Source organism: Massilia sp. 05N420, from assembly GCF_056397205.1.
In genome coordinates this window covers 1-115,343 of sequence record NZ_JBFTMX010000001.1, presented here as the reverse complement: position 1 = coordinate 115,343, position 115,343 = coordinate 1, and the positions used below count along the sequence as shown (strand labels likewise).

General features: G+C 64.0%; 101 protein-coding genes, 6 tRNA genes and 2 pseudogenes. 27 read left to right on the top strand and 82 right to left on the bottom strand.

Going from position 1 to position 115,343, the window contains the following annotated elements; genetic code table 11:
- Positions 1-151: 151 nt before the first annotated feature.
- The 3 genes from AC1DIX_RS00545 to AC1DIX_RS00535 form a co-directional block, all read right to left on the bottom strand.
- The gene (locus AC1DIX_RS00545; RefSeq protein WP_477321166.1) at positions 152-430 is read right to left on the bottom strand and encodes a hypothetical protein; all 279 of its coding nucleotides are present in this window, start codon (positions 428-430) and stop codon (positions 152-154) included.
- 187 nt (positions 431-617) lie between these two features.
- Positions 618-3,101: a sensor domain-containing protein gene (locus AC1DIX_RS00540; RefSeq protein ID WP_477321164.1), complete on the bottom strand. Its 2,484-nt coding sequence runs from the start codon at positions 3,099-3,101 to the stop codon at positions 618-620.
- Between the two features lie 325 nt (positions 3,102-3,426).
- Entirely contained in the window at positions 3,427-5,325 is a 1,899-nt protein-coding gene (locus tag AC1DIX_RS00535) for a CocE/NonD family hydrolase (protein ID WP_477321162.1), read from the bottom strand.
- Positions 5,326-5,354: 29 nt separating this feature from the next.
- Between AC1DIX_RS00535 and AC1DIX_RS00530 the strand changes: the two genes are divergently transcribed.
- On the top strand, positions 5,355-5,708 hold the full coding sequence (locus AC1DIX_RS00530; protein WP_477321160.1) for a hypothetical protein: 354 nt from the start codon (positions 5,355-5,357) through the stop codon (positions 5,706-5,708).
- On the opposite strand, the gene AC1DIX_RS00525 is transcribed toward AC1DIX_RS00530, so the two are convergent.
- The 5 genes from AC1DIX_RS00525 to AC1DIX_RS00505 form a co-directional block, all read right to left on the bottom strand.
- Entirely contained in the window at positions 5,674-6,285 is a 612-nt protein-coding gene (locus AC1DIX_RS00525; RefSeq protein ID WP_441933958.1) for a hypothetical protein, read from the bottom strand. The genes AC1DIX_RS00530 and AC1DIX_RS00525 overlap by 35 nt on opposite strands.
- 54 nt (positions 6,286-6,339) lie before the next feature.
- Positions 6,340-7,764, bottom strand: a complete 1,425-nt coding sequence (locus AC1DIX_RS00520; protein WP_477321158.1) for an efflux transporter outer membrane subunit — start codon at positions 7,762-7,764, stop codon at positions 6,340-6,342.
- Between the two features lie 9 nt (positions 7,765-7,773).
- Positions 7,774-8,973: an efflux RND transporter periplasmic adaptor subunit gene (locus tag AC1DIX_RS00515; RefSeq protein WP_477321156.1), complete on the bottom strand. Its 1,200-nt coding sequence runs from the start codon at positions 8,971-8,973 to the stop codon at positions 7,774-7,776.
- 51 nt (positions 8,974-9,024) lie between these two features.
- Entirely contained in the window at positions 9,025-9,690 is a 666-nt protein-coding gene (locus tag AC1DIX_RS00510; RefSeq protein WP_477321154.1) for a metallophosphoesterase, read from the bottom strand.
- Between the two features lie 79 nt (positions 9,691-9,769).
- Positions 9,770-11,185: a PDDEXK-like family protein gene (locus AC1DIX_RS00505; RefSeq protein ID WP_477321152.1), complete on the bottom strand. Its 1,416-nt coding sequence runs from the start codon at positions 11,183-11,185 to the stop codon at positions 9,770-9,772.
- 302 nt (positions 11,186-11,487) lie between these two features.
- Here AC1DIX_RS00505 and AC1DIX_RS00500 point away from each other — a divergent pair, with 302 nt between their 5' ends.
- The 4 genes from AC1DIX_RS00500 to AC1DIX_RS00485 all read left to right on the top strand — a co-directional run bounded on the left by AC1DIX_RS00500 (position 11,488) and on the right by AC1DIX_RS00485 (position 14,871).
- Positions 11,488-12,084, top strand: a complete 597-nt coding sequence (locus AC1DIX_RS00500) for a hypothetical protein (RefSeq protein WP_477321150.1) — start codon at positions 11,488-11,490, stop codon at positions 12,082-12,084.
- Between the two features lie 261 nt (positions 12,085-12,345).
- On the top strand, positions 12,346-13,797 hold the full coding sequence (locus AC1DIX_RS00495; protein ID WP_477321148.1) for a pilus assembly protein TadG-related protein: 1,452 nt from the start codon (positions 12,346-12,348) through the stop codon (positions 13,795-13,797).
- Positions 13,794-14,273: a TadE/TadG family type IV pilus assembly protein gene (locus AC1DIX_RS00490; RefSeq protein ID WP_441933943.1), complete on the top strand. Its 480-nt coding sequence runs from the start codon at positions 13,794-13,796 to the stop codon at positions 14,271-14,273. The genes AC1DIX_RS00495 and AC1DIX_RS00490 overlap by 4 nt, the downstream gene beginning before the upstream one ends.
- Positions 14,260-14,871: a TadE/TadG family type IV pilus assembly protein gene (locus AC1DIX_RS00485; protein WP_477249121.1), complete on the top strand. Its 612-nt coding sequence runs from the start codon at positions 14,260-14,262 to the stop codon at positions 14,869-14,871. The genes AC1DIX_RS00490 and AC1DIX_RS00485 overlap by 14 nt, the downstream gene beginning before the upstream one ends.
- Positions 14,872-14,955: 84 nt before the next feature.
- On the opposite strand, the gene AC1DIX_RS00480 is transcribed toward AC1DIX_RS00485, so the two are convergent.
- A complete protein-coding gene (locus tag AC1DIX_RS00480; protein ID WP_477321146.1) occupies positions 14,956-15,852 on the bottom strand; it encodes a LysR family transcriptional regulator in 897 nt (298 codons plus the stop codon).
- Positions 15,853-15,991: 139 nt separating this feature from the next.
- Here AC1DIX_RS00480 and AC1DIX_RS00475 point away from each other — a divergent pair, with 139 nt between their 5' ends.
- Together AC1DIX_RS00475 and fusA are read left to right on the top strand one after the other, a co-directional pair.
- Positions 15,992-16,747, top strand: a complete 756-nt coding sequence (locus tag AC1DIX_RS00475) for an SDR family NAD(P)-dependent oxidoreductase (protein ID WP_477321144.1) — start codon at positions 15,992-15,994, stop codon at positions 16,745-16,747.
- A gap of 290 nt (positions 16,748-17,037) precedes the next feature.
- The gene (fusA, locus tag AC1DIX_RS00470; protein WP_477321142.1) at positions 17,038-19,146 is read left to right on the top strand and encodes an elongation factor G; all 2,109 of its coding nucleotides are present in this window, start codon (positions 17,038-17,040) and stop codon (positions 19,144-19,146) included.
- On the opposite strand, the gene AC1DIX_RS00465 is transcribed toward fusA, so the two are convergent.
- On the bottom strand, positions 19,147-21,063 hold the full coding sequence (locus AC1DIX_RS00465) for an FAD-binding monooxygenase (RefSeq protein ID WP_477321140.1): 1,917 nt from the start codon (positions 21,061-21,063) through the stop codon (positions 19,147-19,149). It abuts the gene before it with no gap.
- Positions 21,064-21,216: 153 nt separating this feature from the next.
- Here AC1DIX_RS00465 and AC1DIX_RS00460 point away from each other — a divergent pair, with 153 nt between their 5' ends.
- Positions 21,217-22,167, top strand: a complete 951-nt coding sequence (locus AC1DIX_RS00460; RefSeq protein WP_477321138.1) for a LysR family transcriptional regulator — start codon at positions 21,217-21,219, stop codon at positions 22,165-22,167.
- Positions 22,168-22,204: 37 nt separating this feature from the next.
- Here the strand turns inward: AC1DIX_RS00460 and AC1DIX_RS00455 are convergent, their stop codons facing one another.
- The 39 genes from AC1DIX_RS00455 to AC1DIX_RS00265 form a co-directional block, all read right to left on the bottom strand.
- Positions 22,205-23,383: an ABC transporter substrate-binding protein gene (locus AC1DIX_RS00455; RefSeq protein ID WP_477321136.1), complete on the bottom strand. Its 1,179-nt coding sequence runs from the start codon at positions 23,381-23,383 to the stop codon at positions 22,205-22,207.
- A gap of 137 nt (positions 23,384-23,520) precedes the next feature.
- Positions 23,521-25,110: a methyl-accepting chemotaxis protein gene (locus tag AC1DIX_RS00450; RefSeq protein WP_477321134.1), complete on the bottom strand. Its 1,590-nt coding sequence runs from the start codon at positions 25,108-25,110 to the stop codon at positions 23,521-23,523.
- A gap of 398 nt (positions 25,111-25,508) precedes the next feature.
- Positions 25,509-27,284: an IlvD/Edd family dehydratase gene (locus AC1DIX_RS00445; RefSeq protein ID WP_477321333.1), complete on the bottom strand. Its 1,776-nt coding sequence runs from the start codon at positions 27,282-27,284 to the stop codon at positions 25,509-25,511.
- Between the two features lie 10 nt (positions 27,285-27,294).
- Positions 27,295-28,167, bottom strand: a complete 873-nt coding sequence (locus tag AC1DIX_RS00440) for an SMP-30/gluconolactonase/LRE family protein (protein WP_477321132.1) — start codon at positions 28,165-28,167, stop codon at positions 27,295-27,297.
- Positions 28,164-28,955 (bottom strand): D-xylose 1-dehydrogenase, encoded by a 792-nt coding sequence (xylB, locus tag AC1DIX_RS00435; RefSeq protein WP_477321130.1) that lies wholly within the window; start codon positions 28,953-28,955, stop codon positions 28,164-28,166. The genes AC1DIX_RS00440 and xylB overlap by 4 nt, the downstream gene beginning before the upstream one ends.
- Before the next feature lie 13 nt (positions 28,956-28,968).
- On the bottom strand, positions 28,969-30,138 hold the full coding sequence (locus AC1DIX_RS00430; RefSeq protein WP_477321128.1) for a fumarylacetoacetate hydrolase family protein: 1,170 nt from the start codon (positions 30,136-30,138) through the stop codon (positions 28,969-28,971).
- A 21-nt stretch (positions 30,139-30,159) separates the two neighbouring features.
- Positions 30,160-30,924, bottom strand: coding sequence for an SDR family NAD(P)-dependent oxidoreductase (locus tag AC1DIX_RS00425; protein ID WP_477321126.1), 765 nt, complete (start codon positions 30,922-30,924; stop codon positions 30,160-30,162).
- Positions 30,925-30,938: 14 nt separating this feature from the next.
- On the bottom strand, positions 30,939-32,510 hold the full coding sequence (locus tag AC1DIX_RS00420) for an aldehyde dehydrogenase (NADP(+)) (RefSeq protein WP_477321124.1): 1,572 nt from the start codon (positions 32,508-32,510) through the stop codon (positions 30,939-30,941).
- Positions 32,507-33,499: an AraD1 family protein gene (araD1, locus tag AC1DIX_RS00415; RefSeq protein ID WP_477321122.1), complete on the bottom strand. Its 993-nt coding sequence runs from the start codon at positions 33,497-33,499 to the stop codon at positions 32,507-32,509. Before araD1 ends, AC1DIX_RS00420 begins: the two co-directional genes overlap by 4 nt.
- Positions 33,500-33,515: 16 nt before the next feature.
- On the bottom strand, positions 33,516-35,258 hold the full coding sequence (locus AC1DIX_RS00410; protein ID WP_477321120.1) for an IlvD/Edd family dehydratase: 1,743 nt from the start codon (positions 35,256-35,258) through the stop codon (positions 33,516-33,518).
- A 14-nt stretch (positions 35,259-35,272) separates the two neighbouring features.
- Positions 35,273-35,851, bottom strand: a complete 579-nt coding sequence (locus AC1DIX_RS00405) for a TetR/AcrR family transcriptional regulator (protein WP_477321118.1) — start codon at positions 35,849-35,851, stop codon at positions 35,273-35,275.
- Positions 35,852-35,903: 52 nt separating this feature from the next.
- Positions 35,904-36,896, bottom strand: a complete 993-nt coding sequence (locus AC1DIX_RS00400; RefSeq protein ID WP_477321116.1) for a fumarylacetoacetate hydrolase family protein — start codon at positions 36,894-36,896, stop codon at positions 35,904-35,906.
- Positions 36,893-37,717 (bottom strand): cyclase family protein, encoded by an 825-nt coding sequence (locus tag AC1DIX_RS00395; RefSeq protein ID WP_477321114.1) that lies wholly within the window; start codon positions 37,715-37,717, stop codon positions 36,893-36,895. The genes AC1DIX_RS00400 and AC1DIX_RS00395 overlap by 4 nt, the downstream gene beginning before the upstream one ends.
- 11 nt (positions 37,718-37,728) lie before the next feature.
- Positions 37,729-38,859: an FAD-dependent oxidoreductase gene (locus tag AC1DIX_RS00390; protein WP_477321112.1), complete on the bottom strand. Its 1,131-nt coding sequence runs from the start codon at positions 38,857-38,859 to the stop codon at positions 37,729-37,731.
- 1 nt (position 38,860) lies between these two features.
- On the bottom strand, positions 38,861-39,223 hold the full coding sequence (locus tag AC1DIX_RS00385; RefSeq protein WP_477321110.1) for a Rieske (2Fe-2S) protein: 363 nt from the start codon (positions 39,221-39,223) through the stop codon (positions 38,861-38,863).
- A gap of 9 nt (positions 39,224-39,232) precedes the next feature.
- Positions 39,233-40,192, bottom strand: coding sequence for a VOC family protein (locus AC1DIX_RS00380; protein ID WP_477321108.1), 960 nt, complete (start codon positions 40,190-40,192; stop codon positions 39,233-39,235).
- A gap of 29 nt (positions 40,193-40,221) precedes the next feature.
- Complete coding sequence (locus tag AC1DIX_RS00375) at positions 40,222-41,382, bottom strand: alpha/beta hydrolase family protein (protein WP_477321106.1); 1,161 nt, start codon at positions 41,380-41,382, stop codon at positions 40,222-40,224.
- 75 nt (positions 41,383-41,457) lie between these two features.
- Positions 41,458-42,450, bottom strand: coding sequence for a TIM barrel protein (locus AC1DIX_RS00370; protein WP_477321104.1), 993 nt, complete (start codon positions 42,448-42,450; stop codon positions 41,458-41,460).
- 68 nt (positions 42,451-42,518) lie between these two features.
- Positions 42,519-44,741: a TonB-dependent receptor gene (locus tag AC1DIX_RS00365; protein WP_477321102.1), complete on the bottom strand. Its 2,223-nt coding sequence runs from the start codon at positions 44,739-44,741 to the stop codon at positions 42,519-42,521.
- A gap of 236 nt (positions 44,742-44,977) precedes the next feature.
- Positions 44,978-46,150, bottom strand: coding sequence for a Gfo/Idh/MocA family protein (locus AC1DIX_RS00360; RefSeq protein ID WP_477321100.1), 1,173 nt, complete (start codon positions 46,148-46,150; stop codon positions 44,978-44,980).
- Entirely contained in the window at positions 46,147-47,217 is a 1,071-nt protein-coding gene (locus tag AC1DIX_RS00355) for a sugar phosphate isomerase/epimerase family protein (protein ID WP_477321098.1), read from the bottom strand. The genes AC1DIX_RS00360 and AC1DIX_RS00355 overlap by 4 nt, the downstream gene beginning before the upstream one ends.
- 13 nt (positions 47,218-47,230) lie before the next feature.
- Entirely contained in the window at positions 47,231-47,623 is a 393-nt protein-coding gene (locus AC1DIX_RS00350; protein ID WP_477321096.1) for a C-glycoside deglycosidase beta subunit domain-containing protein, read from the bottom strand.
- A gap of 10 nt (positions 47,624-47,633) precedes the next feature.
- Positions 47,634-48,626, bottom strand: a complete 993-nt coding sequence (locus tag AC1DIX_RS00345) for a sugar phosphate isomerase/epimerase family protein (RefSeq protein ID WP_477321094.1) — start codon at positions 48,624-48,626, stop codon at positions 47,634-47,636.
- A gap of 37 nt (positions 48,627-48,663) precedes the next feature.
- Complete coding sequence (locus AC1DIX_RS00340) at positions 48,664-49,878, bottom strand: MFS transporter (protein WP_477321092.1); 1,215 nt, start codon at positions 49,876-49,878, stop codon at positions 48,664-48,666.
- A 318-nt stretch (positions 49,879-50,196) separates the two neighbouring features.
- Positions 50,197-51,642 carry an MFS transporter gene (locus tag AC1DIX_RS00335; protein WP_477321090.1) on the bottom strand — a complete coding sequence of 482 codons (1,446 nt, stop codon included), beginning with the start codon at positions 51,640-51,642 and terminating at the stop codon, positions 50,197-50,199.
- 20 nt (positions 51,643-51,662) lie between these two features.
- Positions 51,663-52,574, bottom strand: a complete 912-nt coding sequence (locus tag AC1DIX_RS00330; protein ID WP_477321088.1) for a LysR family transcriptional regulator — start codon at positions 52,572-52,574, stop codon at positions 51,663-51,665.
- 6 nt (positions 52,575-52,580) lie between these two features.
- Positions 52,581-53,354: a TIM barrel protein gene (locus AC1DIX_RS00325; RefSeq protein ID WP_477321086.1), complete on the bottom strand. Its 774-nt coding sequence runs from the start codon at positions 53,352-53,354 to the stop codon at positions 52,581-52,583.
- Between the two features lie 20 nt (positions 53,355-53,374).
- Complete coding sequence (locus tag AC1DIX_RS00320) at positions 53,375-54,613, bottom strand: MFS transporter (RefSeq protein ID WP_477321084.1); 1,239 nt, start codon at positions 54,611-54,613, stop codon at positions 53,375-53,377.
- Between the two features lie 10 nt (positions 54,614-54,623).
- Entirely contained in the window at positions 54,624-55,592 is a 969-nt protein-coding gene (locus AC1DIX_RS00315; RefSeq protein ID WP_477321082.1) for a sugar phosphate isomerase/epimerase family protein, read from the bottom strand.
- 14 nt (positions 55,593-55,606) lie between these two features.
- Complete coding sequence (locus tag AC1DIX_RS00310) at positions 55,607-56,551, bottom strand: sugar phosphate isomerase/epimerase family protein (RefSeq protein WP_477321080.1); 945 nt, start codon at positions 56,549-56,551, stop codon at positions 55,607-55,609.
- A gap of 64 nt (positions 56,552-56,615) precedes the next feature.
- Positions 56,616-57,263: a TetR/AcrR family transcriptional regulator gene (locus AC1DIX_RS00305; protein WP_477321078.1), complete on the bottom strand. Its 648-nt coding sequence runs from the start codon at positions 57,261-57,263 to the stop codon at positions 56,616-56,618.
- Between the two features lie 75 nt (positions 57,264-57,338).
- The gene (locus AC1DIX_RS00300; RefSeq protein WP_477321076.1) at positions 57,339-59,036 is read right to left on the bottom strand and encodes a GMC oxidoreductase; all 1,698 of its coding nucleotides are present in this window, start codon (positions 59,034-59,036) and stop codon (positions 57,339-57,341) included.
- A 22-nt stretch (positions 59,037-59,058) separates the two neighbouring features.
- Entirely contained in the window at positions 59,059-59,709 is a 651-nt protein-coding gene (locus AC1DIX_RS00295) for a gluconate 2-dehydrogenase subunit 3 family protein (protein ID WP_477321074.1), read from the bottom strand.
- Positions 59,710-59,901: 192 nt separating this feature from the next.
- Positions 59,902-60,534, bottom strand: coding sequence for an NADPH-dependent FMN reductase (locus AC1DIX_RS00290; RefSeq protein WP_477321072.1), 633 nt, complete (start codon positions 60,532-60,534; stop codon positions 59,902-59,904).
- A 25-nt stretch (positions 60,535-60,559) separates the two neighbouring features.
- The gene (locus AC1DIX_RS00285) at positions 60,560-62,965 is read right to left on the bottom strand and encodes a glycoside hydrolase family 3 protein (RefSeq protein ID WP_477321070.1); all 2,406 of its coding nucleotides are present in this window, start codon (positions 62,963-62,965) and stop codon (positions 60,560-60,562) included.
- 30 nt (positions 62,966-62,995) lie between these two features.
- Positions 62,996-64,090 (bottom strand): LLM class flavin-dependent oxidoreductase, encoded by a 1,095-nt coding sequence (locus AC1DIX_RS00280; protein ID WP_477321068.1) that lies wholly within the window; start codon positions 64,088-64,090, stop codon positions 62,996-62,998.
- Positions 64,091-64,313: 223 nt separating this feature from the next.
- Complete coding sequence (locus tag AC1DIX_RS00275; protein WP_477321066.1) at positions 64,314-64,520, bottom strand: hypothetical protein; 207 nt, start codon at positions 64,518-64,520, stop codon at positions 64,314-64,316.
- A gap of 271 nt (positions 64,521-64,791) precedes the next feature.
- Positions 64,792-65,454 (bottom strand): 3-hydroxyacyl-CoA dehydrogenase NAD-binding domain-containing protein, encoded by a 663-nt coding sequence (locus tag AC1DIX_RS00270; RefSeq protein ID WP_477321064.1) that lies wholly within the window; start codon positions 65,452-65,454, stop codon positions 64,792-64,794.
- 82 nt (positions 65,455-65,536) lie between these two features.
- Positions 65,537-67,117, bottom strand: a complete 1,581-nt coding sequence (locus tag AC1DIX_RS00265; RefSeq protein WP_477321062.1) for an isocitrate lyase — start codon at positions 67,115-67,117, stop codon at positions 65,537-65,539.
- Between the two features lie 448 nt (positions 67,118-67,565).
- Between AC1DIX_RS00265 and AC1DIX_RS00260 the strand changes: the two genes are divergently transcribed.
- Complete coding sequence (locus tag AC1DIX_RS00260) at positions 67,566-67,718, top strand: hypothetical protein (protein ID WP_477321060.1); 153 nt, start codon at positions 67,566-67,568, stop codon at positions 67,716-67,718.
- 349 nt (positions 67,719-68,067) lie between these two features.
- Here AC1DIX_RS00260 and AC1DIX_RS00255 read toward each other — a convergent pair whose 3' ends face one another.
- From AC1DIX_RS00255 to AC1DIX_RS00230, 6 genes are all read right to left on the bottom strand, one after another.
- Positions 68,068-69,420, bottom strand: a complete 1,353-nt coding sequence (locus AC1DIX_RS00255) for an ATP-binding protein (protein WP_477321058.1) — start codon at positions 69,418-69,420, stop codon at positions 68,068-68,070.
- On the bottom strand, positions 69,396-70,061 hold the full coding sequence (locus AC1DIX_RS00250; RefSeq protein WP_477321055.1) for a response regulator transcription factor: 666 nt from the start codon (positions 70,059-70,061) through the stop codon (positions 69,396-69,398). Before AC1DIX_RS00250 ends, AC1DIX_RS00255 begins: the two co-directional genes overlap by 25 nt.
- A gap of 226 nt (positions 70,062-70,287) precedes the next feature.
- The gene (locus AC1DIX_RS00245; protein ID WP_441933920.1) at positions 70,288-70,623 is read right to left on the bottom strand and encodes a PepSY domain-containing protein; all 336 of its coding nucleotides are present in this window, start codon (positions 70,621-70,623) and stop codon (positions 70,288-70,290) included.
- Between the two features lie 356 nt (positions 70,624-70,979).
- Complete coding sequence (locus AC1DIX_RS00240; RefSeq protein WP_477321053.1) at positions 70,980-73,043, bottom strand: alkaline phosphatase D family protein; 2,064 nt, start codon at positions 73,041-73,043, stop codon at positions 70,980-70,982.
- 140 nt (positions 73,044-73,183) lie between these two features.
- Positions 73,184-73,453: a BrnA antitoxin family protein gene (locus AC1DIX_RS00235; protein ID WP_477321051.1), complete on the bottom strand. Its 270-nt coding sequence runs from the start codon at positions 73,451-73,453 to the stop codon at positions 73,184-73,186.
- A 211-nt stretch (positions 73,454-73,664) separates the two neighbouring features.
- Positions 73,665-76,451, bottom strand: coding sequence for a TonB-dependent receptor plug domain-containing protein (locus AC1DIX_RS00230; protein WP_477321049.1), 2,787 nt, complete (start codon positions 76,449-76,451; stop codon positions 73,665-73,667).
- Between the two features lie 67 nt (positions 76,452-76,518).
- Here AC1DIX_RS00230 and AC1DIX_RS00225 point away from each other — a divergent pair, with 67 nt between their 5' ends.
- From AC1DIX_RS00225 to AC1DIX_RS00210, 4 genes are all read left to right on the top strand, one after another.
- Positions 76,519-76,776 carry a hypothetical protein gene (locus tag AC1DIX_RS00225; protein WP_477321047.1) on the top strand — a complete coding sequence of 86 codons (258 nt, stop codon included), beginning with the start codon at positions 76,519-76,521 and terminating at the stop codon, positions 76,774-76,776.
- Positions 76,777-77,124: 348 nt separating this feature from the next.
- A complete protein-coding gene (locus tag AC1DIX_RS00220) occupies positions 77,125-77,493 on the top strand; it encodes a hypothetical protein (RefSeq protein WP_477321045.1) in 369 nt (122 codons plus the stop codon).
- A gap of 437 nt (positions 77,494-77,930) precedes the next feature.
- Entirely contained in the window at positions 77,931-78,155 is a 225-nt protein-coding gene (locus AC1DIX_RS00215; protein ID WP_477321043.1) for a hypothetical protein, read from the top strand.
- Positions 78,152-78,652: a GNAT family N-acetyltransferase gene (locus AC1DIX_RS00210; RefSeq protein ID WP_477321041.1), complete on the top strand. Its 501-nt coding sequence runs from the start codon at positions 78,152-78,154 to the stop codon at positions 78,650-78,652. The genes AC1DIX_RS00215 and AC1DIX_RS00210 overlap by 4 nt, the downstream gene beginning before the upstream one ends.
- On the opposite strand, the gene AC1DIX_RS00205 is transcribed toward AC1DIX_RS00210, so the two are convergent.
- From AC1DIX_RS00205 to AC1DIX_RS00195, 3 genes are all read right to left on the bottom strand, one after another.
- Positions 78,649-79,581: an IS1595 family transposase gene (locus AC1DIX_RS00205; protein WP_477321039.1), complete on the bottom strand. Its 933-nt coding sequence runs from the start codon at positions 79,579-79,581 to the stop codon at positions 78,649-78,651. The two genes, AC1DIX_RS00210 and AC1DIX_RS00205, sit on opposite strands and share 4 nt — an antisense overlap.
- 207 nt (positions 79,582-79,788) lie before the next feature.
- Positions 79,789-80,577 (bottom strand): LytR/AlgR family response regulator transcription factor, encoded by a 789-nt coding sequence (locus AC1DIX_RS00200; protein WP_442121598.1) that lies wholly within the window; start codon positions 80,575-80,577, stop codon positions 79,789-79,791.
- Positions 80,574-81,680, bottom strand: a complete 1,107-nt coding sequence (locus AC1DIX_RS00195; protein WP_477321036.1) for a sensor histidine kinase — start codon at positions 81,678-81,680, stop codon at positions 80,574-80,576. Before AC1DIX_RS00195 ends, AC1DIX_RS00200 begins: the two co-directional genes overlap by 4 nt.
- A gap of 132 nt (positions 81,681-81,812) precedes the next feature.
- Between AC1DIX_RS00195 and AC1DIX_RS00190 the strand changes: the two are divergent.
- Positions 81,813-81,923 (top strand): annotated as a pseudogene (locus AC1DIX_RS00190) (ribonucleotide-diphosphate reductase subunit beta); the annotation flags it as partial.
- A gap of 68 nt (positions 81,924-81,991) precedes the next feature.
- Here AC1DIX_RS00190 and AC1DIX_RS00185 read toward each other — a convergent pair.
- From AC1DIX_RS00185 to AC1DIX_RS00175, 3 genes are all read right to left on the bottom strand, one after another.
- Positions 81,992-84,049: a S46 family peptidase gene (locus tag AC1DIX_RS00185; RefSeq protein ID WP_477321034.1), complete on the bottom strand. Its 2,058-nt coding sequence runs from the start codon at positions 84,047-84,049 to the stop codon at positions 81,992-81,994.
- A gap of 235 nt (positions 84,050-84,284) precedes the next feature.
- Positions 84,285-86,069 carry a serine hydrolase gene (locus AC1DIX_RS00180; protein WP_477321032.1) on the bottom strand — a complete coding sequence of 595 codons (1,785 nt, stop codon included), beginning with the start codon at positions 86,067-86,069 and terminating at the stop codon, positions 84,285-84,287.
- 26 nt (positions 86,070-86,095) lie between these two features.
- Positions 86,096-87,178 carry a serine hydrolase domain-containing protein gene (locus AC1DIX_RS00175; RefSeq protein WP_477321030.1) on the bottom strand — a complete coding sequence of 361 codons (1,083 nt, stop codon included), beginning with the start codon at positions 87,176-87,178 and terminating at the stop codon, positions 86,096-86,098.
- A gap of 311 nt (positions 87,179-87,489) precedes the next feature.
- Here AC1DIX_RS00175 and AC1DIX_RS00170 point away from each other — a divergent pair, with 311 nt between their 5' ends.
- The 7 genes from AC1DIX_RS00170 (at position 87,490) to AC1DIX_RS00140 (ending at position 93,691) form a co-directional block, all read left to right on the top strand.
- Positions 87,490-87,810, top strand: a complete 321-nt coding sequence (locus tag AC1DIX_RS00170; protein ID WP_477321028.1) for an ArsR/SmtB family transcription factor — start codon at positions 87,490-87,492, stop codon at positions 87,808-87,810.
- Between the two features lie 10 nt (positions 87,811-87,820).
- Entirely contained in the window at positions 87,821-88,252 is a 432-nt protein-coding gene (locus AC1DIX_RS00165; protein ID WP_442121592.1) for a YeeE/YedE family protein, read from the top strand.
- A gap of 13 nt (positions 88,253-88,265) precedes the next feature.
- A complete protein-coding gene (locus tag AC1DIX_RS00160) occupies positions 88,266-88,703 on the top strand; it encodes a YeeE/YedE family protein (protein ID WP_477321025.1) in 438 nt (145 codons plus the stop codon).
- Positions 88,704-88,715: 12 nt separating this feature from the next.
- A complete protein-coding gene (locus AC1DIX_RS00155) occupies positions 88,716-89,516 on the top strand; it encodes a sulfite exporter TauE/SafE family protein (protein WP_477321023.1) in 801 nt (266 codons plus the stop codon).
- A gap of 27 nt (positions 89,517-89,543) precedes the next feature.
- Entirely contained in the window at positions 89,544-90,245 is a 702-nt protein-coding gene (locus AC1DIX_RS00150) for an MBL fold metallo-hydrolase (RefSeq protein WP_477321021.1), read from the top strand.
- A 157-nt stretch (positions 90,246-90,402) separates the two neighbouring features.
- On the top strand, positions 90,403-92,967 hold the full coding sequence (locus AC1DIX_RS00145) for a cation-translocating P-type ATPase (RefSeq protein ID WP_477321019.1): 2,565 nt from the start codon (positions 90,403-90,405) through the stop codon (positions 92,965-92,967).
- 34 nt (positions 92,968-93,001) lie between these two features.
- Positions 93,002-93,691 carry a VIT1/CCC1 transporter family protein gene (locus tag AC1DIX_RS00140; RefSeq protein WP_477321017.1) on the top strand — a complete coding sequence of 230 codons (690 nt, stop codon included), beginning with the start codon at positions 93,002-93,004 and terminating at the stop codon, positions 93,689-93,691.
- A 30-nt stretch (positions 93,692-93,721) separates the two neighbouring features.
- On the opposite strand, the gene AC1DIX_RS00135 is transcribed toward AC1DIX_RS00140, so the two are convergent.
- Positions 93,722-94,156: an ABC transporter permease gene (locus AC1DIX_RS00135; protein ID WP_477321015.1), complete on the bottom strand. Its 435-nt coding sequence runs from the start codon at positions 94,154-94,156 to the stop codon at positions 93,722-93,724.
- Between the two features lie 336 nt (positions 94,157-94,492).
- Here AC1DIX_RS00135 and AC1DIX_RS00130 point away from each other — a divergent pair, with 336 nt between their 5' ends.
- The 3 genes and pseudogenes from AC1DIX_RS00130 to AC1DIX_RS00120 all read left to right on the top strand — a co-directional run bounded on the left by AC1DIX_RS00130 (position 94,493) and on the right by AC1DIX_RS00120 (position 98,154).
- Positions 94,493-95,911, top strand: coding sequence for a sodium:solute symporter family protein (locus tag AC1DIX_RS00130; protein WP_477321013.1), 1,419 nt, complete (start codon positions 94,493-94,495; stop codon positions 95,909-95,911).
- A 538-nt stretch (positions 95,912-96,449) separates the two neighbouring features.
- Positions 96,450-96,845 carry a hypothetical protein gene (locus tag AC1DIX_RS00125; protein WP_477321331.1) on the top strand — a complete coding sequence of 132 codons (396 nt, stop codon included), beginning with the start codon at positions 96,450-96,452 and terminating at the stop codon, positions 96,843-96,845.
- 173 nt (positions 96,846-97,018) lie between these two features.
- Positions 97,019-98,154 (top strand): annotated as a pseudogene (locus tag AC1DIX_RS00120) (IS3 family transposase).
- On the opposite strand, the gene AC1DIX_RS00115 reads toward AC1DIX_RS00120, so the two are convergent.
- Together AC1DIX_RS00115 and AC1DIX_RS00110 are read right to left on the bottom strand one after the other, a co-directional pair.
- Complete coding sequence (locus AC1DIX_RS00115) at positions 98,106-98,528, bottom strand: PaaI family thioesterase (protein ID WP_477321011.1); 423 nt, start codon at positions 98,526-98,528, stop codon at positions 98,106-98,108. The pseudogene AC1DIX_RS00120 and the gene AC1DIX_RS00115 overlap by 49 nt on opposite strands.
- A 30-nt stretch (positions 98,529-98,558) precedes the next feature.
- Positions 98,559-99,170 (bottom strand): TetR/AcrR family transcriptional regulator, encoded by a 612-nt coding sequence (locus tag AC1DIX_RS00110; protein ID WP_477321329.1) that lies wholly within the window; start codon positions 99,168-99,170, stop codon positions 98,559-98,561.
- Positions 99,171-99,302: 132 nt separating this feature from the next.
- Between AC1DIX_RS00110 and AC1DIX_RS00105 the strand changes: the two genes are divergently transcribed.
- From AC1DIX_RS00105 to AC1DIX_RS00095, 3 genes are all read left to right on the top strand, one after another.
- Positions 99,303-100,385 (top strand): alkene reductase, encoded by a 1,083-nt coding sequence (locus AC1DIX_RS00105; protein WP_477321009.1) that lies wholly within the window; start codon positions 99,303-99,305, stop codon positions 100,383-100,385.
- A gap of 31 nt (positions 100,386-100,416) precedes the next feature.
- Complete coding sequence (locus AC1DIX_RS00100) at positions 100,417-101,268, top strand: alpha/beta fold hydrolase (RefSeq protein WP_477321007.1); 852 nt, start codon at positions 100,417-100,419, stop codon at positions 101,266-101,268.
- A 90-nt stretch (positions 101,269-101,358) separates the two neighbouring features.
- Entirely contained in the window at positions 101,359-102,147 is a 789-nt protein-coding gene (locus AC1DIX_RS00095) for an SDR family NAD(P)-dependent oxidoreductase (protein ID WP_477321005.1), read from the top strand.
- Positions 102,148-102,484: 337 nt separating this feature from the next.
- Here AC1DIX_RS00095 and AC1DIX_RS00090 read toward each other — a convergent pair.
- The 18 genes from AC1DIX_RS00090 to AC1DIX_RS00005 form a co-directional block, all read right to left on the bottom strand.
- Positions 102,485-102,558: transfer RNA gene (locus tag AC1DIX_RS00090), tRNA-Cys, on the bottom strand.
- A gap of 74 nt (positions 102,559-102,632) precedes the next feature.
- Positions 102,633-102,708: transfer RNA gene (locus AC1DIX_RS00085), tRNA-Gly, on the bottom strand.
- A gap of 33 nt (positions 102,709-102,741) precedes the next feature.
- Positions 102,742-102,817 (bottom strand) — tRNA-Gly (locus AC1DIX_RS00080).
- 35 nt (positions 102,818-102,852) lie between these two features.
- Positions 102,853-102,928, bottom strand: a tRNA-Gly gene (locus AC1DIX_RS00075).
- Between the two features lie 52 nt (positions 102,929-102,980).
- Positions 102,981-103,056 (bottom strand) — tRNA-Gly (locus tag AC1DIX_RS00070).
- A 50-nt stretch (positions 103,057-103,106) separates the two neighbouring features.
- Positions 103,107-103,182: transfer RNA gene (locus AC1DIX_RS00065), tRNA-Gly, on the bottom strand.
- 85 nt (positions 103,183-103,267) lie between these two features.
- Positions 103,268-103,849 (bottom strand): CDP-diacylglycerol--glycerol-3-phosphate 3-phosphatidyltransferase, encoded by a 582-nt coding sequence (gene pgsA, locus AC1DIX_RS00060; protein ID WP_442121550.1) that lies wholly within the window; start codon positions 103,847-103,849, stop codon positions 103,268-103,270.
- 96 nt (positions 103,850-103,945) lie between these two features.
- Entirely contained in the window at positions 103,946-106,072 is a 2,127-nt protein-coding gene (gene uvrC / locus AC1DIX_RS00055; protein WP_477321003.1) for an excinuclease ABC subunit UvrC, read from the bottom strand.
- A 7-nt stretch (positions 106,073-106,079) separates the two neighbouring features.
- Complete coding sequence (gene acpS, locus AC1DIX_RS00050; RefSeq protein WP_442121549.1) at positions 106,080-106,493, bottom strand: holo-ACP synthase; 414 nt, start codon at positions 106,491-106,493, stop codon at positions 106,080-106,082.
- 13 nt (positions 106,494-106,506) lie between these two features.
- Positions 106,507-107,292, bottom strand: a complete 786-nt coding sequence (gene pdxJ, locus AC1DIX_RS00045; RefSeq protein ID WP_442121548.1) for a pyridoxine 5'-phosphate synthase — start codon at positions 107,290-107,292, stop codon at positions 106,507-106,509.
- A 7-nt stretch (positions 107,293-107,299) separates the two neighbouring features.
- Positions 107,300-108,193 carry a DNA repair protein RecO gene (gene recO, locus AC1DIX_RS00040; protein WP_477321000.1) on the bottom strand — a complete coding sequence of 298 codons (894 nt, stop codon included), beginning with the start codon at positions 108,191-108,193 and terminating at the stop codon, positions 107,300-107,302.
- A gap of 16 nt (positions 108,194-108,209) precedes the next feature.
- A complete protein-coding gene (gene era / locus AC1DIX_RS00035; protein ID WP_442121546.1) occupies positions 108,210-109,154 on the bottom strand; it encodes a GTPase Era in 945 nt (314 codons plus the stop codon).
- Between the two features lie 25 nt (positions 109,155-109,179).
- A complete protein-coding gene (gene rnc, locus AC1DIX_RS00030) occupies positions 109,180-109,971 on the bottom strand; it encodes a ribonuclease III (RefSeq protein ID WP_477320998.1) in 792 nt (263 codons plus the stop codon).
- A gap of 76 nt (positions 109,972-110,047) precedes the next feature.
- Complete coding sequence (locus AC1DIX_RS00025) at positions 110,048-110,431, bottom strand: DUF4845 domain-containing protein (RefSeq protein WP_477320996.1); 384 nt, start codon at positions 110,429-110,431, stop codon at positions 110,048-110,050.
- 30 nt (positions 110,432-110,461) lie between these two features.
- Positions 110,462-111,379: a signal peptidase I gene (gene lepB, locus AC1DIX_RS00020; protein ID WP_442121543.1), complete on the bottom strand. Its 918-nt coding sequence runs from the start codon at positions 111,377-111,379 to the stop codon at positions 110,462-110,464.
- Between the two features lie 20 nt (positions 111,380-111,399).
- The gene (gene lepA, locus AC1DIX_RS00015) at positions 111,400-113,193 is read right to left on the bottom strand and encodes a translation elongation factor 4 (protein ID WP_477320994.1); all 1,794 of its coding nucleotides are present in this window, start codon (positions 113,191-113,193) and stop codon (positions 111,400-111,402) included.
- A gap of 210 nt (positions 113,194-113,403) precedes the next feature.
- Positions 113,404-113,676 carry a glutaredoxin family protein gene (locus AC1DIX_RS00010; protein ID WP_442121541.1) on the bottom strand — a complete coding sequence of 91 codons (273 nt, stop codon included), beginning with the start codon at positions 113,674-113,676 and terminating at the stop codon, positions 113,404-113,406.
- Between the two features lie 6 nt (positions 113,677-113,682).
- Positions 113,683-115,152: a DegQ family serine endoprotease gene (locus tag AC1DIX_RS00005; protein WP_477320992.1), complete on the bottom strand. Its 1,470-nt coding sequence runs from the start codon at positions 115,150-115,152 to the stop codon at positions 113,683-113,685.
- Positions 115,153-115,343: the final 191 nt, after the last annotated feature.

Sequence of the window (115,343 nt, the reverse complement as noted above, 5' to 3'; positions counted from 1 at the left end):
AGTGTCGAGCAATGGCGCCAGCGTTGGAACAAGTTTGGATCGGCAGGCCTGAACGAAGGCCGCCACACGGGACGGCCGCGTAAGTGGACGCCTCAGCAAAAGCAAGTGATGAGCGAGTCGGCGCCTAGATGGCTGCACTGTTGCCGCGCTGCTACACCACCTGAAGCAGCACCAAGATCACGCATCGATCAGCGACGTTATGCGGTTTCCAATCCAGCGGCATGGTATTTTCCTTGGCCGTCTCGGCTTCCTCACGCTTGTTACGCTGGACCGGCGCCTGAACCGGAGCGGCGATGAAGCGTTTTGCCGCCGCCAACTTGTGGACGGGATAGCCGTCGACGTTGAGAAAGACGGACTGTTCGGAGCCGATCAGGAGCCGCTCTGGGAACGTGATGAAGACATCCGAAACAACCGTCCTCTCATGGATCATAAAGCGGAAATCCCCCCGCGGACCGAGCGCTGAACTCATGTTGAAGAATAAGCACCGCCCCGGATTCATTGCTAAATAGCAACGCGTTGCCGACAGAAGTGTTTGGCTTCTGTCAAGCCTTCGGCCTCGCATGAGAATCCGCTTTCCCCGTCGCTGCCGGGATGGTTTATGACAGGCAAGGAGTGCCTCAGCCGGCCAGTTCGGCCGCCACCAGGCGATCCATGTCGGACGCCGCCATCGGCGGGCTGAGCAGATAGCCCTGGCCGCAATCGAAGCCGAGGTTCTTGACGGCGGCCAGCTGGTCGGCCGTTTCGATGCCGTCGGCGCAGACCGTGATCTTGACGTCGCGCGCGACCCCGACCAGGGCGGACAGCATGGCCGAGGCATTGTCGTGGCGCGATAGCCGACGCACCAGTTCCTGGCCCGGCTTGACGATGTCGAGCGGGAACTTCTGCAGCGACGACAGGGCCGCCAGCTCTGCGCCGAAATCGTCGAGTCCCAGCCTCACGCCGCGCTTGCGCACCTCCTGCAGTGCCTGGGCCGAGAACTTCGGATCCAGCAGCACGCTCTCGCGCATCTCCAGGCGCAGCAGCGAGGGCGCCAGGCCGGTGTCGTCGAGCACCCGGTTCAAGATGGCCGGAAAGCGCGGATGGCGCATCTGTTTCGAGGACACGTTCAAGGTCAGCGGCACCACCAGCCCGTCGCGCACCCAGCGGGCCTGGGCCGAGCAGGCGGTGCGCAGCGCCCATTCGCCCACCGGCAGCATCAGGTTGGCGTTTTCCACTTCCTGGATGAAATCGGCCGCGGTCAACAGGCCGCGCTCCGGGTGCAGCCAGCGGATCAGGGCCTCGATGCCGACGATGCGCCCGCTTTCGAGGTCGTATTGCGGCTGGTAGTGAAGGCAAAGTTCCTCGTCGCGCAGCGCGCGCTCCAGCTCGCGCTCGAAGCGCTTGGCTTCCTGGGCCGCCTTGCCCAGCGATTCGCGGTACACCTGGTAGTTCAGGCGCCCCTGGTTCTTGGCTTCGTAGAGGGCCAGGTCGGCCAGCTTCACCAGCTGGCCCGGCTCGTGCGCATCGTTCGGATACACGGCGATGCCGATGCTGGTGCCGCTGTAGACTTCCTGGCCGTCCAGCAGGTAAGGCAGGCTCAGCTCGACCACGATCTTGTCGGCCAGCACCTCGGCGGCGCCTGCCTCCGCCAGGTGGGTCTGGACGATCACGAATTCGTCGCCGCCGAGGCGCGCGGCGAGGTCGGTCTCGCGGATGTGGGTGCGCAGGCGGCGCGCGACTTCCTTCAGCAGCAAGTCGCCGGCGTGGTGGCCGAGGGTATCGTTGATCGACTTGAAGCGGTCCAGGTCGAGCATGTGCACGGCCACCAGGTGGCCGTCGCGCTGTGCGTACTTGAGCGCGTCCTTCAGGCGCTCGTTGAAACTGGCGCGGTTGGCCAGGCCGGTCAGGGCGTCGTGGCTGGCCAGGTGGTAGGAATACTCGACCGCGCCGCGCAGGGCTTCCTCGGCCTTCTTGCGCCCCGTGACATCCTCGACGATCTCGAGCACGCGCGGACCGTCGCCGCTGTTGCGCAGCGAGCAGGTGACGTTGACCCAGAATTGCGAGCGGTCCTTGCGCAGGTAGCGCTGCTCCGCCACCGTCACGGCCTGCTGGCCGGTCAGCAGCTTGTGGAAATTGTGGACTGCCGTTTCCTGGTCGGCCGGATGGGTGATGTCCTGGTTCGACAGGGTTTCCAGCTCGTCCATGGTATAGCCCAGCATCGCCAGCAGGGTCGTGTTGGCGGCCACGAAGCGGCCGTCCGGCGCGCATTCGGCGATCCCGAGCGGCGCATGCTCGAAGGTCGTGCGGAAACGCTCCTCGCTGCGCCGCAGGGCTTCCTCGGCGTGCATGGCGTCGGTGATGTCGAAGAACAGGATGATGCCGTACAGCGGCTGGCCGCTTTCGTCGCGCAGCATCTTCGCGGTCAGGCGGATCCAGCGTGTGCTGCCGTCCTTGCGCAGCAGGCGGCGGTCGCGCTGGATCTCGATGGCGCCGGACAGCAGCTGCTCGGTGAACTGGCGGCTGCGCTCGCGCTCGTCCGGCGGGGCCAGCTCGAGATTGTCGCGGCCGATCAGTTCTTCCGGCGTATAGCCGGCGATCGCCGCGAAGGCGCGGTTCACATAGATCCATTTGCCGTCGAGGTCGATGTGGCCGATGCCGATCGGCGCATGCTCGTACAGCAGGCGGAAACGCTGCTCGCTTTCGCGCAATAGCGCTTCCGCATTCTTGCTGTCGCTGATGTCGTGGACGTTCATGCTGGTCACCGGCCGGCCGTTGCCGTCCGTGAACACCCTGGCGACGACCCGCGCCTCGAAACCTTCGCCGTCAGGGCGCGCAAAGCGCAGCTCGGACGTGCCCTCGCCGGCCGCGGCACGCCGCGCCAGCGCGGCCACCAGGTCTGCGTCCTTGCTGTCGAGCAGGTCGCCGATATTGCGCGCCAGCAGTTCCTCTTGCGTATAGCCGAACAGCTGGCAGGCGGCGACGTTGGCGGACAGGATGCCGCCATCCAGTCCGGTCAGGAACAGGGCATCGGTGCAATGCTCGAACGCTGCGCGATAGCGGGCTTCGCTTGCCTGACCGTCGAGATTCCCGTCGTTGTCGGATGGAGTGTTTTTCTCTGGCATATCGAAGCCCGGTTCGAACATGCGCACAAATGTGTGCGAGCTCAGGATGGCTCATCCTGCCATGACAAAGATGACAACACAAGACTCGCACTGCTGGTAGTTGCAAGCTCGGCACCTTTGGTTACGCGGATGGGGTAGGAAAGTTAAAATCCACAACACGGGAGAGGAAGGACAGGCGGATTGCCTTGCTGCGCGGGACCGCCCAGTCCGCCATCCTGGGCGAACCGGGCTTCCGGCGCCTGGGGGACGCATCGCCGATCGACGAGGTCCACCGCTTCCTGTTGGCAGGCATGCGGTACTGGCTTGTCCGGCGGCCCAGCAAGCCTTAGCGCAGTACCGGCAGCTCGATATAGCTCGCCGCATCCGGCGCGTGATGGACGGCATTGTCCGCGACCACGCCCTCCTTCTCGCTCTCGTTCGGTCCGCCGGTGTTGAGGTTGCGGACGAATTTCGGGAAATTCGACGACGTGACTTCGACGCGGATACGGTGGCCCACGCCGAACTGGATCGCGGTCGCGATCGGCGTCGGGTGGATGGTCGCCACCTCGCCCGGGTTCAGGGGCGCGGGCTTGTCGTAGCCGTTGCGGTAGCGGGCGCGGAAGATCGTGTCGCCGACGATCCAGGCGGTACCGTCGGGCGCGACGTCGACCAGCTTGACCGCGAAGTCGGTGTCCTTCGCATTCGACGACACCTTCAGCACGGCGTCCACGAAGCCGACCACGTCGACCGGCCTGGTAAGCGGCTCGCTGCTGTAGACCAGCACGTCGCTGCGCGCCTCGATCGGACGCTGGTCGAAGGCGCCCGGCACCACCACGCCGCCGTTGCAGCAGTCGCCGCCGCCGATGGTCTGCACCGGGTTCATGGGATCGTAGCGGTAGCGGTCCGGCGCCTCGCCCGCCGGCGGCGCCTCGCCGAGCAGGCGGCCATCGCCGTACAGACTGTTCGCATTGCCTTTCGAGCGCAGGTAGAGGCGCATCGGCCTGGCGTTCTCGGGCGGCCACTGGGCCGCGCTCTGCCAGCGGTTGGCGCCCATCATGTAGTAGCGCATCCGCGGGGTCGTTTGCGCAAAGGCCTTCTGGTCGCCCTTCAGCCAGCGGTCGAACCAGCCGTAGACGGCGCCGTCGACGTCGAAGCTGGTGTCGCCCATGGCGCGTTCGCCGACCACGGTGTCGGGCCCGAGCCGCGCGTACTGGCAATGCGGCACCGGCGCCACCACCGCGTACTGGTTGGCGCTCGCCTCCTTGTCGGTGTTGGCCGTGCGCGCCAGGTTGAACAGTTCCAGGTTCGGCCCGATCGAGACGTCGTACCAGCTGTTGAACCAGAGTGCCGGCACGCCCCAGCCCATGCCTTCGTGATACAGGCCGCCCTTGTTCCAGGCGGGATCGGCCGGGCCGCGCTTGATGAATTGCTCGAAGGTGGACGGCGGCTCGCCGAGCGAAGTCAGCATCTGGTCGACCGGCAGGTGCCTGATCTGCTTGTTCCACTCGATCTTGGGCTTGCTCGCATCCAGGTCGTTATAGGCCTCGATGCGGGCGCGCAGCTTTTCGTCGGAAAGCAGCCCGTTCGGCAGTTCCGCGCGCAGCGGGTTCTCGACCCCGTACAGCCAGACGAAGAAGAGATTGCGCGGCACCCCGCCCGTGTACCAGTTGCCCTGCTCCTGGAAGCGTCCGACCTTGCCGATGCCGGCGCCGGCCGACATCGGCACCATGGCCGCATGCGCCGGGTGATTCATCCCGGCCAGCGCCAGCTGCCACTCGGCCGAGGACGAGCAGCCCAGCGTGCCGACCTTGCCGTTCGACCAGGGCTGCTGTGCGATCCAGCTCAGGGTGTCGTAGCCGTCGGTCTGCGGGTGACCGAGAATCTCCCATTTACCTTGCGAAAAATAGCGCCCGCGCTCGTTCTGTACGATGAAGACATAGCCGCGCTTGACCGATTCGAGCACGTAACGCAGGGTCCCGCCGCGCAGCTTGTGCTCGTTGTACGGCGTTTTCCAGAGAATGGTGGGCAGCGGTCCCTTGGCGTTCTTCGGCGTGTAGACATCGGTCGACAGGGCGGCGCCATCGCGCATTGGCACCATCACGCCCAGCCGCGCCACCGCGTTGCGGGCCAGCTCCTTGTCCAGTGCCTCCTGACTGTACTTCGAATAATCCTGCGCCAGGACCAGGGTCGAGGCGTCGGATGCGATCAGGGCAATGGCAACGAGGCTGGCGGTCAATCGTTTCACGTCGGCTCCTTCGATGGGATGGAATGTGCTTGCTGAGCGAACTCAAGCATAACGCATTCTCTTGCCCGTTGGGCAAGATCGAAGGTGCTGAAAAGAAACTGACGGCGAGTCTGTTATTCGGTGTCGTCGGCGTTGAAGCGCTCGCTTACCCATTCGAGCCAGTTGCACTGCGGGCAGCGGCTGACAAGGATCAGGGCGAAAAACGTGGCGAGGCCAAACACGAGTATGGCGGCATGCAGGAGGAGCCTGGGTTCGAAATCGTTGAGCAGGTTCAGCATCGCATCACCTCTATACAATTTCCTCCAATTTACTCCAAGGTTGGCAAAGAAGCCATCGCCGCACGATTGATCAGAGCGCTTCCCAGCCCTGCGGCGTCGACCTGACGTACAGCTTTTCCTTCTGGCTGTGCTCGCCGTCGACGTTCCGCCCCAGCACCGGGAAGGCCTCCTTGACCTGCGGCTTCCTGGCCCACTCGGCCACGTTCGACAGCTTGTAGGTGTAGATCACGCTGGCTTCCTCATGGTCGCCCGCCTTGACCGGGTCGGTCCAGCGCTCCACCTTCTCCAGCGACTTGCGGCCCCAGCAGATGCGCGGCTCTCCCCCGGCGTCCGCGTGCAGGTAAGGCTTGGCGGCGTCGGCCATCGTGTAGCGCCTGACCTTGACCTTCGGCGCGCTTCCGGGCGATTCGACGTCCTCGCCCCTGGCCAGGCCCGCCGCTTCCAGCGCCGCCATCTGGCCGGCGACGCCGTCCGGATACAGCTTCTGCTGGCGCAGGTCGGTTTCATACACGTCGACCGGCCATTTCACCGGGTCCAGGCACATGTCGCCCTTCTTGGCGAAATACTGGGTGACGGCGATGCCGAAGTTCTTTTCGCTGGCCGAGGTCTTGCTGTTGCAGGCAGCCAGCGTGGCGGACAGCATGGTCGCGCCGAGGATGAGGGAGATGGCGGGCTTGTTCATGGTGAGCTCATTGTACCAAGGGCACCAGCCGGCGTGTCGTTTCGCCGCCAAGCCTCAGGTCTTTGCGGGAAGCGGATCGCCCTGCCCCGGATCGTCCTTCCAGCCACCACCAAGCGCCTTGTACAAGGACACCGTCGCCTGCAGCCGCTTCAGTTTCAGTTTTCCCATATCGTTCTGCACGTCCGACAAGGCCCGCTGCGTGTCGAGGACCGTCATCAGGTCTTCGGCCCCGGCCTTGTAGCGGATTTCCGCCAGGTCGTAGGCCTGGCGCGCCTCTTCCAGCTCGGTGGTCTTCAGGCGCCGCTGTTCATCCAGGCTGCGGATCTGGCCCAGCGCCGTGTCCACTTCGGACAGGGCGGCGATCACGGTCGCGCGATACACCTGGACCAGCTCCTGTTTCCGGGCGATGGCGAGATCGCGTTCCCGCTTCCGCCGGCCGCCGTCGAAAATCGGCGCGATCAGCGACGCACTGACATTGGCGAGCAGGTTCGGTGCATTCAGCAGCGACAGCAAGGCGCTGCTTTGGGTGCCCATCGCGCCTGTCAGGTTAATGCTGGGGAACAGGTTCGCCCGCGCGACGGCGACGTCGGCATTGGCGGCGGCCAGGCTGGCCTCGGCGCGGCGGATATCGGGGCGGCGCGACAGCAGCTCGGACGGCAGGCCCGGGGACACCTCGGGCAAGGTGACCGTGTCCAGTCCCTTCTGGCCGACGGAGAAGGTCTGCGGCGTCTTGCCGAGCAGGATGGCCAGGGCCGACTGCGCTTCGCGCTCCTGCTGCATCAGGTCCGGTATGTCCGATTTCTGCTGCGCGACGACGGAGCGCTGGCGCGCGAGGTCGAGCGAGGAGGCAGCGCCCGCGTTCTTTTGCGCCTGCACCAGGGACAGGACGTGTTCGGCATTCGCGACGTGCCCGCGCGCGACGGCAAGCCGGTCGCGCAGCGACAGCACCTGCAGATAGGTCGAGACGATGCCGCTGGTGACCGTCAATGCCACGGTCTGGCGGTCGAAACGGTTGGCCTCGAGCGAGGCTTCCGCCGACGCCACGCCTGCCTTGTTCTTGCCCCAGAAATCGACTTCGTAGGAGACTTGCAGACCGCTGTCGGCGGAGGTGCTCGCGCTGCCGCGCCGGATCGGTACCGAGCGGTTGGCGTCGCTGTAGAAAGTCGCCGTCGGCAGCAGGGACACGCCGGCAATGCGCGCCTCGGCCTCCGCCTGTCTCACGCGTGCGAGTGCGCCCGCGAGCTCCAGGTTGCCGGACTGGCCTTCATCGACCAGACGGGTCAGTTCAGGGCTGCCGAATCGCTGCCACCAGTTCTTGTCGGGCCATTCCTGATGGTTCGGGGTCCCGGCGGCCGTCCAGACGGCAGGCAAGTCGACCTTGGGCGGCGGCTCCGCGATCGGACCACGGCCGGCGCAGCCCGCCAGCGCGGCGCAAACCAGGCCGAACAGGAGAGACGATCTGAAAGCGCGATGCGTCATGGGCACACCTCAAGAGCCTGATGCCGGCGCCGCCAGCGCATCGGGCACGGGACCGGCCAGCACCTTGTCGCCTGCCGCCAGGCCGGACAGGATCTGCGCCTGTTGCGCATTACGAAGTCCGACCTTCACCTTGCGGGCACTGACGCGCTGGCCGGCGTCGACCACGTTGACCTTGACCAGGCCGTCTTCATCCGGCGCGCCGAGGCAGCTGGCCGGGAGCAGCACGGCATCGCGCGCCTGGGCGACAAGGAACTGCACCTGGGCACTCATGCCGCTCATCAGTTCGTGATCCGGATTCTTGACCTCGAACAGGACGATATAAAAGGCCTGCTTGCCCTGCTCGCCCGTGCCGTCGGCCGGGACGGGAATAACCTGACGCAGCTTTCCCGACCAGCGCTTTCCGGGATAGCCGGGCGTCGTGAAACTGGCGGCCATGCCCGGCCGCAGGCGCGTCACATCGTTTTCCGCCACGCGCGCGGCCACAGTCATTTCCGACAGGTCGGCAATCCGCAGCAGCGGTGCCGCAAGCTGCGAGGCGGCAAGGATTTGTCCGGGCCGCGCGGCCAAGGACACCACGGTCCCGGCAATCGGCGACTTGACCAGCGTCTTCTGGCGCGCTTCCTCATCGATCTTCAAGGTCGCTTCGAGTTCGCGGATCTGCGCCGTGATCGCATCGAGGCGCGCGCTGGCCGACGACGCGTTCATCCGCGCCGATTCAAAGGCTTCCTCGCGGGTCGCGTTCTGCGCTTTCAACTGCGTCTGGCGCTTGAACTGGAGCTGGGCGAAATCGAGTTGTGCGCGCTGGTCGGCGAGTTCGGCCTGCAGCCGGGCCATCTGGGCGCGATTGCTCTCGACCTTGGTGGCTTGCTGGGCCGGGGCGATTTCGAGCAAGGCCTGGTCCGCCTGGACCGTGTCGCCGATGGCGACCGGCACGTCTTTCACCTGTCCGGCAATCTGGGCATAGGCATCGGCCCATTTGTGGAGCTGGAGCTTGCCGGCGGCGTCGACCGTTAGCTGGAAGTCGCCCCGGCGCGCGGTGACGGTGTCGAGCTTGACCGGTGCGGCCGCAGCCGCGGGTGTAGCCGGCTTGCCGGCCTGTGCCGACACGGGACCGGCGCACAGCACGGCGGCCAGCGAAAGCAGCGTCGCAGTGAGGTCACGGAAGCGGCCTGCCAGGAAGGTGGTTCTGTCTTGTTGATCAGCAGCCATGGAACTACATCGGCAAAATGCCGAGTATACACATTTACCGGCAAGTCCTGCCTATTCCTGTTCGAGCGGGAGCACGGTCAAGGTCTGGTTGAATACCGCACCCGTATCGATGTAGTGCACGTTACCGAGCAAGAGGTCGCGGTCCACCGGCGTATGGCCGACGAAGATTTTTGTGATGCCGGCGACGTCGGAAGAAATGCGGGCGCCGAAACGCTCACGGCTCCACATGCTGATGTTGGCGATTACCTCACCGTCTTCGCCGCCCAGCTCGGCGACCAGCTCTTGCCAGCTGTCGAAAGGACAGTCGGCATGCACGATCCCGACCGCTCCCGAGCGCGTCCCGACTTCGATGGCGATGGGCAGCACGCTGAACATGCCGGCGATGTCGGCCTGCATCCCGGCGGGCAGGTCGATGAACCAGCGGCCGCCGTTCACCCGGTACTCGAGGCCATCCTGTTCGCCCGCGACGTAGTCGATCGCCATCTGCTCGTGGTTGCCCCGCACCGGATGAAACCACGGCTGCGCCAGCCATTCGACGACCTGCGCCGACTGTGGCCCCCGGTCGACGAGATCGCCAACACTGAACAGCCGGTCGGCTTCCGGATCGAAGCGGATATCGCGTAATGCCGCCGACAGCAGGTCGAAGCAGCCATGGATATCGCCGACCACGAAGTCGCGGCCACTCGTATTGACGGGATAGTGCGTATATAAAGACAAAGGCGCTCCTCGATTGCAGTCATGACGATTATCGATCATGAAGCGACAATCCGCGTCGCGCCGGTTCGGTGGAGCGCGTCTAGGCCGGTGCCCCGCCCGACATCCCGTCGATCTTGCGGTCGACGAAACGAACGACGTTTGCGAGCCAGTCCTGCGCCTGTCTGATTTCTTTGGGTTCAGGATGCGGCCTGAGGATCGTCCTTGGGACCCCACCGAAGGTGGTCAAGGCCATTTTCTGGCCAATGCCGCCTTTCGGGATCTTTTGGCCAAGGTTCCAGTGTTCTTCCATGAAAGCGGGCCATTCTTCCTTGCTCTTGTTGCCCGGCCATGCCATCAGCTTCCGCTGCAGCGACGGCAGCGTTTCCTTGTCCTCGACGCATTGCGGATTTTCGAAGAACAGCTTGAGTTCGACCGTCTTCGCCCTGCGAATGTCGAGCCTGAAAAAGAACTGTGGCTTGCCGGTTCCCATCAGCTTCGCCATGGTCGGGGTCATGAAATCGATCTTGGTCGACGTGGCCGATTGCCGCTGCCTTTTCGCGCCGGAACCGATTCGCACCCAGTCGTCGCGCACGATGTGGGATGCGAGGGTGTCGCAGACCCTGGCGCGCAGATCGGATTCGACCGCTTGCAGCAGTTTCGCCGCTTCCAGCCCTCCCTTTAGCCCCTTCAGCTGCAACTCGAGCCGGGCCTTCGCCTCGGCGTTCTGGCCGTGAAAGGTTTTGAGCATGCTTCCGATCGGCCCTTCGTAGTCTTCCTCTTTCAGGAGGTCTTCGGCAAGTACGCGGGGAGCGAAGTCACGCGATCCCGTGACTTTCTGCAGGGTGCGGAGGTAGTCGGACAGGAAATGCATCACGTTGGGACCGGGCTGTCCGGCGCAGTCACCGGCTTGGGGACTTGCCTGCAGCATCGCCTGCAAGGGAGCGAGGACATGGCCGCTCCAGTCGATGGGCGTCCAATAGTCCCTTTCGGCCGGCTGTGCCGGGGCCGCACCGTCGAGGGTCAGGTAGAGCAGCAGCGTCCTGGCCGAAGCCAGTCCGCCGGCCTGCTTTTGCACCGCTTCGCGGTAATGCTGCAATTGATCGCCGTGCTCGTTCGCGCCGATCTTGGCTTCGATGGCGAGGAAGAAGGTGGAGTCGACCTGGACATAGACGTCGATGCGCTTGCTGCTGTCCTGTTGGGCCGCTTCGGCCATCTCCGGCGACGAAGCTTCGCCGAGCATCAGGGTCTTGTTCCTGACCGGCAGTTCCGAAAAGACGCGCGCCGCGTCCAGATTCGCCGGCACATGCCCTGCGCCCCCGGCGGGCAGTCCCCGGACGAAGCGCTCGATGAAGGCCGTACCCAGGTTATGGCTGCCCTTGGGGTCCAGGAGCCATGCCAGTGTCTTGGTGTGGCGCAGTTCGTAGGTTTCCAGGCCGAGCACCTCGAACGGGTTGAATACCGACAGCGCTTCGCGCAGTTTGCTGAATCCCGGGTGGGAAAAGAGTTCTTCGGACATGGTCGTCTGCCTGGAGTTGAGCCGCCAGCAGCATAGGCTTCAAGTTGCATTTAGTCAACATACGGCCTATGCTGTCTTGACTCAGCAAGGAATCAACAGATGCATCAAGTTCGGTTTGCTTCAATAAATCGCCGTGCGGAGCTCGCGGTGATCCTCGCCCTGTGGCATGAGCTCCCCGCCCGGGGCCTGGCGTACGCCATCTAAAAGGACGGCTATCCCCGGATGCCGCTGGCGGACGGCGGCGCCGGGAATTGGACGACACGCGGTGTCGAGATGGAGTTATTCATGGATGGGATTGAGCGATGAAAAACGTGAACATGGAAGAAGCGGCCGATGCCGCGGCCGAGCTGACGGCGAACGAGCGCAGGTACCTCGAACGCGCGCAGGACGATCCCTTCGAGGATGGCGGGATCGTGCGTTACTACGAACAGGCCTTGAAAAGCAGGGTCCACGAGACGGTACTCGCGGCGATCGAAGTGCGCATGCGGACCGACTTTCCGAAAGCCGCCAAAAGAGTGTTCGGCGCCAAGGGAGAGCAGGTCGAAGCCATGCTCGAGCGCGTGCAGGACGCGGTCCTGGCGCAGTTCGACCTGGCCGGCAATGGCCTGGGCAGCCACATCAAAGTCGGTGGCGACGAGCGCCGCACCGGCAAGGCCTATCTGTACCGCTATCTGTCCTACCGTGCGCGCGGGCAGCAGTACGGCGCACAGATCGCCCTGATCCAGGACGACCCGGCGCAGGAATTGCGCGTGCTCGTGCGCTACTACCGCGTTTATGCCGACGCCGGCAACATCGACGAGCAGGAGTGGTTCGCGGCGGGTGACATCGGGCGCGCCCAGGACGCCTACCTGGCGCTCCTCGAGCGGCTGGCGGTACCGCGCCGCCCGCAGGCCGCCTGAGCGCCTCGGTCAACGCCCGGAACGCGTCTGCCTTGCTGTCCCCGGTTTGCCAATTCTCAAATTTTCTTGCCCATATATCGATAGACTGATTCGGTCCGGCTAGTGCCATCGAAAAAGAAATCGAAGGAAATGGCGAGGGAAGGTATGGGATCGGAATCCGAATCGTGTGCCGGCCAGGCCGGCGCTTACGGCACAGCGGCCATGCGCAGGTCGGGGCATGCCGCGACGAGGCGCCGCCGCGAACGAGGCGCTTTCGCCATCATGTTCGTACCGCTGCTGTTCGTCATCGTCGCGTTCTGCGGCCTGGCCCTGGATGCCGGCCAGCTGTACAACCGCAAGGTCGACCTGACCGGCGTGGCCAAGGCAGTCGCCCTGGCGGCCGCACGCGAACTCAACGGCACGGACGACGGCATCACGATGGCAAAGAAAAGGGCCAGGGAGACCGCCGAGGCCCTTCGCTACGGCTATTTTCAGGACGGCGCCCCCGTCCCATGGAACGAGGCCGCCCTGAGCTTCAGCACCGCACCCGCGCGCGACGGGAACTGGATTCCAGCCTCTTCAGCCAACGGAACGCCCCAGACAACGAAATCGGCGCTCTACTACGCCAAGGTCGACACCGCCGGACTCGACCCTTCCGTCGGCACCGTGAATACCTTCCTCATGCATCTGGTGACCGGCGCCACCAGTGCGATCCGGATGAGAGAAAGTGCGGTGGCGGGACGGTCGGCGCTCAACGTGACACCGATAGCGATTTGCGCAATGTCCACTGACGCCGCCAGCAAGTACACCTTTACGACTTCCGGCGGCGTGACACTCAACGAACTGGTTCAATACGGCTACAGGCGCGGAGTGAGCTACGATCTGATGCAGCTCAACCCGAATGGGACCAGCGCAATCAGCTATATCGTCAACCCGGTCGCCGTACCGGGAGGCGCCGGCCCCGCATTCAGCAGCTCGAGTCTCGGTCCGTTCATGTGCAGCGGCAGCGTATGGGTCCCGCGCCTCACGGGCGGCACCATTCGCGTGACCTCGCTCCCATCCACATCGCCGCTGGCATCCCTGTCCACGCCGCTCAATTCGCGCTTCGACATCTATGGAAGCGGTCCCTGCGCAGCCAATGGCGCCCCTCCGGACTACAACGTCCAGGCCTACGAATACGACAAGAACAACGCCGTCAAATGGATGAATCCGACGAAGGGCAGCCGGGCCGCCCTGACGGTGACCTCGCGAGGCAAGCGCGAGACCGCCGCGGATCTTCTGACCGCCCCCGCGTCGGCGGGCGACTACGGTCCGCTATGGGCTTTCGCCAAAGCGGCCAAGGCCCCGACGCCGCTGGACGCGCCGGAACCGGCCAACGGCTATGCGACCTTCAGTACGTCGGACTGGTCGACCCTGTACAAGTCCGGCCCGACCGCACCGGGCTACCCGACCGCGACAGCCACGCCTTACCTGTCGACCAGCACCTCCTCCGGCAATTACGCCAGCCCGGGCGCCGACCACCTCGATATCTCGACGCTGAATCGGCGGGTCCTCAACATACCTCTATTGTCCTGCTCCCCGGCAGCACCGTCCGGCACCAACACCAGCGCGACCGTAGTGGCGATCGGCAAGTTCTTCATGACGGTCCCGGCTACCGATACGAGCCTGATCGCCGAGTTTGCCGGCCTGATCCCGGAACAGGCACTTTCCGGTCAAGTGGAGCTCTATCCATGAAAGCGCGTTTGCCAAGGAAGTTGCCACGTTCGCCCAGGCGGGAGCGCGGCTCCGCGGCCGTCGAACTGGCCCTCATACTGCCGATCCTCATCACACTCCTGACCTTTCCGGTTTTCTATGCGCGCTGCTTGTGGCACTACACCGTTGCGCAGAAAGCGGCACAGGACGCGGCACGCTACATGGCTTCGGTACCGGCTGCCGAGATGCGCTCCAAGAAACTGGGCGCCGCGGCACAAAAGATTGCGGAAGAGATTGCAAATCAGGAGATCGCCGAACTTGCTCCCGGCAAGGAGTTCGACCCGCCGCAGATCACCTGCGACGGCCTGTCGTGCGGCTCTTCGACCGGGAAGACGCCATCCAAGGTGCGTGTCTACATCAGTTTCGGCATGGCCGACACATTCTTCGGCGCCGTGGACACCGGCCGCTACGGTCTGTTAGTCACTGCTGACGTGACGATGCGCTATGCCGGCAATTAAATCTACGCGCCGTGCTCCACGACATCCCGGGGTGCGGGAATCGGGGATCGCTGCCATCGAATTCACGGTGCTTGCGGTCGTCTTCTTCAGCTTCGTGTTCGGGATCATGGAAGTCTCCCGCCTGCTGTTCGTATACAACACCCTGCAGGAAGTCACACGCCGCGCCGCCGCCGCCGCCGTCAACATCTACCCGAGCGACACCACCGCAATCGACAAAGTGAAGCAGGATGCCGTCTTCCGGAATTCACCTGGCGAGCTCGTGCTTGCACCGCCGATCACGGACCAGCACGTGCGCCTCGAGTACCTGAAATTCGATTTATCCGTGATCCCGGAAACTGCCTGGCCCGCCAGCGCCGCTGCCAATCGCGCGATCTGCATGGCCAATTCGCACGCCGCCAACTGCATCCGCTTCGTGCGGGCCAGCGTTTGCGACCTGCATGTGGCCGGTGAATGCGACGCCGTGCCCTCGGCCTTGCTGCTTCCCCTGGTCGACCTGCGCGTCCGCCTCCATAAGGCGACGACGATCGCGCCAGTCGAGTCCCTGGGCTACGTGCTGGGGACGCCGGCTCCGCCGGTGCCTCCTCCTTGCTCCTGCTGAACAGTACGGACTGGTGCGGCTGTCGGCCCGGTGCATATCGACGAATGAAACCGGCCACGGAAGCCGGCGCCTGAACGCAGGCCGCTAGACCAGGGGCACGCCGTTGAGCCCGCGCGTTCCCGCAAACACGCCGCTGATGAATTCGAGGAATACGGATGCCCGTTGCGGCAGCAGCCGCTCGGCCGCATACAAGGCGTTCAAGGGCGTGCCCGATACGGCGTAGGCGCTCAGCAGCGCGCTTACCTCGCCGCGTTCGAGTTCGCCGGCGACCATCCAGGACGGAAGATAGCCGATGCCCAGGCCGCCCAGCACTGCGCGGCGGATGCCTTCCAGGTTGTTGAGCCGTAGACGCCCGCCGACGTGGACCTCGCCCGTGCTGAAGGGCCAGCCGCCGCTGCCCAGCAGGGTGTAGACGATGCACTCGTGCTGCATCAAGTCCGGCGGCTCGGCCGGCAGGCCATGCCGTTCGAGATAGGCCTTGCTGGCGACGCAGATGCGCTCGGATGTCCCGACACGCCGTGCACGCAACGCGCTGTCCTTGAGGGCGCCGCCGCGGATCGCGATGTCGACGCCTTCGGCGACCAGATCGATATAGCTGTCGCTGAGCCTGAGCTCGACCTGCACGTCGGGATAACGGGATAAGAACCGGGGCAAGGCCGCCATCAGAACTTCGGTACCCAGGCTCTCCGCGCATGCCACGCGCAGCAAGCCATGCGGATGCTCTTCGCCGCGGGCGTCGGACTCCGCCTGCGCAATGACATCGAGAGCATGCTTTGCCTGCGCGTAATAGGCCTGTCCTTCCGGCGTCGTTGCCAGATGGCGTGTCGAGCGATGCAGCAGCCGCGTGCCCAGCAGTTTCTCGAGCGAGGCGATATGCCGGCTGACGTTGGGCTGGCCGATCTGCAGCTCCCTTGCCACTGCGGAGAAACTGCCTGTTTCGACCGCCCGTACGAAGCAATGCATCCACATCAACTTATCCATTTTTTCCAGGCCTGATTTCGATTCATGCAATGGGAGCATAAATGATATGGCGCCGGCCTGTCTTCTCCTTCCGCCGGCTTCGCCCCACACTGAGGACTGCGTTCAATGCAAAACCCGATTTCATAGCCAAGGAAAAACCATGTCACTGAAACTTGCACAAAAAGTAGCGGTCGTTACCGGCGGAAGTACCGGCATCGGCCTGGCCATTGCCAGACGTTTCGTCAGCGAAGGCGCGAAAGTCTATATCACCGGTCGCCGCCAGGCGGAACTCGATGCCGCCGTCCAGGCCATCGGAGGCGATGCGGAAAGCGCCCGTGTGGACTCTGCGGATATCGCGCAGCTGCGCGCCCTGTTCGATCGGATCGGTCAGAAGCACGGCAAGCTCGACGTTCTCGTCGCAAATGCGGGCGGCGGCGCACTGATGCCCTTCGGGCAGATCACCGAAGAACACTTCGACGACACTTTCTCGCGCAACGTGAAAGGCACCCTGTTCACCGTCCAGACCGCTTTGCCGCTGTTGGGCACAGGTTCGTCGGTCATCCTGACCGGCTCCACGGCAGCCAGCGGCGGGACCGAAGCGTTCAGCGTTTACGCCGCCTCCAAAGCCGCCGTCCGTGCCTTCGCCCGCAACTGGATTCTCGACCTGAAGGGTCGCGGTATCCGCATCAACACGCTGAGCCCGGGTCCGATCAGGACGCCTGGCTTGGTCGAGCTCGTTGGCACCGATCCGGATCAGCAACAAGGCTTCCTCGACCACCTGGCCTCGCTCATTCCGATGGGCCGCGTCGGCGAGCCGGACGAAATCGCGAAGGCGGCAGTATTTCTGGCGTCGGACGACGCGAGTTTCGTGAGCGGCATCGAACTGTTCGTGGATGGCGGCCTCCGCCAGATCTGAGACGGCGCTACGTCCTGCTCGCGGCTGCACCGATCGCCGGTGCAGCCGGCCCCGAACCCGGCATCCCGGTGCCGATGCGAAAGGGTCCGCCGGGTCGGCGCTCTCATTTGGCGATATCGACGTGATACGGAAGCCAGCGCGGGCAGACCCGGCAGGTTCTGGTGATTCAACGGCACAAGAAACACAGGTATCCTGGACATGTTCTAATTGCGGAAACGAGCTCGTTCCACAGCCCGGGAGAACGAGACAGCACCCTGCCCAGGGTATGGGCGCACATTCAGGAGAGTGCAATGAGCCGTAAGACCCCCATTGAGCGCTACCGCAACATCGGCATCAGCGCCCACATCGACGCCGGCAAGACGACCACGACCGAGCGCATCCTGTTCTACACCGGCGTCAATCACAAGATAGGCGAGGTGCACGACGGCGCGGCGACCATGGACTGGATGGAACAGGAACAGGAGCGCGGCATCACGATCACCTCGGCTGCGACCACGGCATTCTGGAAGGGGATGGCCGGCAATTACCCGGAACATCGCATCAACATCATCGACACCCCGGGGCACGTCGACTTCACCATCGAGGTCGAACGCTCGATGCGGGTACTGGACGGCGCGGTGATGGTGTACGACTCGGTCGGCGGCGTGCAGCCGCAATCCGAAACCGTGTGGCGCCAGGCGAACAAATACAAGGTGCCGCGCATCGCCTTCGTCAACAAGATGGACCGCGTCGGCGCCGATTTCTTCCGCGTGCGGCAGCAGATCCACGACCGTTTGAAGGGCAACCCGGTGCCAATCCAGGTGCCGATCGGTGCCGAGGACAGGTTCGAAGGCGTGGTCGACCTGGTCAAGATGCGCGCCATCCGCTGGGACGAAGCCGGTCAGGGCGTGCACTTCGAGTACGGCGACATCCCGGCCGAACTGGAAGGGGTCGCGCGCATCTGGCGCGAAAGCCTGGTCGAGGCGGCGGCCGAGGCAACCCCCGAGCTGACCGAGAAATACCTGAACGGCGAGCCGCTTTCCGAAGACGAGATCAAGGCGGCGCTGCGCCAACGCACTGTGGCCGGCGAAATCGTGCCGATGCTGGCCGGCTCCGCCTTCAAGAACAAGGGCGTGCAGGCGATGCTGGACGCCGTGATCGACTACCTGCCCTCTCCGATCGACGTGCCGGCCATTGCGGGCCATGACGAGAACGACCAGCCGATCGAGCGCCACCCGTCGGACGAGGAGCCGTTCGCCGCGCTGGCCTTCAAGATCATGACCGATCCTTTCGTGGGCCAGCTGACCTTCTTCCGCGTGTATTCGGGCGTGGTCAATTCCGGAGACAGCGTGTACAACCCGACCAAGGGCCAAAAGGAGAGGCTGGGCCGCATCCTGCAGATGCACGCCAACGAGCGCAAGGAAATCAAGGAAGTGTTCGCCGGCGACATCGCGGCCGCGGTAGGCCTGAAGTCGGTTACCACAGGCGATACGCTCTCCGATCCGCAGCACGTGATCGTGCTGGAAAAGATGGTGTTCCCGGAACCGGTGATCTCGCAGGCGGTGGAACCGAAAACCAAGGCCGACCAGGAAAAGATGGGGGTCGCCCTGAATCGCCTGGCGCAGGAAGACCCCTCGTTCCGTGTCCGCACCGACGAGGAATCCGGCCAGACCATCATGTCCGGCATGGGCGAGCTGCACCTGGAAATCCTGGTTGACCGCATGAAGCGCGAGTTCGGCGTCGAAACCACGGTCGGCAAGCCGCAGGTGGCGTACCGCGAAACCATCCGCAACGCGGTCGAGAACGTCGAAGGCAAGTTCGTCAAGCAATCGGGCGGCAAGGGACAGTATGGCCACGTGGTGCTCAAGCTCGAGCCGCTAGAGCCCGGCAAGGGTTATGAATTCGTCGACGCCATCAAGGGTGGCGTGGTGCCGCGCGAGTACATCCCGGCGGTCGACAAGGGCATCCAGGAGACGCTGCCTTCCGGCGTGCTGGCCGGCTACCCGGTGGTCGACGTGCGCGCGACGCTGACCTTCGGCTCTTACCACGACGTCGACTCCAACGAAAACGCCTTCCGCGTGGCCGCCTCGATGGCTTTCAAGGACGGCATGCGCAAGGCCTCGCCCGAACTTCTCGAGCCGATGATGCAGGTCGAGGTCGAGACACCCGAGGAATTTACCGGCAACGTGATGGGCGACCTGTCGACCCGGCGCGGCCTGGTCCAGGGTATGGACGAGATTGCCGGCGGCGGTGGCAAGTTGATCAAGGCAGTGGTGCCGCTGGCCGAGATGTTCGGCTACTCGACCACGCTGCGTTCGCTGACCCAGGGCCGCGCGACTTACACGATGGAATTCAAGCACTACGCGGCGGTTCCCAGGCATGTGCTCGACCAGATCGCATCAACGCGCGCGAATCGATAATCAGCCCTGGGGCAACATGAACTCCGCGAAGAAATCGCCCAGGGCCTGGTGTGCATCCAAGGGCAGGACCAGGGCGATATACTGATCGGGGCGCACCACGACCAGGGCACCCTGCTCGCGATCCACGCCGCGCAAGTCGAAGATGTCCGGGCCGTGCTTGAGCTTGGCGCTGAACACCTTTTCGTAATCGTGGAGGCCATGGCGCCCTTTCTGCGGCCATAGCAGCGCGGACATCGCCTGGATTTCGAGGTTCGCGTGACTGCCCTGGAAGACGGCGCGCAGGTCGAACACCGCGTCCGGGTCCTGGCCCGCCGCAGTGTATCTGCGCACTGGCGAGGCGGGTGAATCCTCGAGGAAGCGACACAGCTTGCGCAGGCCGCTGTTAGCGTCCACGGCGTCATCCTTGCCGGCGAAGGCGTAGAGGCGCCAACGCCCGTCGGCCTTGCCCGCATGTCCCAGATGAACTACCTTGGCGTCGCAAATGCGCACCACTTCAGCCGAGTGAAAACGCGTCCCCACTTCGAAGCCGGCGGCCAAATGCTGGTGCGTCCCGTCACCGCAGAGGAGCGATGCGCTGTATTTCGTGCCCATGCCGGCGGTGTACCGCAGGTGCCGCTCGAAATACGTCTGGAACTCCTTGGGGTCCAGACCTCCGCCCTGTCCGTCGGCCGGTTTTTCGCTGATCATCTTCGCCCACTCACTGTCGAAGTCGATCAATTGCTTTCCGACCGCCTGGCGCTCGGCATTGTAGCTATGCAGGAGCGATGGCGGGCATTGTCCGCGCAGGACAGCCGCAAGCTTCCAGCCCAGGTTGAACGCATCCTGCATGGAGCAATTCATGCCCTGTCCCGCCTTGGGACTGTGGGTGTGGCAAGCGTCGCCGGCGATGAAGACGCGCGGCAGCTGCCCGCTTTCCCGTCCTGCAGGCACGTCGTCGTATTTGTCGCAGATGCGCTGGCCGATCTCGTACACAGACCACCATGCGACCTCCTTCACATCCAACTTGTAAGGATGGAAAATGCGCTGCGCGGCATCGATTAACTGCTCGATCGTAATCTTGCGCTGCGACACGCGTTCGTCCTCCCTCAGCTCGTCCATCTCCACGTACAGCCGAGTGAGATACCCTCCCTCGCGCGGAATGATCAGGAGACTGCCTTCGCAGGACTGGATCGCCACCTTGTAGCGCACGTCGGGGAAGTCGGTTACCGCCAGCACGTCCATCACCCCCCAGGCCTGGTGCGCCGCCTCGCCGGCCAGTTCGCGGCCGATCGCGGTGCGCGTGGCACTGCGCGCACCGTCGCAGCCCACGACATAGCGTGCGCGCACGATCTCGCGCTGCCCGGCATGCGTCGGGTCGGTGCGCTCCAGCGTCGCCGTCACCGGATAGTCGCCGGCAGCAGCATCGACCTTGACGTCGAGCAGCTTGCGCGCGTAATGCGGCGCCAGCCGGCTCGGCGAATTGCGCATGGTCTCGAGGTAGAGATCGTGGACCCGTGCCTGGTTGAGCACCACGTGCGGAAACTCCGACAAGCCGTCCTCCGTGTCCTGCACGCGGCCATGACGCACGATCTCGCGCGGGTTCTTTTCGTCGGGTTTCCAGAACGTGACTTCGTTGATCCAGCAGGACTCCTGGAGCACGCGCTCGGCGAAATTGAATGCCTCGAACATTTCCATCGTGCGGCAGGCGATGCCGTCGGCCTGTCCTTTCTCCAGCGGCCCATCCTTCTGCTCGACGATCGCCGTGCGAATCTCGGGGAACGCTGCCAGTTGCGCCGCCAGCGTCAGGCCCGCCGGGCCGCAGCCGACAATGAGTACATCCACCTGTGCCGGCACGGCATCGGTGTGCGGCCGGGCGAGCGGCGAAACCGGGTGAAGATGCGGGTCGCCGGGACGAAATCCGTCGAGATGGAATTGCATGACTGGTCTCCTGAAAACTGTTACTACCGTTGTGTTATTTCGCGGCATGTTCCGCGTCGCTCCTGCGGTGGAAGCACTTTGACGGAAAAGAAGTATTTTCGAAACAGATAATCTTTGATCGTTATAATCAGGATTTTAAATATCGATAGACCAATGAAGCACTTTGACCTCGAGCTGCTGCAGATCTTCGACGAAATCTTCAAGACAGGGAACGTGACCCGGGCAGCCCACAACCTGGGCCTGCCGCAGTCGAGCGTCAGCCTCGCCCTGAGCAAGCTGCGCGGCCATTTCAACGACCAGCTGTTCAGCCGTACCGTCAAGGGCATGGTGCCCACGCCACGCGCACAGAACGCGATCGGGGACGTGCGCCTCGCGATCTCGGCAGTGCAGCATGCGCTGGCCGACCAGCCGGTATTCGACCCCGCCGAGAGTACCCGTCAATTCCGTGTCTGCATGACGGATATCAGCGAGATCGTGCTCCTGCCGCGCATGCTGAACCACTTGCGCGCCATTGCCCCGGGCATTCACCTCGAGATATCGAGGATTTCCCCGGCCACGCCCGCCGAGCTTGCGGACGGCACGGTCGACCTGGCGGTCGGTTTCATGCCACATCTGGAGGCCGGCTTCTACCAGCAAAAGCTGTTCGACCAACACTTCGTCTGCCTGGTCGCGCATACGCATCCGCGTGTGGGCGCGTCGCTGACGGTCGAGAATCTGCGGCAGGAGGGACATGTGCGCGTACGTACCTCGGGCACCGGCCATGCGATCGTCGACAAGATACTGGCGCGCGAGGAGATCGAGCGCAATGTCGTGCTGAACCTGCCGAGCTTCCTGGGCGTCGCGTCCATCGTGGCGCAGACCGAGCTGCTGGCCATTGTCCCCTTGCGCTATGCGAGCGTGGTGGCAGGCAGCGAAGCGGTCCGCTTCCTGGAGATCCCGGTGGATCTACCGAGCTATCAGGTCAAGCAGCACTGGCACGAACGCTATCATGCCGACGTCTCGAACCGCTGGCTGCGGCAGATGGTTGCCGCGCTGTTCGCCAGCGGCGACGCCGCCGGGAGCGGCGCGCCTCATGGCGCGTCCGCTACCCGGCCAGCTGCATGACAAGCCGCTGCGCCGTCATGCCCGATGGGCGATACCGCTAGGGTTTGCCCGGATCTTTCTGATTTGGGAACTGGTCGAATTCGATGTTGAACAGCTCCCCGTTGACCTTCTCGACCCGCCGCACGTATTCCGTCTGCACCACGTCGCGGGTGGCGGCGTCCAGCATGATCGGTCCGCGCGGACTGTTCAGCTGCATGCCCTTCAGGATTGCCATGGCCTTGTCGCCATTGATGTCGCCGTTCAGCTTGCGCGCGACCTCATAGATTGCCGCCATGCCGTCGTAGCCGCCGACGGCCATGAAGTTGGGCCGGCCCGCGCCAGGGTTGGCGCTGGCAAAACTCTTGAGGAATGCGGCATTTTCAGGCGATTTGTGGGCCGCCGAATAATGAAAGGTGGTGATCACGCCCAGCGTCGCGTCGCCCATCGCCGCCAGCATATGGTCGTCCGTCAGGTCTCCGGTGCCGATGACCTTGATACCCGCTTCGGCCAGGCCGCGCTCGCGGTAGCCCTTCATGAAAGCGATGGTGTGTTCGCCGGGCGGTACGAATACGAACACCGCATCCGGCCTGGCGTCCTTGATGCGCTGGATGTAAGGCGCGAAGTCGGGATTTTTCAGCGGTACGCGGATTGCCTCCTGGACCTTGCCACCTCCTTCCGTCAGGGCCGCCTTGAACGCCGTTTCGGCATCGATACCGGGCGCGTAATCGGCTACCAGCGTGACCACGTTCCGGATCTTGTTCTTGAGCGCCCACTTCGCCATCGGCGCGGAGCTTTGCGGCAGCGTCATCGACACGCGTGCGATGTAATTCGACTTCGTCGTAATGGCCGAACTGGCCGCATTCATGATGATCATCGGCTTTTTCGCCTGCTCGGCAAGCGGCGCGACCGCAAGTGCTTCCGGCGTCAGGCCGAAGCCGGCCAGGAAATCGACCTTGTCCCGCACCACGAGTTCCTGGGCCAGCCGCTTCGCGATTTCGGGCGAGGGCCCGGTGGTGTCCTTGACGATGACCTCGATTTTCTTTCCGGCGACAGTGCTGCCATGTTGCGCCATATAGGCTTTGATCCCGCCTTCCATCTGCTTGCCGTAATCGGCGAACGGTCCGGAAAAGGGTGCGATCAGTCCGACCTTGATGGTGTCCTCGCCCGCGGCTTGCGCCAGCATGGTGAGGGATAGCGCGCCTGCTGCGAGGACTACCCTGGATATTACTTTTTTCATGCTTTAGTCTCCATTTAAGCTGTTCTTGTTTCTTGTCCGGCCAGATATTCGCTCGACCGCGCCTCCCGATGCGGTCCGGAACCATCGCTCACAGTGTGCCGAAGTTCGCGCCCATTGAATACTTGTTGGACATTGATTCATATAATCAGCCTTTTGAATAATGCTGGATTTGTCGCTTCGGCGCCTGACGCCAGCTTGAACACGCCGACTGCCTGCGCCAGCCTCGCCGCCTGCTCCCGCATCGCTTCGGACGCGGCTGCCGCTTCCTCGACCAGGGCCGCGTTCTGCTGGGTCATCTGGTCGATCTCGGCGACGGACTGGTTGATCTGCTCGATACCGATGCCCTGTTCCCGGGTCACGGCGCTGATCTCACCGATCATGCTGCTGACACGGCCGACGTCGGCGAGAATTTCCTGCATCGTCGTACCCGCTTCCCGTACCAGGCCCACGCCGTCGTCGACCTTCGACACGGAGTCCCCGATCAGCGTCTTGATCTCGCGGGCGGCGGCGGCCGAGCGCTGGGCCAGGTTGCGCACCTCGCTGGCCACCACGGCGAAGCCCCTGCCCTGCTCGCCCGCGCGCGCGGCTTCCACCGCCGCATTCAGGGCCAGGATGTTTGTCTGGAAAGCGATGCCGTCGATGACGCTGATGATATCGACGATCCTGCTGGACGAGGCGTTGATCGATGCCATGGTTTCGACCACCCGGGCGACCGCGGCCCCGCCGCGCCCCGCGACCTCGGAGGACGATTCCGCCAGCACATACGCCTGGCGCGCGTTGTCCGCGCTCTGATTGAGGGTGGTGGTCAGTTCCTCCATCGATGCCGCGGTTTCTTCGAGTGAGCTGGCCTGGCCCTCGGTACGGCTCGACAGGTTTTGAATGCCGCTGGCGATTTGGCCCGACGCGGCGGCGATCATGTCGGTGCCGGCCCGTACCTGGCTGACGACGGCGGCCAGCGCATCGCGCATGGACTTCATCGCGGCCATCAGGCTGTCCCGGTCACCGGCGCGAACCGCCACCTCGACGCTCAGGTCGCCGGTCGCGATGCGCCGGGCCACCGCGACAGCGACTTCGGGATCGCCGCCGATCTGGCGTTCGATGTTTCGCACCAGCAGCACCACCACGCCGCTAAGGACGGCACCGATCGCGGCCAGCCAGATCGCGGCCTCTGTCATCTGTTCGCGGAAAGCCCGGTCCAGGTCGTCGGCATAGAGGCCCACCATGAAATACCAATTCCAGGGCTTGTAGTGAACGGTATAGGATATCTTGGGTACCGGCTCCCGCGAGCCCGGCTTGACCCACATGAACGAGGTAAAGCCGGAACCGGTTTGCAAGGTCGACTTGACGCCTTCCACACTGATTGCCCGGCCGTTCACGTCGAGCACTTTCGCGATCGGCATGCCCTCCAGGTCGGCCTTGAAGGGGTGCATCAGCATCTTGTCCTTGTCGAATACGACGATGTAGCCGCTATCCCCGAAGCGCAATGCCCTGATGCGCGCCAGGGCCTGCTTTTTGGCTTCGTCGAGAGGCAGCGCACCCCTGGCGGCCAATGCCTCGTACTCCCCGGTGATTGACGCCGCCATGTCGTTCGCATTCGCGAGCTGGATCTTGCGTTCGTCAAAGCGCAATTCGCGCGTGCGCATGGCATCGATCACGAATACTGCGAGCAGGCATATCCAGCCAAGAAGCAATGGAAGGAATAGTTTTTGGCGAAAGGTCATTTTCATTGTAGTTATCAAGGCAACAGCGCCGGAATCACAGCCAATATCCCACCTGTCATTTTTTTCACGTTTTTATTTCCTGTTTTATCTAGTTCCAGGTTTGACTGGCCCCAGGGGGTTTTCCTCGCACTGATGCCGCCCATAAATCTTGCGAGTGAGCATAGTCTGCCCAAGTCAAGGGATGGTGGATACCGATCCATTCCGATTTCGGAAATCAGGTTTTTAAATAATGCGGGAGTCAGGAAACGCTTCGATACCGGGTTGTGACCCGACCGGCAGGGCTGTACCGCACATCGGTACACTGACGCAGACGTCGGAAGGCGTGGCCTTTCTGCGGCAGGCGCGGGTAGCCGTCGCCACGCGGGACCCGGCCCTTGGTTCGGTGGCGGCGCGACCAGTCTTCCTCAGTGATTATGGCGTGGCATGTCCTGGGCGACGCCCCGGTACTTCAACGCCATCTCTATGACAGCACCGGTATGCAGTTGGCCGACGCTGGCGCGGTAGATCTCCTGCCACGGGGTCTGGTTGCCGGGTAGGGGCGGCGGCGCATCCTTCCTGCGCGCCGCCAGCTCCGCATCCGGCAGCAGTACGTCGCAGCGTCCGATGTTCAGGTCCACGCACACGCTGTCGCCGGTGCGCAGCAAGGCCAGGTTGCCGCCGGCCGCACTCTCCGGCGAAGCGTTCAGGATCGACGGGCTATCCGAGGTGCCGGACTGGCGACCGTCGCCCAGGGTAGGCAGCGCCATGATGCCGCGCTTGATCAGGGCGTCCGGTGGTTGCATGTTCACCACTTCCGCCGAACCGGGCCAGCCAACCGGACCGGCACCGCGAATGACCAGCATGGTGTGTTCGTCGATGTTCAGGGCCGGATCGTTGATGCGCTGGTGATAGTCGTCGGAGCCGTCAAACACGACCACGCGGCACTGGAAGCGGTTTTCCGACCCGGGCGTCGACAGGTAGCGCTCCCGGAAACTTGGAGAGATCACGCTGGTTTTCATGATCGCGAAGTCGAACAGATTACCCTTCAGGACCATGAAGCCGGCCTTCTCCTTGAGCGGCTCGGCGAAGGGCCGGATCATCTCGCGATCCGGACTCTCCCTGCCCGCGAGGTTTTCGGCCATGCTGAACCCGGTCACGGTCGGACGCTTAGAGCGCAGCAGGCCCTGCTGTTCCAGCTCCCACATGATGGCCGGCACGCCGCCGGCGCGGTGGAAACGCTCGCCAAGGTATTTGCCTGCCGGCTGCATGTTCAGCAGCAGCGGCACCTCGTAGCCGTATTCCATCCAGTCCGCAGGCGTGATCTCGACGCCGGCGTGGCGCGCCATCGCCATGATGTGCGGCTGGGCGTTGCTGGATCCGCCGATCGCGGCGTTCACCACGATCGCATCCAGGAATGCCTCACGCGTCAGGATCGTCGACGGGCGCAGGTCTTCATGCGCCATCGCGACGATCCGGCGGCCGGTGTCGTAGGCCATCTGGCCGCGCTCGCGGTACGGCGCCGGAATCGCCGAGCAGCCGGTCAGCGACATGCCGAGCGCTTCGGCCACCGCGTTCATGGTCGACGCCGTACCCATGGTATTGCAGTGCCCGGCGGACGGCGCCGATGCGGTCGCGATCTGGATGAATTTATCCTCGTCGATCTCACCCGCGGCGAGGCGGCGGCGGCCCTTCCAGATCGCGGCGCCGGAACCGACCAGCTCGCCTTCGAACCAGCCGTCCAGCATCGGGCCGCCGGACAGCACGATGGCCGGGATGTCGACGGTGGCGGCGGCCATCAGCTGGGCCGGCGTGGTCTTGTCGCAGCCGGTGGTCAGCACCACGGCGTCGATCGGGTAGCCGTGCAGGATCTCGACCAGGCCCAGGTAGGCCAGGTTGCGGTCCAGCGCCGCGGTCGGGCGGCGGCAGTTCTCGAAGATCGGGTGCAGCGGGAATTCCATCGGGATGCCGCCGGCGTCGCGGATGCCATCGCGCACCCGCTCGGCCAGCTCCAGATGGATGCGGTTACACGGCGAAATGTCGCTCCCGCTCTGGGCGATCCCGATAATCGGTTTGCCCGAGCGCAGCTCGGCGGGCGTGATACCGTAGTTCATGAAACGCTCGAGATAGAGCGCGGTCATGTCGATGCGTTCTTCGTTGTCGAACCAGTCCTGGGACCGGAAACGGCGTGCCGCCTGTTGCATGCTCATGTTCTCATTCCTTGATCCGCAGCGTGTGCTGCGGCAGTCCCGGCGTCTCGACGCGGAAGCCGAACAGGCCGCCCGCGAGCGGCTGCGTAGCCAGTTGGTCCTCCGACAGTCCCTTGCGCGCGGTGGTCGCGTAGACGGTGCGCAGGTCCTTCCCGCCGAACGCCAGTTTGGTGACGTTGGCGCAGGGGAAGCCTACCTCGCCAAGCTTGCGGCCCGCCGCGTCGAACCGGTCGATGCGCCAGCCGCCGAAGGTCGCGACCCAGAGATGCCCATCGAGGTCGACCGCCATCCCGTCCGGAAAGCCGCCGTCCAGGATTTCCACGAACAGGCGCTTGTTCGCCAGGCTCCCGTCCGAAGTCAGATCGAAGGCGTAGATCCGCTTTTCCAAGGTGTCGGTGTGGTAGAGGGTACGCCCGTCGGGACTGACGGCGGGGCCGTTGGTGATGACATAGCCATGGTCCATCTTTGCGGCTTCCATGCCGTCGAAGCGGTACAGCACGCCGCTCGGCATTTCCTCTGCGTCGTGCATCGAGCCAAACCACAGGTGGCCGTGGGCATCGACGTAGCCGTCATTGAAGCGATTACCGGGAACATCGGCCTCCACCTTCGCCAGCGGCAGGAATTCGCCGGTCTCGTCGATGAAGCGGTACAGGCCATCTTCGAGCGAGCAGACCATGCCGCCGCTGGCCGGAACGATGAAGCTCACCTGCCCCGGCGCATCCCAGCTGCGGCGCCCCGAACCGTCGGCGGCGCAACGGTGGATGCGCCTGCCCTTGATGTCGACGAACCAGACCTGGCCAGTCGCGGCATCCCACAGGACGCCCTCACCCAGCGTGGCCTTCGCTTCCCACAGGCAGGCTGGCAGGACCGCGCTCATGCGCCGTACCAGCCGGCGTCGACGAAGTATTCACGGCCGCTGCAGCGGCGCGCGTTATCCGACGCCAGGAACAGGACCAGCGCGGCCACGTCCTGCATCTCGACGCGCTCCGGCATGCATTGGCCAGCCAGGATACGGGCCTCTTCCTCCGGGTTGTGCCACAGCGCCTGCTGGCGCGGCGTACGCACCGCTCCCGGTATCACCGTGTTGGCGCGGATCCCGTATTTGCCGGCCTCGCGCGCCAGCGCCCTGGTCATGCCTTCGATGCCGGCCTTGGCCGTCATGTACAGATGGAGCTGGGCGTGGGGGAGATGCCAGGAGATCGAACCGAAGTTCAGGATCACGCCATGGCCCCGCTTCTTCATGCCGGGTAAAACCGCCTGGGTGCAGAAGAACATGTGGCGCAGGTTGACGTTGATGCGGCTCTCCCAGTAAGCAGGTGTGACGTCCTCGATCTCGTGGCGGTCGTCGTTGGCGGCGTTGTTGAGCAGGATGTCGACACCACCGAGTTCATCCAGGATGCGGGCAAAGACGGTCTTCAGCTCGTCAAGCCTGGTCAGGTCGCACTTGACAAACTTCGGCGGCGTCGAGGCGTCGCGCAACGCCGCCTCGAGCTCGCGCGAAGCCTCCTCCGCGATGTCGATGAAGACCACACGGGCGCCCTGCCCGGCGAAGGCCCTGGTCAGCTCGCTACCGATGCCGCTGCCGCCGCCCGTGACGACGACGCGCTTGCCTTTCAGGTCGGGATAGGCGGCGTAGGCAAACCCATGTTGTGTGTTGTCGGCCATGTCGTTCTCTCTTTTATAGGAGGCCGCGCTGCGCCAGGTTCTTGTAGAGCGCACGCACGCCAAAGGTCCAGGGTTCGATCTCGTCGCTGCGGCGCACCGTGTTGACGAGCATGCCCAACGAGGGCGTCGAGATGCTGACGCGGTCGCCGTCGTGGTGGCTGAACCCCTTGCCGGCGGCATCGCGGTCCTTGATCGGCGAGAACATCGTACCGAGGAAGAGCATGAAGCCGTCAGGGTACTGATGATGGGCGCCGCATGTCTGGCTTACCAGGTCGAGCGGGTCGCGGCTGATCTCGCGCATGCGGCTGGCGCCGGCCAATTCGAAGCCGTCGTCCAGCCCCTCGATCAGCATACTCACTTCCGCTCCGCGCAAGGTATCCATGGAGAACCCGTCATCGAACAGGCGGATGAGCGGACCGATCGCGCAGGAGCCATTGTTGTCCTTGGCCTTGCCGAGCAGGAGCGCGCTACGCCCTTCGATGTCGCGTAGGTTGACGTCGTTGCCGAGCGTGGCGCCGATCACCTTGCCGCGGCTGTTCACGGCCAGGACGATCTCCGGTTCCGGATTGTTCCAGTGCGAGGATGGATGCAGGCCGACATCGGCGCCGTGGCCGACGGCCGACATCGGCTGCGACTTGGTGAACACCTCGGCGTCCGGACCGATGCCGACTTCCATGTACTGCGACCACAGGCCGCGCTCGAGCAGCTCGGCCCTCAGTTGCCGCGCCGCCTCCGAACCAGGGACCAGGTTCGACAGGTCGGTGCCGATCGACGCCTGCAACTGCTGGCGCAGCTCGGCGGCGCGGCCGGGATCGCCCTTGGCCTGCTCCTCGATCACGCGCTCGAGCAGGCTGACCGCGAAGGTCACGCCGCAGGCCTTGATCGACTGCAGGTCGCACGGTGCGAGCAGGCGCAGGCCCCCCGCTGCGGGCAGCCCCTGTGCCGCTGCCTGCAGGAGGGCGCTGGCACTACCGAGCTCCTCCCCTTCGGCGCCGCGCACGATCGCTGCCGGGTCGTCGTCCTCGAACAGGTCGGCCACCGTGGCCGCGCGGCGGGTGATATCGAACACCCGTCCGCCACGCACGGCGACCACTGCCGGACCGATGCCTTCGCGCCAGACCCGGCCCACCATCAAGGCGCGTTCAAGGTCGTGCGGCAAGACCCTGGTTTGGATTGCTGTCATATTCTCTCACTTTCAAGGTTTTCAGGTCCAGCCCGCATCTACGACGAAGTCCTGCCCGGTGCACATCCTGCTGTCGTCGGCCGCGAGGAACAGCACCATCGAGGCGACGTCGTCCGGCATCAGCTTGCCCGGCAGGCATTGCGCCCTGCTGATCTCTGCTTCGGCTTCCTTGTTCACCCAGAGTTCGACCTGGCGCTGCGTCATTACCCATCCCGGCGTCACGGTATTGACACGGATGCCGAACTTGCCGAGGTCACGCGCCAGGCAGCGGGTCAATCCCACCACCGATGCCTTGGTCGCCGCATAGACCGGGTAGCCCGGGTTCTTGGCATGGAAGGACATCGAGCTGAAATTGATGATCGAGCCGCCGCCCTTCTTCTTCATGCCGGTCAGTACTGCCTGGCAGGTGAAAAACATCGGGCGCTGGTTGATCGCTACGCGCTCGTCCCAGTAGGCCAGCGTCACGTCTTCGACCTTGTGCCGCTGGTCGTCGGCGGCATTGTTGACCAGGACGTCGAAGTCGCCGAGCTCGCTGGCCAGTTCATCCATGACGCCCTGCAGCGCCGGGATGTCGGCGATGTCGCAGTAGCGGAACACCGGTGGGTTAGGCAAGTCGCCGAGGCGCGCGCACAGCGCCGCGCCGGCCTCGCGCATGATGTCGACGAACGCCACCGTCGCGCCTTGCTCGACGAAGGCGGCGACGATCGCCTCGCCGATGCCGCTGCCTCCCCCCGTCACGAACACCCGCTTGCCCTGCAGGCTCCCATATCTCGCCAATTGTTTCATGCTGTGTCCCTGCCCTATTCTTTGCTCAGATTGCCGTCGCGCCTGCGCCAGATCCCCAGCGGATTGTTCTCCCTCAGCGCCTCGGGCAGCAGCGATTCGGGCAGGTTCTGGTAGCACACCGGGCGCAGGAATCGATTGATCGCACCGGTGCCGACCGAGGTGCTGCGGCCGTCGGCTGTGGCCGGGAACGGGCCTCCATGCACCATCGCGGTCGACACTTCCACCCCGGTCGGGAATCCGTTCGCCAGGATGCGGCCGACTTTGCGCTCGAGGACCGGCAGCAGTTCCTGCACCGCGTCCCAGTCGGCCTCGTCGATCTGCAGCGTCGCGGTGAGCTGCCCTTCGAGCCGCTCGGCGATGCTGCGCATTTGCGCCACATCCTTGCACGCCACAAGCAGCGAGGCCGGGCCGAACACCTCGCCGTGCAGTTCATGGTTCTGCAGGAAGTCCTCGGCGCTGCTGCGGAACAGGGCCGCAGCCCCTCGTCCTTCCTCATGCCCAGGCATGATGACGGTTTCGACCGCTTCGTGGCTGCACAGCGCGTCGACACCTTCCCGATAGCTGGACGCGATCCCGCGCGTGAGCATGGTGCCTGCCTGCGTACCGCGCAGCCCGTCGGCCGCGCTCGCACAGAAACGTTCCAGGCCCGCGCCTTCGATTGCCAGCACAAGGCCAGGGTTGGTGCAGAACTGTCCCACGCCCAGCGTGAGCGAAGCCGCGAAGCCCCTGGCGATGTCTTCGGCACGATTGTCGAGCGCGTGCGGCATGAGGAACACAGGATTAATGCTGCTCATTTCGGCATAGACCGGGATCGGCTGGGGGCGCGCGGCGGCCACCGCCATCAGCGCCGTGCCGCCCGAACGCGAGCCGGTGAAGCCGACCGCCTGGATCGCCGGATGCGCCACCAGGCGCTGGCCGATCCTGCTTCCCGTGCCGGTCAGGAACCCGAACACGCCGGCCGGGAGGCCGCACTGTTCGACCGCCTTGGCGACGGCGCGCGCCACCAGCTCCGAGGTGCCCGGGTGCGCCGAGTGCGCCTTCACGACCACCGGGCAACCGGCTGCCAGAGCGGAAGCGGTGTCGCCGCCGGCGACTGAGAATGCAAGCGGGAAGTTACTGGCGGCGAAAACGGCCACCGGCCCGACCCCGATCAGGCGCATGCGCAGGTCCGGACGCGGCGGCGTACGCTGGGGCAGCGCGGTATCGATGCGGGCGTCAAGCCAGGACCCTTCGCGCAGCAGCTCGGCGAACATCCGCAACTGGCCCACGGTCCGTCCACGCTCACCCTCGAGGCGCGCGCGCGCAAGGCCCGACTCGGCCATCGCCCGTTCGATCAGGGCGTCCCCGATCGCCAGGATCCGCTCGGCCACGGTTTCCAGGAAGTGCGCACGCGCCACGGCTGTGGTATTGCGGAATGCATCGAAGGCCTCGCCCGCCATCCGGCAGGCGCGGTCGACCTGCCCGTCGTCCACCATGTGGAACCCGGGCTCGATGTGTTCCTGCCTGTTGGGGTCCCATGCCTTGAAGGATCCCGCGGTGCCGTGCTCGCACACGCCGCCGATGATGGCTTCACCAGTAATCGTCATAACTGCTTTACTCCCGCAAAGGTGGTTGGAGTCACGGCAAGCCGGTTCCGCAGTGCGGGACCGAAGCCCTCGGCGGCGATCTCGAAGGTTTCGCCGTCCCTGACCTGGATGCCGTCCGCGAAGCTCAGGGTCGCGGTGCCGAAGAAGTGGATATGCACGTCGCCGGCACGCTTGAACAGCCCGTACTTGAAATGGTGGTGTTCGAGGTTGGCGATGGTGTGCGACATGTTCTGTTCGCCGGACAGGAATGCCTTCTCCCAGCGCACTTCTCCTTTCGCGTCGCGGATGCGCGATACACCCGCCACATGCGCCGGCAGTTCTCCCACCCGCAGGGCCGGACCGAGCCCACAGTTGCGCAGCTTGGAGTGGGCCAGGTAGAGATAGTTCTGGCGTTCGGTCACGTGGTCCGAGAATTCGTTACCCAACGCGAAGCCGAGGCGCCAGGGCTGACCGTCCTCGCCGATCACGTACAGGCCGGCGATCTCCGGCTCTTCGCCGCCGTCCAGCGAGAAGTCCGGCATCTCGATGGCCTGTCCGCCGGCGCGTACGATCGAGCCGTCGCCCTTGTAGAACCATTCCGGCTGCACGCCCGGGCTGCCCGCTGCCGGCTTGCCGCCTTCGACGCCCATGCGGAACATCTTCATGCTGTCGGACAGCGATTCGACCTCGCCGCCGATCTTCTTGTGCATGGCGTCGCGCGTGTCGGCACTGCCCAGGTGGGTCAGGCCGGTGCCGGTGACATGGCAGTGGGCCGGATCGGGATGGTCGAGCGGGGGCAACAGGCGGCCCTCCTTCGCGATGGCTTCATAGGAATCCGCGACGGCGCCGGCAGCGGCGACGGCCAGCCCGGCAAGGCCCCGGCCTGCGGCGACGGCGGCCAGCGCCAGTTCCAGGGTCGAGGCGAAGCCGGCGAGCGGCGCGACGCCGTCGCCGTTCAGGATGCCGACACGGCGTTCGCCAGCGGCCGTGGTGTATTGAATCAGCAGCATGTTCCGGTATCTCCCCTCAATGCGAATGCCTGGGCACGGCGGAGCCGCGGCAGCCGACCAGGAAATCGAAGTCGCAGCCTTCGTCCGCTTGCAGCACGTGCTCGAGGTACAGTCCAGCGTAGCCGGTCCGCGGTGGCGTCTTGTGGCCTTCCGCGCGGTCCGCCAGCCGGGCCCTGATCTCCTCGTCCGGAACGTCCAGGTGCAGGCGGCCGTTCCTGCAATCGAGCTCGATGTAGTCGCCGTCCCTGACGATACCCAGCGGACCGCCGGCCATCGCTTCCGGTGCGACGTGCAGCACCACGGTGCCGTAGGCGGTGCCGCTCATGCGCGCGTCCGAGATGCGCACCATGTCGGTGATGCCGCGCGCCAGCAGCTTTGGCGGCAGGCCCATGTTGCCGACTTCCGCCATACCCGGATAACCTTTCGGGCCGCAGTTCTTCATCAGCAGGATCGAATTCTCGTCCACGTCCAGCTCGGGGTCGGCGATGCGCTGCTTGTAGTGGTCGAAGTCCTCGAACACGACTGCCCGGCCGCGGTGCTGCATCAGGTGCGGCGATGCGGCCGAGGGTTTCAGCACCGCGCCGCGCGGCGCCAGGTTGCCGCGCAAAATGCAGATGCCGCCATCGTCGATCAGGGGTGTGTGCAGCTTGCGGATGACTTCATCGTTGTAGATCGGCGCGTCGGCGCAGTTCTCCCACAGCGACTTGCCGTTGGCGGTCAGCGCGTCCGGGTGCGGAAGGAGTCCTCCCTCGCCCAGGCGGCGGATCGTGGCCGGCAGGCCGCCGGCATAGTAGAACTCTTCCATCAGGTAGCGTCCCGAGGGCAGCAGGTCGACGATGGTCGGGGTGCCCTTGCCGATAGTCGTCCAGTCTTCCAGTTCGAGCGGCACGCCGATGCGCCCGGCGATCGCCTTCAGGTGGATCACCGCATTGGTCGAACCGCCGATCGCGGCGTTCACCCGGATCGCGTTCTCGAAATTCTCGCGCTTGAGGATTTTAGAGAGCTTCAGGTCTTCGTTGACCATCTCGACGATGCGGATGCCGGACATGTGGGCCAGCACGAAGCGGCGCGCGTCAACCGCGGGAATCGCGGCGTTGTGTGGCAGCGAGGTCCCGAGGGCTTCGGCCATGCAGGCCATGGTCGAAGCCGTACCCATGGTGTTGCATGTGCCGGCCGAACGCGAATGGCCGGCTTCGGCGGCGAGGAAGTCGTGCATCGTGATCTGGCCGCCCTTGGCCTGCTCGTGCAGCTGCCAGACGGCGGTGCCGGAGCCGATGTCCTTGCCGTTCAGCTTACCGTTCAACATCGGGCCGCCCGTCACGACGATGGTCGGGAGGTCGACGCTGGCCGCGCCCATCAGGAGGGCCGGGGTGGTCTTGTCGCAGCCGACCAGCAGGACCACGCCATCCATCGGATTGCCGCGAATGGATTCTTCGACGTCCATGCTGGCCAGGTTACGGGTCAGCATGGCGGTCGGGCGCAGGTTCGATTCGCCGTTCGAGAACACAGGGAATTCGACCGGGAAGCCGCCGGCTTCCAGGATGCCGCGCTTGACGTGCTCCGCCAGCTTACGGAAATGGGCGTTGCAAGGGGTGAGTTCGGACCAGGTATTGCAGATGCCGATGATCGGCTTGCCCTGGAATTCATGATCGGGGATACCCTGGTTCTTCATCCAGCTCCGGTACATGAAGCCGTTCTTGTCCTGGGTACCGAACCACGCCGCGGATCGCAGGGTGGGCTTCTTCTTTGTCTCGGACATTGTTTCCTCGTCGTTCATTCTGCGTGCATGCCGGCGGCATGCGTGTTCAAAGCCCTTATCTGCTCGGCGAAGCGAGCGACAGCGCGGCGTGCGGCCCCGTCGATGATCTCGTGCGGGCGGCCATCGCCGRCACGCCATTCAGGAGGCTGTTCTTTCATCAGGCAAGCGACGAACACGTCGGCGACGCATGCGGGCGCGGGTGCCAGGATCCGCTCCAGCAATGCGCGCCACTCGCCTTCCTTGGTCCATTGGCGCCCGCGCCTCCAGACCGTCTCCCTGTCCGCCAGCAAATCCGCATGCAGCAGCTCGAGAGAAGGCGACAGTTCATGCTCGAACGCGTGTTCCGCCATCCGACACAGGGCCTGGCCACACGCCAGATGCGCCGTGGAGAGCGCGGCCAGCGCGATCCCGGACGCCTCGCGGCGGCATTCGAGGATCTCCTCCAGAATGGCGCGCTTGTCGCCGAACCTCGCGTAGATCGTGCGGGTGGCAACCCCTGCACTGCTGGCGACGAGCGCAAGGCTTACCTGGTGGTAGCCCTTTTCCAGGAACAGCCGTTCAGCCACCGCCAGCACGTGCAGGTCGCGTTCCACCTGCCGCGCCAGGGGCGTGCGTCCCGTACTCCGATGCGAACAGGTCTCCATATCAGGCTGCCGGAACGCCCGAAGCCAGCACTTGCTGCTCGATGGTTCCGAACGGCAGCTCGCCGTCGCGGGTGCGCGCCCGCATGCGCACCCGGTCGCCAAAGCGCATGAAGGAGGTGCGCGCTTCGCCGTGGTCGATGATCTCGATCACGCGGCGCTCGGCGATACAGGCGGAGCCCGTCTCGCGCGCGGCATTCGATACGGTGCCGGAGCCGATGACGGTACCCGCGCCAAGCCGGCGTGTGCGCGCGGCGTGGGCGATGAGATTGCCGAAGCCAAAGCTCATCTCGCCGCCATTCGGGTGCCCGAAAGGCTCGCCGTTCCATTCGACCTCGAGATCGAGGTGCACACGGCCGTCGCGCCATGCGTCGCCTAGTTCGTCCGGTGTGATCGCCACCGGCGCAAAGCTGGTCGACGGCTTCGCTTGCAGGAAGCCGAAACCGCTCTTCATCTCGCGCGGTCCGAGTGCGCGCAGGCTCCAGTCGTTCAACTGGACCAGCAGCCGCACCGCACCAAGCGCCTGCCGCGGCGAAGCTCCCATCGGAACGCGATCGACAATCACGCCGAACTCCCCCTCGAAGTCGATGCCGAGCGCTTCATCGGGCAAGGGAACCGGATCGCAAGGGCCGAGAAAATCGTCCGCGGCGCCCTGATACATGACCGGTACCGTGTCGAAATCCGGGATCGGCGGCGTGTTGAAGGCACGCTCCATCAGGCGGCCGTGGTTGAGGAAGGCGGAGGCATCGCACCACTGAAACGATCGCGGCAGCGGCGCCAGGCAGCGAGCCGGCTCGAAAGCCACGGCGCGTGCCGCGCGGCCGGCGTTGAGCCCGTCGGAGATCTGCTGAAGCTGTGGCGCCAGGCGCTCCCAATCCTGGATCGCGTGCAGCAGGTTTGGCGACAATGCGGATACGTCGACCGCGCTGGACAGGTCGCGCGAAACGACCATCAGGCATCCGTCCGGCTGACCGTTGCGGTAGCTGGCCAGCTTCATCGCGGCGCTCCGCTGCGCGGCAGCGCGAGCAGCGCGTCGTCGACGATCGCGACCGCGCGCGTCCAGCCGGCCGAACCGCGCCTGACCTTGTGCGGGAAGCAGCTGATATAGAAGCCGTGGGCCGGCAGGGCTTCGAGCTTGTGGAGCTTCTCCAGGTGGCAATAGCCGATGTCGCGCCCGGCCTTGTGTCCTTCCCAGATCAGGGAGGTATCCCCGGTCTCGGCGATTTTCTTCGCGGTGTACGAGAACGGCGCGTCCCAGCTCCAGGCATCCGTGCCGGTCAGGCGCACGCCGCGCTCGAGCAGGTACATGGTCGCCTCGTAACCCATGCCGCAGCCGGCCGACACGAAGTCGTCATGGCCATAGCGACTGCCGGCGCGGGTGTTGACCACCACGATGTCGAGCGGCTGCAGCTCATGACCGATGCGCTTCAGTTCCGCCTCGACGTCCGCCGCGGTCGCGACATACCCGTCCGGGAAGTGGCGGAAGTCCAGCTTCACGCCGGGCTGGAAGCACCATTCGAGCGGCACCTCGTCGATCGTGATCGAAGGCTTCTTTTCGCCGTTCTTCGCATCCATCGTCGAATGGAAGTGGTAAGGCGCATCCAGGTGGGTGCCGCTGTGGGTGGTCATGGTCACCCATTCGGCGGCGGCTGCCTCGCCGTCCGGGTAATCGGCAGCCGTGGTGCCCGGGATCATGGCCATGAATTCGTGCAGCGTGTCCGTGTGCTTCTGGTAGGTGATCTTTGGCGCCAGCGGCGGCGGATCGGACAGCACTTCGTTTTCCAGGTAGATCGACAGGTCGATGAATTGACGGGCCATGGGACTTCTCCTTAAATCGGCGCGGCCAGTGCCGCAAGCGTGGCGCGCATGATGCGCGCGTGTTCTTCCTTGTCGCCGCCGGCGATTTCGATCTCGCCCAGACGGCCCGAGTTCTGCACCACCATGCGGCAACGCTCCCAGCGCCGCGCCAGATAGCGGTCGAGCGCCTGGTCGATGCTGCCTGCCTTGCCGAGCTCGTCGGCAAGGACGAGTGCATCCTCGATGCCGATGCAGGCTCCCGATGCCATATGCGGCGTGGTCGCATGCACCGTGTCGCCGATCAGTACTACCCTGCCCCTGTACCACGGGCTGGGCATGAAAATGGTTTCCAGCGGCCGGTAGATGATCTGCGACTGTTCGCCCAACTGTTCACGAACGCGCTGCAGGAGCGGTGCCGGAAACGGTGCCAGCAAGGCTTTCAGACGCGGCAGGAATTCAGCCGGGTCGATGAACTCGTTGGTGGCGCGGTCTTCCGTCACGAACAGGTACATCTCCTCGCGCGACACCGGGTTCAGGCCGGGCTTGACCTTGGTGCCCATCCACATCATCGTGCCGTTCACGTCCGCGGCACGCGGGAGCACCGCGCGCCAAACGCCCTGCCCGCTGTAGCGGGGTTCGGGCGCATCCGCAAACAGGGCCGGGCGCAGCTTCGAGTACAGGCCGTCGGCACCGATCACCAGGTCGTAGCGAGCGTCACGGCCGTCCGAGAAGGTCACGTTCACCCCGCCGCTGTCCTGCTCGAACGAGGTGAAGGTGCAACCCAGGCGCACCTGGGCGCCGGCCTTGCGTGTCGCATCGGCCAGGATGCGCGCCAGCACGGGACGCATGACGGCGCCATTGCCCGGCACCTCGGGACCGGCGAGGCGCGGCGTCGGCAGTTCCGCGATTTTCTGGCCGGTAGGAATGAACAGTTCAACGCCGTCCGATGCCGCACCCTCGGCCATGAAGTCGTCGATGACGCCGAGCTGGACCAGCGCGCGCATGGTGGCGCCACCCAGGCTGATGCCGGCGCCGTACGAACGCCAGCCGGGGTCGATCTCGACCAGCTCGACGTCGATGTCGCGCTTGCGGAGCTCGATGGCGGCAGCCATGCCGGAAAAACCGCCGCCGATGATGAGCACCTTCTTGACTGGCGCTGCCATGTTATGTCTCCTCCTCGCCTAAAGGGCGAATGTATATATGCCGGTCGGGTGTCGTCATGAGTCTGACGCGCTGGAGCGATTGCCCGAGGCACGGCCCAAGTACGCAGGACCCGCTCTCGATGTCGAACTGGGCGCCATGGGCAGCGCACACGATGCGGTTGCGCTCGTAATTCAGGTAGGCGTCCTTGCGCCAGGCCATCGGCGTACCGCCGTGGTGCGGACAGGCATCGCGCCAGCCATAGACTTTGCCGCCGTGGCGCACCAGCAGCACCGTGTCGCGCCCGTCGTTCCAGGGATCGAAACCACGCGACTCGCGCTCCGGAAGTTCATCGTCACGACACAGGAACGCCGCCTCTTGCGCCATGGCCGATCCTCAGTGGCGCTCGGCCGCGCCAGCCGCGCCGGGAGGTGGGCCGCCGGGCGCCCACTTGTCGCGCTGCTGGAACAGGAACAGCTGCGAGGCGTCGGCGCTCATCGGCACGGCGCGCGCGGTCCAGCCGGCGTCGTGCAGGTCCATGTCGGCGTCGTACTCGACGTGGCAGCCGAGCGGGCTGTTGAAGTACCAGAACCAGTTCGAACCCATCTTGTGGCGTCCCGGTCCCCAGAACGACTGGTAGCCCTTGTTCACGAAACGGGTGCCGGCCTGCAGGACTTCGGTCGGACCGCCCATATGGAAGGTAAAGTGCTCGCAACCCTTCATGAACGGCGGTGTCTGGATCAGGAACAGGGTGTGATGGTCATCGGTCCCGACCGGTTTCAGGAACGGGCCGGCGCCCAGCAGGCGGTCGGTGCAGGCAAAGCCGAGGCGCTCGACGTAGAAGGCTTCCGCCTTGGCGGCGTCCGGCACGAAGTACACCACATGCGACAGCGTGCGCGGCAGCGCCGCGGCGCCCTCGTCGACTCCCACCACGTTGGCGGGACGTCCGGCCGGTGCGTACGGTGCATTGATCGCTTCCGCCGGCAGGTCGAGCGGACGGCGCACGGTCACCTGGAATCCGAGCGCGAAACCCATGTCGTCCACGGTCTCGATGCTGCCGTCGGGGAGGCGCTTCACGTCGCGGTCGCGGCCCAGTTCCTCCGCGATCGCGCCGAGCGCATGCTCGTCCGCCACCCCGTAGATCGTCTTGCGCAGCATGCTCGCGGTGCCGAGGGGTGCCGGCAGCTTCGGATCGTCCTTGTGCGCGAGGACGACCGCGGTCCCGTCCAGCGCCTCGAAGCGGCCGCCGTTCGCATCCAGGCCGACCGGTGTCAAGCCGTAGTCGGTCAGGTATTGCGCGCAGGCGGGGATGTCGTCGACGCCGAAAACCAGGGCGTCGGGTCCGATGATGTTCATGTCATCTCTCTCTTTGCAGGATCGTGGAATTACAGGGCGGTTCGTCCGCCCAGGGTCTCGGCCACCCAGTCGGCAATATAGGCGCCGGCATTGGCCGAGTTGTCGAAACTGGAGTGCTGCACGCCGCCTTCACGTCCGGTGAAGACCTTCAGCTCTCGCTTCGGGCTGTTGACCAGCTGCTCGTAGGTGCGCTCGGCCCAGTGCAGCGGGATCTGCGAATCCTTCTCGCCATGCGTGACCAGGAAGGGCACCTCGATGCGATCGAGGATGCCGTCCAGGTGGACGTTCTCGGCGATCCGCATGAAGTCCTCCTGGTCCTTCGCGCCCCAGACCCAGCGCACGTGCTCCCAATAGTGCGGCACCGGAAAGCTGCCCTCTTTCGCCAGGCGCTTCTTCTGCACGTCGCGCCAGTCGTGGTTCGCGCCCCATACGACGCCGCAGGCGAAGCGCGGCTCGAAAGCCACGGCGCGCGGGCAGTAGTAGCCGCCCAGCGACACGCCCTCCAGCCCGATGCGTTCCGGATCGACGTCGGCGCGCGTCTCGAGCCAGTCGACCACCTTGCCGGCCCAGCGCTCGCTGTCGTAGACCGCGTGCATGCCATGCAGGCGCAGGGCCTCGCCGGTGCCCGGCTGGTCGATCACGAGCGAGGACACGCCGCGCCTGGCCAGCCACGCAGGTAGACCGACGCGGTACTTCATCTCCTTGGTGGAATCGAGGCCGTTGACCTGCACCAGGATCGGCGCCGCGCCATCGACGTTCTCGGCGCGCACGTACAGGCCCGAAATATGGGCGTCGCCGTATGGAATCTCGACCCGTTCGCAGTTTTCGCCCGACAGTTCGACGCCGCGGGCGAACACGTCGAGGAAGCGCTGGTACAGTTCGGCACGGCCCGGCGCACCATGCGCCTGCAGGCGCTCGGCGGTCAGCAGGTAGATTGCGGCACGGTTGTACTTGTCACCGGCCGAGATCAGGCGGCCACGCGCCTCGTCCTCCTCGGCCAGGCCGCACAGCTTGTCGGCCATGCGGCTCCAGGTCTCGCGAAAGGCCTTCGTCCCGGCGGCATCGGGCTGCTTCGCCGCTTCCTGCAACGGGGCGCACATCTCTTCGATCTCGCCGATCCGGGCACCCATCTCGATCGCCAGGTCGACCGAGAGGTTCCACACGTAATTGCTTGGAAAATACTTGAACATGTTTTATCGCTTATTAGTTAAATCAGGCTGTTTCGCTTGCACGGGTGACGCATGCATGAACAGTCCCATGCCGGTTCAGACGTCGATAATTTCCATGCTTTTGCGGATACTGGCCAACTTCTCATGCCCTGCGGCCGGACTCCACTCATGGCTGATAAACCCTTGATAGTCGAGGCCTGCGATCGTCTCCGCGATGAAGCGGTAATTCAGTTCCTGGGTTTCATCGATCTCGTTACGGCCGGGGACCCCGCCGGTATGGAAATGCCCAATGTGCCGGCCGTTTTTACGGATGAAACTGGCGACGTTTCCGTCCATGAGCTGGGCGTGGTACAAGTCCACCAGCAGCTTTACGCGGGGCGAATTGATGCGTTCCACGATGTCGAGTCCCCACGGCAGATGGTCGAACATGCTTCCGGGCGGATTCGGTGGTCCGCCGGCGTAGCCCGAATTAATGTTTTCGACGACCAGCGTGACACCGCGTGCCTCCGCGTGCGAACGCACGCCCGCAAGGAACGTCAAGGCATTGCGCTTGCCTTCGTCGTAGCCGATATCGCCCCGGGTGCCGCAGGTGACGATGATGTTCGGTATCCCGTTCGCTGCGGCAGCGTCGATACGATCGTGCAAGGCGGCGCCGAACGCCCCATCCATATCCCGCGTGCCGATCGCGTTCCAGCCGGGCGGTCCTTCCGGTGGACGGCCCGGCCCGGATCTACCGCCACCATGGTCGACTCTCAGCAAGGACATGGTCAGCCCATGTTTCTTCAGCATGGGCCAATCGCCGGGGTTGCTGACAAAATCCAGACCCTTGATACCCAGGGAGACCGCCATCCGGCATGTGTCCTCGATGTCCGCTTCGAACAGGTTCGGCGTCAGTCCCTGGCGCAGGCGCCCCTTCAAGGGAGGGAAGACCGGATAGGCTTTCCCCGGTGCCTGCGCGCACGCCGATCCAACCGCCAGCGTTCCCGCCAGCGCCGCAATCGACGCGAGGAACTCCCGCCTTCCGGCACGGCCCCGACCCGCTGTCGAAGACGCCGCATTACCTTCGGAGCATCGCTCATTCACCATCATCACACCTATTGGAAGGATTGCCACCTGCGCCTGGTGCCGCCCGCGGCGCCAGGCGCACCGTTCCCCGATCAGAAGTTGTAGCCGACGCGCACACCGTAGGTGCGCGGATCGCTGATGAAGAAGCCGCCCGGGACCCGGCTCTCGATCTTGATCTCGTCCTCGATGTTGCGGACGTAGGCCTGCACGGTCCAGTGGCCGCCGGCGTCCGTGTAGACCAGCGAGGCGTCCGACTTGTGGGCCGACGGCTGGCGGTAGCGCACGTTCGCGGCCAGGTCGCTGATCAGGTACGAGCTGGTGAAGTGGGTACCGACCGTGGCCGCGACATCGCCGCCACCCGCCACCGCGAAGTGGTGGGTGTAGCCCAGGTTGGCGGTCGTCGTCGGCGCGCGGTCCAGGTGCTGGCCCGAGTAGTCGACGTTGGCCGAGGGCTTGTAGTTCTTGAACTGAGCGTCGGTGAAGGACATGGAGCCGCGCAGCTCGCCGTCTTCGCCGATCCGCATCTTGCCTTCCAGCTCGAGCCCGTCGACCTTCGAGTTGGCCGCGTTCACCGTGTAGGAATCGCAGGTGCTCGGGTCGTTCGTGCGGCACGAGGTCGAGGTCAGCTGCTGGTCCTTGTAGTTGTAGTGGAAGGCGCTGGCGGCCAACTGGACCGTGTTCTCGAGGAAGCGGCCCTTGACGCCGGCCTCGTAGGCGGTCAGCGTTTCCGGCTTGTAGCTGCCGGCCGCCTTGGCACTGTTGAAGCCGCCGGCCTTGTAGCCGGTCGAGACACTGGCGTAGGCCATCACGTTGCGCAACAGGTCATGATCGATGCCGACTTTCCAGCTCGTGTTCCTGAATTTCACGTCCGCGCTGTAGGCCTGGTCGCTGGTCGTGGCAGGCGGCACCGCCGCCGCGCCGCCGAGCGGGTCATAGCCGGTCTTGCGGTCGCGCGTTCCGCGCAGGCCCACGGTCAGGCGGGTATCGCTGCGCAGCGAATAGGTGGCCTGGCCGAACGCCGCGTTCGACTTGTTGGTGATGCGTGCGTCGAAGGGCTGGGTGACGGTAAAGCTGCCGAACGGCGCGGTGATGTAGGTGTTGTAGGACGAGTCGCGGTTGATCGTCTCGTTGAAGTAATAGAGGCCGGCCACCCAGCGCAGCGGACCGCTGCCGGTGGAATTGAAGCGCAGCTCGTGCGACAAGGCCCGGCTGTCGCCGGTAAGCGCATTCACGAACGGGAAGCCGAAGTAGATACCGTTGTTCACCTGGTCCAGGTACAGGCGCATGCTGGCCAGCTGGTAGGTGAGGTCGACCGCACCGACGCGGGTCTTGAACTCGCCCCGGAAGGAATCGGCGCGGTTGTCGCGGTGTGCGTTCGCGTCCTGCTTGAACAGCGCCGCGGCGGTGCGTTGCACGTCCGAGCCGCGGTCGACGTAGACCGGGTTCTGGATATTGTTGCCGGTACCCGGCGGGGAGAACGGCAGGTTCTCGACCAGGGTGCCGGTGAAGAAGTTCGTATTCGGCACCGGCGCCGGCGGGCCGCCCTGGATCTTGCTCGACTCCGCCGTCAGCAGCAGGCTGGTGTCGGCGCTGAACTTGCCGAGCAGGTGCAGGCGGGCCGATTTGTCGTCCTGGCTTTCCAGGTCCACCTTGTTGGGACCAGGGTTGAGATAAGTATCATGCTTGGCCGTGCTGAGGGCGGCGCGCAATGCCCACATCGAGTTGATCGGCACATTGATGACGCCATCCAGGCGGCGCGTCTTGTAGTTGCCGATGTCGATGCCGATGCTGCCTTCCAGCTTGTCGGTCGGCTTGTTGGTGATGAGATTGATGGCGCCGGCGGTCGCGTTGCGGCCATACAGCGTGCCCTGCGGGCCGCGCAGCACCTCGATGCGGTCCAGGTCGAAGAAAGCGGCCGTCTGCGCCTCGTAGCGCGGCACGTAGGCGCCGTCGATGTGGAAGGCGGCCGAGGGGTCGCCCTTTTCCGTCATGTCGAGGCTGGTCACGCCGCGGATCGCCACCTGCAGCATGCCGCTCTCCTTCGAGATTTCCACGTTCGGCAGCATCTCCGCCATGGCGCGCGCATCGGTCACCCCCGCTTCCTTCAGGTCCTGGCCGGACATCACCGACAAGGCCACCGGCGTCTTGCTTGCCGGCTGCGCGACCTTCTGCGCGGTGATGATCACTTCGGTGATGCCTTTGGACTTGGCGTCCTGCTTGGGTTCATCGGTTTGCGCGATGGCCGCATTTGCTACAGACAGAAAACCGGCCGCGAACAAGGCCTGGGCCAGAACGGACAGCGAAGGGGCTTTCATTAATCATCTCCTGTTAATTCGGCAGTTCTAACGGCTGCCGTGGGCTTGTCGTGTGAAAAATAGTATTTTCTTTCCCAGGTTTTCCCAACGCCAAAATATGGATTTCAACTATCGACGCGGTGGATACCCGGGCGGCGTAACATCGATGGCGCAGCGGGAAAACCCGTCCCTTCCGGACGAACGGATCCGCCGGGCGCGGCCAGGCCCGTCCGGATTCGCAATGACATGCTTGACGCTTAATTTGCCGGCAATGGCAGCCAGGCGCCGCCTTCGCACGACGAGGCCTGCACGGTCTCGATGAAGAGCACCCCCCGCAGGCCGTCGGCAATGGTCGGGAACCAGGCCTCGCCCGGGGCACCGCCTGCGCCCCCGCCGTGTCGCGCCAACAGGTGGTACGCCACTTCGCCGTAGAGGGATGCAAAGGCTTCGATATAGCCTTCGGTGTGTCCGGCCGGCACCCGGCTCATGCGCCGCGCGGCTGGATGGGTCGCCGGGCCGCCGCGCGCCAGAATGCGCGTCGGCTCCCCCAGCGGGGTCCACGATAATTCGTTCGGCTGCTGCTGGCGCCATTCGATTCCACCCTTGCTGCCGAAGACGCGGATCCTCAGTTCGTTGGCATTGCCCGGCGCCACCTGGCTGGCCCACAGCATGCCGCGCGCGCCGCCGGCATAGCGCAACAGGACCTGCACATCGTCGTCGATGGCGCGGCCGGGCACGAAGGTGTTCATCTGGGCGCACAGGGACTCCACCGGCGCGCCCACGATGGTATCGGCCAGGTGCCAGGCGTGCGAACCGATGTCGCCGATCGCGCCGCCGCCGGCCCGTGCCGGATCCGTGCGCCATTCGGCCTGCTTCTGGCCGGACTGCTCCAGCGCTTCGGCCAGCCAGTCCTGGGCATACTCGACCTGCACGACGCGGATCTCGCCGAGCACGCCCTCCTTCACCATCGCGCGCGCCTGGCGCACCATCGGATACGCCGAGTAATTGTGGGTCACCGCGAAGATCAGGCCATGTTTCTCGGCCAGCGCCTGCAACGCGCGCGCGTCCGCACTGTTGGTGGTCACCGGCTTGTCGCAGATGACGTGGATGCCCGCTTCCAGGAAGGCGCGCGCCACCGGCGCATGCATGTGGTTGGGCGTGACGATGCTGACCGCCTCGATGCCGTCCGCGCGCGCCGCCTCAAGCCGCGCCATCTGCGCGTAGTCGTCGTACACCCGGCCCGGGTCCAGGCCCAGGGCTTGCCCGGAGCGGCGCGACACCTCCGCGCTGGACGAGAACGCGCCGGCCACGAGTTCGTAACGGTTGTCCAGCCAGGCCGCGTGGCGGTGTACGGCGCCGATGAATGCGCCCTCGCCGCCGCCCACCATGCCGAGGCGGATGCGTCCGGTCATGCCCTCCTGGCCGCTCATTGCGCTTCTCCCGTCATGCCCAGCATGCGCTGGTTGCGGCGCGCGTCGCCGGCGCTGCCGGCGAAATCGTCGAAGGCCTTGTCCGTCACGCGGATGATGTGATCGCGGATGAAGCGCGCGCCTTCTTCCGCGCCCTGCTCCGGGTGCTTCAGGCAGCACTCCCATTCGAGCACGGCCCAACCCTGGAAGTCGTACTGGGCCAGCTTGGAAAAGATCGCCTTGAAGTCGACCTGGCCGTCGCCCAGCGAGCGGAAGCGACCGGCGCGATCGACCCAGGGCTGGTAGCCGGAATAGACGCCCTGGCGCGCATCGGGCCTGAACTCGGCATCCTTGACGTGCACGACCTTGATGCGCTCGTGGTAGCGGTCGATGAAGCCCAGGTAGTCGAGCTGCTGCAGCAGGAAGTGCGAGGGGTCGTAGGCAATGTTCAGGCGAGGATGATTGCCGACCCGCTCCAGCAGCATCTCGAAGGTGGCGCCGTCGAACAGGTCCTCGCCCGGATGCAGTTCGAAGGCCAGGTCGACGCCGGCGGCGTCGTAGGCATCCAGGATCGGCCGCCAGCGGCGCGCCAGCTCGTCGAATGCGGTCTCGATCAGGCCGGCGGGACGCTGCGGCCACGGGTATACGAATGGCCAGGCCAGCGCCCCGGAAAAGCTGATCGACGCCTTCAGGCCCAGATTGTCGGACGCCTTCGCCGCCAGCAGCATCTGCTCGACGGCCCAGCGCTGGCGCGCGGCGGGATTGCCGCGCAACTCCGCCGGGGCGAAGCCGTCGAAGGCTTCGTCGTAGGCCGGATGCACGGCCACCAGCTGGCCCTGCAAGTGAGTGCTCAGCTCGGTGATCGCCAGGCCGTGAGCGGCCGCGATACCGGCGAACTCCTCGCAGTAGGTCTTGCTTTCGGCGGCGAGCGCCAGGTCGAACAGGCGCTTGTCGTTCGAGGGCAGCTGCACGCCACGGTAGCCGAGCTGGCCGGCCCAGCGGGTGATCGCCGCCCAGTCGTTGAACGGTGCGGCGTCGCCGGCAAACTGCGCCAGGAAGATCGCCGGCCCCTTGATCGTCGTGCTCATGCGCGTTCTCCTGTTATCCGGCGACGGACAAGTCGGTCGTGCACGAGGTCACCGGACTCCAGGGCAGGTAGGAAATCCTCAATTGCACCGCCGCGCTGACGCTGTGCCGGCCAGGCGCCAGGCCGCCGCGCTGGCGCACGGACACCTCGGCCACTTCACCGAATTCCCAGCGCTCGTCGTAGGTGGTCTCCAGCTCGTCCAGGGTCCAGGTCTTGCCGCGCACCGTGAAGCGCAGGTCCTCGCGCGGAACCTTCTGGCCGTCGACGCTCAATGYGATGTCTTCGACCGCCGACAGAACCTGGCCGCGGTAGTACGGCAGGCGCAGGCCCACGCGCCAGCCGGCGGCGCCTTCGGCATCGCGATCGTTGCGCAGCGAATCGGGGTAGATGATGTGTTTGTCGTACATGCTGGGCTCCTTATGCCGTTTCGCCCAGAAGGCGCTTGAACATCTCTTGCTGGCGGCGCACCTGCTCGCGGCCGTCGACCTCGAAAGCGTCCTCGATGTGACGCTGGCCCTCGTATTCGCTCGACAGATGGCCCTCGTAACCGCCCTCGATCAGCACCGGGATGATCTCCTCGTAGGGAATCGCCGGCTCCTTGCCGGTGTCGTCGATCTCGTAGAACTTGGCGTGGATATTGAAGATCCAGGGCATGAATTCCAGCATGCGGCGCGGATTGCTCCAGATGTTGTGGCGCAGGGTCTCCGCCATCTGCAGGTCGACCGGATTGCCGCCCAGCTTGCGTACGTCCATGATCACGTAGTCGGGCAGCACGCGCGCCTGGTGCGCCTCGAGGATGAACTCGACGATTTTCGGCGTCGCGCCCATGCGCAGGAAGCGGTCGCGGAAGACCGGCGGATAGTGCTTGATGTACATGCCCATATCCGGCACATAGCCCACGTGGCCGGAACCGGTAGCGCGCGTCAGCTCGGTGTAGCGCAGGATCCACGGATGGTCGAAGTGGAACGGCGAGTGCACTTCGATGCCCATGCGGATGTCCAGCTTTTCCGCCAGCGGCACGCAGGCCACCACGACCTCCGGCGGCGTGTTGACGATCAGGCGCAGCGTCTTGCAGCCGATGCGCTTGGCGAAATGCAGGTCGCGCTGGAGGGAAGCCACCATTTCGTCGAAATTCAGGCGGCGGTCCTTGTACAGCTTGATGTCCATGAACATGTCATGGCACTGCGCATAGGCGCCGTGGCGCTCGAGCGACGCGAACCAGCCGTCGATCTGGTCTTGCGGCACGTCCGGGAAGCCGGTGAACGATTGTTCGCTGACGACCTCGATGCCGCGCGCGCCGAGGCCGGCGGCATGGGCAATGCAGTCGTCGAGATTCATCTTGCGCAGGAAGGTCTCGTATTGATAGCTGTACAGCGAGACGCCTCGCTTGATGCGATGCTTGGTGGTCATGGATACCTCGGTGTCGATCGAAAGTAGGATGGCGGATCTAGATGCCCGGTTGAGGGCGGACCGAGCGCGAGGCCCGGTAATGCAGCAGGAAGGCGCCGGCAGCGCAGGCTGCGGCAATCAGCCCGAACGCCAGGAAGGCGCCCTGCAGGTTGCCGACGGAGGCGCGCATCAGGTTGACCACGGCCGGCGACAGGAACTGGGCAATGAAGAACGAGCTCGCCCACCAGCCCATGCCGCGGCCGCGGTGCTCGAACGAGAATTTGCTCTGGGCCCAGGCGATCAGCGCCGGGACGATGATGCCGTTGGCCAGTTGCTGGACAAAGGCGAAGGCGAGCGCCACCTGGTAGTCCGGTGCCAGGCCGATGCCGGACAGGCCGATCGCATAGCCGAGGAACACCAGGAAGATCTGGCTGCCGGCGCCGAAGCGCGTGGTCAGCTTGAAGACGATCGCGCCCAGCGGTACGCCAATGCTGGGCAGCGCCATGCTGAGGCCGATCGATTTCGGATCGCTCACCCCGAGGTCCTTGAGCAGGACCGAGAAATTGATCACCTGGACATAGTAGATCGTCGACAGCAGCACGGTGACGCCCGTCACCAGCAGCGCGACACGGTAGGGAAACGGCGTGTCCACCGCCGCCGGCTGGGCCGCCCCGCCCTGCTTGCGGCGCGACTCGGGTTCGAACAGGAAAGCGAGACTGGCGAGCAGGATCGGAATGGCGACCGCATAGACGAGGAAGGGCCATTGCCAGCCTTGCGCCGCCAGGAAGCCGGAGCTGGCGATGGTCACGGTGCCGAGCACCGAGCCGACCACGCCCTGGATCATCAGCCAGCGGTGGCGCTCCTTCTCCTCGAAGTAGTCGGCCAGCAGTGTGTTCACCACGGTCAGCACGCCGGCCTCGCCGATGCCGATCACGAAGCGGCCTGCCACCACGGCCCAGAAATTATCGATCGCGAAAGGAACCAGACCCCCGGCGCCGTAGAACGCCATCGACCACAGCAACAGCGGACGGCGCCCGAAACGGTCGGCGATGGCGCCGGCCCCAGGGGCGAACAGGGCGATGCAGGCGCTGGGCGCAGTGATCAGGAGAGGCACCATCAGTGCCGCATTCGGGACATCGTGGAAGTGGGCCAGCAGGGTCGGCAGGGTTGGCGCCAGCGCGATGATCGCCATCACCGGCAGGAATCCCGAGATCACGAGAATCCAGCCCTGGCGCCAGTCTGCCTGGCGTTTTTGCGGGGAGGTGCTGCGCATTGTGTGTCTCCTTGTCTTGGCCGCGGCTTGATGCCGCTTCCTGTCTTACGCAGGAAATAGAACCAGAATTATGATATCGACTTATTTTGATTTTCCCAAGCGAAAATTTGGTGCTTGTGGCCGATTGTTTGGATAGCTGCTATCCACAGCATGAATAAGAACCTAGCCCGGTAGGCAGGGGGAAGCTCATGGCGATGCATGGCAAGCGTAGGCAAGGCGTGAGGAGGCCGCATGGCGAGCCATGCAACGACGAGCAACGCCGCCTACGCTTGTCAGGCGCGCCAGGAGCGACCCTTGCCTACCGGGATAGGTTCCAAGCTAGCTGCGCATGGTTTCGATCAGCCGGGCCGATCCCAGTGCCCCCACTCCGAGCAGGCCGAGGAACAGCGGCAGCACCTGCAGGTAGGCGTCCGCATAGGCTTCGGCCGTGGCGCCATCGAGACCATGGAAAAACGCCAGGCCGGCCAGGGCCACGCCGAACGCCGCGGCGATTTGCTGCACCGTCGTCAGCAGGCCGGCCGCGACGCCGGCGGCGGACACCGGCACGTCGCGAAGGGTGGCATTCGACAGCTGCGGACCGCACAAGCCCAGCCCGATGCCCATGCCGAACTGCGCCGCGACGAGCAGCGGCCAGGACAAGCTGCCGTGCAAGGCCAGCGCGCACAGGCACAGGCTCGTGACGAAGGCAACAATCCCGCCCTGCAAGGTACGCACGCCGATACGCCGGTTCAGCCGGGGCCCCAGCAGCGTGATGGCGGTCATCGCGCCGGCCGCGATCGGCGCGCAGGCATAGGCCATTTGGGATGCCGACAGGCCCCTGCCCGTCTGCAGCACGAAGGTCATCACCAGCAGATAGCCCGGCATGATCGGGTTCACGCACAAGGTGCACAGCAGGCCGAGCGTCACCTTGCGCCGCCTGAACAGCGCCGGATCCACGAGGGCGTCGCCGCTGCGCGCCTGGCGTCTGCCCAGGTAGCGCCAGGTGGCCCACGCCAGCGGCAGCGCGCACGCCAGCATCAGCACCAGCGCCGGCGGCCAGCCGCGCGACGGGCCTTCGATCAGCGGCGTCAGCAGCGCGAACAGCAGCAGCACCGACAGGCCGGCGCCACGCAAGTCCACCGGCACCGCGCTCACGCCGCGTCCGGGCGGCAGCAGCAGCGCACCGGCGGCGAGGCTGGCCAGGCCGATCGGCAGGTTGATCAGGAAGGTCAGGCGCCAGCCCAGGCCCAGCCAGTTGGCGTCGATCAGGAGCCCACCGACGATGGGCCCGAGTGCCGCCGAGAAGCCGCCCAGGAAGCCAAACACGGTATACACCTTGTAGCGCTCCTCGGGTGGATACATCACCTGCACCAGGGCCATCACTTGCGGCACCATCAGCGCCGCGCCGGCGCCCTGCAGCAGGCGCGCCACCTGCAGGCTCAGCGTGTCCGGCGCGAGGCCGCAGGCGACCGAGGTCGCCGTAAACGCGGCAATCCCGATCAGGAACATGCGGCGGTAGCCATGGCTGTCGCCGAGCCTGCCGCCGACGATCAGCAGCACGGCGAACGCCGTCGCATAGCCGGCCACGATCCATTCCAGCGCGGTTTTCGAGGCGTGCAGCGTGGCGCCGATCGAGGGCACGGCGACGTTGACGATGCTCGTGTCGAGCAGGTCGATCACGAACGCCAGTGCGACCGCGATCAGCGCCAGCGTGCGGCGCCGGTGGCTGTACCCCGCGGCGGCATGGTGTGCGCTGCCCTCCGCATTGCTGACGGCTTCATTCATTCTGCATTCTCATATTCGGTTCAAACGTGGCGCGCGACCTCGACCACGCGGTCGCGCAGCCAGCGGATGGCGGGGTCGTTGTTGCGGTGCCGGTGCCATTGCAGCGTCTGCACCAGGCGCGGGATGCGCGGCGGCGGCTCCCAGACCTTGATCGGCAGGGATTCCTGGGCGCGCAAGGCGATCCGCCGGTGCACGGTGGCGATGCGGTCGGTGCCGACCACCAGCGACGGCAGCCCGACCATCGTCGGCGCGGTCACCTCGACGCGGCGCTTGACGTCGTAGCTCTCGATGAACCATCCGTCCAGGGTCGGCAGCGGGTTCGGGCTTGCGAAGGTCGGGATCACATGCCCGCAGGAGAGGTAGTCGTCGAAGGTCAGCCGGTCGCGGATGCGGCTGTGGCCGTCCCATGTCACGCACAGATAGTCTTCCTCGAACAGCACGGCGGAAGGGTGTTCCTTGGCGAGATATTGCGACGGGATCACGAGGAAGTCGGCGTCGTCGTGCTCCAGCACCTCGGCTGGCTCGCGGTCGTACTGGTGGCGCAAGCTCAAACGGATGCCCGGCGCCTGGCGATACAAGGCTTCCAGCAACGGCGGCACCAGCACGGCCGTGGTGTAGTCGGAGACCAGGATGGTGAAGGTCCGGGTCTCGTTCGCGGGATCGAACTGCGGCTGGGTGGCGATGGTCGTGTCGATGCGCATCAAGACTTCGCGCACCGGCTCGACCAGCTCCTTCGCGCGGGGCGTCAGCACCAGCTGGCGTCCCGAGCTGACCAGCAGCTCGTCGTTGAAGTAGTCGCGCAAGCGACTCAGGGCGCTGCTGGTCGCGGACTGGCTCAGGTGGATCTTCTCCGCCGCACGGCTGATGTTGCACTCGGTCAGGAGCGCGTTCAGCACGACGAGCAGGTTCAGGTCGAGCTTATTGAATCGCATGGCGAATCATGCCGGCAAGTCCAGCGCACGCCGCGTCAGGTCGAGCGAGGCGCCATCGCCGACGCTCGGGAAGTATTCCAGGCCGATGTCGCCCGCATACCCCTTCTCGCGCAATACCTTCATCACCTGCGGCCAGTCGATCGTGCCGGTGCCCGGCTCGTGGCGGCCGTCGGTGTCGGCGACCTGGACGTGGGCGACGTAGCGGATCCGCCCGCCGATCGCTTCGGCCAGGTTTTCCCCGGTCTGCGCGGCGTGGTAGACGTCGGCCAGCAGGCGCAGGCCCGGGCTGTCGACCGCTTCGACGATGTCGAGGCCGCGCTTGATGGTGTCGACGAACATGCGCTGGCCTTGCAGCAGCATGTAGACCGGTTCCAGCCACAACACGGTGCCGGCAGCGGCGGCCATGTCCGCGGCACGGCGCAGTACCGCGACGGCGGCGTCGAACTGTTCCTGTTCCGGCACCCCGGGGCGGGTAAAACCGGATGCGAGCACCATGCCGGCGCCGGGAAAGCGCCGGGCCACGGGAATGGCGTCGGCCACCGCGGCCAGCACGCGGTCGTGGTCGGCCGGGTCGACCAGGCTGCAGCGCGGCTCGATGCAGAAACTGCGCAGGCGTACGCCGGTATCGTTCAAGGCCTGCTCGATCGCGTCGAGCGGCTTCTCCCGCCACAGGTGGAATTCGACCCCGGGCACCCCGGCCTCGTGCGCGGCGCGGATGCGCGACGGCAGATCGTCATTCCCATTGGTGAACATCCATTCGATACATGCTGCGAATTGCATAGTGGTCTTTCCCAAAAAAGTCATTGAATGGCGCGACGCCGCGCCAGCGAAGATGCGCCGAGCAGTACGGCCGCGATCAGGCAGATGGTCCCGACGACAGCGACGCTGGCAAGGAAGCTGCCGGCCGCCGCGCCGATCAGCGCGACCAGCGGAGGGCTCAGGAACTGGCCAAGGAAGAACGCGCCGCCCCACAAGCCCATGCCGCGACCGCGGTGCTCGAAGCGGTATTGCTGCAAGGCCCAGGCAACCAAAGCCGGCAACAGCAGCCCGCCGCCCACCTGCCCGAGCAGGTCGAGCGGCAACCCGACCGACACGCTCGGCGCCCATGCGACGCCGATATAGCAGACGCCGTAGAGCGCCATGCTGACCGCGAGCCGCAGCGAGACCGGTACCCCGGACAGGCGCTTGAACAGATAGCCGCCGGCCACCGTGCCAAGGCTGGCGATCGTCACGAGAATGCTGATCCGCTCGGGCGAGGCGACGCCCATGTCGCCGAAGATGCGCCCATGCTGTACCGCCTGCACGAAGAACACCATCGAGAACAGCACGGTAACGCCGCACACGAACAGCGTCGAACGCCAGGGGAATGGCGCCGCCGCGGAGGTCTCCCGCGTAGCGGTGGCACGGCCCTGGTGCGGCTCCCAGCACGCGAACCATGCCAGCGCGAACACGGCCAGGCCGCTCAGGTACAACAGGAAGGGATAGCGCCAGTGCACGCCTGCGAGGAAGCCGCCGGACAGCAGGATCGCCGAGCCGATCAGCGGCGACAGCATGTTCTGGTAGCCGAGCCACTTGTCGCGCTGCGCCCCTTCGAAGTAGTCGCCCATCAGGGCATTGCCCACCGTGAGGATGGCCGCTTCCGCCACCCCGACCACGACCCGGCTGGCGACGATCAGCACCAGGCTGTCGAACATCAGGGGCGCCAGTCCCAGCAGCGAGAACGCGAGCAGCGACACCAGCAGCAGCTTGCGGCGCCCGAAGCGGTCGGCGAGCATCCCGGCCAGCCCCGAGGTCAGCGCCACGCACAGCGAGGGCACCGTGATGATCATCGGCACCAGCAGCTCGAAGTGCGGCACCGACGAGAACTGGCGGAACAGCTGCGGCAGGCCGGGCACCAGCGCCGCCAGCGCCAGCGAGGGCATATTAACGAGGGCCATCAGGGCGATGCCCTGGGCGGTGCCGCCGTGGCGCCGGCTGGTGTCCCCGGCAGGGGCCAGCTGGGCGGCAACGGATGGCGGCGACAGGTCGGTGGGATTCACGGCGATCCTTTCAGTCCACGCGGCGATCCAGTACGTGCTGCTTGTACCAGCTGTTGAGCATCATGCCAGTCGCGATCGGCGCCGGTCCCTTGTCGCTTTCGACGATGATCCAGCCGGCGTAGCGCAGTTCGCGCATCGCGGCCAGCAGCGCCGGGAAGTCGACCAGGCCGGTGCCCATTTCGCCGAACCATCGCTGGATTTCGCGTTCGCCGCCGGCCGCGATCATGGCCCGCTCCGCGTTCTGCAGCTTGTATTCGTCCAGCGTATCGGTGGCCAGCGCATCCTTGAACTGGAAGTGCCACACGCGCTCGTGGAAGCGGCGGTACAGGGCGACGAGATCGTGGCCGGCGATGGTCAGTTCGGCGGTGTCGAAGCACAGGCCGACCTTCCCGCTGTCGCACAGCGCCATCAGCTGTTCCAGTTCCTCGGCGGTGCGCAAGGCGGACAGCGCATCCACGTGCAGCACCGTCTTCAGGCCGAGTTCCGCCGTCATCGCACCGACCGCGTTCCAGCAATCCGCCGCGGCGGCGAGGCGCTCGGCCGTCAGCCCGCCCTCCTTCCACCAGGACGGGAAGGGCCGAACCACCAGGCAGTCGCCGTTCAGCGCGGCCAGCATGTCGGCGTGAATCCGTGCTTGCGCCAGGATGCGCGGATGGTCCGCCGGCTGGGTGCTGTGCAGGCCGAAGTGCAGCTCCTCGAAACTCATCACGGTCGGATCGAAACAGGTGCTGGCAACCCGATTGATTCCCCAATCCTTCAGCTTGAGGCGGAAGTGGTCGGGCGAGCCGAAGTTGATATCGATATTCTCCGGGCGCCCGATCGGGTCCCAGCGTCCGCTGCCGGCGTTCAGTTCCACCGCATCGAAGCCGCAGGCGGCCGTTACCTTGAAGGCGCGCTCGATTTCCTCGAGACGGGCAAAGCTGGTGAAACCGGCCTTCCACTGGTTCAGGGCATAGCCCCATTTGATCTGTTTCTGCATGCTGGACCTTCCGTTCAGGCGTAGATTTTTTTCAGGACGTGCTGGATGTACCAGGCCGACAAGGCCGTGCTCTCCGGGTAGTTGCCGCCGCCGACGTCGGCCTTGTCGTGCTCGACGCCGACCCAGCCCTCGTAGCCGCAGGCCTTCATCGCCGCCATCATGGCCGGGAAGTCCACCAGTCCGCCCGGCACGCCCATCTCGTGGAACCAGCGCGGCGTGGTCGGCGCCATCACTTCGGCGTCGGGACGGCGCCGGTAGTCGCCGCTCAGGTCGACGTTCAGTGTGTCCTTCATGTGGAAACCGCCGCAGCGGTCGTGCAGTTTCAGGTAGAGCTCGACCGGGTCGACGCCGGCAATCACGTGCTGGGCCGTGTCGCAATAGAAGAACACGTAACGTGGATCGGTCCATTCGTAGAATTTGCGCAGCTGCTCGGCGCTGCGGATGCCGCAGAAGAACTCGTGATGGCAGCAGGTCTTGACGCCGTACTTCTGGGTCATCTCGCCGACCCGGTTCCACAGTTCGGCACAGGCGCGGATCTTGTCGTCCGTGACCGGCTCGACGTCGTAGTACAGGCCGGCCGGCATGACGATGAAGTTCTCGACGCCCAGGCCCTGGCTGGAGCGCATGATGTACTCGGCATAGTTGACGATGTGGTCGTGGGTGGAGCGCACGTGCGGCGCGCTCTGGCGCTCGTCGTACATCACCGCGTGGAACAGGCTCAATACCTTGTCGATGCCGCGCGACTGCATGAAGGCGCGGGCGTTTTCCAGCGAGCCGAACAACTCGCGCAGCGGGCCCAGATGGAAGTCGAAGGTCTCGATCGCTTCGAAGCCGATCGCCGAGATCTGCTTCAGGAACTCATCGAAGCGCTTCACCGACGTGTATTGCGACAACTGACCCTGGGGCGTGTCGATGCGCCAGTGGTCCATGTAAGCCCAGCGGAGTTTATTGGTCGTCATTTTTTAGAATGATAATTCTGGTTATGTTGCGGTTCAAAAAAAGGGCGGCGAAACCGCCCTCCGTTCAGCGTTCAGGCACGAAGCGCAGGTAGGCCAGCATCATGTCGCCGAGGTCCACCAGCAGGTCGTCCCAGCCGGCGCCCTCGCCTTTGCCGCCGACGCTGTCGAGGCCGAGGAAGCGGGCCTGCGTGGCATAGATCAGCAGCATGCCCGCCTCGATGGCGCGGTCCGGGTCCGGGTGGCGAATCTCCGCGCGGCATGCCTGCAGGAGCCGGCTGAATTTGGCGTGGTTCGCGTACGCCGACTTCTTGCCGGCCGCGCCGATGACCTCATCCACGGCGCCGCGCAGCATGAAGGAACGCAGCACGCTGGCGTGTTCCTTCAGCAGGTTGCCGAGGCCCGCCACGACGGCCGGGACGACCTGCGCCAGGCCCTGCGCCTGCGCCGCGATACGCTGCGCCTCGTCCGTGAAGGCCTGGTCCAGCCGCTCGAAGAACCGTACCTGCACGGCGCGCAGCAGCTCGTCCTTGCCCGCCACGCGGCCGTACAGCGCCCCGGTCGAGACGCCAGCGCGCTGGCAGATCTCGGCAAGCGTGATCTGGTCGTAGGAACGTTCGCGCAACAGATCGATGGTCGCCTCGATGATGCGGTCGAACGATTGCCGGCTGCGGCCCTGCTTGGGTGCCCGTGCGTGGGCGGTTGCGGTCTCCATGGATGTCGTCGATTCGTCAGTGAGAATAAAGGCCGATTCTAGCCGAAATGATGTTGGTTCCAGAACACATAGCCATCACAGCGCTCCGGCCTTCAGCTGGGCGACCGCGTAATCGGCCGCGCGCGCCGTCAGCGCCATATAGGTCAAGGACGGATTCACGGTGCCGGACGACGCCATCGCCGAACCGTCGGTGACGAACAGGTTGGGCACGCCGTGCACCTGGTTGTGCGCGTTGAGCACCGATTCGGCCGGGTCGTGTCCCATGCGCGCGCCGCCCATCTCGTGGATCGAGACGCCGGGCACGGTCCGCACCGGGATCGTCACGACGTGTTTCGCGCCGGCGGCGACCAGCATCTGCTCCGCCTGCTTCGCGGCGTCGATCTTCATGCGCCGCTCGTTCTCGCCGTAGGACACGTCGAAGCTCAGCTGCGGCAGTCCGAAGCCGCCACGCTTGTTCTCGTTCAGCGTGACGCGGTTGCCCGCCTGCGGCAGCTGTTCGCAGAAGGCGCCCAGGAACGCGATCCACTTGCCGGGGCGCGCGATGTTGTGCTTCATCTGCGCACCGAAATCGTCGGACTGGGCCGCGGTATTGGTCCAGTCGTCGCGCATGGCGCCGCCCTGGAAGCCGTAGCCGCGCGTGAAATCGGCGTCCGCGTCCTGGCCGCCAATGTTACGGAAGCGCGGCACCAGGATGCCGGTCGGCCGCCGGCCGCTGTAGTTGTGGTTCTCGAAGCCGGGAATCTCGGCGAATACGCCGACACCCGCATGGTCCACCAGGTAGCGGCCCAGGACGTCGCTGTGGTTGCCGATGCCGTTCGGATGCGCCACACTCTTCGACTGCATCAGGACTTGCAGGCTGCCGTAGGTCGACGCGCACAGGAAGATCACTTTCGCACCGAAGCGCAGGCGCTCGCCCGACTTCGCATCGATCACCCGCACGCCGGTCGCCTTCTTCGTTTGCGGATCGACGTCGATCGCCTCGACGACGCTGTCGGTACGGACCGTCAGCAGGCCCGTCTTCTGCGCGGCCGGCAAGGTGGAGCTCAGCGTGCTGAAATACGCGCCGAACGAGCAGCCGCGGTTGCAGATGGCGCGCCGCTGGCAGCGCCCGCGCTCGTCGTCGATGGCCTCGGTCAGGTTGGCCACGCGGCCGATGGTCACGCGCCGGTCCTTCCACCTTGCCTCGACGCTGCGCTTGAGGTGTTTCTCCAGCGCCGTCATCTCGAACGGCGGCAGTAAATGCCCGTCGGGGAAATTCTCCAACCCCTCGGGCGCACCACTGACGCCGATGAATTTTTCGACATGGGCGTACCAGGGCTCGAGGTCGGCATAACGGATCGGCCAGTCGTTGCCGTGACCGTCGCGCTTGTTGGCCAGGAAATCATCCTTCCCCCAGCGGTAGGATTGTCGCCCCCAGACCAGGGAACGGCCGCCGAGCACGTCGGTTCGGTGCCAGCGGAAGGGTTTCAACTGCTCGTAGGGGTTCTGGCGGTCGTTGATCCAGTACTGGCGGTTGGCCCAGCTGAAGGCGCCGCGCTCGATCTTGCTCTGGATTTCGTATTCGCGGGCGTCGAGCGCGCGCTCGGGCAGGCCATGCTCCGGTGCTTGCCACGGCGGCGTGAATTCGTGGATATAGCCCTTCTGGTGCTCGAGCGGGCGGCCGCGCTCGAGCATGAGCACCTTCAGTCCCTTCCCGGTGAGTTCCTTGGCGGCCCAGCCGCCGGTGATGCCGGAGCCGATGACGATGGCGTCGAATTCGGTTGGTTGAATCATGTCGTGTCCTTTCGCCGGCGGCTCAGATGACGTTCTGGTAGGGCCAGGTCTTGACGTCGACGTCGCCGTCGAAACGTCCCGGCACCGGCACATAGCGCAGCTCTTTGGTGCTGCCGATTTCCGACGTGAAGTAGCCGAGGACGACCAGGTCGCGCAGGCGCAGATAGAACGGCGCCTTCGGGTCCTCGATGCGCGCGGCCAGCTCGAAGGTGCGGCCCTCATAGGGGCTCGACGCCCGCAAGGCCTGCAGGATATCGGCCGCCTGCGCCGGGGTGCAGGCCGCGAAGCCGCGCTGGTAGCGCTGCCGTGCGTTCTTGTCGAGGTCCGCCAGGCCGGCGCGGAATTGCGCCAGCTCCTCGGGCAGCATCCAGTGCCGCGCCAGCGCGTCGATGAAGGCGGGGACGCCGGCCGCGACGGCGCCCGGTGTGTCGGTGACGGGCACGATGACGTCGGCCGCCATCGTCAGTATCTTGCGTTCCGGCCCGGTGAACCCGGCCGGCTGCGGCGTTGCCGCCGAGCCCGCGGCGCGCAGGGCAGCCGCCGCCGAGGCATTGGTCCAGGCCCCGGCCGTGACGGCCCCGGCCAGCAATGCGCCCAGCGCGGCGCGGCGGGATGGGCTATCCGGCCTGCCCTGCTCCATCGGCTCGTGCCGGGATACGATATTGATCTTCATCCTTGACTGTCTCCGCAACAAACGTATTGGTTGTGCTGCCGGACGCGCAGGCGCCAAGGAGGCGGCGGCGACCGCTGCCGGAATACGGCAGGCGTCGTTGGCCATGGTGTCTCCTCATGGACTGGCGTCCTTGTTTTCGGGCGGCGCTATGCGCGGTCGCCTCATTCTTGTGGGATCAGAATAGCACAGTTTTTATAACAATAATTCTGATTTTTTATTTCCCTGAGAAATTAAAGCGGACGGTCTGACAAGCTGCTCCGCCAGCAGCCTGAGGCTGGCCTCGACCTGGGTATCAAGGCATGCGCCTTGTGCATCGAACAGCTTTACGCCGGCCGTGTTCAAGGTCACGCCCAGAGGTGTAGGCCAGCCGCGCAAGGCATGCACGATCGAGCGCAGCGCGCCCAGCGTCGTGTTACAGCCCTGCCAGCCGGCCGCCGTGACGATACACCCGACCGGCATGCCGTCGAGGTAGACGCGCTGGTCGGCACGCGTGTCTTCCAGCAGGTCGATCGCATTCTTGACGAGGCCCGACACACCGCCGTGATAACCGGGCGACGCGAAGATGACGGCATCGGCCCTGCGCACGGCCTCGACGATCGCGCGCTGGGCGGGGCTGCGCTCGCGCTGTTCGGGAGAGTAAACGTCGAGGGTGCTGAGGGCTTCGCCCCCGAACAGCTGCGTGCGTGCCCCCTTCTCTTCAGCGAAACGCAGCGCCGTCCGCAGCGCGCTTTCGGTACTCGATCCAGGGCGGGTGGTGCCGCCGATGCCGACGATGAAGGGCCGCTCGCGCTCGGCGGCGGCGAAGTTGTTGTCCAGGGCGTTCATGGGGTTCTCCAGTCGAATGCGACAATCAGTTGGCAGCGGCCGCACGGCCGCCGGGAATCACTTGTACCGCGAGCGGCAGGTCGTCGCTGGCGCGGCCGATCAGCAGGCCGACACTGCCCGGCAGATCGGTCCAGTCCCCGTCCCATACCTGCAGGCGCCGGCGCGCGATGGGAATACGGAGCACACGCCGCTCGCCAGGCACCAGCCAGGCCTTGTCGAAGGCGACCAGCGTCAGCTCGGGCTGCACGCGATAGATCTGCACGACCTCGGCGCCAGCCCTGCGGCCGGTATTGCGCAGCGTAACGGTAACGGTCCAGCCATCCGCACCATCGGGCTCGACCGCCGCAGCGTCCAGCGCGAAGCTGGTGTAGCCGAAGCCGCTGCCGAAGGCCTGGCGAGGCTCGAGGCCGCGAGCAGCAAGGCCGCGGTAGCCGACCCGGGTTCCCTCGAGGTAGTGGAGGTCCTCATTGGCGTCGGGCTGCAGCGACAGGGCCGGGTAATCGGCATCCTCGCGCGCGATGGTGACCGGCATGCGCCCACCCGGCTCGAGGTCGCCCACCAGCACCCTGGCCAAGGCCCGGCCGAATTCCTCACCCGGATACCAGCAATGCAGGACAGCCCTGGCTTGCCGATCCCAGCTGGTGTCGAAGGCATGGCCGACGTTGGTCACGACCACCGTGTCGGGATTCGCCGCGCACACCTGTTCGATCAGCGCAAGCTGCTCTTTCGGCAGCAGGGTGTCGCGCCGGTCCTTGCTCTCGACGCTGGCGTCCGAGGTTTCACCGACCACCAGCACGACGGCGTCGGCCGCGCGGGCGGCGGCGACGGCGCGCGCCAGCATGGCCTCGTTGCTGTCCGGGCCACGCACGCCGTACCACAGGCCCTGGCAGCGCGCGGCGCTGTAGCGCAGCTCGGCCACCACATTCACTTCCTGCCCGGCGCGCAGGTCGACTGTCACACAATCTGCGTCGCCGCTCTTCAGGCGGCCCATGACATCGCCGGGCGCCAGCTGTTCGTCGCGCCGGAACACCTCCACGCCATTCACCAGCAGACGCAGCGCGCCGGTGCCGCCGATATAAAAGCGGTGCGGACCGCCGTCTTGCGCCGTGTAGACGCCGCTGGCGCGCGTTGCCGCGCTCTGCTGCAGGGCGCCGGCCGGATGCACGCCATGGAACCAGGTCAGCGAATTCGTATCGCGGGTTTCACTCAGTAGCGGCGTGCCCGCGCACGCCGCGTTATCGAAGTAATCGAGCGTCATGCCGCGAGTACAGCCATCGTCGAGCGAGCGGGCGGGACGCGCGGGCATGCGCGGCAGTTTCGGCTGCGGATCCACACCCGGCTCATAGGCGACGATGGCGTCGCCGAAGCGCTCGCGCAGCGCGTCGATCGGCACCATCGCGTCCGGCCGTACGGCGATCTTGGCGAAGGTCCCGCCCTGGAAGCAAGGGGCGGTCGCGTTCGGACCGATGACGGCAATGCGCCCGAAGCGCGTCGAGTCCAGGGGCAGGATCGCATCCTCGTTGCGTACGAGCGTGAAACCAGCGGCGGCCGCTTCGATGAGCAGCGCGCTGGCGTCCCCTGCCGGCATCGGCTCCCCCTTGTCGCCAGCAAAGCGACGCGCGGCGGCGGCAACCCGGTGGGCCGCGTCGGCCAGGCGCGCGAGCGCCACGGCGCCTTCTGCGACCGCCGCGGCGCTGTGCGCACCCAGGTAGCGTGCGGGGCCCGGCATTTCCAGGTCGAGACCGCCCGCGAGGGAACCGACGGTCGAATGGGTGCCGAACCAGTCGCTCATGAAAACGCCGCCGAACTTCCACTCGGCCTTGGCGACGTCCAGGATGATCTTGCCGGCCTCGGCGCACCAGCTACCGTTCACCTTGTTGTAACTCGTCAGCATGCCTGCGCACTCAGCCTGCGCCGCCATTTCGAAGGGCAGCAGGTAGACTTCACGCAGGGTACGCGCGTCGACCACCGCATTCATGCGGTCGCGCGCCGTCTCGCTGTCGTTGCACACCAGGTGCTTGGCAACGGCGCCGGTCCCGACGGACTGGCAGCCCTGGATCCATGACACGCCAAGGACGCCGCACAGCAACGGGTCTTCGGAAAAGTATTCGAAGGCCCTTCCGGCCAGCGGGCTGCGCGCGAGGTTCAGGTTAGGAGCGAGCATCAGGTCCACCTTGCGCCGGATCGCTTCGGCGCCGACCAGGCGCCCCACCCTCTGCACCAGCGCCCTGTCCCAGCTCGCGCCCAGCGCCACGGGCGCCGGCGTCAGCAGCGAGACGTCGCGCTCGTCGACGCGCGGCCCGGCCACGCCCATCGGACCATCCGCCATTGCCAGCGCGGGAATGCCGGCTTCCGGGATCGCCGCGGTCGCCCACATCGACGCGCCAGCCGTCAGCGTCGCCATCTCGTTCACGTTCAGTTCAGTCGTCACTCCGCGTCTCCTCCGGTGGCGGTCTCGTACTTATTCGAAGGCCGGCAGCACGTGCTCTGCGAGCAGCTGCAGGGTCTGGTTGGCGTAGGCCAGGCGCTTCTCGGTCAGCGGCCCGGTGACGGTGCCGCACAGGATGTTGCCGATGCCAAGCTGCTGGTAGGCGCGCAGCTTGTCGATCACGGTCTCCGGGCTGCCGTACAGGCACCAGGTAGCCATCCATTCCTCGGTCAGCGCGGCGCCCGTGCGGTCGGTCTTCTTGTTCGCGTCGTCGGCTTCGGCCTTGGCGTTGAAGGCGGCTTCGCGGTCGATCGCCTCCTGGTAGGAAGTCAGGATCTCCATCACTTCCGCGCGCGCCTGCTCGTCGGTCGGCGCCAGGTGCACGCATTGGTAGCTGTGCGTGGTCCAGGACAGCGCGTCGGCCACGGTCTGGTCGGAATGGCCGGCGGCCAGCAGCTGTTCGTGGTACTTCGAGAAGTACTTCTTCACGTGCGTGAGCGGCTCGAGGCCACCGATCTGCGGCGGCGTGAAGGCCGGAATGAACGCGGGCCAGCCGTTGACGGCGGCACGCGTGATGCTGGTGTCCTTCATCGCGACCGGCATCAGGCGCGCATGCTTCTCGCCGTAAGGGCTCGGCGCGATACGCTGCAGCACACGGCCCTTGTGGAAGCCGTCCAGCTCGACCGGTTCGTCTTCGATGCGCTTGTTCCACAAGGCCTCGGCGGCTTGCAGGTTTTCCTCGGCGATGCGACCCGCATCCTTGTAGTTGACGCCGAATCCGATCATCTCCTCCGGCGTCGTGCCCGAGCCAACGCCGACCAGCAGCTTGCCCCTGGTGAGGTGGTCGAGAATGTTGATACGCTCGACGAAGCGTACCGGATGGTGCAAGGGCACGGTCGTGACGGAGAAGCCGAAATGCATGTCCGGTAGCTTGGCCGCGAGATACGAGGCGAACATATAGCTGTCGCTGGCGATGGCCATGTACCCGTTGAAGTGATGGTCCGGAAGGAAAATCGCATCGAAGCCGAGCTTGCCAGCCAGCAGGGCATGCTGCTCCAGGTCGACGATCAGTTGCCTATCGGCATCCGGAGTCATGGTACGGGCATTGAGGAATACGGAGAAACGCATACTGATCCCTTTGGGGAAGATTCAGGAAAGCCGGCAATCTTTGTCGGCCGGCACCGTTAAATCATAATCCGAATTATGATTATGAGAATAGTAGTGAAGCTTTTCGGGTCAGTCAACAGATTTTCCGCAAAAGGTCTTGCCGATTTCGGCGCCAGGAGGCTGGTGTTCTATCGAGGCTCGATGAACCCGGCAGCGGCGTGCGTGGCGGCGCAAGCTGAATTGCCTAAGCCGACGACAGGAGCCCGGCCAACAGCCAGCCGCCCTGCGTGACGAAGTGCGCAAGCGCCTTCGCGCCAACTACCCCACCCCAGAACAACAAGATCAACTGCAGGGTGCGAAGCAGCGCTTCGTAGCCACGCAAGGCGCTACCGAAGCGCACAGGCGAACGGAAATGCATCGCCAGGCCAGGTGCCAGCAATCGGGGTTTCATGGTCGTCTCCGCTGATCGGTTTAATACCGACAAGCATATGCGCGGCCCCTTTTTCCAGCTCGTGATTTTATCGATACGTCCTATGGACACGGTGGATGCCTGCCCACGGTCTGCGACAGCAGGAAAATGCTGCAGGCCTGGATTGGCCTTGCCGGCCCACACCGGGGACGCCCGATGCGCAAGGTACGGCACCGACCAGGTCCTGGTCGGCACCGCATGGCGCTCATGCACTCGAACCTGGATTCCGGCAGGGTGGCTAGCAAAAACCAGACTAGTCCAGTACCTGATCGATTTTCCGTGGTGCGAAACAGTCGGCATCCAGCGCGACGCTTTTCGCATTGCTGACAATGCCCTGGAAGTTGCCCCGAACTGCGACACCCTTACGAAGTCTCTGCGCGAGTGCGATTACTGTAGCCAGGGCGTCACCTGAAGTTTCCTTCCCCGGCGCGATCGTCCATATCTCCTCCGTCTCCGAAGACGCCGAAACATGCAAGCCAAGCACGTCGCCCCGGCGCCTCGTGCATCCAGCGATGTGGTCGACGCCGGAATACGAAGCTCGGGTCGTCAGTACGGCGCCGAACCTGGCAACCTGGTCCAGCCGGCGGAACAACTTCTCTTTGCCTGCCCTGTCGCCAGGCTCCGCGTCGACAATCAAGTCGCAGTCTTTCAAGTGATGAAAATTTACCGTGCCGGCCAACAGTGCCATGCGCCTGTCACGCTCGGCCTGTCCAAGCTCGCCTTTCGCGGCCGCAGTCCGGTAGCCCGCCCGGACAAGCTCGATTACCTTGTCGAGTGACGCGCGCTCGGGTTCGAAGAGCGTCACCGGAACGTCGGCATCCAGCAGGCTTACAGCGATGCCGAGGCTCATGGCATCGGCGCCGATGATGCCGACCCGGCCGACCGTTCGAGAGTCATCGTGCACCTCGTTGTGCATACAATTCATTTGGGTTCCTCCTTATGGGGAATGCAATACTCCGCACAGGCTCGCCATGGCAAGCCCGCGAGTGCGAATTTCCTCAGAACTGGTTCATGGTGTTGAGCTTCCCCGAAGCCTTCAGCGCTGCTTCGCCACTGAAGTACTCCTTGTGATCGTCGCCTAGGTCCGAACCCGACATGTTCTGGTGTTTGACACAGGCGATGCCCTGGCGAATTTCCTTGCGCTGCACGCCGGCCACGTAACCCAGCATGCCCTGCTCGCCGAAATATTCCTTGGCCAGGTTATCGGTCGACAGCGCGGCGGTATGGTAGGTGGGCAGCGTGATCAGGTGATGGAAGATACCGGCTTCGCGCGCCGCGTCGGCCTGGAAGGTGCGGATGCGTTCGTCGGCTTCGCGCGCCAGTGCCGAGTCGTCGTATTCGGCGCTCATCAGTTGCGAGCGCTCGTAGTGCGACACGTCGGCGCCCTCGGCCTTCATCTTGTCGAAGACCTGCTGGCGGAAATTCAGGGTCCAGTTGAACGAGGGGCTGTTGTTGTACACCAGCTTCGCGTTCGGGATCACCTTGCGGATTTCCTTCACCATGCCGCCGATCTGGGCGATGTGCGGTTTTTCCGTTTCGATCCACAGCAGGTCGGCGCCATTCTGGAGCGAGGTGATGCAGTCGAGTACGCAGCGCGCCTCGCCGGTACCCTCGCGGAACTGGAACAGGTTGCTGGGCAGGCGCTTCGGGCGCAGCAGCTTGCCGTCGCGCTTGATGACCACGTCGCCGTTCGCCATCGCATCGAGCGATACCTCTTCGACGTCCAGGAAGCTGTTGTACTGGTCGCCGAGGTCGCCCGGCTCGCGGGTGTAGGCGATCTGCTTGGTCAGGCCAGCGCCGAGCGAATCGGTACGCGCCACGATGAGTCCATCGTCAACGCCCAGTTCGAGAAAGGCGTAGCGCACGGCGCGGATCTTGGCCAGGAAGTCTTCGTGCGGCACAGTGACCTTGCCGTCCTGGTGGCCGCACTGCTTCTCGTCCGACACCTGGTTTTCGATCTGGATACAGCAGGCGCCGGCTTCGATCATCTGCTTGGCCAGCAGGTAGGTTGCCTCGGCATTGCCGAAGCCGGCGTCGATGTCGGCGATGATCGGCACCACGTGGGTGACGAAATTGTCGATCCTGGCCTGGACGGCGGCGCGCGCTTCGCCTTCCGCGGCATCGAGCTGGCGGAACAGGCCGCCAAGCTCGCGTGCGTCGGCCTGGCGCAGGAAGGTGTACAGCTCCTTGATCAGGGCGGGAACCGCCGTTTTCTCATGCATCGACTGGTCTGGCAGCGGACCGAATTCCGAACGCAGCGCGGCAATCATCCAACCCGACAGGTACAGGTAACGGCGGTCGGTATTGTTGAAGTGCTTTTTGATGGAAATCATCTTTTGCTGGCCGATGAAACCATGCCAGCACCCCAGCGACTGGGTGTATCTGGATGGATCGGCATCGTAGTTCGCCATGTCGCGACGCATGATCCCGGCCGTGTAGCGGGCGATGTCGAGGCCGGTTTGAAAGCGGTTCTGTGCGCGCATGCGAGCCGCGGACTCGGGGTTGATCGCATGCCAGCCGTCGCCCTGCTGTTGTTTGAGACTGGTGATGGCCTGGATATCGTTCTGGTACTGGGACATGATGAACTCCATAAGAAAGAATCGAAATCTCCTGCGTTCGCCGCTAACGGTGGTGCGAAGCGAATCGTAGTCGGATGCGTTCATCATAGAGCGAGCACGACGAACTATCTTCTATCTTATATAAGAGTTGTGCGAATATTTATCCCTTTAACTTCAATGACTTATGAAATTTATTTCATTATGTGGAAAGCTGTATTGCGAAACGAAATTTCATGGTGAAAGCGGCGCGCAGCAAATTTCACCATGTGAAATCCAGTTTGGCTGTGTGAAAAGTGATTGCCTACCTGCGGCAATGACGGCCTTGGTGTTTTCACAAGACTCTCAATAGACAGCAGACCATCGGTCGGAACTTGCATTTCAAGGAGCAAGGGCTGAGGCCTTCGATGCCTGCGCGCGCCTTGATCGCCTTCCGGTTTGTCTCGATGTGCTCCGCAACAAGCGCACGGCCATGAAAAACCTGGTTGCGGCGGCCATGATCGGACCGCCGATGCTCGCCGGGGCAGCGAACCAGGCCGTCGAGGTCTACAAGAGCGCCGCCCGTGGCTGCTGCGAAGAGGGGGTCAAGCACTTGCGCGCAAATCAGCCGCCGCGAAGGAATTGAAATTGCGGTGGACGATGCCACGGCCTGTCATGCAGGCCCCGTCGACGCCCCCGTTCCACTTACCGTCAGTCCGGAATGAGGAGTACCGTGATCTCAGGCATCGGCATCCCCCGATCCCTGTACCGATGCTTTTCTTTCTGGATCCGGCAGGGTCCACCCCTGCTCCCAGCGATGCATCCCTACCATCCCTTGCCTTAGCCACGTTCTGCTCCCGTGCAGACGCGCCAGTTCGACCGCCAATGGAAAGACGAGCCACCGCTGCAGAATTTGGCGAGTCTGCGCTACCCGATCCGATGTCAAACAATCGTCCATACGACGATCGAAGTTTCCTACCGTGAGAAGACGCCAGTCATAGTCTGCGCATAATGATTTCGACGGACAAACCGGCCCGTTTTACTTCATCGGAAAATCCAAGGCGAATCTCCGCGCCGATGCGCCTGGCGATCGCCTGGACAATGGACAGGCCAAGCCCGGAGCCGACCTGTTCGTTACCGAGCACGCGATAGAAGGGATCGAACACCCGGTCGCGCTCAGCCGGCGGAATGCCCGGACCGGTGTCGCGGATGCCGAGCAGGGTCTGGCCGTCGGCCATGGCTATCGAAAGATCGACGCGCCCACCTTCGGGCGTATAGCGGATGGCGTTATCGACCAGGTTCCTGACGAGGGCGATCAGGTCCGGCTCACTCACCCATACCTCGGCGTCCTGCGCGCCCACGACGCCGATATCGATCTGCTTCGCCTCCGCCAGGGGCATGAGGTCCTCCAGTACGCGACGGTAGATAGCCTGGGCCGACACCGGCCTGCCGGGCGATTCGCCCGACACCTGTGCCTTGGCGAGTGTGAGCAGCTGGTCGAGCAGGCTCCGGCCACGCTCGATGCCCGCCCGCAGTGCAAAGAGGCGAGCGCGTGCTTCGGCCGACATCTCCGCCGCCGCCAGCCGCTCAGCCTGCAGCGACAGCGCGGTCAAGGGTGAACGCAGCTCGTGCGCGGCGTCGGCAACAAAGCGGCGCTGGGCATCCATGGCCCTGTCCACGCGTCCAAGCAAACGGTTGATCGCCACGGCAAACGGCCGAACTTCGATGGGAAGATGGCTTTCCTCGATGGGGTGAAGGTCCTGCTCGGCGCGCTGGTCGATCTCGGCGGACAGCATGGCGATCGGCTTGAACATTTTTCGCACCAGGTCGGTGACGATCAGCAGCAGGGCTGGCACGAGAACCAGGAAAGGCATCGTGGTACGCAGCGCGCTGTCTCGCGCGATTTCATTACGGAAGCCAGATTCCTGGGCGATTGCAATGCGCTCGCCGGCCGCGGTTGTCCTGACCAGCACGCGGAAGGTCTCGCCGCCGAGGTCCAGCGTGTGCATGCCATCGACGAGCGCTGCCGGCAGCGGGAGCGCTCCGCCGCCGTCGATGCTCAAGCGGGACCGGTTTTCGTCGCCCAGCCGCTGGACGATCACACGCGATTCCTCCTCGCTGTTCCTGGGACGGGCGTCGATCGTTGACGCGGCAGGCGGCAAGCGCTGCCGGTCCATGAGTTGCGCAACCTGGCGCAGGACGTCATCCTGCAGTTCGTGCGCCTCGTCGAGGGCGGACAGGAAGGAGAAAACACCGGCGACGGCGGCGACGAAGAGGATGGCGGCAGACAGTGTGAAGGAGAGCTTGAGCTGGACCGACTCACTCAGGCGCCTTTTGAAACCATCCATCCCATTCCCCTGACGTTCTTGATAATGTCACTGCGCAGTTTGCGCCGCAGCGAATGAATGAGGAACTCGACAGCATTACTCTCGACTTCCTCTCCCCAGCCGTAGATGCGGTCCTCCAGCTCGCCGCGCGAGAGGATGGCGCCAGGCCGCACCAGCAAGGCGTGGAGCAACGAAAACTCACGGTTCGACAGCTGCACCGAGGCGCCCGAGACGACGCTGGCCACTTTCGTGGCCGGGTCGAGCGCTACGATACCGTTGCCGAGGACCGGCACCGGGTTCCCGTCCTTGCGGCGCGATACGGCGCGCATCCTCGCCAGCAGCTCGGCCATCTGGAAGGGCTTGAGCACGTAATCGTCGGCGCCGCCGTCCAGACCGCGCAGGCGATCATCCAGTTGATCGCGCGCAGTGATGATGAGAACGGGGATGGGGTTATTCCTGGCGCGGATGGCCGTCAGCACCTCCAGCCCGTCCTTGCCGGGCAGGCCAAGGTCAAGCAGCATGAGGTCGTATTTCTGGCAGGCGAATGTGCTGAAAGCCGTTTGCCCGTTCCTTACCCAGTCGACCGCATACGACGCATCTTTCAACGCGTCCTGTATCGCTTCGCCAATCATCAGGTCGTCCTCGACCAGTAAGACACGCATGGATAGCCCGTTCCATTTCAATGTTGCCTAGCGCGCCGCACGCGCTGCCCTTTGCCTGAACAGCAGTATGCTGACCAGTATGAACCTACGCAAGGCGGCCGATGCCGAATAGCGGCTCGGCGCCGGGCGGCCGGCCTTCACAGGCTTGTGGAAGAACTGCCGACCCGGGCACGGCCCCGGTGGCCGGACCGCCATCGCGGACGGTCCCGCCTCCGGATGCGCCCTCTCAGTCCTCCTTGTCCTGGTCGTCGTCGTGGTCTGCCTTGTCCTCGGCGGACGAGATGACGCTGCCTTTGTCGGCGTCGATCCTCACATCGTAGACCTTGCTGCCGCTGACGACTTCCACGTCGTACACCCAGCCCTGCTTCGAATGCTCGAACTCGGCCCGCGCTGCCTTGCCGTTGACATGCTGCTGGGCGACCGCCACAGCTTGCGTAAGTGGGATCCTGGCTTTGTTGATCGCCATGGCGTCGTTTTCCATGCCGGCCTTGGCGGCATAGGCTGCCGTGCCGCTTGCAGCGACGACGATGGCCAGAAGGGAGAGTTTTGCGGTTCGGTTCATGGTGCTTCTCCAAATAGCGCGGATTGCGCAGTAGAGAAGCTAATGGTGCAGACTTAGTTGACACTGAGCGCGAAACTACGCCCGGCGACCCTTGAGTAAGAATCTGGAACGGGCCGAATTATAGCCGTGGAACACTCCTGAATCTGATTTCAAGGGGCTGTCCCGGGGGTGGCGCGACAGAATAAGCCAGAGCGCGACACCATCTTCCGCTCGTACCGGCGGGCGACTGCCGAAGCAGGCGCCATGGCCCGACGTTCGGCGTCGAATCGCCAGAGCTGAACACCTGACGAAGACGACCGCTGCGGGTTCGGCTTCGGTCGCTCATCACTGATCTCGACGATCACGACCTGACTCCGTCACATGGCAAGCCCGATGTCGCCTTCAAGCACCGAGGTCTTCAGCCGCGGGCGCGCTCCACCCTTCCACAGTGCTGCAGTGTGCACGACCCGATACCGGATGTCGCCCCCATCCGGTCTTTCGCTGCGCGTAACCGGGCGTGGAATGCAAACGAATTCGGTGCGCATTTCATCGGCCGACAACCGTACCTTTGAATAACCATGCCCTCCGAGATCGATGAATTCGAGGTGCGGCGCCAGATCCGGATTCGACAGCGACCGTGCGCGCTCGAGGTCGAAATTTTTTGCGTATTCCAGGCATGAACGGACGCCGTGCTTGAGCAGCATGTTATGGGTCCATTCTGGCTTGGCACTTCCCTCCTTGTCCGCAAGGAACAACGCGCGCAAGGGCGCATTCTTTGGAAGCTTGTGCTCATAAGCTTCCATGGTACCGGCACTGGTGAGCGATCCGCCGACGAAGCTCAAGCCAACCGGGTCGAACTTACCGGGCGGAAGTTCCGCAGTTGCATATCCGGCCCAGAAGCTGTGACGGTCGCCCGAGACGATTGCGAAGCCCGTGATGTTCGCGTCGCGCACGAGTTGGTAGATCTCAGCGCGTTCCGCCCACGCTGAGCCGTAATCATATGCACTCAGCGCCGCATAGGTATGTGGCGGCCACGGCTCTTTGGTCAGGCCGGCAGGCAGGTTCTGCGGGTCGGCGCGAGAATCGAGTGCACCCATCGTATTGCCCCAGATTTTCCACGTCGCCTTCGAGGTCTGCAGCTTGTCCTTGAACCATGCTTTCTGCTCCATTCCCAGGATCGTTTGCGGCGGCGCGTTGTGTTGCGGATTGGGCACCTCGACACCATTGTGGCTGACGACCGCAGGAGGATTGCCACCGTTATAGGCGCGCCCACCGTCCAGGATCTGCATCATCGGCTCCGGCAACATGCCCATGTACTCCTTGCCGAACAGTTTATTGAGCGACGGATCGCCGAAGGAGTCCGCACTTCGATAGCTATGCTGGTCGGTGATGATCAGGTCCAAATGCCGGCCATAGCGCAGCGCCCGATAGCCCTTGAGGCTGTTGATCGCCGCCAGATTGTTTGGTTCCGTCCCCAGCCCATGCTCGTCGAACTCCTTGATCGGCACGTTGTTGACGGCGGGCGGATCGAAACGTTCGAGCGGGCGGTTTCCGCGCGTGACGCGCGCAGGAAGATACTCGAACCAGGCTTGATTCGCTGCCACCTTGACGCTCTGGCCAGGCTGCTCGAACGCGCCCACTTTAAGAACACCCTGCCAACCCTGGAACGAGAATTCGTGGTTATCCCACATGGCGACGAACGGCCAGCGCGCGCGCGCGTCCTGTAGGTCGGGATCGAGGAGATAGCCTTTATAGATCGCACGGTAGCCATCGACAGTCAGCGGAATGTGGAAGTTGCCGATCTTGTGGCCGTCCGGGATGCGCGCCACCTCATAGATCGTGCGATCGTAGCGGGTTTGCACTTCGTCCGGGTACTGGACCATTTCATAGATGAAATCGCCCAGGTGCAGGACGAAGCCGAGCTGTTCGGCGGCAGGTACGCGTTCGTCTTCGTAGATCATCCTGCGGTAGGCATTCAGCTTGCCCTCATTGACATGCTGACAGCTCACGAACGCGAAGTTCACCGTTCGCGGATCATTGGGCAAGGGTGCAGTGATTGTGCGGCCAACCCGGCTGCCGTTTCCGTCGGCGTCGGTGAACCGATACCAGTAGACGCGCGCCGGACTGAGACCGCCAAGCAGCACGCGCGCGGTCCAGTCCGCGTCGCTGGAGACCGGCACCTTGGCCTGCGCAATGACCCGGTGGAATGCCTCGTCCTCCGCTACCTCGACAGTCAGGACCTGGCGCGCTTCCCCGGCAAACGGACGCCGGGTCCAGAGAATGACGCTGTGCGGGTCGGGATCGCCCGATGCAACCCCTTGCGGATACAGATCACGCCGCTCGTGCCAACGGACACGCGAAGCCCGGGCCGGACCGACCCATGCCAGAGAAGCGCCCATTGCCGCAGCAGCTTTGAGAAAGGATCGACGGCTTATCGTCATTGTTTTTCACTCCGTTTAGTTTTGGGACTAGCGCAGCCTCGGAATTCGGTCGCAAACATGCCTTACTTCAAGCGTAATTACTCCGACGGCACCCGAAAAGGTTTTGCGCAAATAACAACAGGCGCAGCCGCGCCCGCGACTTATACGAACCAACCGGGTTCGCAGCTGGCTCCGGATAGGCGGCTGCACAGCGCGGCGTTAATTAGTGTCTGGTAGCCGGTGCCATAGCGTTTCGCCAGCGCGCGGAAATGGTCGAGGACTTCGTCGTCCAAGTAGATCGTGATTCGCGTCTTTCGCCGGGCCGGCCGGTGGTAAGCCAGGGTCGGCCTATCGTTGGCGCTATGGTTGTAGCTATCGTTGGCGCTATCGTTGTCGCTATTGTTGCCGCTGCTGTTTGGTGCAAAATCCATCTCGTCTCCTTCGATTTATTCCAACTACATGTGTGTAGTCGGAGATGCAGCACTATACTTTTTTCCAGTGCTGCCACACGCGCGGCGCGACGAGTTGAAAAAAATACGTATCCAAACTGCAAAAAAACGCGCTGAGCCGTGTGCGCCCCTCAGGCAAGCCGAGGGGCCTCGATCAGAAAGCGTCCGAAATGGGCCCATGCGGGCCCTTCGGTCAGAACGCCTGGTTGTAACGCACGTAGATAAAGCGGTCGATCGGCAAGTTAGCGTCGACGCGCGACGCCGAGGCAGCACCAAGGATGGTGCTGCGCGGCTGCTTGTCGAACACGTTGTTGGCGCCGACCATGATCTGGCCTTTCCACGAAGTCTTGTAGGCGACGCTCAGGTCGTTGTAGACCATCGCGCCCATCTGGTTGTAGCCGGTACCCCAGTTGGCCTGGCCGGTCGGGTTGGTGCACTCGATCGGGGCGCTCACATCATGGCTGTAGCACTGGTCGCGCAGCGGGCTGAAGTAACGGGCGGTCCACGAAGCGCTCCATTTCCCCAGGGTCCAGTCCAGCGTCAGGTTCGACTTGATGCGATAGTAGGCGAGGACGCCGCCGGCGTCGTATTCGCCGACCTGGTTGATCCATTCGGCATCGTTGGTCGCCTTCGTGCGCAGTTTGCTGACGAAGGTCGAGTCCGAGCGCAGGCCGAACCGGCCGTACCGGGTGCCCGGGAAGCGGTAGTTCAAGGACAGGTCCAAGCCTGCGGTCTCCAGCCCACCGGCGTTGACGTTGCCGTGCGACAGGCTGTTGATCTGGCCGGTTACCGGATCGCGTTTGATCGCGTCGCAGTACGACTGGATACCCTGGACGTAGCAGTAGTTGGCCGTCTGGTTCGCGGTCACACCCGTGATCAGGTTGCTGATCTTGATGTGGTACCAATCCAGCGAGCCGGACAGGCCAGGCAGGAACGACGGGCTGTACACGAAGCCGATGGTCGTGGTTTTGGCGCGCTCAGGCTGCAGCGAGGCGTTGCCGAGATTCGAGATGAACGGCACGATGCCCTGGGTGCCATCGGTGCTGGTGACCGGCGTGCCGGTCTGGTCGATCTGGCGGAAGCCCGGACGGGCGCCGGCGGCGGTGCAGCGGGCGTCCACGCCCGTGGTGCCGCGCTGGCCGAACTTGCTGTCGCACGGGTCCATGATGTCGTCGAACGACTGCGCGCCGCCACCGAAGGTGTCGCCGACGGCGGGGGCGCGGAAGCCCTGCGCGTAGGTGCCGCGGACCAGGAGGTCGCGAACCGGCTTCCACATGAAGCTGGCCTTGCTGTTGTTGGTGGTGCCGAAGTTGCTGTAGTCCGAGTGGCGGGTAGCCAGGTCGAAGCTCAGCAACTGGGCCAGCGGCGCGTTCTTCAGGACCGGGATGTTGACCTCGGCGTAGGCTTCCTTGACGGTATAGCGGCCGTGCGTCGGATTGCCCGCCAGGTTGCTCGAGTAGCCGGACTGCTCGAACTGTCCCGGCTGGTCATCGCCCCTTACCTCGCGGTGTTCCAGGCCCGCGGCGACCCCGAGCGCGCCGGCCGGCAGCTGGTAGATTTCGCCGCTGAGGTTGGCGGTGGCGCTGTTGATGGTGCTGCCGTAGCTTGCCTGGCCGGTCGACATCACGTAATTGCGCACCTGCGGGTTGAACGCAGGCGGGCCGCTGATCAGGTCCCAAGGCGTGCATTCCTGCAGCGAGATCGGGGCCGACGGGGTGCCGCACTGGACCACGCCCTGGGCATTCATGAACGACGGGCCGAGCGCCTTCTTCAGGTTCAGCAGGTTCAGGTTGCCGGTCGAGTAGATGTAACCGTCTTGTGCACTGTGGTTGTAGCCGACGTCCCAGTTCCACGCCAGGCCGCGCATCGTGAAGTTGCCGGACAGGGTGGAATCGACGTGGAAAGTGCGGTTCTGGTTATCGGTCACGCGTGGCACTTCCACCGTGCGGCGCAGGAAATACAGGTCCTGCCCGAACCCGTTGTAGTAGCTGTTCTTGTCGATGTAGACCTTGTAGCCCGGCTGGGTTTCGCTGGTCAGCGGTTGACCGGCGATCTGGGTGCTCGATTTGCGCTGCGAGTACATTGCCGTCGTAGTCAGCTGCATGTCGTACGGCAGGTCGACGGTGCCCTTCGTGAACAGCGTGTCCAGCTTGTTCGGCATCTGGAACATCATGTCCTGCGCCGTGTTGTACTTGTCGTCGATGCTGCCGGTCTTGTCGTGGTAGCTGGTCGGGAAGCGCGGGTCGGAGCGCACGCCGCCCCCGTGGTTCAACACGCGTTCCCAGCCCCCCGTGGCCGGGTCGTTGTTTTGCCCTCCGGTGACCGGATCGACCGGGCTGATGTCGCCGAACGGACCCATGCCCCAGCCTGCGGTCGGGTGGTTGATGCCGCGTGGATAGCGGGTGATGTCACGCTCGGAAGGCCACACGACGCCCTGCTCGGTGTGCGACAGGCCGATCATCAGACGGCCCCTGTCATTGCTGGCGCCGTAGGACAGCGAGAAATCCTTGCTGCGGCCATCACCCTTCTGGTTCGCCCCGGTGTACAGGCTCAGTTGGGCGCCGTCCAGCTTCTTCTTCAGGATGATGTTGACCACGCCGGCAATCGCGTCGGAACCGTAGATCGAAGACGCGCCATCCTTCAGCACTTCGACCCGCTCGATCATCGCCGACGGCACGGTCGACAGGTCCGTGTAGCCATTGACGGTCTGGGTCCAGCGCTTGCCATCGACCAGCACCAGCAGGCGGTTCGAGCCGAGGTTGCGCAGGGTAATGTACTGGCCGCCGTTTTCGATATTCGAGGTCAGCGAGTTGCCGCGGCTGAACTCGGGCGTACCGGCCGAGGACAGCTGGGTCAGGATGTCGCCCACGGTAACCAGGCCCGTCTTCTGAATCTGTTCCTGGGTCATCACCTGGACCGGCTGCGCCGTTTCCCTGTCGACCTGGCGGATGCGTGAGCCGGTCACTTCAACGCGCTGCATCGACGCGTCCTGACCGTCCTGCGCGTACACCGCATTCATGCCGAATGCCATACCCCCGAGGCAGATCATGCGAATCGATCGGGACAAAACTTTCTCCATCATTTTCTTATTCTCCTGTGTTGAATGCGGCTGGCGTGGAAACAGCCGGCCGCAAGGTGCCGTATATGCAGCAATCTTGAAGGAAAGCCCGATGCTTTCTTTCAAGCCGGCAATGGGATCACCTGTGTATTTTCAGGGTCAAGTAAAAAAAATGTATTTGTTTGAATTCGTTGCAAATAAGATTTTTTGTCCCGCAAAACATGGTTCAAAGAAAGACAAAAACTAATAATTAATGTATAATAGAATACATATTCCATGCAGATACATATACTTTGGTGCAGAAAGAGAAGAAGATTCGCGGGGCGAATCGCAAAACGGTTTAGCTTCGTTACGGGATTTTTTCGTTTTAATAATCGGAGAATTTCTGGCCCTGCCGCCAGCTCTGCAATCGGTCGGACGCCAGCCTGCAGTCAACTTATCCGACCGGCAGTGGCGCCATCGCCGCACCGAGCGCGCTGGCCTGCCACTGACCGCCCCACTTGCCCACGCCGCCGAAGGATCGGCCAAGAACACAGCCGCACACGGCGGCCAGACGCTGGCATCCGGCATCGCCCCCCAATATGTCGATCCATCCGTGCGCACGCAGGACGACTTCGTCGAGCACCTGAACGGCAAGTGGCTCAAGACCGTCGAGATCCCGGCCGATAAGTCGAGCTGGGGCTCGTTCATGGAATTGCGCGAGAATACCCAGCCGCAACTGCGCGCCATCATCGAGAAAGCCGCCGCCCAGCATGCCGGCAAGGGCACCGACGAACAGCGCATCGGCGACTGCTACACCAGCTTTATGGACGAGGCGCGCGTCGAGCAGCTGGGCGTGAACCGCGAACACAACTTCGCCCAGGTCGGCTACTGGATCCGGCAGTCGCAGCAGGGCCAGGGCATCGCGCCGCGCGCGCTCGGGATGATCGCCGGCTTCGGCGACATCATGCCGACGGCGGCTTGACGGGCGGCCTGCATTTCGGGCCGCCACGCTGCATCTGGCGCCGCCCCGCAGCAGCCTCTTCGTCACAAGCCCCACAGAGACAGCAGCTTGCGGATTTCCGAAACGGTCAATGCGATATAGGCGATAGCGCTATGCTTTCCACTGCCTCATCGTGTGGCTGCGATGTTTTTTTGATGCCCGAACTCGTCTTCTATTCGCCGCAGCCGAGCAGCGTCTGCAGCGCGCGCGGCAGCAATCGCGTCCACTACGCGAAAGATGCAGTTCACCCCGCGCTTTTCACGTTTCAGCCGTTTCGCGGAAGCGCGGCGCGTGCACTCATTACACTGCCATCGTTCGCCAGGTCATCGCGAGTGACCCGGCGAGATTGAAAGTCCGTGGATCGGCAGTCCGCATGTGGCTTCAGTCCGTTCTCAACATCGAAAAAAAGGATTTGAACCATGCGCACCAAATATGCACTGCCCCTGATCGCCGCCGCTACCGTATCGTTCGCAGCAAGCGCCGCTCCCGCCGACGCCTCGGCCGTTGCCGCCGCTCCTATCGCTTCCGTGGACTCGGTCAATGTGCTCGCCAGCACTAGGAATGACACGCTGACTCATTCGCAGCTCGAACAGCAACGCTGGGCCCATAACTCGACATTTTCTTTCCGTTTTTACAATACATGATCCCCACCTTGAAGACTGAACGCCTGCGTCTCGTACCACCTGGCCTGACCGCAGAAGATCTCTACCGGCGTTTCTATACGGACGCCGAGGCATCCGCTTTCTACGGCGGCCCCCTTAGTCCGAGCGCTGCCTATACTCGGCTGGCGACTGATATCGGCTGCTGGTACTTGCAAGGTTTCGGAGTGTGGGTTGTGGAACGACTACGTGACGATGCCCAGCTCGGTGTATGCGGGTTCTGGCAGGGCCTGGGATGGCCACGCGAGTTGACCTGGTGGTTGCTGCCTGACGCACGCGGGCAAGGTTACGCGCATGAGGCTTCGCGTGCCGCGATTGCCTATGCTTATCGGGAGTGTGGCTGGCAAACGGTAGAAACATACATGACTGATGACAATGCCCCGGCTCGCGCACTGGCCCTTCGCCTGGGCGCATTCCAGATCGAGAGGCGAATATTCCCAGACGGGCAGCGACGAGATCTGTTCCGTTTCCCACGTCCCTAGTGCTTATCGGGCAGCACTGGGCTGGCAATACGCTGCCCATCCAGCGCCCAGCGCCAGCCGAAGTAGTGGTTCAGGTAACGGCTGGCGACGCCGCGGAAAGGCAGCAGCCAGGTGCGCATCCGGCTGTGATAGGCGTTCACGTTCTGGATGTGCAGCGCACCGCGCTTTCGTTCGCCGGCGCTCGCGTCGATGGCCTCATGTGAAATCCCGACCTCCCGCGCGAATGCCGGGTAGGCCGCATGGCTGTCGGTCACCAGCAGCACGTCGCGCGCCAGGCGCGGTCCCAGGTGTTGCAACAGTTGCCGCTTGCTGACGCTCCCGTTGCCGGTCACGGCGTCGATGGTCTGGCCGCTGCGATCGCGTGCCACCAGGATGCACACTTGTTCCTTCGAGATCCCGCGCCTTGTCGCCTTGCCGCCGCGCTTTCGTGGCGGACGGTCGAGATGTCTGGMCCCCTTGTGCGATTCGAGCACATACATCTCATCGGCTTCGGCGATGCCACTCAGCCGTTGCGGCCGGTCATCCTTGCTCAAGGCCAGGAAACGGTGGCGCCATCGAAAGCTGGTCGCGCTGGCCACGCCGATCTCGCGCGCCGAGCGCCGCACGCTGCGGGAGTCGAGCATGCAGCCGAGGTAGTCGAGCCAGCGCGCCTTGTGGCGCAGCCGGGCCAGCGGCGTGCCGCTGAGCAGGTTGAAGGTGCGGCCGCAGCTACGACAGCGATAACGCTGCAGTCCGTGCGCATGGCCGTGGCGAAAAGGTTTGTCGGCCTGGCAGTGCGGGCAGCAGAGTGGCGTGCCGGGTTGTTCGACGATCTCGAGTACACGCTCGAGGCCGGCCGCCGATTGCAGCAGGTCGAGCAGGCGGTCGCGCTGGCGCCGCGTCAGGCCGGACAGGCGTTGCAGGAACTGTTCGAACTGCCGTGCTTGCATGCTGCCTCCGTCAACGGTTCAGGTCGACATTGGACCGCAGGCTTGCAGAAAAGATTCCACACTTGGCGCGAACAGCGCCTTAGTCAAATTCGACGTCAGGTTTGGTCGTCAGTATCCTTTTTGGGACTACCTCGCGCGGCCAATAGCAGCCATAGACTTGGGCTCATCGACGATCAGCTTGCCGAGCTGTAGTCCCCGGCGCAGCGATCACATCGCGCGGAACAGGTGCACGTACATCATACTGACACGCAACTGTTCAGGTCTGGTGTGCAGAGTCAGCATCAACCTGCCGAACTCGTCACGGACCGCGCTCGCGACGCAATCCATGTTCACGATCGTGCCCCGGTGGATCTGGCAGAACTGATCCGGGTTGAGCTGGGGCAGCAGGTCCTTCAGGCTTTGGCGGATCAACGATGAGCCCTCCTGCGTCACCACGTTGACGTACCTGTCCACGGCCTGGAAGTAAGCGACCTGCTCGACCGGGATCATGAGCACCTGGTTGCCGCACGCCGCGCGGATCTTGGTCAGCGGCTTCGACACCGGCGCCGGCGCGGGGGCCGGCAGCGCATGCATTTGCTGCACCAGCTGCGCCAGGCCGTCCGCCGGGCTGGACAGGGCAAGGCGCTGGCGCAGGCGTTCGATGGTCTTGCCCAGCCGCACTTCGTTGACGGGCTTGAGCACATAGTCTGCCGCCGCCTGCTCGAACGCGTTCACCGCGTAGTCGTCGTAGGCCGTCACGAACACCACCTGCGGGAACGGCCGAGTGCCATCCCAGCGTTCGGCCAGTTCCTCGGCCGCTTCCAGCCCGCTCTGGCCGGGCATCTTGATGTCGAGGAACAGAATGTCGGGCCGCAGCGCCAGGGCCTGCTCGACCGCGTCCACCCCGTCCGGGCTGATCGCGGCGATCTCCAGTTCCGGCCACAGTCGCCGCAGGCAATGGACAAGCTTGGCGGCGAGGAGTTCTTCGTCTTCGGCGATGAGTGCGCGTGGGTTCATGGAAGTGCCAGTGGCAAGGTGATGCGGGCGACGGCGCCGTGCGGGACCGCGGGTTCGAGCGCGAGCGTGGCGCGCTCGCCGTACAGGCCGCGCAGCCGTTCGCGGGTATTGGCAAGGCCGACACCGGAGCCGGTCCTGGCAGCAGGGCGGTCCAGGCCGAGCCCGGAATCGCGGACCGTGATTTCCAGCGCGTCGCCGTGCCGGTTCGCGCTCACGACGAGCTCGCCGCCACCGATCTTCGGCTCAAGCCCGTGGGCGATCGCGTTCTCCACCAGGGGCTGCAGTAGCATCGGCGGCACGCAGGCTCCGGCCAGCGCGTCGGGCAGGTGCAGCGAAAAGCGCAGCCGCCTCCCCATGCGCACCGCCATCAGGCCGAGGTAGGCGTCCAGCAGGTCGAATTCCTGTGCCAGCGTGGTCGCCTCGGCGCGCGACGAAATCAGCGTGGCGCGCAGGTAGCGGATCAACTGGTCGAGCATGTGGCAGGCGCGCTCGGCGTCCAGCGTGATCAGGCTCTCCAGGTTGGCCAGAGTATTGAACAGCATATGCGGCTCGAGCTGGGCCTGCAGCACTTGTAGCTGAGCTTGTGTCGCCTGGCGGGCGACGGCCTCGGCGCGCACCCGTTCGCGCGCGGCCGCCGCTTCGATGTGGGCGGTGCGCTCCTGGCGCGAGAACAGGAACATGCCGCAGACGGTGGTGTATCCCGTGATCAGCACGTCGCGCATGATAACGTCGGCGCCGGGCATCGCCGATCCGAGGATGCGGTACGCCAGCGCCGCACCGGCATAGGTGGAAATTGGGGTGGCTGCCACGACGACGACAAGGAGAATGAGCCACTGTTTCGCGCCCCAGTCCGGCTGGCGCAACAAGGCCAGGCGTACGGCATCCACGACGAGGTACGAGAGCAACCCGATGCACAGCGCCAGGACCAGGTGCACGAAGAGGGACTCGAACAGGGACTCCAGCCCATCGCCTTCGATGATCGTGACGAACACGCCGAGCATCAGGCAAAGGACGGTGGCATATCGCATGTCCTTGACGAGCTGCCTGAACGGGAAGCCGTGGACGGGGTCCGCGATTGGGGCCGGCTGGATGGCTGGCTGCATGGTTGTCGATTCGAAATTGGTGATGCGAAGCATTGTGCCGAGTTGGCGGGCGCGGCACAACAGGTCTGCGGCGAAACGATGGCTGGAGGGAGCGAAACGTTCCTTTGATTGTATAAAACCGTGAGGGCTTAAATGAGCGTGCTGCGCGATATCGAGCTGTGGAAGAACCCGGACGGCCTGGCCGAAGTCGAGCGCAGCATCGTCAAGCGCAAGCTCGGCTTCTACTTGACCGCCGACTCGCTGGTGGTGCTGACGCCGCGCGCGCCGTCGTCCGGGGTGGGATGCTGTGAACGACCCGGCTCGAGCTACGGTCAGGGAGCGCTGATTTCCTTGACCAGACCATCCGCGTGATAAACGTGCTGCAAAGCATCGAGAATCATTCCCGCGTCGATTCCCACAGTGCGGTTGACGCGCGAATCGTACCAGTACGCGCCACCCAAAGCGTGGATGTTGGTGTCAAACGCCAATCCAATGATCTCAGCTCTACGGTTGAGCATCGGGCTGCCTGAATTGCCGCCGGTAATGTCATTCGTCGTTACAAAATTCATCGGCCGTGTTTTTTCCAGGCGCGCCTTTGCTCTATGCCACGATGCTGGCAACGCGAAGGGTTCGGCACCGGTATCGCGTTCAAAAGCGCCCCCAACCGTGGTGAACGCAGCGACATGGTGATCAGGTTCATCCCAGCCTTTCACTTGGCCATAAGAAAGACGCAGGGTGAGGGTGGCATCTGGATATGTGCTCGTTCCTTGCTTGTCAAAGCGCGCGAGCGCGATCAGTTCCGCGTTCTTCTGTACGACCGACTCCACCTGCTCCTCGTACCGTGTGCGCAAGGCGCGCGCCTCGTCGTCAATCGCGAGCGCCAACTGGATGAAGGCATCATCCGTGTGTGCAATTGCGTCGCGCCCACCCGACCACAAGGATTTGCGCACCGCCGGGTCGCCGAGACGGGTGTGCCCAATCAAGGCTGAGCTCAACTGGTCCGGAGACATTTTTCCAAACACGCGCTTAACCAGCGGATGGTCGACACCGAGCTTCTCGCGCAGCTTCGTCAACGAGAGCGACAGCTTCACCTGCTCGAACGCAGGGTGTACCGGCGAGTCGGAGAACAATGCCGCCTCCATCGACGGAAGCCGCGCGTCATTGAATTCGGCCAGGCGCGCTGCGCTGGGCTTTTCCCGTTCCTGCGCGGCTCGCACAAGCATGCGGGCGAACTTGAAATACATGCTGTCGAAGCCGTCACCGCGTTCGATCAGCCGATAGGGCTTGGCGATCGTACGATAAGTCGTTTGCGCGCTGGCGATTGCGCTCCACGGATCCCCCACCTTTGCCAGTAGCTCCGGCTTGGCCGCAACGTACCGGCGAAAGGCAGCCTCATCTTCCTGCTTATTGCGCATCAGTTCAGGGGCACGCAAGGCGGCGATCTGTCCTGACAGGACCTTGTAACTATTCTCCACGAAGAACAAGTGCTCTTCCGTCGTGCGCTTCGCTTCGGCGCTTTCCTTGCTGTACTGTTCCAGGACACCGCGCGACTCAGCCACGCTCAGCAATGTATCGGGCAAGATCACATCGCGCAGCGTTTCTAGTTGAGCGACGGTGAGCTGCCGCTGGGTCGAGCCTGGATGTCCGACCACGAATACCGCGTCGCCTTCCTTGATGCCGGCTGGCGCGAACTTAAAATAATCCTGGACCACGGCGGGCGTGCCGTTCTCGTACACCCTGACGAGTGTCATGTCCAGGTCGTAGCGCGGAAAATTGAAGTTATCGGGATCACCGCCGAAAAATGCGATTGCCTTCTCCGGTGCCCATACGAGTCGGGTGTCGGTGAAACGATGATAACGATAGAGGTGGTAGCGGCCGCCGTGATACAGGTCGACGACATCGCAGCGCGTCTTCGCCGTGTCGGCGCCAATGCAGGCGGAGACCAGCTGTGCCTTGATCGCGTTTTGCGCCTTCTGGAAGGCCTGTCCCTCCATGCCCGTTGTCGCCTGCTTTACTTTGTCGCTGACGTCCGTGATCTGTTCAAGGCGGTCCAATTCGAGTCCCGGGCAACGCAATTCCCGTTCGCGGTGCTGTGCGAGAAAGCCGTCCTGCAAATAATTCTGCTTCGCCGTCGATAGCTGGTCGATGCACTGTGACACGCAGTGGTGATTGGTCATCATCAGACCGTCTTTGGACACGAACGCTGCGGTGCAGTCATCTCCATACAGTGCTGTACTGCGCATTACATGCTGGACCCAGCCAGCGTCTGGTGAGAAACCGATCTCGCTGGCCATGCGGCTGGCCGGAAGATTATCAAGCGTCCACATCCCTTCGGCGGCCATCGCCATTCCAGGGATCGAAAGTAGAATAATAAGATGCCGAAACTGCATTGTTGTCTCCTTTATTGGACTCGGCGGGGTAGCCGTAGGCCTGGCCGATCAGCAATTCAAACGTCTGAAAATCAAATACGCATGTGTTGCGTCCTTGGGTCTTTACGAAGCTGTTCGGGCTTCGCGCGGCGCTGGAAGGTAACGACCCGGCGAAGCGTACGGGCCGATGTTGCTTCGGTTCTCGACCAAGGAATTTCTCGAGACCGCCCTGCCCTACGACCAGACGCTACACGGTTCAGTTTGCGACGGCCACTTTGCCGGCTGCAGTCGTTGCCGGCGCCAGGAAGACGCCCGTCGCGCCCGTTATGCCGGCGCCCGTGCCGACCACCGCGACCTTGGTGAATTGGAGGTTGCGTACCCTCTCCTCGTTGACGGTGAAGCCCGAGCAGCCCGCAGCGGGCGTGCACTGGAAGCGAACCACCCCGAATGGCCAGGGGCCGGCGAAGCTGTCAGGACCGATCGGGTCAAGCGTGACAGGGCCTCGCGAATAGTCCAGCGTCACCCGGCCATCCCGTGCCTTGACGGTATACAGCACATGCAACTCGTCGCTGTAGAACTCGCCCTCATACGCCTTCAGCTCGCTGTCTGTCAGCCTCGCGCGTGCAATACGCGTGGCGCGCGTGGCATGCACGTTGCGATACCAGGTGCCACCGGCGACGATGCCGTCGGCCCCGGGCGGATCGAAACTGAAGCTCGCGTTGGCCGTCTTCATGAAGAACGCGTTCCCGCTCGCCGGATAGAATAGAGCCTTGTCGTCGCCGTTAAGCCAGCCGATCAGGCGGCCATTTTCCCTGGCGAAGGTAACCGTCGAGTCCGGACTCAGCGCGTAGGTGCCCGCCAGCGCATCCAGTTCAGACGGATCTTTCGGCACCTCGGCGCTGTCTTCATAGTCTGGCACCGGCGCCGGCAGCGGATCGAGCTGACGGTCTAGCCAGATGTCGGCGATGCGCTGGCCCAGTCGCGTGGCGAGGACGTCCGCGCTGTTGCCGAGGATGACGACCGCCAGGTGCTGGTCGGGAAAGCGTGCGAGGTAGGTGCGAAAGCCCGCGTCCACGCCGTTGTGGTCGACTTTCCTGAGACCACGGTACTTACCCACCCAGACGCCATCGCCGTAGCCGGTCTCCTTGCCATTGTTGAGCACGCCCGACTGCTGCATCTCGGCCAGAAGCTTCTTGCCGCCTACGCGCGCCGTATCGAAGTTATTGGCCCACAGGACCAGGTCGTCCGCCGTCGTAAAGAGGCTGGTGGGGCCGACCGTCGAATACGACAAGGCGAAGCCTTCGTAGCCGCCATTCGCGGCCGGCTGGTAGGACTGCGCGCGACCCGGCACGAGCGTGCTGTACTGCTCGTGGAAGAAGCTGTGCCTCATGCCGAGCGGCTCGAAGATGCGTTCCTTCGCAAACGCCGCCAGCGACTTGCCTGATGCGCGCTGAACAACTTGGCTGAGCAGCGTGAAGCTGGTGTTGCAGTAGGAGAACTCGCTTCCGGGCGCAAAGTTCAGGGCGCGCTGGCGCTGCACCAATCGCATGACATCGCCATCGGTGATGACATCGTCCATGCGCCATCCCGCCATCGCCAGCAGGCTCCATTCGTCGCGCAAGCCGCTCGTGTGGTTCATCAGGTGGCGGATCTTGATGACCTGACCAAAGTCGGGCAGCTCAGGCAGGTATTTGCGCACGTCGTCGTCGAGCGACAGCTTGCCGTCCTGATCCAGCAGCAGGACCGCGAATGCGGTGAACTGCTTGGACAGCGAGGCGATGTGGAAATCCGTCGTTGGAGTGATCGGCCGGCCCTGTTCAATGTCGGCCATGCCGAATGCGTGCCGGTAGACGACCTTGCCGTCTTTGACGACCTCCACGGCGGCACCCGGCATGCCGGGCTTGTTCCATTTTGCGAACAGGGCATCAACCTGCTGTTGCTTGCTTGGGGTTTGAACCTGCGTGTGCGCCGCTTCTCTGGACCAGCCAGGGACGTAGGCCAACAGCAGCGCCGAGAGCAGCGCGAGGTGGCGTGTTTTCATAGTGTGGTCTCGTGCGGATTTTCGGCTTACAGCGAGTGGTCGCCCAGCGCAACCTTCAAGGTGTCGAACGCTGGCTTGAAGGCGTCACGCTGCGTGACCGCGAGCGCAAACGCGCGATGCCGGCTCGGCACATAGATCGCAGCTGTCCCCCAGAAGCCGCTGTGGCCATAGGCCTTCAGGCCGTTGATGTCGTATTCGAAGATGCCGAGGCGGTAGGGACTGTCGGGCGGCAAGCCTTGCTTCGACAACATCACGTCCAGCGTGCCGGGGCGCTTGAACACCTTGCCGTCGAACAGCGCGTACAGGAAACCTGCCATGTCCTGCGGCGTGGCGACCAGGCCGCCGCCGCCATACGTGTCCGCCGTCGGGTTCCAGTCGTAGGTGTCATGACCGTCCAGGATCAGGTGGGCGCGCGGCCCGGCCTGCGGTGCCGGCGGCTCATTGGCTTCCCACCAGGTGGCGGAGAGGCCCAGCTTGTCGAAGTCCAGCGTCCGGCGTACCGCCGTGGCCAGCGGCAGCCCGGTCAGGCGCTCGATGATGTTGCCGAGCAGGCAGTAGCCACTGTCCGAATAAAAGAATTTCACGCCGGGCGCGGCCACCGGGTCGGTCCATTTTACTAACCACTCGAGCTGGCTCTGGCGCGTCCATGCGGCCGACGGCTGGGTCTCGATCTGCTGCAGGAATTCCTTGGTTTGCGCGTGGTCGGCCATGCCCGAGGTGTGCGACAGCAGGTGGCGCACGGTGATGTGCGCGGTGTCGTAGCCATCCTTCTCGAGCAAAGCGATATAGGCCGGGTCGACGTAGGTGCGGATGCTCTCGTCGAGCTTGATCTTGCCGTCTTCCCACAGGCGCAGGATGGTCGCGGCGGTGTAGGTCTTGGTATTGCTGGCGAGGCGGAACGATGTGTTCGGCTTGAGCGCGGGATCGCCACCGACGGCGGTCAGGGCCACCGGAGCGCCGGCCGGACCGGGCATGATTTCGGAAAGCGCGATGCCGGCTCCCGGCGCAGCGGCGACGAGTCTGGCATCCAGTGTGTCGAGCGGCGTGGCCAAGGCGGCGCCGGCGGCGCAAGCGGCGATCAGGAACGTGGTCAGTCTGGTGCGTGTCATTCTGTCTCCCATAATGATTGGCGGGCATCCCTCTGTGGTCGTTGGAAGCGCTACTCTAGGACAGGGACGCGGCACGGCACACGATCGTGCGACAGAACACGGATTCGGAAGCATGAGTTGCTCATGCCGGCACATGAATCGCTCCGGCATTGCTTGCCTGGGCTTGGGTCTTTCCATTCGCCGCTTGGCCCGACCAGCCGGGGGACGTGAGCCACCGTATCTCGCGCACGACCGGCAAACAATATATTGATTTATATATTGTTAGGGCATATAATATCCTTTGGTTGAATGTCGTTTGAAGGAGGTGGCCCATGGCGCGCGATCAAAACAAGCTCGATTTACAGGAAATGCATGCCGCCGCCGCGCGAGCATGCGCGCTGCTGAAAGCTCTCGGCAACCCCGACCGCCTGCTGCTGTTGTGCCAACTGACCCAAGGTGAATTCTGCGTCAGCGAACTCGAATCCATGCTTGGCATCCAGCAGCCGACGCTCTCGCAGCAACTCGGCGTGCTGCGAGAAGAAAAGCTGGTCGATACCCGGCGCGAAGGCAAGCAGATCTACTACAGCCTCGCCAGCAAGGAGGCGACCGCCGTGTTGCAGGTCCTTTATCAACAATTTTGTATCAATCCGTGAGCTGACGATCATGAGCATCGACTGGATTCACTTCACTCCCTGGAGGGCGCTGGCCGGCGGACTGGTCATCGGCCTGGCCGCTTCAGCCTTTGTGCTTCTCAACGGCAGGATCGCCGGTATCAGCGGCATCCTCGGCGGACTGCTGCGCCCAGCGCAAGGGGACGTCGCCTGGCGCCTTGCCTTCCTGGCTGGCCTGATCGGGGCACCGCTTGTCTACGCTCTGTTTGCGCCCCTGCCCCAGGCTCGCATCGAGGCCGGCGACGGAACGCTGATCGCGGCGGGCCTGCTGGTCGGACTCGGCACCCGCTACGGCGCCGGCTGCACCAGCGGTCACGGTGTGTGCGGCCTGTCGCGCCTGTCTGTGCGCTCGCTGATTGCGACGGCTTCATTCATGGTCGCCGGTTTCGTGACGGTGTTCGTGTTGCGGCATCTGATTGCTTGAGGAGGAATAGACCATGAACATCTTAAGTGCACTGGTCGCCGGTCTGGTCTTCGGGATCGGCCTGATTGTCTCGGGAATGACGAATCCCGCCAAGGTCCAGGGCTTTCTCGACCTGGCCGGCAACTGGGATCCTTCGCTGGCTTTTGTCATGGGCGGCGCCATTCTGGTCGGACTGGTCGCATTCCGCCTGGCCGGCAAGCGCGAGCGCTCGCTGCTTGGCGAGGCGATGCGCCTGCCAACCGCCACGGCGATCGACCGCCGCCTGGTCCTGGGTAGCCTCGCATTCGGTGCCGGCTGGGGCCTGGCCGGCTTCTGCCCGGGCCCGGCGCTGGCATCTCTCGCCACCGGTGGCACCAAGGCCATGCTGTTCAGCGGCGCCATGCTTGGCGGGATGCTGGTGTTCGAGATCCTGGAGCGTCGCCTCGCCACCGGCAGTACCCACGCCGCCTGATCGGAGGCTGCCATGCTGACCTCGCTGATACTTGGGTTCGCGGTGGGTGTGATCCTGGCGCTCACCGGCGCCGGGGGCGGAATTCTCGCCGTGCCGATGCTGGTATTCGGCACCCAGATTGAAGTGGCGCAAGCCGGTCCGATCGGCCTGATGGCGGTCGGCATGGCGGCGGCGTTGGGCGCCATCCTCGGGTTGCGCGCCGGGGTAGTGCGTTATCGCGCGGCGCTCCTGGTCGCCGTGACCGGCATGCTGTTCTCTCCCGCCGGTCTATGGCTGGCGCGCCGGATCGATAACCGCTGGCTCGGCGTGCTGTTCGCGCTGGTACTGCTGTATGTGGCATACAACACCATCCGAAAGTCATACTCCACCGGCCACGCCATGGCGGACGGTCCAATGCGGCAACCGGTCTGCATCCGCGACCCTGCTGGCGGCCGCTTCGTCTGGACTCGCCCGTGCGCCCGTGCGCTCGCCCTGTCAGGGTCGATCGCCGGACTGCTGTCCGGCCTGCTGGGCGTCGGCGGCGGCTTCGTGATGGTGCCTGCACTGCAGCGCCACACCGACCTGGCAATGCAATCCGCAGTGGCAACCTCGCTGGCCGTGATTGCCCTGATCTCGACCGCCGGCGTGGTCACGAGCGCGGCCGGCGGCACGCTGGCCTGGGGCATCGCCCTGCCCTTTTCGGCCGGCGCGCTGGCCGGCATGCTGGGCGGCCGCACGCTATCGGTGCGGCTGTCCGGCCCCCACCTGCAACGCGGCTTCGCCGCCGTATCCGGTGCCGTCGCGGTCGGCATGATCGCCAAGGCATTTCTGTAATTCTCAACGCTGTCCCGGGAGCCCACCATGCATCTCAATCCGATCCAGCTGTTCGACACCGAATCCTCGACCTTCACTTACATCCTTGCCGCACCTGGAAGCCCGGAGGCGGTCATCATCGACCCCGTGGACCACCACTGGGAGCGCGATCTGCGCCACCTCGAGCGCCTCGGCCTGAAGCTGGCCTGGGTGCTCGAAACCCATGCCCATGCCGACCACATCACCTCAGCCGGCAAGCTGCGCCAACTGACTGGAGCGAAAGCCGCGGTGCCGGGCGGTTGCGGCATCGCGCCAGCCGAAACGCAGCTCAACGACGGCGATACCGTGCAGTTCGGCAGCGGCGAAACGATCGAGGTCCTGCATACCCCGGGCCACACTGCCGGCAGCATGAGCTACGTCTGGCACGGCAACGTGTTTACCGGAGACACACTGCTCATCGACGGCTGCGGCCGCACCGATTTCCAGAGCGGCAGCGCCGACGCCCTGTACGACAGCGTGACGCGCAAGCTGTATGCCTTGCCCGACGACACCCGCATATGGCCCGGACACGACTACAAAGGCCAATCGGTCTCGACGGTCGGCTGGGAAAAACGCCAYAATTCCCGCCTCGCAAACCGCAGCCGGGAAGAGTTCGTGAAACTGATGTGTGAGCTGAAACTCCCGAAGCCCAGGCTGATCGACGTTGCCGTCCCCGCCAACCAGAACCTCGGGCTGCCCCACGGCGGCTGAGGCGCCATGCGGCACGGCCCGCCGACGCGATCGTACGCTGTCCGGCGGCGGAAAGTGCTACTGTCGAATTACTCATATGGAGGAGCAGACATGGCTACAGCGCATGGATTGACCCGAAAGGAAATCGGCGCCATTCACAGCCAGCACGGCAAGTAGGATGGGCGCGCCGCCTGGCCAGGCATCGGGGCTTGCCGAGGACGAGGCCGCGAGCCGCTTGCGCGCGGAAGGTCCGAACGAACTCCCGGCATCGAAGCCGCGCAGCCTGCTGCGGCTGTTGCGCGACGTCGTCCTCGAGCCGATGTTTCTGTTGCTTGTCGCCTGCGGCGTCATCTACATGACGCTGGGCGACCTGCAGGAAGCCTTGATGCTGCTTGGTTTCGTATTCGTCGTGATGGGCATTACCTTCTTCCAGGAGCGCCGCACCGAGCGTTCGCTGGATGCCTTGCGCGACCTCTCCAGTCCACGTGCGCTGGTCTTGCGAAGCGGCCAGGCGCGCCGAGTTCCAGGCCGTGAAGTCGTGCGTGGCGACACTGTCCTGCTGGCCGAAGGCGACCGCGTGCCGGCGGACATGCGCCTGCTCGAATCGTCGTACCTGATGGTCGACGAGTCGATGCTGACCGGAGAATCGGCGCCGGTGGCCAAGCATGCGGCGCCGGCACCAGGAGCCGCCGCCGCGCTGCCAGGCGAAGAGGCATCGGGCAGCGTATTCTCGGGAACGCTGGTGACGCAAGGCACGGCGCGCGGCGAGGTTGTCGCCACTGGCGAACATAGCTCCCTGGGAAAGATCGGCAAGTCGCTCGCCTTGCTGGGCGGAGAAAGCACGCCGATCCAGGCCGAAACCGGGCATATCGTCAAGTACGTGGCCCTGGCGGGCATGGGCCTGGCGGCACTCCTCGCGCTCGCTTACGGCATGCTGCGCGGCGACTGGCTGCACGCCCTGCTGGCGGGGCTGACACTGGCGATGGCCATCATTCCCGAGGAATTGCCGGTCGTACTGACCTTGTTTCTCGGGCTCGGTGCCTGGCGCCTGTCAAGGGAACACGTATTGGCGCGCAACGTCCCGGCGGTCGAGCTGCTCGGCGCCACGACCGTGCTGTGCGTCGACAAGACAGGGACGCTGACCACCAACCACATGATCGTCCGCAAACTCTGGTGTCAGGGCGCGGAATATACGGCCGGCGGGGCGTCATCCGGCCCCTTCCCCGAAACCTTTCACAGGCTGCTGGAATACGCCGTCCTGGCAAGCCACCGGCGTGCCTTCGATCCGATGGAAACGGCCATCCTCGAAGCCGGCCAGGCACTGCTGGCCGATACCGAGCATCTGCATCGGGACTGGAAACTGGTCGACGACTACCCCTTGTCGCGCCGGATGCTGGCGATGTCCCGCGTATGGCAATCGCCCGATTCGACCAGGCGCATGATCGCGGCCAAAGGTGCCCCCGAAGCGATCGTCGACTTGTGCCACCTGGATGCGGGGCAAAGCGGGCTGATCGCCGGACAGGTGGCTCGCATGGCGGCCGGCGGCCTGCGCGTCATCGGCGTGGCAAGCGCAGTCTTTCCAGCGCAGGACCTGCCGGAAGACCAGCACGATTTCGATTTCCGCTTCCTTGGCCTGGTCGGACTGGAGGATCCGGTACGGCCAGACGTGCCCGGCGCCATCGCCGAGTGCCACGGGGCCGGCATCCGCGTCGTGATGATCACCGGAGACCACCCTGCCACCGCCCTGTCGATCGCCCGCCAGTCCGGGCTGCCCGCGGACGGCAAGCTCATGACCGGCGCCGAACTGTCCTCGATGGACGACGTGACGCTCGGTGCGCGGCTGGCGCATACCGATATCTTCTGCCGCGTGCAGCCAGAACACAAGCTGAGGCTGGTGCGGGCCTTCAGGGCCAGCGGTGAAGTGGTCGCCATGACGGGCGACGGCGTCAACGACGCACCGGCCCTGAAAGCCGCTAACATCGGCGTGGCGATGGGCGCGCGCGAAACCGACGTCGCACGCGAAGCGGCCGGCCTGGTGCTGCTGAAAGACGATTTTTCCTCGCTGGTCATGGCGGTACGCTATGGCCGTCGCATTTTCGCCAATCTGCGCAAGGCCATCGTGTTCGTGGTCGCCGTCCATGTACCGATCGTCGGCCTGTCCATCCTGCCGGTCCTGCTCGGGTGGCCACAGGTGCTGATGCCCGCCCATATCCTCTTCCTGCAGCTGATCATCGACCCGAGCTGCTCGCTGGTGTTCGAGGCCGAGGAAGCCGAGCGGGACACCATGCGCGGCAAACCCCGCCGCCCGGATGCCCGGCTGTTCGATGCCGCAATCCTGACGAGGGGACTGCTGCAGGGTGGTGGTTTGCTGGCCTTACTGTGCCTGGTCTTTGTATGGAGCGGTCATGCAACGCAATCCGACGAGATGGCCCGTGCGATGACCTTCACGGCGCTGGTGCTGTCGAACATCGGCCTCATCTATGTAAATCGCAGCTGGGACGGGCCTGCCTGGCATTCGGGCCGTGTGGCCAATCCTTACTTCAACTGGATGGCCTTGTTTGCCGTGCTGCTCCTGGCCCTGGTTCTGGCCACACCAGGCCTGGCGCGTCTCTTTTCGTTCTCCTTGCCGCCGCTCCGGATGCTGGCGGTCGCCGCCGGCAGCGCACTGCTCGGCACACTCTGGTTCGAAGCGATGAAGTCGCTGCTTCGTCATTGGCAAGCCCGTACGCTGCCGGTATCCTGAACATGCACACTCATCATCAGGAAGGCGGGCTGCAATGAGGCACAAAGAATCGCACCGGATGGAACACCTCGGCTGGCTGCGTGCAGCTGTGCTTGGAGCGAACGACGGCATGATCTCAACCGCCAGCCTGCTGGTCGGCATTGCCGCAGCCCAGGCTTCGCACGGCAGCATGCTGTTGACCGGCTTTGCCAGTCTGGTGGCCGGCAGCATGTCGATGGCCACCGGCGAATATGTCTCGGTCGCCTCGCAGGCCGATACGGAAAAGGCGGCCATCAGGCAGGAAACGGCCGAGCTGGCGCATGACGGCGAAGCAGAACACCGCGAACTGGCCGCTATCTATATGCAGCGGGGTCTGGACCAGGATCTGGCTCGTCGGGTTGCGACCCAGCTCATGGCGCATGACGCGATCGGTGCCCATACCCGCGACGAACTGGGAATCCACACGTCCACGCAGGCACGTCCGCTGCAGGCGGCGCTCGCCTCGGCCTCGAGCTTCGCCGTCGGGGCAGCGATGCCGCTGGCGATCACGGCCTTCACCCCGGCTAAGCTGCTGGTGGCCGTGCTGGTGGCGGCCACCCTGGCCGGGCTTGCCGGCCTCGGGGCGCTCGCCGCGAAGACCGGCGGCGCACCTGCCCTGCCGGCCGCGATCCGCGTCACCTGCTGGAGCGCGCTTGCGATGGGCTCGACGATTGCCATCGGCAACCTCTTCAAGGCCGGCATATGAACCGCACTGCGGAACTGTCAATCGGCCTGCTCAATTCACGATCCGCGGATAGAGCCAGGTCGCTATCAGCATCAATACCGTCAGGATGCCCAGTTGGACAAGAAAGTCGACATCCAGTCCGAACACGCTATCGGCATTCGCGATCATCAGGCGCCGCAATGCATCGACCTGGTAGGTCAAGGGATTGACGACGGCAATGCCACGCAGCCAGGGCGGCATGATACTGAGCAGATAGATAGCGTTGCTCGCGAAGAAGAGCGGCATCGTCAGTATCTGCCCTATTCCCATGAAACGCTTGCGTGTCTTGACCAGGCACGCAATGATCAGTGAAAACGTCGAGAACACGGCTGAGCCGAGCATGACCGTCGCGATGACGCCAATGCCATCCAGAATAGTGAGCCGCAATGGCACGCCCAGCAGCGCCGCCAGCAGGTAGACGACAATCGCCTGCGACACGCCACGCACGCACCGGTATTGCGGTGATGTTCATCGTCGCAGCCGGCACTAACTGGCTTGCGCCGAAGCCGACCCGGGCCATCGAACCTGGGTCGGCGGACGCTCAAGAGGAAGGCGGCATGGCGTTTTGGCCGCGGAATGCTAGTGGCGTTACATTCCTGGCTGATGCCGGGTTCGCCGGCCGCAACACCCTCTGTCTCCATACCTCCGAAGTATCGAAGCGATACCAAAACAGTGTTGGACGCCCATCACCTGCCGGAATATCGTCTCATCACCTCAGCGCATTATGCACTTTGCATATAGTGCGGACGTCGACAAAAACAAAAGGCAGCTTTGGAGCAGACAATGGAAACGAGACTGATGATCATCGGTGCGATCACGGCGGGCTACTTCGCCCTCATGTCGTATATCACCTATCGCGTGCGCCGGCACGCCAACAGCAGCGACGGCATGACCGCTGGGGGACGCAATTACCCGGCTTACCTGATCGGCGCCCTTCTGCTGTCCGAATTCATCGGCAGTTCGGTCAGCATCGGCACCGCGCAAAAAGGTTTCGAGCTGGGCATTTCCGCGGTCTGGAACCTGGTGGCGCTGGCGGTCGGCTTCCTGCTGCTGGCGCTGGTCCTGGTCCGCAAGTACAAGGAGAGCGGCAAGTCGACCATTTCCGGCATCCTGGCCGATGCCTACGGCGAGCCGATCCGCTATGCCGCCTCGGTGCTGACCATCGTCGCCCTGTCGATCGTCGCGGTCGCGCTGTACGCCGGCGGTGGCGCCGTGCTCGCCGCGGTCCTGCACATCGACAAGACCGTCGCGATCCTGCTGGTCGGCGCCATCACCGTGGCCTACGTCAGCCTCGGCGGCATGCGTTCCGTCGTCTACACCAACTTCGCCCACTCGATCATGAAGTACCTCGGCATGATCCTGGCGCTCGCGTATGCCCTCGAAGCGAGCGGCGGCATCGATACGCTGCAGGCCCGGCTGCCGGCGGCGATGTTCGATTGGACCGCGATCGGCTGGGGCCAGATCTGCGCCTGGATGATCGGCGGCATCGGCTCGATCTTCGCGACCCAGTACGTGATCCAGGCCCTGGTGAGCACCGACAACCCGGCCGTCGCCAAGCGGGCCTGCTTCTATGTGGCCTCGCTGATGATCCCGTTCGGGCTGATGGCGGCGCTGGTCGGCATGTGCAGCGCCGTGCTGTATCCGGGCGTGAAGTCGATCGACGCCTTCCCGACCCTGATCGCGCACATGCCCGCGTTCTCGGCCAGCGTCATGGTGGTGGGTCTCGCCGGTGCGCTGTTCGGCGGCATCGCCGCGACGACGCTCGCCTCGGCCACCCTGGCCATGAAGGATTTCTACGACCCGATGTTCAACAAGGAGAAGAACGACCGCAAGTCGGTGCGCTTCATCCGCATCGCAATCCTGGTGGCCGGCCTGCTGCCGCTGGTGCTGGCCCTGTCCGCCGAAAAACTGCTGATGATCGCCTTCCTCGGCAAGGCCCTGCGCGCCACCCTGGCGGTGCTGGTCCTGATGGCCTTTTACGCACCCAGCTTCGGGACGCCGCGCGGCGCCTTCATCGGCGTGATCCTGTCGGTGATCGCGACCATCGGCTGGTTCCTCGCAGGCAATCCATACGGTGTCGACAGCTCTTACCTGGCGCTGGCCGTACCTCTGCTGACCATGGGTATCAGCCATGTGTTCAAGCAGCCCCCCGCCGAGGCGCCAAAAGTGCCGGTCGGCCGGTCGACGGCTTCCCTGCCCTAGCAGTAGCGTGGCGCCGGCCCGGCAGAGCGCCCCCTCTGTCCCGGGCCCGCGGGTAAGCCGCGGCGTCCGGCGGCTTGTCCGCAAATCGCACCGAACTGTCCTTCGGCTGGGAGCACCGGCCCGGGTTGTTCGAGACGCCGAAGCGGTCCAGTTAATAGCGGGCGAGCTGCTCGCCGATTACCTTTGACAGGCCGTAATAGCCGTCCGGACGCTTCGGCATCGTCGCGTCGACCAGGTCGGTCGTCCGTTACATCCCCATCGTGTGATTGGTGCTGGCGAACACCACACGCCGCATACCCAGCTTGTGCACCGCCTCGTACAGGTCGTCGCCAACGAAGTGCGCAACCTGGCACAACCTGCCGCGCTGTTCCTGGCCCGCCTCAGCATTGCATATCGCCTCCTGCATAACAGAATTGCAGAGATGCTCATTGTTCGACTTTTTCGATCGGCCTAAATTGCTCTCTCCCGCTTTAAACAATATAAGTCCAAAGGAGACAACGTGATCGATGCCGAAAGAGGCCCTTGGAAATACCTGGTGATGTGGCTGCGCTTTTATTACGCCATCCACTTTTTAAAGTCTGGAATCAACTATGCCGTATTCGGCGTGATTCCCGATTTCAGCAAGGCTGGTGCGGTCGGGCCTTATCTGACCGAAATGAACAACATCGGTTTTTATCCATTCATCAAATACCTGGAAATCGTCCTCGGATCGATGCTGCTGTTTGATATCCTGACCCCGCTCGCGCTGGCGGTTATGGCCGGCATCGCTTTCCAGATCGCCTATCTGAATCTCTTCATTTCTCCCCACCCGCGGCAACTGTTTACGGGCACGCAGGAACTCCTGCTGTGCGGACTGCTAATTTTCTCTTATGGCAAAAGCTATGCAGGACTCCTGTGTATCAAGGCGAAGCCTCGTTTCCTGTGGTCCCGATAGACATCGATTTTCACCAACAAAGGATGCATGTCATTGGACTTCCACCACTCCGGTAGACATTTCTGACCTATGATTGGACTTCCACCACTCCGGTAGACATTTCTGACCTATGATTGGACTTCCACCACTCCGGTAGACATTTCTGACCTATGATTTGAGCATAGGAGAAATGAATGAGTACACAGCGTTACACGCCGGAATTTAAGGAAGAAGCAGTTCGCCAAGTCGTCGAGCGGGGCTACCCCGTTCCCGAGGTTGCGGCCCGGCTTGGGGTATCGGCCCATAGTTTGTACAAGTGGGTCAAGGCAGTGATGCCGACAAAAGACGAAAAACAAAGTGCAGAGCTGGTAGAAGCAAAGAGCGAGATTCTGCGGCTGCGCTCCCAGATGCGACGTCTGGAAGAGGAGCGCGATCTGCTAAAAAAAGCCGCACGGTACTTTGCCAGGGAGCCAGAGTAAAGTACCGCTTCATGAACGAACATCGGCACGAATTTTCGCTCGTGTTGATGTGCCGTGTTTTGAAAGTAGCCAGAGCCGGGTTTTATCAATGGCTGCATCAGCCGACATCGGAACGCGCCAAGGAAGATGCTCGTTTAGTTGAGGCGATCCGGCATTCATATTCGGCCAGTGGCGGCGTCTACGGCGCCAACCGCGTCTTTGGCGATCTGCGAGAAGCCGGCGAGACCTGTGGTCGAAATCGTGTGGCCCGGCTTATGCAGGCCAACAAGATCAAGGCTGTACGCGGCTACAAAGCACCCAGAAGGATTGCTGGGCGGCCTTCGATCATCGCTCCGAATCGTCTGAATCGCTAATTCACCGTCGATGCGCCTGACCAAGCCTGGGTCACCGATATCACTTACTTCCGGACATGGCAGGGCTGGCTTTACCTGGCAGTTGTGGTCGATCTATTTGCACGCAAGGTTGTTGGCTGGTCAATGAAGCCGACCTTGTCGCGCGAGCTGGCGATCGATGCTTTGCTGATGGCGGTTTGGCGGCGCAAGCCAAAGAAAGCTGTGCTGGTACATTCGGACCAAGGTAGTCAATATGGTAGCGATGACTGGCGCCGATTCTGCAAAGCCAACAATCTGGAACCGAGCATGAGCCGGCGTGGCAACTGCTGGGATAACGCTGTCGCCGAATCGTTCTTCAGCAGTTTGAAAAAGGAACGCATCCGTAAGCGCATCTACAAAACCCGGGATCTGGCCCGGGCCGACATCTTCGATTACATCGAAGTCTTTTACAATCGAACCAGGCGCCACAGTCATCTGGGCGGTGTCAGCCCAGAAGCCTTTGAACGCGCCTCAGCGTGAGGTCGGAATTTGTCTACTGAACTGGTGGAAGTCCAACCTTTGCCTGCAGGTAGGATGGCGTGAATTGCGCATCCGACAGCGGAGTCCAGCAATGTCGCGAACCAGCCTCCATGCACCGTACCCAAAGGGTTGTAATGCCGACGTTGTGGCCGCCCCTGAAACACGGCCTCGCCAGGCGCCATATGGATCGGTACGAAGTCAAGCGTTTCGCCAATCGGCGCCGGTGGAAGTTCACCAGCAAAAATTGCCTCGAAGACTTCCATACCAGATAGCCCAGCAACCTGTTCTTGGGGCGCCGAATCGGCTTTTCTCATGCGGGCACGTACTGCAGCTTCATCCTTCTCCCAACTCTCGATGATCTCATCAATCGTCATTGACTACTCCTATACGGCCTAAGCCAAAGGTTAATCGGTAGTGCGCTCGTGCACGGACGTGCTCGTTGTCCCGGACGGGCTCAGTGTAGCGAGGATCTTTTCGCGGCAGACCGACAGGATTTCGTCTGCAAGAGGCGAGTCGTCTGGACAGGCGCGCGACATGACTATGGCGCCTACTGCATGCGCCAGTATGTCGAGAGATCTGGCTCGTGCCTGGACCGCTTCTGCATCATCTACCGACTCGTGCCCAGGATTGAGCGCCGCCAGCAGGCTCTCGATGCCCGCTGCAAACGTGGCCCGGACTTCTTCCGGCTGACGTGCTGCATCTCCACCCAAAGCTGCCATCGTGCAACCGGATGCTCGAGAGTCGCGGTGTTCACGCGAGATATAACGCCGCACGAATTTCGGCGTGTCAATCCCTGCGGTCAGTGCTGCGGTTTGTGCGATGCCGCAGGCCGCCGCTTCCGCCATCAGGTCGGACTTGGAGCGGAATTGCTTATAGAAGCCGCCATGGGTGAAGCCAGCAGCGGCCATGAGATCGGAAACGCCAACCCCATCGTAGCCGCGCTCTCGAAACAGCGTCGATGCCGTTTCGACCACGTGTGCTCGGTTGGCCTGTGCCTGTGCTTTTGTGACTTTCATTTCTCGTCCACAGTTGATGTAGTCCTGCAAGAAGTCCTGATTATACATTGATGATGATCGTAATCAAACCCTTGACACGTTTGATTATGGTCGTCATCATTGATGCAGTTTCCTACTYGAAGGTGATACGACATGACCGAGAAGACGCTTTTTCAACCATACACTCTGGGCCGCGTGACGCTGGCTAACCGCATCGTCATGGGGCCGCTCACACGCAATCGAGCAAGCACCGGGCTAGTGCCTAGCGAACTGGCTGCGACCTATTACGCCCAGCGCGCTTCGGCTGGTTTGATTGTTACCGAGGCGACCCAAGTGTCAGCCCAGGCTCAGGGCTATCAGGACACTCCGGGCCTGTACACAGCCGAGCAAATAGCGGGTTGGCGCAAGGTCACCGCTGCTGTACATGCGAAGGGTGGCCGCATTTTCGTTCAGCTTTGGCATGTGGGCCGTGTTTCACACGTCGACGTCCAGCCTGGAGGCCTTGCACCGGTCGCGCCTTCGGCGATCCGCGCAGCGACGAAGACCTTTGTCAACAATGGATTTGCTGACGTTTCCGAGCCACGAGCGCTCGACATCGGCGAGTTGCCAGGCATTGTCAGCGACTTCCGCCAGGCTGCGGCCAACGCCATTGCCGCTGGATTCGATGGTGTGGAAATCCACGGCGCCAACGGCTATCTGCTGGAGCAGTTCATCAAGGACGGGGCTAACCAGCGTACCGACGCCTACGGAGGTTCGATAGAGAACCGTGCGCGCTTGCTACTGGAAGTTGTCACCGCAGTGGCCGATGAAATCGGTACTGATCGCACGGGTGTACGGATCTCCCCTGTGTCACCGGCAAACGGCATCTCCTGCAGCAATCCGCAGCCACAGTACAACTACATCACTGAGCAACTCAGCGCGCTGGGCATTGTTTATCTGCACGTGGTTGAAGGTGCAACCGGAGGCCCGCGCGATGTCGCCCCATTCGACTACGACGCGCTGCGCACCCGGTTCAAGCAGACCTATCTGGCTAATAACGGCTACAACCTGGAATTCGCGACCACTGCGCTCAATGAGGGGAAAGCCGACCTGTTTGCTTTCGGGCGCCCATTCATCAGCAATCCGGATCTGGTCGAGCGCTTGAAGACCGGCGCACCGCTGGCGCAATTGAACCCGGCCACGCTGTACGGCGGTGGAGCCGCCGGCTATACCGATTACCCGGCGGTCGCCAGCTGATGTCTTCTTTACTCTAAGGAACGAGGTTCACATGACTATTCATACTCATCTCACGGCGCCTACGCAGTTTGTCAATGCGAACGGCGTCAGCTTTGCTTATCGGCGTTTTGGCGCGGGTACTGGAACACCGCTGGTGTTTCTTCAGCACTTCCGTGGTGGCATGGACAACTGGGACCCGCTCGTTACCAACGGCCTGGCCAAGGGGCGTCCGGTCATCCTGGTTAACTATGCGGGCGTGGCCAGTTCCGGCGGCGAGCCGGACACCACCATCGCCGGCATGGCCGACGGTATCGCCAACTTCGTTCAAGCGCTGGGCGTGCCCCTGGTGGATGTGCTCGGCTTCTCGATCGGTGGCTTCGTCGCCCAAAGTCTTACGCATCGCTACCCTGAACTCGTCCGCCGGCTTGTCCTGGTCGGTACTGGACCGCGCAACGGGGAATTCAAATCTGATGCGAACGTGATGCAGGTCGCGGGCAGGCCAGTGCCTGCCTTAGAAGATTTTCTATATCTGTTCTTCGCACCGTCAGAAGCCAGTCAAGAAGCAGGTCGGGCATTCTGGAAACGCCGGACTGAGCGCCAGGACGCCGATCCGCCTTCATCCGTCGAGGTCTTGAAGGGCCAGGTCGCTGCCATCATGGAGTGGGCTGAGCCGCAGGGCGAGCGATACGCCTACTTGAAGGAAATCTCGCAGCCGACCTTGGTGGTTAACGGCCACAACGACATCATGGTGCCAACCATCAATTCGTTCACGCTTCAGCAGCATATGCCGAACGCGCAGCTGATCTTATATCCAGATTCAGGGCACGGTTCCCAGTTCCAGTATCCAGAACTGTTTGTTACCCACACCGAAATGTTCCTGGACTCCGCGGACGCCCCGTCCTGATTCGCCCTTGATGGCAGCGCACTCTACCGGTGCGCCAAAAGCTGATGCAGTTTCGTCGGCCTCAATATTTGCTTGTAACGGAAAGATTTTATGACCACGCTTCCAACTGTAATCATCACCGGTGCCTCCAGCGGTATTGGCGCCACCTACGCCGAACGCTTTGCTCGCCGTGGCCACGACCTGCTGCTTGTCGCGCGCGACAAGGCGCGTCTGGAAATTCTGGCATCGCGCCTGCGCGAGGAAAGCGGTGTAGCGGTCGAGGTGTTGCAAGCTGACCTGACCTACCCCGCAGACCTGGCTGCACTCGAAACTCGCCTGCGCGACGACGCTCGCATTGGAATCCTCATCAACAACGCCGGCATGGGTCAGCCAGGTAAATTTGCAGAGCAGACTTCTGACAGTATCGAACGCCTGATTTCGCTCAACACCACGGCGGTTACGAGGCTCGCAGCGGCAGTCGCGCCCCGCTTTGTGCAGTCCGGTACTGGCGCTATCGTCAATATTGGCTCGGTTGTGGGTTTCGCACCCGAGTTGGGAATGTCAATCTACGGCGCTACCAAGGCCTTTGTGCTGTTCCTTTCACAGGGACTGCATCTGGAATTGTCACCCCAAGGGGTCTACGTGCAAGCGGTGCTTCCAGCGGCGACGCGCACGGAGATATGGGCGCGTGCGGGCATCGACATCAATACACTTCCCGATGCGATGGACGTTGATGAACTGGTCGATGCCGCGCTTGTCGGCTTCGACCGCAGAGAATTGATAACGATTCCGCCACTCCATGTCGCCGCCCGTTGGGATGCGCTGGACGGTGCGCGTCAAGCGCTGCTTACGGACATTCGACAAGCACACGCGGCTGAGCGTTATCGCACACCGGTCTAAGTACTCGACCGGAAATAAATGTGAATTTTGGCAAACAGAACCGGTGCGGTGCAAGGCGGCGAGCGCGCCGGTTATGGCAGCCAAAAACGCATTTATTTTTGGGTGAGTACTTAAGAAGGTGTCGACAAAATCAAACCCAATAAGCGAGTGTATTGGGCAGCGTACGTGCTTCGGCTAGCCATACCCAAGCGGCCGAGATATCCAGCTTGCGGTCGTGATGCATTACCGTAACGCATAGACGACCTGTAGGCCGTCTACATGTGCGGTGCACCGCAAATTCCATGCGGTTTGCAACCCAGGTCAACAGCGAGTGAAACGCTGTCCTACTGGGAGAATTTGGAGGCGAGGACGGGAGTCGAACCCGTCTAGACGGCTTTGCAGGCCGCTGCATAACCGCTTTGCTACCTCGCCCGAGGAGACTTGACGATGCTGGCATGGCGGGTTATCGAACCACATCAGCACGGGAAGAAGGACTTCCCTGAATCTGGAGCGGGAGAAGAGTCTCGAACTCTCGACCTCAACCTTGGCAAGGTTGCGCTCTACCAACTGAGCTACTCCCGCTTAGGAGTTGTTTACTGCACCGGACGACATCACTGGAGCGGGAGAAGAGTCTCGAACTCTCGACCTCAACCTTGGCAAGGTTGCGCTCTACCAACTGAGCTACTCCCGCTTAGGAGTTCATCACGATTACTACGGTAAGCCTTTTGGAGCGGGAGAAGAGTCTCGAACTCTCGACCTCAACCTTGGCAAGGTTGCGCTCTACCAACTGAGCTACTCCCGCATTGGAGTCTTACTTACTGCCTGGTACTGCCTGTCGCTGCCCCAGCTTGAACTGGAGCGGGAGAAGAGTCTCGAACTCTCGACCTCAACCTTGGCAAGGTTGCGCTCTACCAACTGAGCTACTCCCGCGTCGCTGGAAACTACGATTATAACTTATTGCATTCTACGCTAGCAAACTTTGGAGCGGGAGAAGAGTCTCGAACTCTCGACCTCAACCTTGGCAAGGTTGCGCTCTACCAACTGAGCTACTCCCGCTTCGTTTCGTTTGCTGCAATGTCTCGCAACAGGCAGGCATTATAGAGATGCTGAGCTATGTGTCAAGGATGGCTCAGTAGAAATCTTATGCGGCGCCCGATTTTTCCTTGATCAGCGGCCAGGCGCGGCGCAGATAGTAGAACATCGACCAGACCGTCAGTACGCCCGCGATCCACAGCAGGATCTCGCCGGCCAGGTGGGTGTCGTAGCTGACGAACAGCGGATCGTGGAACAGCAGCAGCGGGATCGCGACCATCTGGGCAGCGGTCTTGATCTTGCCGAGCGAGCTGACGGCCACCGACTTGCGGGCGCCGATCTCGGCCATCCATTCGCGCAGCGCCGAAATGGTGATCTCGCGGCCGATGATGATGAAGGCGATGATGGCGTTGACCCGGCCCAGCTCCACCAGCACCAGCAGCGCGCCGGCCACCATCAGCTTGTCCGCGACCGGGTCGAGGAAGGCGCCGAAGGCCGAGGTCTGGTTCCAGCGCCGGGCCAGGTAACCGTCGAACCAGTCGGTGATGGCGGCGACGATGAAGACCAGGGTGGCGGCCAGGTTGCGCTCGGCAACGGGCAGCCAGTGCGTGGGCAGGAAGTAGACGCCGACGACCAGCGGGATGAGTGCGACGCGTAACCAGGTCAGGAGAATCGGGATGTTAAAAGGCATAAAACGCATTCTGTGGGATGGCGCCGCTAGTCTACATGGCTCTTGCCTTTTGAACCAGTTCAACTCATCCTTATGGACGAGCGGCGCCCTCCCCGTTCAGTGCAACTGCCTGTAAATCTCTTCCGCCAAAGTACTCGAGATCCCCTCCACCGACATCAGATCCTCGACGCTGGCGTCGATCACGCCGCGCAGGCCGCCGAAGCGGGCCAGCAGCTTCTGGCGGCGCTTGGCGCCGATGCCTTCAATTTCCTCCAGACGCGACGCCTGGCGGGCCTTGGCGCGCTTGGCGCGCATGCCGGTGATGGCAAAGCGGTGGGCTTCGTCGCGGATCATCGCGACCAGCATCAGCGCCGCCGATTCCTTGCCCAGCTCCTGCGGGGCGCGGCCGTCGGCGAAGATCAGGGTCTCGAGGCCGACGCGGCGGCCCTCCCCTTTCGCTACGCCGACGATGCTGCCGACGTCCAGGCCCAGCTCGGAGAACACCTGACGCGCCATCTCGACCTGGCCCTTGCCGCCGTCGATCAGGGCGATGTCGGGCATCACGCCGTCGCCGCCCGCGACCTTCTCGTAGCGCCGCATCAGGACCTGGCGCATGGCGGCGTAATCGTCGCCGGGCGTGATGTCGCTGATGTTGTAGCGCCGGTATTCGCCGTTCTGCATCTGGTGATGGTGGAAGACCACGCAGGATGCCTGGGTCGCTTCGCCGGCCGTGTGGCTGATGTCGAAGCACTCGATGCGCAGGGTATCCAGCTCCTCGGCCTCGAGTCCCAGCACCTCGGCCAGCGCGCGCGTGCGGGCCTGCTGCGAGCCTTGTTCGGACAGCAGGCGCGCCAGCGAGATCTCGGCGTTCTTCTGCGCGAGCTCCAGCCACTGGCGGCGCTGCCCCTGGGGCTGGAACACCAGGTTGATGCGGTGGCCGCACTGCTCGGTCAGCGCATTGATCAGCTCCGGCATGTCGAAAAAGGTGTTGAGGATGAAGGTGCCGGGGATGAACTTGTCGCCGTAGTGCTGGGCCAGGAAGGCTGCCAGCACCTCGATCTCGATCGAACTCTCTTCCAGCGCTTCGCCGACCTGGGTCGGGAAGTAGGCGCGGTCGCCGAGGTGGCGGCCGCCGCGCACCATCGCCAGGTTGACGCAGGCGCGGCCGCCCTGCACCACCACCGCGATGATGTCGACGTCGGCGTCGCCGGTGGTCTCCATGCTCTGGGCGTGCAGCACCTTCGACAGTGCCTGGATCTGGTTGCGCACCGCTGCCGCCTGCTCGAACTTCAGGTCCTCGGCAAAGGCCAGCATCTTCGCGTTCAGGTCTTCCAGCACCTCGGTCTGGCGTCCGCGCAGGAACTTGGCGGCATTGTCGACGTCGCGGCGGTAATCCTCGGGCGCGATCAAATCGACGCAGGGGCCGCTGCAGCGGCCGATCTGGTGCAGCAGGCAGGGCCGCGTGCGGTTGTGGAAGACGCTGTCCTCGCAGGTGCGCAGCTTGAATACCTTCTGCAGCAGCTGCATCGATTCCTTGACCGCCCAGGCGCTCGGGAAGGGACCGAAATACTGGTTCTTCTTGTCCAGCGCGCCGCGGTAATAGGCCATGCGCGGGGCGTCGCCGCCGCTGATCTTCAGGTAGGGGTAGGACTTGTCGTCCCTGAACAGGATGTTGTAGCGCGGCTTGAGGGTCTTGATCAGGTTGTTTTCCAGGATCAGGGCCTCGGCCTCGCTGTGCGTGACGGTGGTCTCCAGGCGTGCGATCTGCGAGACCATCATCGCGATGCGCGGGCTCGACAAATTCTTCTGGAAGTAGCTCGACACGCGGTTCTTCAGGTTGCGCGCCTTGCCGACGTAGAGGACCTTGTCCTCGGCGTCGAAGTAGCGGTACACGCCCGGCAGGCCGGGCAGCCTGGCGACCGTCGCCAGCACCTGTTCGCGGGTCTCGGCCGTGGGACGGGCGCCGCCCTGCGCATCCTTGCTGATGGTGGCGTTGAGTTCTTCCTTCATCGCCTGCCAGGCGTCCGGACGGGCGCGCGGCGATCCTTCCGGCTGGCCTTCGGCCCTGGCGCGATTCTTCGCGGCGCGGGCGCGCTTTGTCGGCTCTGCGGGCTCGGCCGGCAGGACCGGCATGGCGGCGCCGCCCGCGGCCACGTAAGCGGCCGGGGCCTCATGGATTTCATGAGGAACTTCCGGAGCGGCCGGCAGATCCGGCTGCTCATTTGAGCGAACTTCCTTGGTCACTTGAGTCCTACTTGTTTGAGTCTGGCTCCGGCGCCTGGGTCACGATCACGAAGGCGACGCCATAGTCGGCTTCGTCGCTGATCGTCACCTGCGCCGTGAGGCGGTGTTCCCGCATGAATTCCTCGAGCGCCCCGCTGCAGACGATGACCGGCTTGCCGCTGGGCGCATTGAGCATCTGGGCCGAGCGCCAGGTCATGGGCATGCGCATGCCCAGCCCGATCGCCTTCGAGAACGCCTCCTTGGCCGAAAAGCGCGTGGCCAGGAAGCGCAGCCCGCGCGTTTCGTTCTTCGCGCGGCGGGCCTGGTATTTCAGCATTTCCTGCGGTCCGAGGATCTTCGCGGCGAAGCGGTCGCCGTTGCGCGCGAGGGCAGCCTCGATGCGCGAGATCTGGACGATGTCGGTACCGATCCCGTAGATCATGGGCGCGCCTCCCTCAGGTCTCCGTCGACGGATTGCCGAGGGCGACGCCGAGGCGCGCATCGACCATGATCGCCTTCATCTCGCGCACCGCGTGCTCCCAGCCGACGAAGACGGCGTGGGCGACGATCGCGTGGCCGATGTTCAGCTCGTGGATCTCGGGGATGGCGGCGATCGGCTGCACGTTCGTGTAGTGCAGGCCGTGGCCGGCGTTCACGCGCAGGCCGTGCATCACGCCGGCGCGCACGCCCAGCTTGATGCGGGCCAGTTCGCGCGCGATCTCTTCTTCGTCCTCGGCCTCGGCATAGCGCCCGGTGTGGAGCTCGATCACCGGTGCGCCGACTGCCGCCGCGGCCGCGATCTGCTGTTCGTCGGCGTCGATGAACAGCGAGACGCGGATGCCCTCGCCGGCCAGCTGCTTCACGGCGCTTTCCACTTCCTTGTAGTAGCGGATCACGTCCAGGCCGCCCTCGGTGGTGACTTCCTCGCGCCGTTCCGGCACCAGGCAGACGTCCTGGGGACGGACCTGGCAGGCGAAGTCGATCATCTCCCGGGTGACGGCCGCTTCGAGGTTCATGCGGGTCAGCAGCTGCGGGCGGATCGCCAGCACGTCGGCATCCTTGATGTGGCGGCGGTCCTCGCGCAGGTGCAGCGTGATCAGGTCGGCGCCGGCCTGTTCGGCCAGCAGGGCCGCGCGCAGCGGATCCGGATAGACGGTGCCACGCGCGTTGCGGACGGTGGCGACGTGGTCGATGTTCACGCCGAGGTCGATGACCTGGCCTTTCGGTTGCAGGAAGCTCATGTTTTTCTTAAAGCTGCATCAAGTCGATTAATATCTGGCGCGTGTTGAGAGGTGCGCCACCCAGGTGGTAGGCCAGCAGGAAGCGCATCAGCTGCTTGCTTTGCGCCTGCGTCTGCGGATCGCCGTAGTGTTCGTTTTCCATGTCGATCAGGGTCTTGCCGGTCACGACGGGCCAGGTATCGCCCATCCGCGCCACCCGCGGGCCGCGCTCGGGATCGACCACGTAGAGCTCACCCGCTTCGACCCGTGCGCGGGTACCGGTGTCGCGGGTCAGGTCGGCGGCGACCCCGGTCTCCTTAAGTAAGGCCCTTTCGAACTTTCGCAAGACGATCTGCGCAGGTTCATTGTGCGCCAATTCGTTGAGCGTCGCCACGTAATGGTCGAACAGCTTCGGATGCGGATCGTCGCGCGCCAGCAGTTTCACCAGCAGCTCGTTCAGGTAAAAGCCGCACAGCAGCGCGGTCTTTTCGATCGGCAGCATGCCGCCGACCCAGTCGGCGTCGATCAGGGTGCGCAGCTCGGACTTGCCGGAAAAGGAGATCGACAGCGGCTGGAAGGTCTGCAGCACGCCGCGCAGCTTGGACAGCGGCCGCTTGGCGCCCTTCGCGACCACGCCGATACGCCCATGGTCGCGCGTGAACATGTCGACGATGAGGCTGGTTTCCTTGTAGGGATAGCTGTGCAGCACGAAGCCCGGCTGGCCCAGCACGCGGCTGTCGCGGGCCGGGGTGCGCCGGCGTTCGGGCTTCGGGGCCGGGGCCGGGGCCGGTATGGGCGCAGCTGCGGGTACGGACGCCGGCACGGGATTCGGCAAGGGCGCGACGGGCGTCACGGCGTAGGGCGCCGCAACTTCCTGCGCCTGCTCGGGGCTGTCCTTGCTCGGGTCGTCCTGGCCGGCCATGCGGTGGGAGGAGGCTTTACTCGTAGCCGTAGGCGCGCAGGCCGGCTTCGTTGTCGGCCCAGCCGGATTTCACCTTGACCCAGATTTCCAGGTAGACGGGGCCGCCGAACAGTTTTTCCATGTCCAGGCGCGACTGGGTCGAGATTTCCTTCAGGCGCGCACCCTTGTTACCGATGATCATGGACTTGTGCGTGTCGCGCTCGACCAGGATGGCGGCGAAGATGCGGCGGAGGTTGCCTTCCTGCTCGAATTGCTCGATCAGCACGGTGCTGGTATAGGGCAGTTCGTCGCCCAGCAGGCGGAACACCTTTTCGCGGACGATCTCGGCTGCCAGGAATTTCTCGCTGCGGTCGGTGATGTCGTCCGGGCCGAATACCGGCGGGTTCTGCGGCAGGTGGCGCTTGATCTCTTTTTCCAGCGCGTCGACCTGGAAGCGGAGTTTGGCCGAGACCGGCACCACGGCCGTGAAGTCGTGCAGGCCGGCCACTTTGGCGGCGAACGGCATCAGCTCGGCCTTGTCCTTCATGCGGTCGGACTTGTTGATCACCAGGATCACCGGCACGTTCTTCGGCAGCAGGTCGACCACCTGCTGGTCGGCCGGACCGAAGGTGCCGGCTTCGACCAGGAACAGGATCACGTCGGACGCGGTAAGCGTGTTCGAGACGGTCTTGTTGAGGGTCTTGTTCAGCGCGTTCGCGTGGCGGGTCTGGAAGCCCGGGGTGTCGACGTAGATGAACTGGGCGTCGTCGCGGGTCTGCACGCCGGTGATGCGGTGGCGGGTGGTCTGGGCCTTGCGCGAAGTGATCGAGACTTTCGCGCCGATCAGCACGTTCATCAGGGTCGACTTGCCGACGTTGGGGCGGCCGACGATGGCGATGTAGCCGCAACGGAAGTCCGCTGGAATGTCTCCCTGCGCGCTGCCGTCCTGATGGTTGTCGCCTGGGGTGGTCTCGATGTTCATGCTGCTGTTTTCCTGGTTGATGCGTTCAAGTCTGGGGCTGGTCCTGGGCGGCGGCCTGCTCGGCGCTCTGGTCCGTGGCAATGCCGGCCAGCTTCAGCTGGGCCGAACGCGGGCGGCTCTTGCGGGCGCCGCCGGGATTCTTCTGTGCCGCCTGTTCGGCGACCTCGAGCGCAAGGCGCGCCGCCGCCTGCTCGCCGGCACGGCGGCTGCCGCCGCGGCCGAACACCTGGATGCCGAGCTTGGGCACCAGGCATTCGATCTCGAATTCCTGGCTGTGGGCGGCGCCATGGGTCGCCACCACGTTATAGGTCGGCAGCGAAATCTTTTTACTCTGCAGGAATTCCTGCAGCAGGGTCTTGGCATCCTTGCCGAGGGTACGCGGGTCGACCGAGTCCAGCAGCGGGATGTAGAAGGCGCGGATCACGTCGCGCGCACTGTCGARGCCGCTGTCCAGGAAGATCGCGCCCAGCAGGGCTTCCAGGGTGTCGGCCAGGATCGAGGGGCGGCGGAAACCGCCGGACTTCAGTTCGCCCTCGCCCAGGCGCAGGAATTGCGACAGTTCGATCTTCTGGGCGATCTCGTACAGCGATTGCTGCTTGACCAGGTTGGCGCGCAGGCGCGACAGGTCGCCTTCGGGCAGATCCTTGAAACGCTCGTACAGGACCGAGGCGACCACGCAGTTGAGGATGGAATCTCCGAGAAACTCGAGGCGTTCGTTATGCAGGCTGCTGTGGCTACGGTGGGTCAGCGCCTGCTGGAGCAGGCTGGGGTCCCGGAAGCTGTAACCGAGGCGAGTTTGCAATAACTGAAGATTCATTGTCGTTTCATTATGCTAGGTCCGGGCAATCCATCCGGTGGCGGACCGGACCGATGCCCGCGCCCTGCCCGGCTTGTTACTTGGCGGCCGTGTCAGCCTTGGCTGCCACCTCGCCGCTCGGATCGGTGGTGCCGGCAAAGTCGATGAGAAGACTGACGTTGCCGGCCAGCGGAATCCGTTTCTCGTAGGCGAAGCTGACTTCCGCCTGGCCGTTGTCGCGGGTGATCACCAGGTCACGGCTGGAGATCGCCGTGATGCTGTTGATTTCCGCATTCCGTTCGAATGCCTGCTGCATCTCGCGGTTGCCGTTACCGGCCGCCTTGGCCTGCACGATGGCGTTCTTGATCGAACGGTATTCGGCCCAGGCCGGGAATACCTTCATCGCCACCAGCGCGATGGCGCCCAGCACCACCAGCACCACGATCAGGCCGGACAGCGATACGCCGGCCTCCCTACCCATTCCAGCTTGTCGCATCTGCGCTCCCGCTTGTCAGTGGATACCGCCGATGCGCTTCGGGTTACTGAAGTTCATCCAAACAAACACAGCCTTGCCGACGATGTTCTTGTCCGGCACGAAGCCCCAGTAGCGGCTGTCTGCGCTGTTGTCGCGGTTATCGCCCATCATGAAATAATTGCCCTCTGGCACGATACACGTAAATTTATCGTAGGAATAGGTGCAATTTTCGTGATGCGGGAAGTCCGGATCGACCGCAGCCAGGTTAATCGTGCGCTGCCCTTCCATGTTCAGGATGCGGTGCGGCGCGTTCGACAGCTTCTCCAGGAGCTGCTTGTGGTACACGGGGCGCTCGTCGTCGAGGTAGTCGTCCATGGGTTCGTACTGGACGGGAACACCATTCACGGTCAGGCGCTTGTTCTCGTAGGTGATTTTATCACCCGGCACGCCGATGACGCGCTTGATGTAGTCCTGGCTCATGTCTTTCGGGTACTTGAACACCATGACGTCGCCGCGCTGCGGGTTGCCGACGTCGATGATCTTCTTGTTGACCACCGGCAGGCGGATGCCGTAGTCGAACTTGTTCACCAGGATCAGGTCGCCCACCAGCAGGGTCGGCACCATCGACGAGGACGGGATCTTGAAGGGCTCGAACAGGAAGGAGCGCAGGAAGAAGACCAGGGCGATGACCGGGAAGAAACTGCCCGAGTACTCGACCCAGGTCGGCTGGCGCAGGATGGATGCTTCCAGCGCCGCGCGGTTGCCGCTGTCGACCTTGATGCCGTCGGCGGTCAGCTTGGCGCGGTGGGCGTCGTACTCGGCCAGGGCGGCGTCGGCTTTCGCCCGGCGCTGCTTGGACAGCACGAAGATGTCGAGGAACCAGATGACGCCCGTGACCACCATGGCCACGAACAGGATCAGTGCAAAATTTCCGAGGATCGGTTGCAGATTCATCGTTTGTTATTCTTTCGTGCTTATTTGTCTTCGACCTGGAGGATGGCCAGGAAGGCTTCCTGCGGAATCTCCACCGAGCCGACCTGCTTCATGCGCTTCTTGCCCGCCTTCTGCTTCTCGAGCAGCTTCTTCTTGCGGCTGATGTCGCCGCCGTAGCACTTGGCCAGCACGTTCTTGCGCAAGGCCTTGACGTTCTCGCGCGAGATGATGGTTGCGCCGATCGCCGCCTGGATCGCCACGTCGAACATCTGGCGCGGGATCAGTTCGCGCATCTTGGCAGCCACCTGGCGGCCGCGGTAAGGCGCGTTGGCACGGTGCACGATGATGGCCAGCGCGTCGACCTTCTCGCTGTTGATCAGCATGTCGACCTTGACCACGTCGGCGGCACGGTATTCCTTGAACTCGTAGTCCATCGAGGCGTAGCCGCGCGAGGTCGACTTCAGGCGATCGAAGAAGTCCAGCACGATCTCGGCCATCGGGATTTCATAGTGCAGCTTGACCTGGCGGCCGTGGTAGGCCATGTCCATCTGGACGCCGCGCTTGCCGTTACACAGGGTCATCACCGAGCCCACGTACTCCTGCGGCATGTAGAGGTTGACGTCGACGATCGGCTCGCGCACTTCGTTGATCTTCGACGGCTCCGGCATCTTCGACGGATTGTCGACGCGGATGACCGAACCGTCGCGCATCTCGACCTCGTACACCACGGTCGGCGCCGTCGTGATCAGGTCCATGTCGAATTCGCGCTCCAGGCGCTCCTGCACGATTTCCATGTGCAGCAKGCCCWGGAAGCCGCARCGGAAGCCGAAGCCCAGCGCCTGCGACACTTCCGGCTCGTACATCAGGGCGGCGTCGTTCAGCTTCAGCTTTTCCAGCGAGTCGCGCAGCGCGTCGTACTGGTTGGCTTCGACCGGGAACAGGCCGGCGAACACCTGCGGCTGGACTTCCTTGAAGCCCGGCAGCGGCGCCGGGGCCGGCTTGGCAGCATGGGTCACGGTGTCGCCCACCTTGGCGGCGGTCAGTTCCTTGATGCCGGCGATGATGRAGCCCACCTGGCCGGCCGATAGTTCCGGCAGCGAGACCGAACGCGGCGTGAATACGCCGATGTTCTCGACCAGGTTCACCGATTCGGTTGCCATCAGCAAGATCTTTTCCTTCGGACGCAGGGTGACGTTGACCACCCGCACCAGCATCACGACGCCGACGTACGGGTCGTACCAGGAGTCGACGATCAGGGCTTGCAGCGGCGCGTCCGGATCGCCTTCCGGCGGCGGCACTTTCGCAATCAGGGTTTCCAGCACGTCTTCCACGCCCAGGCCGGTCTTGGCCGAGCAGGTGGTGGCGTCGGACGCGTCGATACCGATCACGTCCTCGATTTCCTTCTTGGCATTGTCCGGATCGGCGTGCGGCAGGTCGATCTTGTTCAGGATCGGCACGACTTCCACGCCCAGGTCGAGCGCGGTGTAGCAGTTGGCCACGGTCTGGGCTTCCACGCCCTGGCTCGCGTCGACCACCAGCAGCGCGCCTTCGCAGGCCGACAGCGAGCGCGAGACTTCATACGAGAAGTCGACGTGGCCCGGGGTGTCGATCAGGTTAAGGTTATAGGTCTGGCCATCGCGCGCCTTGTACTGCAGCGCCGCGGTCTGGGCCTTGATGGTGATGCCGCGCTCGCGCTCCAGGTCCATCGAGTCGAGAACCTGCGCGTCCATCTCACGTTCCGACAGGCCGCCGCACAGCTGGATGATGCGGTCCGCCAGCGTCGATTTGCCGTGATCGATGTGGGCGATGATGGAAAAGTTACGTATGTTTTTCATTAACAAACTCAAGACCAAAAAGAGCGGCACGCAATCGTGCGCGGCAATACGAAAAAAGCGCTTCGTCGGGGTTTCTTTGCCGTCCCCGGGCGAGCGCTTTCATCAAGCGGAGAATCCAAGCCGTGCATTTTACCGGATTTCAGGTCAGAAAGCCCGGTTTCTGGGGGGATGGCTCCCACTTCCGGGGCGACGCCATCCCATATGGGGACGTCAGGCGGCCTGCACCAGCCCCAGGTGGCGCCGCAGGGCGGCTTCGTCGAGGAAGTAATGGCAGATCTCGGGGCCGGCGGGATCGCCGCCGAACAGCACCGGCACCAGCTCGTCGAAGCGCTCGACCAGGGCCGGATCGGCATCGACGTCGATCACGTCCACGCTGCAGGCCAGGCCCTCGCGCGCCATGAAGGCGCGCAGGGCGTTCAGCAGGTCTTCGCACAGGTGACAGTAACTGCGCGAGTACAGGGTGAAGCGGAAGGTCTCTGCCATGTTTCCTTACTGCCGCGGCTTGATCACGACGTAGCTGGTGGCGTTGTCGCGCCGCACCAGCAGGGCGACGGGCTTCTTCGGGTCCAGCTTGGCCACCAGGCCGTTGAACTGGGCCGCGGTGCTGACCTCGGCATTATTGATCTGCAGGATCAGGTCGCCCGGCTGGATGCCGGCGGTGGCGGCGCGGCCGTCGGCAAAGTCGACCAGCACGCCCGACTCGAGCTTGAGCTCGCGCTTCTGGGCCGCGCTCAGGTCGGACACCTGCAGCCCCAGCGCATTGGTCGACTGGTCCGGCGCTTTCTTTTTCGGCTGGACCTTGGCGTTGGCCGCCTGCTCGTCCTGCAGCTCGACGATGGTGACCGGCAGCTCGATCTGGCTGCCGCGGCGCCAGACGGTGACGGTGGCGCGGCTGCCGACCGTGCTGCCGCCGACCTGGCGCGGCAGGTCCGAACTCTTCTCGATGTCCTTGCCGTTGAATTTCAGGATGATGTCGCCAACCTTGATGCCGCCCTTCTCGGCCGGACCGCCCGGCTCGACCATGGCGACCTCGGCGCCGCGCGCGCGGCCCAGGCCCAGCGATTCCGCGACGTCGCGCGTGACCTCGCTGATCTRCACGCCCAGGCGTCCGCGCGTGACCTTGCCGGTTTTCTTGATCTGGTCCGCGACCCGCATCACCTCGTCGATCGGCACCGCGAAGGAGATGCCGTTATAGGCGCCGGACAGGGTCGCGATCTGCGAGTTGATGCCGATGACCTCGCCGCGCATATTGATCAGCGGGCCGCCCGAGTTGCCCGGATTGACGGCGACGTCGCTCTGGATCAGCGGCAGGTACTCGCCGGTATCGCGGGCCTTGGCCGAGATGATGCCGGCGGTGACGGTATTCTCCAGGTTGAAGGGCGAACCGATCGCGATCACCCATTCGCCGACCCGGATCCGGTTCGAGTCGCCGATCCGCAGCGACGGCAGGTTGCGCGCATCGACCTTCAGCAGGGCGACGTCGCTGCGCTTGTCGGCGCCCAGCACCTTGGCCTTGAACTCGCGGCGGTCGGTCAGGGTGACCGTGACCTCGTCCGCACCCTCGACCACGTGGGCATTCGTCATCACATAGCCGTCGTCCGAGACGATGAAGCCGGAGCCGACGCCGCGCTGGACCTCCTCTTCCTGGGGCTGCTGCGGGCTGCTGCGTCCGCCACGTCCGCGCGGCGGGATCTGGCCGCCGAAGAAGCGGCGCAGGAATTCCTGCATCTCCTCGTCCGGTCCGCCCTGGCCGAGGCGCACGCGCTCGGTGGTGCGGATATTGACGACCGCCGGGCCGACCTTGTCGACCAGGTCGCTGAAATCGGGCAGGCCGGTGACGGGAGGGGTGACGACGGGCGCTGCGGCGGCAGCGGCGGCCTGGACGGCCGGAGAGAACATCAGACTCGCGCCCACAAACATGAGGGCCGACAGGATCGTGCTTCCAGTTTTGCTTGTCATGGGATGGATGGGTGTTCAGGCTTGAATTGATGTAATGGTAAGCCAAAATACCAATGCTGTCGCCACGGTACGGGCTCATGGGCCCGAGCGCCGCCCGGGCCTTAGGCGGCGCCGCGGGACCGGGCGCGGCGGCGGGATTCAGCGCGGGGCGGCGACCGCGGTGCCGCCGGCGGGCTCGGCGGCGCCGGCGC

Coding starts and splice junctions, on each gene's coding strand:
- AC1DIX_RS00545 (WP_477321166.1), bottom strand. CDS start 430: ATGATCCATGAGAGGACGGTTGTTTCGGATGTCTTCATCACGTTCCCA.
- AC1DIX_RS00540 (WP_477321164.1), bottom strand. CDS start 3,101: ATGCCAGAGAAAAACACTCCATCCGACAACGACGGGAATCTCGACGGT.
- AC1DIX_RS00525 (WP_441933958.1), bottom strand. CDS start 6,285: ATGAACAAGCCCGCCATCTCCCTCATCCTCGGCGCGACCATGCTGTCC.
- AC1DIX_RS00520 (WP_477321158.1), bottom strand. CDS start 7,764: ATGACGCATCGCGCTTTCAGATCGTCTCTCCTGTTCGGCCTGGTTTGC.
- AC1DIX_RS00515 (WP_477321156.1), bottom strand. CDS start 8,973: ATGGCTGCTGATCAACAAGACAGAACCACCTTCCTGGCAGGCCGCTTC.
- AC1DIX_RS00505 (WP_477321152.1), bottom strand. CDS start 11,185: ATGTCCGAAGAACTCTTTTCCCACCCGGGATTCAGCAAACTGCGCGAA.
- AC1DIX_RS00500 (WP_477321150.1), top strand. CDS start 11,488: ATGAAAAACGTGAACATGGAAGAAGCGGCCGATGCCGCGGCCGAGCTG.
- AC1DIX_RS00495 (WP_477321148.1), top strand. CDS start 12,346: ATGTTCGTACCGCTGCTGTTCGTCATCGTCGCGTTCTGCGGCCTGGCC.
- AC1DIX_RS00490 (WP_441933943.1), top strand. CDS start 13,794: ATGAAAGCGCGTTTGCCAAGGAAGTTGCCACGTTCGCCCAGGCGGGAG.
- AC1DIX_RS00485 (WP_477249121.1), top strand. CDS start 14,260: ATGCCGGCAATTAAATCTACGCGCCGTGCTCCACGACATCCCGGGGTG.
- AC1DIX_RS00480 (WP_477321146.1), bottom strand. CDS start 15,852: ATGGATAAGTTGATGTGGATGCATTGCTTCGTACGGGCGGTCGAAACA.
- AC1DIX_RS00475 (WP_477321144.1), top strand. CDS start 15,992: ATGTCACTGAAACTTGCACAAAAAGTAGCGGTCGTTACCGGCGGAAGT.
- fusA (WP_477321142.1), top strand. CDS start 17,038: ATGAGCCGTAAGACCCCCATTGAGCGCTACCGCAACATCGGCATCAGC.
- AC1DIX_RS00465 (WP_477321140.1), bottom strand. CDS start 21,063: ATGCAATTCCATCTCGACGGATTTCGTCCCGGCGACCCGCATCTTCAC.
- AC1DIX_RS00460 (WP_477321138.1), top strand. CDS start 21,217: ATGAAGCACTTTGACCTCGAGCTGCTGCAGATCTTCGACGAAATCTTC.
- AC1DIX_RS00455 (WP_477321136.1), bottom strand. CDS start 23,383: ATGAAAAAAGTAATATCCAGGGTAGTCCTCGCAGCAGGCGCGCTATCC.
- AC1DIX_RS00450 (WP_477321134.1), bottom strand. CDS start 25,110: ATGAAAATGACCTTTCGCCAAAAACTATTCCTTCCATTGCTTCTTGGC.
- AC1DIX_RS00445 (WP_477321333.1), bottom strand. CDS start 27,284: ATGCAACAGGCGGCACGCCGTTTCCGGTCCCAGGACTGGTTCGACAAC.
- AC1DIX_RS00440 (WP_477321132.1), bottom strand. CDS start 28,167: ATGAGCGCGGTCCTGCCAGCCTGCCTGTGGGAAGCGAAGGCCACGCTG.
- xylB (WP_477321130.1), bottom strand. CDS start 28,955: ATGGCCGACAACACACAACATGGGTTTGCCTACGCCGCCTATCCCGAC.
- AC1DIX_RS00430 (WP_477321128.1), bottom strand. CDS start 30,138: ATGACAGCAATCCAAACCAGGGTCTTGCCGCACGACCTTGAACGCGCC.
- AC1DIX_RS00425 (WP_477321126.1), bottom strand. CDS start 30,924: ATGAAACAATTGGCGAGATATGGGAGCCTGCAGGGCAAGCGGGTGTTC.
- AC1DIX_RS00420 (WP_477321124.1), bottom strand. CDS start 32,510: ATGACGATTACTGGTGAAGCCATCATCGGCGGCGTGTGCGAGCACGGC.
- araD1 (WP_477321122.1), bottom strand. CDS start 33,499: ATGCTGCTGATTCAATACACCACGGCCGCTGGCGAACGCCGTGTCGGC.
- AC1DIX_RS00410 (WP_477321120.1), bottom strand. CDS start 35,258: ATGTCCGAGACAAAGAAGAAGCCCACCCTGCGATCCGCGGCGTGGTTC.
- AC1DIX_RS00400 (WP_477321116.1), bottom strand. CDS start 36,896: ATGAAGCTGGCCAGCTACCGCAACGGTCAGCCGGACGGATGCCTGATG.
- AC1DIX_RS00395 (WP_477321114.1), bottom strand. CDS start 37,717: ATGGCCCGTCAATTCATCGACCTGTCGATCTACCTGGAAAACGAAGTG.
- AC1DIX_RS00390 (WP_477321112.1), bottom strand. CDS start 38,859: ATGGCAGCGCCAGTCAAGAAGGTGCTCATCATCGGCGGCGGTTTTTCC.
- AC1DIX_RS00385 (WP_477321110.1), bottom strand. CDS start 39,223: ATGGCGCAAGAGGCGGCGTTCCTGTGTCGTGACGATGAACTTCCGGAG.
- AC1DIX_RS00380 (WP_477321108.1), bottom strand. CDS start 40,192: ATGAACATCATCGGACCCGACGCCCTGGTTTTCGGCGTCGACGACATC.
- AC1DIX_RS00375 (WP_477321106.1), bottom strand. CDS start 41,382: ATGTTCAAGTATTTTCCAAGCAATTACGTGTGGAACCTCTCGGTCGAC.
- AC1DIX_RS00370 (WP_477321104.1), bottom strand. CDS start 42,450: ATGATGGTGAATGAGCGATGCTCCGAAGGTAATGCGGCGTCTTCGACA.
- AC1DIX_RS00365 (WP_477321102.1), bottom strand. CDS start 44,741: ATGAAAGCCCCTTCGCTGTCCGTTCTGGCCCAGGCCTTGTTCGCGGCC.
- AC1DIX_RS00360 (WP_477321100.1), bottom strand. CDS start 46,150: ATGAGCGGCCAGGAGGGCATGACCGGACGCATCCGCCTCGGCATGGTG.
- AC1DIX_RS00355 (WP_477321098.1), bottom strand. CDS start 47,217: ATGAGCACGACGATCAAGGGGCCGGCGATCTTCCTGGCGCAGTTTGCC.
- AC1DIX_RS00345 (WP_477321094.1), bottom strand. CDS start 48,626: ATGACCACCAAGCATCGCATCAAGCGAGGCGTCTCGCTGTACAGCTAT.
- AC1DIX_RS00340 (WP_477321092.1), bottom strand. CDS start 49,878: ATGCGCAGCACCTCCCCGCAAAAACGCCAGGCAGACTGGCGCCAGGGC.
- AC1DIX_RS00335 (WP_477321090.1), bottom strand. CDS start 51,642: ATGAATGAAGCCGTCAGCAATGCGGAGGGCAGCGCACACCATGCCGCC.
- AC1DIX_RS00330 (WP_477321088.1), bottom strand. CDS start 52,574: ATGCGATTCAATAAGCTCGACCTGAACCTGCTCGTCGTGCTGAACGCG.
- AC1DIX_RS00325 (WP_477321086.1), bottom strand. CDS start 53,354: ATGCAATTCGCAGCATGTATCGAATGGATGTTCACCAATGGGAATGAC.
- AC1DIX_RS00315 (WP_477321082.1), bottom strand. CDS start 55,592: ATGCAGAAACAGATCAAATGGGGCTATGCCCTGAACCAGTGGAAGGCC.
- AC1DIX_RS00310 (WP_477321080.1), bottom strand. CDS start 56,551: ATGACGACCAATAAACTCCGCTGGGCTTACATGGACCACTGGCGCATC.
- AC1DIX_RS00305 (WP_477321078.1), bottom strand. CDS start 57,263: ATGGAGACCGCAACCGCCCACGCACGGGCACCCAAGCAGGGCCGCAGC.
- AC1DIX_RS00300 (WP_477321076.1), bottom strand. CDS start 59,036: ATGATTCAACCAACCGAATTCGACGCCATCGTCATCGGCTCCGGCATC.
- AC1DIX_RS00295 (WP_477321074.1), bottom strand. CDS start 59,709: ATGAAGATCAATATCGTATCCCGGCACGAGCCGATGGAGCAGGGCAGG.
- AC1DIX_RS00290 (WP_477321072.1), bottom strand. CDS start 60,534: ATGAACGCCCTGGACAACAACTTCGCCGCCGCCGAGCGCGAGCGGCCC.
- AC1DIX_RS00280 (WP_477321068.1), bottom strand. CDS start 64,090: ATGCGTTTCTCCGTATTCCTCAATGCCCGTACCATGACTCCGGATGCC.
- AC1DIX_RS00275 (WP_477321066.1), bottom strand. CDS start 64,520: ATGAAACCCCGATTGCTGGCACCTGGCCTGGCGATGCATTTCCGTTCG.
- AC1DIX_RS00270 (WP_477321064.1), bottom strand. CDS start 65,454: ATGCACAACGAGGTGCACGATGACTCTCGAACGGTCGGCCGGGTCGGC.
- AC1DIX_RS00265 (WP_477321062.1), bottom strand. CDS start 67,117: ATGTCCCAGTACCAGAACGATATCCAGGCCATCACCAGTCTCAAACAA.
- AC1DIX_RS00260 (WP_477321060.1), top strand. CDS start 67,566: ATGAAAAACCTGGTTGCGGCGGCCATGATCGGACCGCCGATGCTCGCC.
- AC1DIX_RS00255 (WP_477321058.1), bottom strand. CDS start 69,420: ATGGATGGTTTCAAAAGGCGCCTGAGTGAGTCGGTCCAGCTCAAGCTC.
- AC1DIX_RS00250 (WP_477321055.1), bottom strand. CDS start 70,061: ATGCGTGTCTTACTGGTCGAGGACGACCTGATGATTGGCGAAGCGATA.
- AC1DIX_RS00245 (WP_441933920.1), bottom strand. CDS start 70,623: ATGAACCGAACCGCAAAACTCTCCCTTCTGGCCATCGTCGTCGCTGCA.
- AC1DIX_RS00240 (WP_477321053.1), bottom strand. CDS start 73,043: ATGACGATAAGCCGTCGATCCTTTCTCAAAGCTGCTGCGGCAATGGGC.
- AC1DIX_RS00235 (WP_477321051.1), bottom strand. CDS start 73,453: ATGGATTTTGCACCAAACAGCAGCGGCAACAATAGCGACAACGATAGC.
- AC1DIX_RS00230 (WP_477321049.1), bottom strand. CDS start 76,451: ATGCAGCGCGTTGAAGTGACCGGCTCACGCATCCGCCAGGTCGACAGG.
- AC1DIX_RS00225 (WP_477321047.1), top strand. CDS start 76,519: ATGCGAATCGATCGGGACAAAACTTTCTCCATCATTTTCTTATTCTCC.
- AC1DIX_RS00215 (WP_477321043.1), top strand. CDS start 77,931: ATGCGCACCAAATATGCACTGCCCCTGATCGCCGCCGCTACCGTATCG.
- AC1DIX_RS00210 (WP_477321041.1), top strand. CDS start 78,152: ATGATCCCCACCTTGAAGACTGAACGCCTGCGTCTCGTACCACCTGGC.
- AC1DIX_RS00200 (WP_442121598.1), bottom strand. CDS start 80,577: ATGAACCCACGCGCACTCATCGCCGAAGACGAAGAACTCCTCGCCGCC.
- AC1DIX_RS00195 (WP_477321036.1), bottom strand. CDS start 81,680: ATGCAGCCAGCCATCCAGCCGGCCCCAATCGCGGACCCCGTCCACGGC.
- AC1DIX_RS00185 (WP_477321034.1), bottom strand. CDS start 84,049: ATGCAGTTTCGGCATCTTATTATTCTACTTTCGATCCCTGGAATGGCG.
- AC1DIX_RS00180 (WP_477321032.1), bottom strand. CDS start 86,069: ATGAAAACACGCCACCTCGCGCTGCTCTCGGCGCTGCTGTTGGCCTAC.
- AC1DIX_RS00175 (WP_477321030.1), bottom strand. CDS start 87,178: ATGACACGCACCAGACTGACCACGTTCCTGATCGCCGCTTGCGCCGCC.
- AC1DIX_RS00170 (WP_477321028.1), top strand. CDS start 87,490: ATGGCGCGCGATCAAAACAAGCTCGATTTACAGGAAATGCATGCCGCC.
- AC1DIX_RS00165 (WP_442121592.1), top strand. CDS start 87,821: ATGAGCATCGACTGGATTCACTTCACTCCCTGGAGGGCGCTGGCCGGC.
- AC1DIX_RS00160 (WP_477321025.1), top strand. CDS start 88,266: ATGAACATCTTAAGTGCACTGGTCGCCGGTCTGGTCTTCGGGATCGGC.
- AC1DIX_RS00155 (WP_477321023.1), top strand. CDS start 88,716: ATGCTGACCTCGCTGATACTTGGGTTCGCGGTGGGTGTGATCCTGGCG.
- AC1DIX_RS00145 (WP_477321019.1), top strand. CDS start 90,403: ATGGGCGCGCCGCCTGGCCAGGCATCGGGGCTTGCCGAGGACGAGGCC.
- AC1DIX_RS00140 (WP_477321017.1), top strand. CDS start 93,002: ATGAGGCACAAAGAATCGCACCGGATGGAACACCTCGGCTGGCTGCGT.
- AC1DIX_RS00130 (WP_477321013.1), top strand. CDS start 94,493: ATGGAAACGAGACTGATGATCATCGGTGCGATCACGGCGGGCTACTTC.
- AC1DIX_RS00125 (WP_477321331.1), top strand. CDS start 96,450: ATGTGGCTGCGCTTTTATTACGCCATCCACTTTTTAAAGTCTGGAATC.
- AC1DIX_RS00115 (WP_477321011.1), bottom strand. CDS start 98,528: ATGACGATTGATGAGATCATCGAGAGTTGGGAGAAGGATGAAGCTGCA.
- AC1DIX_RS00110 (WP_477321329.1), bottom strand. CDS start 99,170: ATGAAAGTCACAAAAGCACAGGCACAGGCCAACCGAGCACACGTGGTC.
- AC1DIX_RS00105 (WP_477321009.1), top strand. CDS start 99,303: ATGACCGAGAAGACGCTTTTTCAACCATACACTCTGGGCCGCGTGACG.
- AC1DIX_RS00100 (WP_477321007.1), top strand. CDS start 100,417: ATGACTATTCATACTCATCTCACGGCGCCTACGCAGTTTGTCAATGCG.
- AC1DIX_RS00095 (WP_477321005.1), top strand. CDS start 101,359: ATGACCACGCTTCCAACTGTAATCATCACCGGTGCCTCCAGCGGTATT.
- pgsA (WP_442121550.1), bottom strand. CDS start 103,849: ATGCCTTTTAACATCCCGATTCTCCTGACCTGGTTACGCGTCGCACTC.
- acpS (WP_442121549.1), bottom strand. CDS start 106,493: ATGATCTACGGGATCGGTACCGACATCGTCCAGATCTCGCGCATCGAG.
- pdxJ (WP_442121548.1), bottom strand. CDS start 107,292: ATGAGCTTCCTGCAACCGAAAGGCCAGGTCATCGACCTCGGCGTGAAC.
- recO (WP_477321000.1), bottom strand. CDS start 108,193: ATGGCCGGCCAGGACGACCCGAGCAAGGACAGCCCCGAGCAGGCGCAG.
- era (WP_442121546.1), bottom strand. CDS start 109,154: ATGAACATCGAGACCACCCCAGGCGACAACCATCAGGACGGCAGCGCG.
- AC1DIX_RS00025 (WP_477320996.1), bottom strand. CDS start 110,431: ATGGGTAGGGAGGCCGGCGTATCGCTGTCCGGCCTGATCGTGGTGCTG.
- lepB (WP_442121543.1), bottom strand. CDS start 111,379: ATGAATCTGCAACCGATCCTCGGAAATTTTGCACTGATCCTGTTCGTG.
- AC1DIX_RS00010 (WP_442121541.1), bottom strand. CDS start 113,676: ATGGCAGAGACCTTCCGCTTCACCCTGTACTCGCGCAGTTACTGTCAC.